Annotated in this window: 97 protein-coding genes and 1 pseudogene (2 of these 98 running past the window's edge); 53 read left to right on the top strand and 45 right to left on the bottom strand. The window is 68.9% G+C overall.

The features are described from left to right. From cobT to ABL312_RS17030, 3 genes and pseudogenes are all read left to right on the top strand, one after another. Window positions 1-1,879, top strand: partial view of a cobaltochelatase subunit CobT gene (gene cobT / locus ABL312_RS17040; protein WP_349358598.1) — the 3' portion only. 8 nt of this gene lie to the left of the window's left edge; only the last 1,879 of its 1,887 coding nucleotides appear in the window; its start codon lies beyond the left edge, outside the window; it ends in the stop codon at window positions 1,877-1,879. Window positions 1,880-1,882: 3 nt separating this feature from the next. Continuing rightward, window positions 1,883-2,977, top strand: a complete 1,095-nt coding sequence (locus ABL312_RS17035; RefSeq protein ID WP_349358597.1) for an esterase-like activity of phytase family protein — start codon at window positions 1,883-1,885, stop codon at window positions 2,975-2,977. 378 nt (window positions 2,978-3,355) lie between these two features. After that, a pseudogene (locus ABL312_RS17030) lies at window positions 3,356-4,391 on the top strand (aspartate-semialdehyde dehydrogenase). A gap of 115 nt (window positions 4,392-4,506) precedes the next feature. On the opposite strand, the gene ABL312_RS17025 reads toward ABL312_RS17030, so the two are convergent. From ABL312_RS17025 to ABL312_RS17015, 3 genes are all read right to left on the bottom strand, one after another. Next, window positions 4,507-5,631 (bottom strand): hypothetical protein, encoded by a 1,125-nt coding sequence (locus ABL312_RS17025; RefSeq protein ID WP_349358596.1) that lies wholly within the window; start codon window positions 5,629-5,631, stop codon window positions 4,507-4,509. Between the two features lie 152 nt (window positions 5,632-5,783). Further along, window positions 5,784-6,296 (bottom strand): cyclic nucleotide-binding domain-containing protein, encoded by a 513-nt coding sequence (locus tag ABL312_RS17020; RefSeq protein WP_349358595.1) that lies wholly within the window; start codon window positions 6,294-6,296, stop codon window positions 5,784-5,786. Window positions 6,297-6,441: 145 nt separating this feature from the next. Then, window positions 6,442-7,125 (bottom strand): response regulator transcription factor, encoded by a 684-nt coding sequence (locus tag ABL312_RS17015; RefSeq protein WP_349358594.1) that lies wholly within the window; start codon window positions 7,123-7,125, stop codon window positions 6,442-6,444. Window positions 7,126-7,286: 161 nt separating this feature from the next. Between ABL312_RS17015 and ABL312_RS17010 the strand changes: the two genes are divergently transcribed. The 6 genes from ABL312_RS17010 to ABL312_RS16985 all read left to right on the top strand — a co-directional run bounded on the left by ABL312_RS17010 (window position 7,287) and on the right by ABL312_RS16985 (window position 13,553). Beyond that, window positions 7,287-7,868 (top strand): L,D-transpeptidase family protein, encoded by a 582-nt coding sequence (locus ABL312_RS17010; protein WP_349358593.1) that lies wholly within the window; start codon window positions 7,287-7,289, stop codon window positions 7,866-7,868. Between the two features lie 201 nt (window positions 7,869-8,069). Continuing rightward, window positions 8,070-8,987, top strand: coding sequence for a pirin family protein (locus ABL312_RS17005; RefSeq protein WP_349358592.1), 918 nt, complete (start codon window positions 8,070-8,072; stop codon window positions 8,985-8,987). Between the two features lie 323 nt (window positions 8,988-9,310). Next, the gene (gene dapF, locus ABL312_RS17000; protein ID WP_349358591.1) at window positions 9,311-10,219 is read left to right on the top strand and encodes a diaminopimelate epimerase; all 909 of its coding nucleotides are present in this window, start codon (window positions 9,311-9,313) and stop codon (window positions 10,217-10,219) included. Beyond that, window positions 10,216-11,523 carry a tRNA (N(6)-L-threonylcarbamoyladenosine(37)-C(2))-methylthiotransferase MtaB gene (gene mtaB / locus ABL312_RS16995; protein ID WP_349358590.1) on the top strand — a complete coding sequence of 436 codons (1,308 nt, stop codon included), beginning with the start codon at window positions 10,216-10,218 and terminating at the stop codon, window positions 11,521-11,523. Before dapF ends, mtaB begins: the two co-directional genes overlap by 4 nt. Continuing rightward, window positions 11,520-12,908, top strand: a complete 1,389-nt coding sequence (ftsY, locus tag ABL312_RS16990; protein WP_349358589.1) for a signal recognition particle-docking protein FtsY — start codon at window positions 11,520-11,522, stop codon at window positions 12,906-12,908. The genes mtaB and ftsY overlap by 4 nt, the downstream gene beginning before the upstream one ends. Window positions 12,909-12,914: 6 nt before the next feature. Next, complete coding sequence (locus ABL312_RS16985) at window positions 12,915-13,553, top strand: septation protein A (RefSeq protein WP_349358588.1); 639 nt, start codon at window positions 12,915-12,917, stop codon at window positions 13,551-13,553. Between the two features lie 46 nt (window positions 13,554-13,599). On the opposite strand, the gene ABL312_RS16980 is transcribed toward ABL312_RS16985, so the two are convergent. Continuing rightward, complete coding sequence (locus ABL312_RS16980; protein WP_349358587.1) at window positions 13,600-13,806, bottom strand: DUF1737 domain-containing protein; 207 nt, start codon at window positions 13,804-13,806, stop codon at window positions 13,600-13,602. A 19-nt stretch (window positions 13,807-13,825) separates the two neighbouring features. Next, window positions 13,826-14,710: a CoA ester lyase gene (locus tag ABL312_RS16975; protein WP_349358586.1), complete on the bottom strand. Its 885-nt coding sequence runs from the start codon at window positions 14,708-14,710 to the stop codon at window positions 13,826-13,828. 295 nt (window positions 14,711-15,005) lie between these two features. Here ABL312_RS16975 and ABL312_RS16970 point away from each other — a divergent pair, with 295 nt between their 5' ends. After that, complete coding sequence (locus tag ABL312_RS16970; RefSeq protein WP_349358584.1) at window positions 15,006-15,467, top strand: GNAT family N-acetyltransferase; 462 nt, start codon at window positions 15,006-15,008, stop codon at window positions 15,465-15,467. A 24-nt stretch (window positions 15,468-15,491) separates the two neighbouring features. Here ABL312_RS16970 and ABL312_RS16965 read toward each other — a convergent pair whose 3' ends face one another. Beyond that, a complete protein-coding gene (locus ABL312_RS16965; RefSeq protein ID WP_349358583.1) occupies window positions 15,492-16,520 on the bottom strand; it encodes a DUF2125 domain-containing protein in 1,029 nt (342 codons plus the stop codon). Window positions 16,521-16,714: 194 nt separating this feature from the next. Between ABL312_RS16965 and ABL312_RS16960 the strand changes: the two genes are divergently transcribed. Continuing rightward, the gene (locus ABL312_RS16960) at window positions 16,715-17,302 is read left to right on the top strand and encodes a gamma-glutamylcyclotransferase (RefSeq protein WP_349358582.1); all 588 of its coding nucleotides are present in this window, start codon (window positions 16,715-16,717) and stop codon (window positions 17,300-17,302) included. Here ABL312_RS16960 and ABL312_RS16955 read toward each other — a convergent pair. The 4 genes from ABL312_RS16955 to ABL312_RS16940 form a co-directional block, all read right to left on the bottom strand. After that, on the bottom strand, window positions 17,294-17,806 hold the full coding sequence (locus tag ABL312_RS16955) for a hypothetical protein (RefSeq protein WP_349358581.1): 513 nt from the start codon (window positions 17,804-17,806) through the stop codon (window positions 17,294-17,296). The genes ABL312_RS16960 and ABL312_RS16955 overlap by 9 nt on opposite strands. An 89-nt stretch (window positions 17,807-17,895) precedes the next feature. Further along, window positions 17,896-18,708, bottom strand: a complete 813-nt coding sequence (locus ABL312_RS16950; protein ID WP_349358580.1) for a lysophospholipid acyltransferase family protein — start codon at window positions 18,706-18,708, stop codon at window positions 17,896-17,898. A gap of 80 nt (window positions 18,709-18,788) precedes the next feature. Then, on the bottom strand, window positions 18,789-19,493 hold the full coding sequence (locus ABL312_RS16945; protein ID WP_349358579.1) for a YdcF family protein: 705 nt from the start codon (window positions 19,491-19,493) through the stop codon (window positions 18,789-18,791). Window positions 19,494-19,656: 163 nt separating this feature from the next. Next, window positions 19,657-20,526 (bottom strand): phosphatase PAP2 family protein, encoded by an 870-nt coding sequence (locus ABL312_RS16940; protein ID WP_349358578.1) that lies wholly within the window; start codon window positions 20,524-20,526, stop codon window positions 19,657-19,659. A gap of 121 nt (window positions 20,527-20,647) precedes the next feature. On the opposite strand from ABL312_RS16940, the gene ABL312_RS16935 reads away from it, so the two are divergent. The 6 genes from ABL312_RS16935 to ABL312_RS16910 all read left to right on the top strand — a co-directional run bounded on the left by ABL312_RS16935 (window position 20,648) and on the right by ABL312_RS16910 (window position 27,038). Then, window positions 20,648-21,346, top strand: coding sequence for a 2-hydroxychromene-2-carboxylate isomerase (locus ABL312_RS16935; protein ID WP_349358577.1), 699 nt, complete (start codon window positions 20,648-20,650; stop codon window positions 21,344-21,346). Beyond that, window positions 21,343-21,987: a LysE family translocator gene (locus ABL312_RS16930; protein WP_349358576.1), complete on the top strand. Its 645-nt coding sequence runs from the start codon at window positions 21,343-21,345 to the stop codon at window positions 21,985-21,987. Before ABL312_RS16935 ends, ABL312_RS16930 begins: the two co-directional genes overlap by 4 nt. A gap of 100 nt (window positions 21,988-22,087) precedes the next feature. Continuing rightward, window positions 22,088-23,425, top strand: coding sequence for an aspartate aminotransferase family protein (locus ABL312_RS16925; RefSeq protein ID WP_349358575.1), 1,338 nt, complete (start codon window positions 22,088-22,090; stop codon window positions 23,423-23,425). Between the two features lie 90 nt (window positions 23,426-23,515). Further along, complete coding sequence (locus ABL312_RS16920; protein ID WP_349358574.1) at window positions 23,516-24,346, top strand: hypothetical protein; 831 nt, start codon at window positions 23,516-23,518, stop codon at window positions 24,344-24,346. Beyond that, window positions 24,343-25,821, top strand: a complete 1,479-nt coding sequence (locus ABL312_RS16915; RefSeq protein ID WP_349358573.1) for a M48 family metalloprotease — start codon at window positions 24,343-24,345, stop codon at window positions 25,819-25,821. The genes ABL312_RS16920 and ABL312_RS16915 overlap by 4 nt, the downstream gene beginning before the upstream one ends. A gap of 125 nt (window positions 25,822-25,946) precedes the next feature. Further along, a complete protein-coding gene (locus tag ABL312_RS16910) occupies window positions 25,947-27,038 on the top strand; it encodes a YeeE/YedE family protein (protein ID WP_349358572.1) in 1,092 nt (363 codons plus the stop codon). 67 nt (window positions 27,039-27,105) lie between these two features. On the opposite strand, the gene ABL312_RS16905 is transcribed toward ABL312_RS16910, so the two are convergent. From ABL312_RS16905 to ABL312_RS16895, 3 genes are all read right to left on the bottom strand, one after another. Further along, window positions 27,106-27,804, bottom strand: a complete 699-nt coding sequence (locus ABL312_RS16905) for an SDR family oxidoreductase (RefSeq protein WP_349358571.1) — start codon at window positions 27,802-27,804, stop codon at window positions 27,106-27,108. Window positions 27,805-27,932: 128 nt separating this feature from the next. Continuing rightward, window positions 27,933-30,098 (bottom strand): exonuclease domain-containing protein, encoded by a 2,166-nt coding sequence (locus tag ABL312_RS16900; protein ID WP_349358570.1) that lies wholly within the window; start codon window positions 30,096-30,098, stop codon window positions 27,933-27,935. Window positions 30,099-30,102: 4 nt separating this feature from the next. Beyond that, window positions 30,103-30,501, bottom strand: coding sequence for a response regulator (locus tag ABL312_RS16895; RefSeq protein WP_349358569.1), 399 nt, complete (start codon window positions 30,499-30,501; stop codon window positions 30,103-30,105). 175 nt (window positions 30,502-30,676) lie between these two features. Here ABL312_RS16895 and ABL312_RS16890 point away from each other — a divergent pair, with 175 nt between their 5' ends. Further along, window positions 30,677-31,093: a hypothetical protein gene (locus ABL312_RS16890; protein WP_349358568.1), complete on the top strand. Its 417-nt coding sequence runs from the start codon at window positions 30,677-30,679 to the stop codon at window positions 31,091-31,093. A gap of 22 nt (window positions 31,094-31,115) precedes the next feature. Here ABL312_RS16890 and ABL312_RS16885 read toward each other — a convergent pair whose 3' ends face one another. Further along, a complete protein-coding gene (locus ABL312_RS16885; RefSeq protein WP_349358567.1) occupies window positions 31,116-31,604 on the bottom strand; it encodes a hypothetical protein in 489 nt (162 codons plus the stop codon). A 204-nt stretch (window positions 31,605-31,808) separates the two neighbouring features. Between ABL312_RS16885 and ABL312_RS16880 the strand changes: the two genes are divergently transcribed. Both ABL312_RS16880 and ABL312_RS16875 read left to right on the top strand, forming a co-directional pair. Next, window positions 31,809-32,423 (top strand): GNAT family N-acetyltransferase, encoded by a 615-nt coding sequence (locus ABL312_RS16880; RefSeq protein ID WP_349358566.1) that lies wholly within the window; start codon window positions 31,809-31,811, stop codon window positions 32,421-32,423. Next, the gene (locus tag ABL312_RS16875; RefSeq protein ID WP_349358565.1) at window positions 32,423-33,613 is read left to right on the top strand and encodes an MFS transporter; all 1,191 of its coding nucleotides are present in this window, start codon (window positions 32,423-32,425) and stop codon (window positions 33,611-33,613) included. Before ABL312_RS16880 ends, ABL312_RS16875 begins: the two co-directional genes overlap by 1 nt. A gap of 10 nt (window positions 33,614-33,623) precedes the next feature. Here ABL312_RS16875 and ggt (ABL312_RS16870) read toward each other — a convergent pair whose 3' ends face one another. Further along, window positions 33,624-35,429 carry a gamma-glutamyltransferase gene (gene ggt / locus ABL312_RS16870; protein WP_349358564.1) on the bottom strand — a complete coding sequence of 602 codons (1,806 nt, stop codon included), beginning with the start codon at window positions 35,427-35,429 and terminating at the stop codon, window positions 33,624-33,626. Between the two features lie 147 nt (window positions 35,430-35,576). Here ggt (ABL312_RS16870) and ABL312_RS16865 point away from each other — a divergent pair, with 147 nt between their 5' ends. Then, window positions 35,577-35,945 (top strand): c-type cytochrome, encoded by a 369-nt coding sequence (locus ABL312_RS16865; protein WP_349358563.1) that lies wholly within the window; start codon window positions 35,577-35,579, stop codon window positions 35,943-35,945. Window positions 35,946-35,988: 43 nt separating this feature from the next. On the opposite strand, the gene ABL312_RS16860 is transcribed toward ABL312_RS16865, so the two are convergent. Beyond that, window positions 35,989-36,411 (bottom strand): organic hydroperoxide resistance protein, encoded by a 423-nt coding sequence (locus ABL312_RS16860; protein ID WP_349358562.1) that lies wholly within the window; start codon window positions 36,409-36,411, stop codon window positions 35,989-35,991. A gap of 172 nt (window positions 36,412-36,583) precedes the next feature. Here ABL312_RS16860 and ABL312_RS16855 point away from each other — a divergent pair, with 172 nt between their 5' ends. Then, entirely contained in the window at window positions 36,584-37,093 is a 510-nt protein-coding gene (locus ABL312_RS16855; RefSeq protein WP_349358561.1) for a MarR family transcriptional regulator, read from the top strand. A gap of 271 nt (window positions 37,094-37,364) precedes the next feature. Here the strand turns inward: ABL312_RS16855 and leuD are convergent, their stop codons facing one another. From leuD to ABL312_RS16840, 3 genes are all read right to left on the bottom strand, one after another. Continuing rightward, window positions 37,365-37,970 (bottom strand): 3-isopropylmalate dehydratase small subunit, encoded by a 606-nt coding sequence (leuD, locus tag ABL312_RS16850; RefSeq protein WP_349358560.1) that lies wholly within the window; start codon window positions 37,968-37,970, stop codon window positions 37,365-37,367. A gap of 44 nt (window positions 37,971-38,014) precedes the next feature. Continuing rightward, complete coding sequence (gene argC, locus ABL312_RS16845; protein WP_349358559.1) at window positions 38,015-38,965, bottom strand: N-acetyl-gamma-glutamyl-phosphate reductase; 951 nt, start codon at window positions 38,963-38,965, stop codon at window positions 38,015-38,017. A gap of 117 nt (window positions 38,966-39,082) precedes the next feature. Continuing rightward, window positions 39,083-39,700, bottom strand: coding sequence for a peroxidase-related enzyme (locus tag ABL312_RS16840; RefSeq protein WP_349358558.1), 618 nt, complete (start codon window positions 39,698-39,700; stop codon window positions 39,083-39,085). 263 nt (window positions 39,701-39,963) lie between these two features. Between ABL312_RS16840 and ABL312_RS16835 the strand changes: the two genes are divergently transcribed. Together ABL312_RS16835 and ABL312_RS16830 are read left to right on the top strand one after the other, a co-directional pair. Then, complete coding sequence (locus ABL312_RS16835) at window positions 39,964-44,754, top strand: NAD-glutamate dehydrogenase (RefSeq protein ID WP_349358557.1); 4,791 nt, start codon at window positions 39,964-39,966, stop codon at window positions 44,752-44,754. Then, window positions 44,751-46,154, top strand: coding sequence for an MFS transporter (locus ABL312_RS16830; protein ID WP_349358555.1), 1,404 nt, complete (start codon window positions 44,751-44,753; stop codon window positions 46,152-46,154). The genes ABL312_RS16835 and ABL312_RS16830 overlap by 4 nt, the downstream gene beginning before the upstream one ends. A gap of 21 nt (window positions 46,155-46,175) precedes the next feature. On the opposite strand, the gene typA is transcribed toward ABL312_RS16830, so the two are convergent. Beyond that, window positions 46,176-47,999 carry a translational GTPase TypA gene (gene typA, locus ABL312_RS16825; protein ID WP_349358554.1) on the bottom strand — a complete coding sequence of 608 codons (1,824 nt, stop codon included), beginning with the start codon at window positions 47,997-47,999 and terminating at the stop codon, window positions 46,176-46,178. Window positions 48,000-48,169: 170 nt separating this feature from the next. Here typA and ABL312_RS16820 point away from each other — a divergent pair, with 170 nt between their 5' ends. The 4 genes from ABL312_RS16820 to folK all read left to right on the top strand — a co-directional run bounded on the left by ABL312_RS16820 (window position 48,170) and on the right by folK (window position 51,442). Next, entirely contained in the window at window positions 48,170-48,637 is a 468-nt protein-coding gene (locus ABL312_RS16820) for a MarR family transcriptional regulator (RefSeq protein WP_349358553.1), read from the top strand. Further along, entirely contained in the window at window positions 48,634-49,893 is a 1,260-nt protein-coding gene (locus tag ABL312_RS16815; RefSeq protein ID WP_349358552.1) for a multidrug effflux MFS transporter, read from the top strand. Before ABL312_RS16820 ends, ABL312_RS16815 begins: the two co-directional genes overlap by 4 nt. 209 nt (window positions 49,894-50,102) lie before the next feature. Further along, window positions 50,103-50,942, top strand: a complete 840-nt coding sequence (folP, locus tag ABL312_RS16810) for a dihydropteroate synthase (protein ID WP_349358551.1) — start codon at window positions 50,103-50,105, stop codon at window positions 50,940-50,942. Continuing rightward, window positions 50,939-51,442 carry a 2-amino-4-hydroxy-6-hydroxymethyldihydropteridine diphosphokinase gene (gene folK, locus ABL312_RS16805; RefSeq protein WP_349358550.1) on the top strand — a complete coding sequence of 168 codons (504 nt, stop codon included), beginning with the start codon at window positions 50,939-50,941 and terminating at the stop codon, window positions 51,440-51,442. Before folP ends, folK begins: the two co-directional genes overlap by 4 nt. 40 nt (window positions 51,443-51,482) lie before the next feature. On the opposite strand, the gene ABL312_RS16800 is transcribed toward folK, so the two are convergent. Then, window positions 51,483-52,433 carry a prephenate/arogenate dehydrogenase family protein gene (locus tag ABL312_RS16800; RefSeq protein ID WP_349358549.1) on the bottom strand — a complete coding sequence of 317 codons (951 nt, stop codon included), beginning with the start codon at window positions 52,431-52,433 and terminating at the stop codon, window positions 51,483-51,485. A gap of 54 nt (window positions 52,434-52,487) precedes the next feature. Beyond that, window positions 52,488-53,579 carry a histidinol-phosphate transaminase gene (gene hisC / locus ABL312_RS16795; protein WP_374730142.1) on the bottom strand — a complete coding sequence of 364 codons (1,092 nt, stop codon included), beginning with the start codon at window positions 53,577-53,579 and terminating at the stop codon, window positions 52,488-52,490. 307 nt (window positions 53,580-53,886) lie between these two features. Here hisC and ABL312_RS16790 point away from each other — a divergent pair, with 307 nt between their 5' ends. Together ABL312_RS16790 and metW are read left to right on the top strand one after the other, a co-directional pair. After that, window positions 53,887-55,134, top strand: a complete 1,248-nt coding sequence (locus tag ABL312_RS16790; protein WP_349358547.1) for a homoserine O-acetyltransferase — start codon at window positions 53,887-53,889, stop codon at window positions 55,132-55,134. Between the two features lie 17 nt (window positions 55,135-55,151). Further along, complete coding sequence (gene metW, locus ABL312_RS16785) at window positions 55,152-55,766, top strand: methionine biosynthesis protein MetW (RefSeq protein ID WP_374730214.1); 615 nt, start codon at window positions 55,152-55,154, stop codon at window positions 55,764-55,766. Here the strand turns inward: metW and ABL312_RS16780 are convergent. Further along, window positions 55,702-56,592, bottom strand: coding sequence for a methyltransferase domain-containing protein (locus ABL312_RS16780; protein ID WP_349358545.1), 891 nt, complete (start codon window positions 56,590-56,592; stop codon window positions 55,702-55,704). The genes metW and ABL312_RS16780 overlap by 65 nt on opposite strands. A gap of 136 nt (window positions 56,593-56,728) precedes the next feature. On the opposite strand from ABL312_RS16780, the gene gloB reads away from it, so the two are divergent. The 4 genes from gloB to ABL312_RS16760 all read left to right on the top strand — a co-directional run bounded on the left by gloB (window position 56,729) and on the right by ABL312_RS16760 (window position 60,081). Continuing rightward, on the top strand, window positions 56,729-57,508 hold the full coding sequence (gene gloB / locus ABL312_RS16775; protein WP_349358544.1) for a hydroxyacylglutathione hydrolase: 780 nt from the start codon (window positions 56,729-56,731) through the stop codon (window positions 57,506-57,508). A 40-nt stretch (window positions 57,509-57,548) separates the two neighbouring features. Further along, window positions 57,549-57,992, top strand: coding sequence for a cupin domain-containing protein (locus tag ABL312_RS16770; RefSeq protein WP_349358543.1), 444 nt, complete (start codon window positions 57,549-57,551; stop codon window positions 57,990-57,992). Between the two features lie 165 nt (window positions 57,993-58,157). Further along, entirely contained in the window at window positions 58,158-59,378 is a 1,221-nt protein-coding gene (locus ABL312_RS16765) for an argininosuccinate synthase (RefSeq protein ID WP_349358542.1), read from the top strand. A gap of 13 nt (window positions 59,379-59,391) precedes the next feature. After that, a complete protein-coding gene (locus ABL312_RS16760; protein WP_349358541.1) occupies window positions 59,392-60,081 on the top strand; it encodes a hypothetical protein in 690 nt (229 codons plus the stop codon). A 27-nt stretch (window positions 60,082-60,108) separates the two neighbouring features. Here the strand turns inward: ABL312_RS16760 and ABL312_RS16755 are convergent, their stop codons facing one another. Further along, window positions 60,109-60,657 (bottom strand): acyloxyacyl hydrolase, encoded by a 549-nt coding sequence (locus ABL312_RS16755; RefSeq protein ID WP_349358540.1) that lies wholly within the window; start codon window positions 60,655-60,657, stop codon window positions 60,109-60,111. Between the two features lie 348 nt (window positions 60,658-61,005). Between ABL312_RS16755 and ABL312_RS16750 the strand changes: the two genes are divergently transcribed. Beyond that, on the top strand, window positions 61,006-61,404 hold the full coding sequence (locus ABL312_RS16750; RefSeq protein ID WP_349358539.1) for a VOC family protein: 399 nt from the start codon (window positions 61,006-61,008) through the stop codon (window positions 61,402-61,404). Here ABL312_RS16750 and ABL312_RS16745 read toward each other — a convergent pair. From ABL312_RS16745 to ABL312_RS16730, 4 genes are all read right to left on the bottom strand, one after another. Continuing rightward, the gene (locus ABL312_RS16745) at window positions 61,353-62,030 is read right to left on the bottom strand and encodes a helix-turn-helix domain-containing protein (protein ID WP_349358538.1); all 678 of its coding nucleotides are present in this window, start codon (window positions 62,028-62,030) and stop codon (window positions 61,353-61,355) included. The genes ABL312_RS16750 and ABL312_RS16745 overlap by 52 nt on opposite strands. 38 nt (window positions 62,031-62,068) lie before the next feature. Then, window positions 62,069-62,950, bottom strand: coding sequence for a polyprenyl synthetase family protein (locus tag ABL312_RS16740; RefSeq protein WP_349361438.1), 882 nt, complete (start codon window positions 62,948-62,950; stop codon window positions 62,069-62,071). Window positions 62,951-63,159: 209 nt separating this feature from the next. Continuing rightward, complete coding sequence (locus ABL312_RS16735) at window positions 63,160-63,687, bottom strand: carboxymuconolactone decarboxylase family protein (protein ID WP_349358537.1); 528 nt, start codon at window positions 63,685-63,687, stop codon at window positions 63,160-63,162. Window positions 63,688-63,868: 181 nt separating this feature from the next. Beyond that, window positions 63,869-64,420: a peroxiredoxin gene (locus ABL312_RS16730; RefSeq protein WP_349358536.1), complete on the bottom strand. Its 552-nt coding sequence runs from the start codon at window positions 64,418-64,420 to the stop codon at window positions 63,869-63,871. Between the two features lie 244 nt (window positions 64,421-64,664). Between ABL312_RS16730 and ABL312_RS16725 the strand changes: the two genes are divergently transcribed. The 3 genes from ABL312_RS16725 to rpmF all read left to right on the top strand — a co-directional run bounded on the left by ABL312_RS16725 (window position 64,665) and on the right by rpmF (window position 66,729). Further along, window positions 64,665-65,639, top strand: coding sequence for a hydrogen peroxide-inducible genes activator (locus ABL312_RS16725; protein ID WP_349358535.1), 975 nt, complete (start codon window positions 64,665-64,667; stop codon window positions 65,637-65,639). Next, complete coding sequence (mtgA, locus tag ABL312_RS16720; protein WP_349358534.1) at window positions 65,636-66,385, top strand: monofunctional biosynthetic peptidoglycan transglycosylase; 750 nt, start codon at window positions 65,636-65,638, stop codon at window positions 66,383-66,385. The genes ABL312_RS16725 and mtgA overlap by 4 nt, the downstream gene beginning before the upstream one ends. 158 nt (window positions 66,386-66,543) lie before the next feature. Beyond that, window positions 66,544-66,729 (top strand): 50S ribosomal protein L32, encoded by a 186-nt coding sequence (rpmF, locus tag ABL312_RS16715; RefSeq protein ID WP_349358533.1) that lies wholly within the window; start codon window positions 66,544-66,546, stop codon window positions 66,727-66,729. A 211-nt stretch (window positions 66,730-66,940) separates the two neighbouring features. Here the strand turns inward: rpmF and phbB are convergent, their stop codons facing one another. Continuing rightward, window positions 66,941-67,669, bottom strand: coding sequence for an acetoacetyl-CoA reductase (phbB, locus tag ABL312_RS16710; protein ID WP_349358532.1), 729 nt, complete (start codon window positions 67,667-67,669; stop codon window positions 66,941-66,943). 281 nt (window positions 67,670-67,950) lie between these two features. Beyond that, window positions 67,951-69,132 carry an acetyl-CoA C-acetyltransferase gene (locus tag ABL312_RS16705; protein ID WP_349358531.1) on the bottom strand — a complete coding sequence of 394 codons (1,182 nt, stop codon included), beginning with the start codon at window positions 69,130-69,132 and terminating at the stop codon, window positions 67,951-67,953. A gap of 422 nt (window positions 69,133-69,554) precedes the next feature. On the opposite strand from ABL312_RS16705, the gene phaR reads away from it, so the two are divergent. Beyond that, on the top strand, window positions 69,555-70,160 hold the full coding sequence (phaR, locus tag ABL312_RS16700; protein WP_349358530.1) for a polyhydroxyalkanoate synthesis repressor PhaR: 606 nt from the start codon (window positions 69,555-69,557) through the stop codon (window positions 70,158-70,160). Between the two features lie 75 nt (window positions 70,161-70,235). On the opposite strand, the gene ABL312_RS16695 is transcribed toward phaR, so the two are convergent. After that, window positions 70,236-70,670, bottom strand: coding sequence for a heme-binding protein (locus ABL312_RS16695; RefSeq protein WP_349358529.1), 435 nt, complete (start codon window positions 70,668-70,670; stop codon window positions 70,236-70,238). A 277-nt stretch (window positions 70,671-70,947) separates the two neighbouring features. On the opposite strand from ABL312_RS16695, the gene ggt (ABL312_RS16690) reads away from it, so the two are divergent. Then, complete coding sequence (gene ggt, locus ABL312_RS16690) at window positions 70,948-72,540, top strand: gamma-glutamyltransferase (protein WP_349358528.1); 1,593 nt, start codon at window positions 70,948-70,950, stop codon at window positions 72,538-72,540. 129 nt (window positions 72,541-72,669) lie between these two features. Here ggt (ABL312_RS16690) and ABL312_RS16685 read toward each other — a convergent pair whose 3' ends face one another. From ABL312_RS16685 to ABL312_RS16665, 5 genes are all read right to left on the bottom strand, one after another. Further along, entirely contained in the window at window positions 72,670-72,876 is a 207-nt protein-coding gene (locus tag ABL312_RS16685) for a hypothetical protein (protein WP_349358527.1), read from the bottom strand. Window positions 72,877-73,211: 335 nt separating this feature from the next. Further along, a complete protein-coding gene (locus ABL312_RS16680; protein ID WP_349358526.1) occupies window positions 73,212-73,640 on the bottom strand; it encodes a hypothetical protein in 429 nt (142 codons plus the stop codon). 301 nt (window positions 73,641-73,941) lie between these two features. After that, entirely contained in the window at window positions 73,942-75,267 is a 1,326-nt protein-coding gene (locus tag ABL312_RS16675; RefSeq protein ID WP_349358525.1) for an ammonium transporter, read from the bottom strand. A gap of 25 nt (window positions 75,268-75,292) precedes the next feature. Then, the gene (locus tag ABL312_RS16670) at window positions 75,293-75,631 is read right to left on the bottom strand and encodes a P-II family nitrogen regulator (RefSeq protein ID WP_349358524.1); all 339 of its coding nucleotides are present in this window, start codon (window positions 75,629-75,631) and stop codon (window positions 75,293-75,295) included. 356 nt (window positions 75,632-75,987) lie between these two features. Next, a complete protein-coding gene (locus tag ABL312_RS16665) occupies window positions 75,988-76,539 on the bottom strand; it encodes a DUF924 family protein (RefSeq protein ID WP_349358523.1) in 552 nt (183 codons plus the stop codon). A gap of 131 nt (window positions 76,540-76,670) precedes the next feature. Here ABL312_RS16665 and ABL312_RS16660 point away from each other — a divergent pair, with 131 nt between their 5' ends. Continuing rightward, window positions 76,671-76,910, top strand: a complete 240-nt coding sequence (locus ABL312_RS16660; protein ID WP_349358522.1) for a sulfurtransferase TusA family protein — start codon at window positions 76,671-76,673, stop codon at window positions 76,908-76,910. A gap of 35 nt (window positions 76,911-76,945) precedes the next feature. Here ABL312_RS16660 and ABL312_RS16655 read toward each other — a convergent pair whose 3' ends face one another. Further along, a complete protein-coding gene (locus tag ABL312_RS16655) occupies window positions 76,946-77,239 on the bottom strand; it encodes a 4a-hydroxytetrahydrobiopterin dehydratase (RefSeq protein WP_349358521.1) in 294 nt (97 codons plus the stop codon). A gap of 321 nt (window positions 77,240-77,560) precedes the next feature. Between ABL312_RS16655 and ABL312_RS16650 the strand changes: the two genes are divergently transcribed. The 3 genes from ABL312_RS16650 (at window position 77,561) to ABL312_RS16640 (ending at window position 80,082) form a co-directional block, all read left to right on the top strand. Beyond that, window positions 77,561-78,010: a low molecular weight protein-tyrosine-phosphatase gene (locus ABL312_RS16650; RefSeq protein ID WP_349358520.1), complete on the top strand. Its 450-nt coding sequence runs from the start codon at window positions 77,561-77,563 to the stop codon at window positions 78,008-78,010. Between the two features lie 120 nt (window positions 78,011-78,130). Then, window positions 78,131-78,583: a host attachment family protein gene (locus ABL312_RS16645; RefSeq protein WP_349358519.1), complete on the top strand. Its 453-nt coding sequence runs from the start codon at window positions 78,131-78,133 to the stop codon at window positions 78,581-78,583. 131 nt (window positions 78,584-78,714) lie between these two features. Then, window positions 78,715-80,082, top strand: a complete 1,368-nt coding sequence (locus ABL312_RS16640; RefSeq protein ID WP_349358518.1) for a TolC family outer membrane protein — start codon at window positions 78,715-78,717, stop codon at window positions 80,080-80,082. Between the two features lie 168 nt (window positions 80,083-80,250). Here the strand turns inward: ABL312_RS16640 and ABL312_RS16635 are convergent, their stop codons facing one another. Next, window positions 80,251-90,816, bottom strand: coding sequence for a cadherin domain-containing protein (locus ABL312_RS16635; RefSeq protein ID WP_349358517.1), 10,566 nt, complete (start codon window positions 90,814-90,816; stop codon window positions 80,251-80,253). A gap of 234 nt (window positions 90,817-91,050) precedes the next feature. On the opposite strand from ABL312_RS16635, the gene ABL312_RS16630 reads away from it, so the two are divergent. The 3 genes from ABL312_RS16630 to ABL312_RS16620 all read left to right on the top strand — a co-directional run bounded on the left by ABL312_RS16630 (window position 91,051) and on the right by ABL312_RS16620 (window position 96,473). Beyond that, window positions 91,051-92,835: an ABC transporter transmembrane domain-containing protein gene (locus ABL312_RS16630; RefSeq protein WP_349358516.1), complete on the top strand. Its 1,785-nt coding sequence runs from the start codon at window positions 91,051-91,053 to the stop codon at window positions 92,833-92,835. An 8-nt stretch (window positions 92,836-92,843) separates the two neighbouring features. Further along, a complete protein-coding gene (locus ABL312_RS16625) occupies window positions 92,844-95,036 on the top strand; it encodes a peptidase domain-containing ABC transporter (RefSeq protein WP_349358515.1) in 2,193 nt (730 codons plus the stop codon). A 150-nt stretch (window positions 95,037-95,186) separates the two neighbouring features. Next, window positions 95,187-96,473: an HlyD family type I secretion periplasmic adaptor subunit gene (locus ABL312_RS16620; RefSeq protein ID WP_349358514.1), complete on the top strand. Its 1,287-nt coding sequence runs from the start codon at window positions 95,187-95,189 to the stop codon at window positions 96,471-96,473. 25 nt (window positions 96,474-96,498) lie between these two features. Here the strand turns inward: ABL312_RS16620 and ABL312_RS16615 are convergent, their stop codons facing one another. Then, window positions 96,499-97,704 carry a DNA glycosylase AlkZ-like family protein gene (locus ABL312_RS16615; protein ID WP_349358513.1) on the bottom strand — a complete coding sequence of 402 codons (1,206 nt, stop codon included), beginning with the start codon at window positions 97,702-97,704 and terminating at the stop codon, window positions 96,499-96,501. A gap of 20 nt (window positions 97,705-97,724) precedes the next feature. After that, window positions 97,725-101,240 (bottom strand): pyruvate carboxylase, encoded by a 3,516-nt coding sequence (gene pyc / locus ABL312_RS16610; protein ID WP_349358512.1) that lies wholly within the window; start codon window positions 101,238-101,240, stop codon window positions 97,725-97,727. Window positions 101,241-102,037: 797 nt separating this feature from the next. On the opposite strand from pyc, the gene ABL312_RS16605 reads away from it, so the two are divergent. From ABL312_RS16605 to ABL312_RS16585, 5 genes are all read left to right on the top strand, one after another. Continuing rightward, on the top strand, window positions 102,038-105,376 hold the full coding sequence (locus ABL312_RS16605) for a helicase-related protein (RefSeq protein ID WP_349358511.1): 3,339 nt from the start codon (window positions 102,038-102,040) through the stop codon (window positions 105,374-105,376). Between the two features lie 25 nt (window positions 105,377-105,401). After that, entirely contained in the window at window positions 105,402-105,845 is a 444-nt protein-coding gene (locus tag ABL312_RS16600; protein ID WP_349358510.1) for an RNA-binding S4 domain-containing protein, read from the top strand. A 454-nt stretch (window positions 105,846-106,299) separates the two neighbouring features. Further along, a complete protein-coding gene (gene fdxA / locus ABL312_RS16595; RefSeq protein WP_349358509.1) occupies window positions 106,300-106,638 on the top strand; it encodes a ferredoxin FdxA in 339 nt (112 codons plus the stop codon). 379 nt (window positions 106,639-107,017) lie between these two features. Beyond that, on the top strand, window positions 107,018-107,596 hold the full coding sequence (locus ABL312_RS16590) for a CarD family transcriptional regulator (RefSeq protein WP_349358508.1): 579 nt from the start codon (window positions 107,018-107,020) through the stop codon (window positions 107,594-107,596). Between the two features lie 610 nt (window positions 107,597-108,206). Continuing rightward, entirely contained in the window at window positions 108,207-109,031 is an 825-nt protein-coding gene (locus ABL312_RS16585) for an RNA polymerase factor sigma-32 (RefSeq protein WP_349361437.1), read from the top strand. Between the two features lie 293 nt (window positions 109,032-109,324). On the opposite strand, the gene ABL312_RS16580 is transcribed toward ABL312_RS16585, so the two are convergent. The 5 genes from ABL312_RS16580 to ABL312_RS16560 form a co-directional block, all read right to left on the bottom strand. Further along, on the bottom strand, window positions 109,325-109,636 hold the full coding sequence (locus ABL312_RS16580; protein ID WP_349358507.1) for a hypothetical protein: 312 nt from the start codon (window positions 109,634-109,636) through the stop codon (window positions 109,325-109,327). 75 nt (window positions 109,637-109,711) lie between these two features. After that, window positions 109,712-110,143: a hypothetical protein gene (locus tag ABL312_RS16575; protein WP_349358506.1), complete on the bottom strand. Its 432-nt coding sequence runs from the start codon at window positions 110,141-110,143 to the stop codon at window positions 109,712-109,714. Window position 110,144: 1 nt separating this feature from the next. Then, window positions 110,145-110,561 (bottom strand): hypothetical protein, encoded by a 417-nt coding sequence (locus ABL312_RS16570; protein WP_349358505.1) that lies wholly within the window; start codon window positions 110,559-110,561, stop codon window positions 110,145-110,147. Beyond that, on the bottom strand, window positions 110,530-111,633 hold the full coding sequence (locus ABL312_RS16565) for an AI-2E family transporter (protein WP_349358504.1): 1,104 nt from the start codon (window positions 111,631-111,633) through the stop codon (window positions 110,530-110,532). The genes ABL312_RS16570 and ABL312_RS16565 overlap by 32 nt, the downstream gene beginning before the upstream one ends. Before the next feature lie 311 nt (window positions 111,634-111,944). Next, entirely contained in the window at window positions 111,945-112,922 is a 978-nt protein-coding gene (locus ABL312_RS16560) for an HWE histidine kinase domain-containing protein (protein WP_349358503.1), read from the bottom strand. 76 nt (window positions 112,923-112,998) lie between these two features. Between ABL312_RS16560 and ABL312_RS16555 the strand changes: the two genes are divergently transcribed. Then, window positions 112,999-113,071, top strand: partial view of a phospholipase D family protein gene (locus ABL312_RS16555; protein WP_349358502.1) — the beginning only. It continues 1,766 nt past the right edge of the window; the window shows 73 of its 1,839 coding nt (coding positions 1-73); it begins with the start codon at window positions 112,999-113,001; the stop codon falls past the right edge of the window.

Here is a 113,071-nt window from a genome sequence, read left to right as displayed (position 1 = left end):
TCCTCCCTCCGAGCGCAAACAGGCCTCCCGCGAACCGATGAAGCGGGCGATCGGCGACACGATGCGCGCCATCGCCGCCGATCCGGAGCTGGAGGTGCTGTTCTCCTCCGACCGGCCGTCGCTGACCGGGCACACGGCGCGGCTGCCTGAGCCCTCGCGCCGCCTCACCGAGGCGGAGCTGGCGGTGACCCGCGGCCTCGGCGACGCCATGGCGCTGAAGCTCGCCTGCCACGACCCGGCGGTGCACCGCAAGCTGGTGCCGCAGAGCGAGACGGCGCGGGCGATCTTCGACGCGGTGGAACAGGCGCGCTGCGAGGCGGTGGGCGCCAACCGGATGCCGGGGGTCGCCGACAATCTGTCCGCCATGCTCGAGGACAAGTGCCGCAAGGCGGCCTACGCCGATGTGGCGAGCCGGGAGGATGCGCCGCTGGAAGAGGCGGTCGCGTACATGGTGCGCGAGCGGCTGACCGGAAAGCCGGCGCCGGACAGCGCGGAGCCGATGATCGCGCAGTGGCGCGGCTGGATCGAGGACAAGGCGGGGTCCGCGCTCGATGCCCTGTCGGAGGGCATGGAAGACCAGCAGGAGTTCGCCAGGCGCGTGCGCACGCTGCTGTCGTCGCTCGACATGGACGAGGACTTCGGTCAGGAAGCGGAAGACGACAACGGCCAGGAAGAGGACTCCGAGGACCGCGACGAGCGCGGCGAGACCTCGTCCGAGGGCGAGGAGAACGTCGGCGAGGAAGAGGGCGCGCCGCAGGAGATGGAACTCTCCGGCGAGGAGAGCGAGAGCGGCGAGACCGAGGGTCTCGAGGGCGATCTGGAAGATCTCGACGAGGACGACGCCAGCGACCAGGCCGAGGAGCCGGGCGAGGCGCCGCGCCGCGAGCTGCCGTTTTCCAACCAGCCGCCGATCTCCGACTATGCGGTCTTCACCACGAAGTTCGACGAGACGGTGCCGGCGGAGGAGCTGTGCGACACGGCGGAGCTCGACCGCCTGCGCGGCCATCTCGACAAGCAGCTGGTCAATCTTCAGGGCGCGGTGGCGCGCCTTGCCAACCGGCTGCAGCGCAAGCTGCTCGCCCAGCAGAACCGGTCGTGGAACTTCGACCTGGAGGAGGGGCTGCTCGACACCGCGCGGCTGACGCGGCTTGTCATCGATCCCATGCAGCCGCTCGCCTTCAAGCAGGAAAGCGACACCAACTTCCGCGACACGGTGGTCACGCTGCTGCTCGACAACTCCGGCTCGATGCGCGGCCGGCCGATCACGGTGGCGGCGACCTGCGCCGACATTCTGGCGCGCACGCTGGAGCGCTGCGGCGTGAAGGTCGAGATCCTCGGCTTCACAACGCGCGCCTGGAAGGGCGGGCAATCGCGCGAGGCGTGGCTCGCCGCCGGCAAGCCGGCGCAGCCCGGGCGGCTGAACGACCTGCGCCACATCATCTACAAGTCCGCCGACGCCCCCTGGCGGCGGGCGCGGCGCAACCTCGGGCTGATGATGCGCGAGGGCCTGCTCAAGGAAAACATCGACGGCGAGGCGCTCGACTGGGCGCACAAGCGCCTGCTCGGCCGGCCCGAGCAGCGGCGCATCCTGATGATGATCTCCGACGGCGCCCCGGTCGACGACTGCACGCTGTCGGTCAATCCGGGCAACTATCTCGAGCGGCACCTGCGTCATGTGATCGAGGAAATCGAGACCCGATCGCCGGTGGAACTGATCGCCATCGGCATCGGTCATGACGTCACCCGCTATTATCGGCGCGCCGTGACCATCGTGGATGCCGAGGAACTGGCCGGTGCGATGACCGACCAGCTCGCCGACCTGTTCGACGACGAGGCGGCGCAGCCGCAGCCCCGGCGCCGACGCCGGATGGCGGGCTGACGCATGGCCGCCGTGCGGCGGGCGCGCCCGCGCCGGTGCGGCCGCTCCGGGTCGATTGCGCATGGCGCGGTCCTCGTCGGTCTCGCTCTCGGCCTTGCCCTTGCTCCGGTGCCGGGTCTCGCGCCCGCGCCGGCGGCGGCGGACACGCCGGGCGGCATCGGGCCCGACACGGTCCCGGTCGAGATCCGCGCCAGGCCCATCGAGACGTTCCGCATCGGCCGCGACGACCAGCGTTTCGGCAAGCTCACCTTTCTCGGCGGCCTCGAGCTGTTTTCCGGCAACCGGCACATGGGCGGGCTGTCGGGGCTCGTGGTGACGGGCGACGGCGGCGATCTGGTCGCCATCGCCGACAACGGCCTTTGGCTTCAGGCCCGTATCGAAAGCGCGGCCGACGGGCGTCCGCTGGCGGTGCGCGACGCGCGCGTGACGCCGATGCTGGGGCCGGACGGTGTGCCGCTGGTCAACGTCGGGCGCGGCGACACGGAGGCGGTGACGCTGCGCCGCGGCGCCGGAGGGAACGAACTCGTCGTCTCCACCGAGCGCGACCACCGGGTCTATGCGGTTCCCTTTCCTCTCGATCCGGGCGTGCGCTTGCGCGAACTCGCGATGCCGCCGGCGATCCGCGGGCTGCGCCACAACAAGGGAATGGAGGCCATCGCGGCGGCCAACGACGGGCCGCTCGCCGGCACGCTGGTGATCATCGCCGAGCGGGGACCGACCTTCACCGACGACATGCCGGGCTTCCTGATCGACGGCCCGCGTCCGGGCCGCTTCACGGTGGCGCGCAGCGATGCCTTCGACGCGACCGACGCGGCCTTTCTGCCGGATGGCGACCTGCTGCTGCTGGAACGCCGCTTCACCCTGCGGCATGGCATCGGCATGCGCCTGCGCCGGTTTGCGGCCGAGGAGCTGAGGCCGGGCGCGCGGATCGTCGGCGAGGTGCTGCTGGAGGCCGGTTTCACCGCGCAGATCGACAACATGGAAGGGCTTGCGGTGCATCGCGGCGCGGACGGGGCGACGATCCTGACGCTGCTCTCCGACGACAACCGCTCGATCCTGCAGCGCACGCTGCTCCTGCGCTTTCGTCTCGACGACTGACGCCGGCGTTTCACGGAGGGCGAAGAGGGACCGAGCGCCGTTGCTTCCGGAGCGTGCAGTTGACATTTGCCGGGCGGAGCGGCATGTAAACAGCGACTTTGCGTCATCACCGCAGCTTCAGGAACTCATGTCCGACGTCCGCGCGCCCCTTGCTTCGTCCTTCTTTTTCGTCGCGACCCGCCTCGCGACGACGACGGAGCGCGCGCCCGATGCGGCCGCGCCCGCGCACACGACGACGACATCCCGCAAAACGACCGTCTAACGGCCCTCTCGACCCGTGCTTCCCCGGGTTCGCTGGGGGATCCGGAAGGCCGGCCGGCCCCGCGCGCCGCGCGGTGCGGCAGGCGACGGGGAGCGGCAAGAAAAGGAACGGAAATCATGGCTTACAAGATCGCCGTCGTCGGGGCCACCGGCAATGTCGGCCGCGAAATGCTCGACATTCTGGACGAGCGCGGCTTCCCGGCGTCCGAGGTCGTCCCGGTCGCCTCGCGGCGCTCGCAGGGCGTCGAGGTCTCCTTCGGCGACAAGACGCTGACCTGTCAGGCGCTCGACCACTTCGACTTCTCCGACGTCGACATCTGCCTGATGTCGGCCGGCGGCTCCATCGCCAAGGAGTGGGCGCCGAAGATCGCGGCCAAGGGCTGCGTCGTCATCGACAATTCCTCGGCCTGGCGCTACGACGCCGACGTGCCGCTGATCGTGCCGGAAGTGAACGCCGACGCGATCGAGGGCTTTACCGCCAGGAACATCATCGCCAATCCGAACTGCTCGACCGCGCAGCTCGTCGTCGCGCTCAAGCCGCTGCACGAGGCGGCCGGCATCAAGCGCGTCGTGGTGTCGACCTATCAGTCGGTGTCCGGCAGCGGCAAGGACGGCATGGACGAGCTGTTCAACCAGACCCGCGCCGTCTTCGTGAACGATCCGATCACGCCGGAGAAGTTCACCAAGCGGATCGCCTTCAACGTCATTCCGCATATCGACGTCTTCATGGAGGATGGCTACACCAAGGAAGAATGGAAGGTGATGGCCGAGACCAAGAAGATGCTCGACCCGGCGATCAAGCTGACCTGCGACCGCCGTGCGCGTGCCGGTGTTCATCGGCCATGCCGAGGCGGTCAACATCGAGTTCGACAAGCCGATCACGCCCGATGAGGCGCGCGACATCCTGCGCGAGGCCCCGGGCCTGCTCGTCGTCGACAAGCAGGAAGACGGCGGCTACGTCACGCCCTACGAATGCGCGGGCGAGGACGCGACCTACGTCAGCCGCATCCGCGAGGATGCGACGGTGGAAAACGGCCTGGCGTTGTGGGTGGTCTCCGACAACCTGCGCAAGGGCGCGGCGCTCAACACCGTCCAGATCGCCGAACTGCTGGTCAACCGCAAGCTGATCGAACCGAAGAAGGCGGCCGCCTGAGCCGGGTTTCTGAAACGCTTTGCCGAGGCGCGTTGCCGGGCAGCCCGATATCCGAATCCAAAACCCCGGCGGCCGGACGGTCGCCGGGGTTTTTCTATCCGCTCTTCGCGGCGGGCTACTCGCCGGAGGCGGGTGTCGCGGGCGTGACCGTCTCCCGCGCCCGCGTCGCCGTTTCGAGCCCGACGCGCGCGGCGACCGACAGGTCGGCGCTGACGCTTGCGGTCGCGAAGACGACGTAACCGCCGCCGGGCCGCTCGACGATGGAGTAGAAGGAGCTCCAGGGCGGGTCGATCGCCGAACAGCTCACGACGAAATGGGTGCCGGGTGCCGAGGTCGCGGCCTGGGCGGAGGTGAAATTGCCGGCGCAGCTCGCCGCGTCGTCGGACACGATATCCCGGCGCAGCGAGGTCGCGGTGACCTCTTCGCCCTCGGGCGGGAACAGCATCACGCCGCCGATCACCGCCTCGCTGCGCCAGAAGGCGTCGTAGCGCTCGGCGAATTGCGGAATGGCGTCGGGCGCAAGCAGCCTCCAGTCGTCGAGCGGGAGCCGGGCGAGCAGATTGGCCGACAGGATCGCGGCCTCCAGATGGGTCGCCAGACGGTCGCCAGCGGTGCCCGTCGGGGCGGTGTCAGTGGCGGAATCAGTGGCGATGTCGGTGGCGGGGCCGGTCGTCGCCTCCGGCTCGGCGCGGGCGGTCCGCGCTGGCTCGCTGCGCGAGCCGCGACGCAGATGATCGGCGACGCAGTCTTCCGCCTGCTCCAGCGCATAGGCCGAGTTCTCCAGATCGAAGAGATAGGTCTCGCCGGAAATCCGCGCCGTGATGCGTCGTCCGCGCTTCAGCCGGCGGATGATCGGCGCGCCCTTGGCGATGAACAGGCTGATGTGATCGGTGTCGATCGCGAACGCCGTGCGCCCGACGACGCGGCCGTCGACGCTCACATCCACGGGCACCTCGCTGCCGGCTTCAAAAGACAGGGCCTCGCCGCTGAAGCCGAGCGTGTAGTCGTCGTCCCGATCGACGGAGATGAGCAGCAGCAGGCCGTTGCGGTAGCGGGCGTAGATCGCGCAGTGGGAGAAATCGCCCGTTTCGTCGTTGGTATAGGCGCTCATCGTCCAGTCGCGCACCTCGCGCGTCTCGAGCGTCGCCGCGCGCGCCGCATCGGGCAGCCCAAGCGTCTGGCCGACTGCCAGTGCCGCGACGAGACCGCCGACAAGTACGGTCCTGTTCAGTCTTTTCATAGCGTGTGCCCCCCTGACCTGTGCGCCGCACGGCCCGTTCGCGCATTTCAGCATGATCGCGGAGGGGGATGTAGCCGGAAAAACCCGCAAGGGGCGGATCGCCGGCCCTGAACCGCGGGGCGTGTCGTCCGTTCGTGCAGGGGTTTGCGAGGTCAGTCCGCGTCTGGCTCGCGGTCCGCCCGGCGTCGCTCGGCGCGCAGCGCCTGGTCGTCGCGCTCGATCCGCTCCAGAACGGTGCCGACGCGCGCAAGCGCGCCCGCGGTCTGGCGAAAGGCGGCGGCGCGCGCCTCGAACAGACGTTCGGCGATGTCGGGGAATTCCTGCAGCATGCGCTTGAACAGCGCCCGGCGGATGCGGATCACCTCCGTCGGGCCCTGCGCCACTGCGCGGGCCGGGCGCCGCGTCTCCACCAGAAGGGCGGTTTCGCCGAGCAGGCTGCCGGGGCCGAAGGTGTCGAGCACGGCATCGTCCGCGCCCTCCATCGCCACCTTGCCGGTCGCCACAACCAGGCCGCCGTCGGCGCGCTCGCCCTCGGAGAACAGCACCTCGCCGTCGCGGTAGCTGACGTTCTCGGCCGAAAAGGCGAGCAGGCGCAACTGCTCGTCCGGGAATTCGGCGAGCAGAGGTACCTGACGCAGGAGATCCATATCCCGGGCGAGACTCATGACATGAGCATTAAGCCGAAGCCGTCATGGCACACAAGGGCTTCTTTCGGCCGTGCGTCCCGCCTGGGGATCGTCGGTGCGCCGCCGGCCCCCGGATGTGCGCCTGCGCGCTGCCGGGGCGCTATCCGGCGGTCTCAGGGCGTTTTCAGGGCACCAGCTTGTAGCCGCCGGCTTCGGTCACGAGAAGCTCGGCGTTGGAGGGGTCGCGCTCGACCTTCTGGCGCAGCCGGTAGATGTGGGTTTCCAGCGTGTGCGTGGTCACGCCGGAATTGTAGCCCCAGACCTGGGTCAGCAGCACGTCGCGGGTCACCGGCTTCTCTCCGGCCCGGTACAGGAACTTGAGGATCGAGGTTTCCTTCTCGGTCAGCCGGATCTTGCCGCCCGCCTCGTCGGTCATCAGCTTCTGCGCCGGGCGGAAGGAGAACCGGCCGATGGTGAAGACCGCGTCCTCGCTCTGCTCGTGCTGGCGCAGATGGGCGCGGATGCGCGCGAGCAGCACCGCGAACTTGAACGGCTTGACGATATAGTCGTTGGCGCCGGCCTCCAGCCCGAGGATCGTGTCGGAATCCGTGTCGTGACCGGTCAGCATCAGGATCGGCGCCTTGAAGCCCTTCTTGCGCAGAAGCTTCACCGCCTCGCGGCCGTCGATGTCGGGCAGGCCGACATCCATCAGCAGCAGGTCGACATGGCCCCCTTCGGCGGCCGCGATACCGGACGCGGCCGTGTCCGCCTCGCTCGTCTCGAACTCGTCGTAGAGCGACAATTGCTCGACCAGGGCCTCGCGCAGATCGGTGTCATCGTCGACGATCAGGATCTTGCGTGCGCTCATCGTTGGTCCTTTCGTCTGCCCGCCGGTCCATCAAACTCTTTTGACTTAAGCGAATCAATGCGATTGCGCGAGCCGGCATTGACGGAAAACGTCCCGGGCGGCAACAAATCTCCGTCACGCGACTGTGAGCGTGCGGTGATGCCGGGGACAAGGGAGGCGTCGTGTCCATCGATCTCAAGGCAGCGCATCTGATCCGACCTGCGCAATCGGCGCCGGGACCTGATCTTCTCGTGCGGGCCCGCTCGGCCGCCGCGACGCGGGGCCGGCTCGCCTGCGGCGGGGTCGACGTGCCGCTCGACGTGCCCTGCGCGCTGGGGCGCGGCGGGATCACCCGGTTCAAGCGCGAGGGCGACGGCGCGACGCCGGCCGGCCGCTTCGCACTGCGCGGCGTTTACTACAGGCCCGACCGGGTGGCGCGGCCGCGCACGGGCCTGCCCGTCGTCCCGCTGTCGCCGGAGATGGGATGGTGCGACGCGCCGGATCATCCGCGCTACAACCGGCTCGTGACGCGCCCCTTCGACGCCTCGCACGAGGCGATGTGGCGCGACGATCCGCTCTACGACATCGTCGTGGTGCTCGACTGCAATCTCTGTCCGGCCGTGCCGGGACGGGGAAGCGCGATCTTCTTCCATCTGGCGCGGCCCGGTTACACGCCGACACAGGGCTGCGTCGCGGTGGCCCTGCGCGACATGAGGCTGCTGTTGGCGCGCTGCGGACCCGGCAGCCACATGCGGATCGTGTGACCGCCAACGACAGGTCGCCGGCGATTGGGTCTGAATTGGTGAACGGTGCGTCGTTTGGGCCATGGCTGGCGATGCGCTCCCCCGGCGTTACATATGGGAACAACACCGGCGGACGATCATTTCCCTGTCGGCGGCCCTTTGGCCGGATCGTCCCGCTTCGTTTCTCCGCAGCGCCTGCATCAGCAGCAAGGAGGTCCTGTCATGTCCGTGCGTCCCGTCGCTCACACATCCGCCGCCCGCCCGACGCTCGAGGGCGCGGGCGTCAAGCTCCATCGCGCCTTCGGGTTCGGCGATCCGAGCGCCTTCGATCCGTTCCTGATGTTCGACGATTTCCGCAACGACCGGCCGCAGGACTATGAGGCCGGCTTTCCCTGGCACCCGCATCGCGGCATCGAGACGATCACCTATGTGCTGTCCGGCACGGTCGACCACGGCGACAGCCTGGGCAACCGCGGCACGCTGGGCGCCGGCGACATCCAATGGATGACCGCCGGCAGCGGCATCATGCATCAGGAGATGCCCAAGGGCGATGCGCAGGGGCGGATGCACGGCTTCCAGCTCTGGGCCAACCTGCCGTCCTCGCTCAAGATGACCAGCCCGCGCTATCAGGACGTTCCCTCGGCCGAGATCCCGGAGATCGTCGATGACGACGGCACCGTGGTGCGGGTGATCTGCGGCGACTTCTGGGGCAAGCGGGGGCCGGTCGACGGCATCGCCGCCGATCCGAGCTACCTCGACATTTCCGTGCCGGCGGGGCGCACCAAGCGGTTTCCCGTCGACACCTATCGTCAGGCCTTCGCCTATATCTTCGAGGGCTCGGGCAACTTCCGCGACGCCTCGCAGCCATTCGGCGTTCTGGTGGAGAAGGAAGTCGACGGGCAGGAGGTGCACATCCGCGACGACAGCGGGGACCGCACGCTGGTGCGCTTCGGCACGGGCGACGAGGTGACCGTGACGGCCGGACCGATGGGGCTGCGCTTCCTGCTGGTGTCCGGCGCGCCGATCCGCGAGCCGGTCGCCTGGCACGGGCCCATCGTCATGAACACGCGTCAGGAACTGATGGAAGCGGTGCGGGATCTGCAGAACGGAACCTTCATCCGCGAGTCCGCCCGCCTTTAGGCGACAGGCGGTTTCACGGCGAAAACAATCGGGCGCGCGCGGGTCTTTAACCGCGCGCGCTTTTCCGCCATATAGGGGCGAGATCCCGGCGGGCGCACCCGGGCGCGCCGGCGGATCGGCCGCGCGCGGCAAACGCCCGTCACGACCCGGACGGCGGTTTCGGTCCGACCCGCCGCGCGATGTCGGCCAGGGATGCCTGCCAGGGATGTCGGCCAGGGACGAACATACGGTCGGGCATCCGGCCGGAGTGCGGGCCGATCAGGACCGGCCGGGACTGTCAGATCGCCAAGGGACCGCCAGAGGATTTCAGGGGCCTGCCACGGATGAGCGCGCGTACGCTTCCCTTTCTCAAGATGAACGGGCTCGGCAATGATTTTGTCGTGTGGGACGCGCGCGCGCAGGCGCTGCCGCTCGACGCCGACGCGATCCGCCGCATCGGCGACCGGGAGACCGGCATCGGCTTCGACCAGATGATCACGGTGGAGCCCTCTCCGGCCGGCGCCGACGCCTTCATGCGCATCCACAACCGCGACGGGGGCGAGGTCTCGGCCTGCGGCAACGCCACGCGCTGCGTCGGTCGGCTGCTGATGGAGGAAACGGGCCGCGACGCCGTCACCATCGAGACCCGCGCCGGATTGCTGATCGCCACCGCCGGCCCCGTTCCGCATGCGGTCACGGTCGACATGGGCCAGCCGCGCTTTCGCTGGGACGAGATCCCGCTCGCCGAGGAGTTTCACGACACGCGGGCGATCGAACTGCAGGTCGGGCCGATCGATGCGCCGCTTCTGCACACGCCGAGCGTCGTCAATGTCGGCAATCCGCACGCGGTCTTCTGGGTGCGCGATCCGGACGCCTACGATCTGGAGCGCTTCGGCCCGCTCTTGGAAAACCACCCGATGTTTCCCGAGCGCGCCAACATCTCGCTCGCGCATGTGCTGTCGGACGCGGAGATCGAGATCCGCGTGTGGGAGCGCGGCGTCGGTCTGACGCAGGCCTGCGGCACGGCGGCCTGCGCGGTCGCGGTGGCGGCCGCCCGCGACCGGCGCACGGACCGCCGGGTCACCGTGCATCTGCCGGGCGGGCCGCTCGTGATCGAGTGGCGCGAGAGCGACGACCACATCCTGATGACCGGGGCGACGGAGATCGAATACGAGGGCGCGCTCGACCTTGCGGATCTCACGTTCCGCCGGACCGGTCCGGGCGATACGCCGATCCTGGAGGTGGTGCGGTGAGCATCGACGTGATGACCTTCGGCTGCCGGCTCAACGCCTATGAATCGGAGGTGATGAAGCGCGAGGCCGAGGAGGCGGGGCTCGACAACGCCATCCTCATCAACACCTGCGCAGTCACCTCGGAAGCCGTGCGCCAGGCGCGCCAGTCGATCCGCAAGGCGCGGCGCGACAATCCGGGCGCGCGCATCATCGTCACCGGCTGCGCGGCGCAGACGGAGGCCGAGACCTTCGCCGGCATGGAGGAGGTCGATCTCGTGCTCGGCAACACCGAGAAGCTGGAGCGCGCGTCCTACGAACGGGTCGCGGCCTTCGGCATCGACGAGACGGAGAAGGTGCGCGTCAACGACATCATGAGCGTGCGCGAAACGGCCGCCCATCTGATCGACGGGCTGGAGGGACGCGCGCGCGCCTTCGTGCAGGTCCAGAACGGCTGCGACCATCGCTGCACCTTCTGCATCATTCCCTACGGGCGCGGCAATTCGCGCTCCGTGCCGATGGGCGCGGTGGTGGAACAGATCGCCCGGCTCGTCGACAACGGCTATCGCGAGATCGTGCTGACCGGCGTCGACATCACCAGCTACGGCGCCGATCTTCCGGGCACGCCGTCGCTCGGCGATCTGACGCTGAAGATCCTCAAGCATGTCCCCGCCCTCGACCGGCTGCGGCTGTCGTCCATCGATTCCATCGAGGCGGATCCGGCCCTGATGCGCGCGATCGCGGAGGAGGCGCGGCTGATGCCGCATCTGCATCTGTCGCTGCAATCGGGCGACGACATGATCCTCAAGCGCATGAAGCGCCGGCATCTGCGCGCCGACACGATCCGCTTCTGCGAGGAGGTGCGAGCCCTGCGCCCTGATGTCGTCTTCGGCGCGGATATCATCGCCGGCTTTCCCACGGAGACGGAGGCGATGTTCGCCAATTCGCTCGCCATCGTCGACGAGTGCGGCCTGACGCATCTGCATGTGTTCCCCTTCTCGCCGCGCCCCGGCACGCCGGCGGCGCGCATGCCGCAGCTCGACCGCGCTCTCGTCAAGGAGCGCGCCGCGCGGCTGCGCGACAAGGGACAGGCGGCGCTCGAGGCGCATCTTGCGGGTGAGGTCGGGCACGTGCGCGACGTGCTGATCGAACGCGAGGGGCTGGGCCGCACGGCGCAATTCACCCAGGTGGAATACCGGCCGGAGGCGTTTGCGGACGCCGGCGCCGGCGACCTCGTCGCGATGCGGATCGGCGGGCATACCGGGCGGCATCTGATGGCCGAGCCCCTTTCCCAACCAGCGGCACGAACAGGCGGCATGACGGCATGAGCGATTCCAAACGCGGCTTCCTCGGACGGCTTTTCGGCGGACGCCAGGCCGAGCGGGCCCCGGAGGCGGAAGCCGACCTTTTGAAGGAGGCGGAAGCCGACCTTTTGAAAGAGGCGGAAGCCGACCTTTTGAAAGAGGCGGAGCCGGACACCGCGCCCGAGGCGGAAGCCGACCTTTTGAAGGAGGCGGAGCCGGACACTCTGACCGAGGCGGAGCCGGACCCCTCACCTGAGGCGGCGGCTGAGGCCGTAGCGGACGCCCCGGCCGCTGCAACGGATGCGCCCGCGCGCCCCGAGGAAGTGCGCGCCGTCGAGGCGGCGGAGGAAATCGATTTCGCGGCCGAAGCGGATGCGGCGCGCGGCGTGCCGCTGACCGAGCCGGTGGAGACCGAATCGGTGGAAACCGGTCGGGACGAGACCGACGTCGATGCGGCGCCCGAGCCGGCCGTGGTCCCTGCGGCACCGAAAAAATCCTGGTTCGCGCGGCTGAAGGACGGGCTGTCGCGCTCGTCCGCCTCGCTCACCGGGGGCATCACGGCGCTTTTCACCAAGCGCAAGCTCGATGCCGAAACGCTGGAGGATCTGGAGGATCTTCTGATCCAGGCCGATCTCGGCGTCGACACCGCCATGGCGATCGCCGAGCGGATCGGCGAGGGCCGGTTCGACAAGGAGATCGCGCCCGACGAGGTGCGCCGGGTGCTCGCCGAGGAAGTCGCAAGGGTGCTGGAGCCGGTGGCGCGGCCGCTGACGCTCGATCCCGCCCGCAAGCCGCATGTGATCCTGGTCGTCGGCGTCAATGGCACCGGCAAGACCACCACCATCGGCAAGCTGGCGGCGAAGCTCAGGGCCGAGGGCAAGACGGTGATGCTGGCCGCCGGCGATACCTTCCGCGCGGCCGCCGTCGAACAGCTCAAGATCTGGGGGCAGCGCACCGGGTCCGAGGTGATCGCCCGCGACACCGGCGCCGATGCGGCCGGCCTCGTTTTCGACGCGATGGACCAGGCGCGCGCGGCCTCGGCCGATGTGCTCTTGATCGACACCGCCGGGCGGCTGCAGAACCGCGCCGAACTGATGGCGGAACTGGAAAAGGTCGTGCGCGTCATCAAGAAGCACGACCCGGACGCGCCGCACAGCGTGCTCCTGACCCTCGACGCGACGACCGGTCAGAACGCCATGAGCCAGGTCGAGATCTTCGGCAGGACCGCCGGGGTGACGGGACTGGTGATGACCAAGCTCGACGGCACGGCGCGCGGCGGCATTCTCGTGGCGATCGCCGCGAAGCACAAGCTGCCGGTGCATTTCATCGGCGTCGGCGAGGGGATCGACGATCTCGAAGCCTTCAAGGCGGAGGATTTCGCCGCCGCCATCGCCGGCCAGGAGGGGTAAGGCGCAATGGAATTCGAACACGATCCCAACGCGCCCGACCGCAAGGAGCTGCCGCCGCTTCTGAAGCTTGCGCTCGAACTCGGACCGCTGGTGCTGTTCTTCTTCGCCAATGCGCGCGGCGAAATGCTGGTCGAGCGCTTTCCCGCGCTCGGCGCCTTCGGCGGGCCGATCTTTCTGGCGACCGGCGTCTTCATGGTGGCGATCACGATCTCGCTCGGCGTGTCCTACGCGCTGACGCGCCGGCTGCCGGTGATGCCGGTGGTCTCCGGCGTGGTGGTGCTGGTCTTCGGCGCGCTGACCCTGTGGCTGCACGACGAGTTGTTCATCAAGCTCAAGCCGACCATCGTGAACACGCTGTTCGGCTGCGTGCTGCTCGGCGGGCTGGTCTTCGGAAAATCGCTGCTCGGCTATGTCTTCGACAGCGTCTTCCGCCTCGACGCCGAGGGCTGGCGCAAGCTGACCTTCCGCTGGGGGGTGTTCTTCTTCTTTCTGGCCCTGCTCAACGAGGTGGTCTGGCGGCTCTTCTCGACCGATTTCTGGGTCTCGTTCAAGGTCTTCGGCGTGATGCCGATCACCATCGCCTTCACGCTGGCGCAAATGCCGCTGATCCAGCGCCATTCGCTGGATCAGGAAAAATGGAAGTGAGCGGCGGCGCGGACGCGCGCCCGCGCCGGTCCTGTCGCCGCGTCCGTTACTGGTCGCCGAGTTTCATCGACGGATCGTAGTCGCGCCCCGCGACCTCCTTCACCACCGCCTGCCCGCAGACGACGCACCCGCGCGTCGCATCGAAGGTCATGGTCGGTGCGCCGTGCAACTCCCAGCCGGCGTTGAGTGCCGCCGTCACCTTGTGGCAGAAGGCGCTGTCGTCGGGGCCGGTGAGCAAGCGGTAGAGTTTCATCGGACGATCTCCCCGCGCCTCAGCGGCTGGCGATGGCATCGGCGATGGCGACGAGCTTGGCGCCCATCTCCGCATGCAGCCGCTCGACCATCTTGCCCTCGACCTGGATCGCGCCCTTCTGGGCGTTTTCCGGCTTCTCGAACTCGGCGATGATCTTGCGCGCCCAGGCGACCTCGGCCTCGCTCGGCGAGAAGGCGGCGTTGCAGGGCGCGACCTGCTTGGGGTGGATCAGCGTCTTGCCGTCCATGCCCATCTCCGCGCCCTCGCGGCATTCCGCCTCGAAGCCGTCGGCGTCGTCGAGACCGTTGAACACGCCGTCGACGATCGCCAGCCCATGAGCGCGGGCGGCGGCGACGCAGGTCATCAGCCAGGGGCGCATCGGGGCGCGACCCGGGACCAGACGGGCGCCGGTTTCCTTGGCCAGATCGTTGGTGCCCATGACGAAGCCGGCGAGCCGCGTCTCCGGATTCTTGGCGCTGGCGGCGATGTCGCGCGCGTTCAGCATGGCGAGCGGGGTTTCCATCATCGCCCAGAGCGCGACGCGGGCGGGCGCCCGCGCGCCGTTTACCTGATGCGCCACGCGCTCCAGATCGGCCGGCGTCGAGACCTTCGGCACGAGGATCGCGTCGGGCGCGGCGGCGACCGCCATGGCGAGATCGTCCGCGCCCCAGGGGGTGGCGAGCGAGTTGATGCGAATCACAAGTTCGCGATGGCCGTAGCCGCCGCCGGCGACCGCGTCGCGCACCTGCTGACGCGCCACGTCCTTGGCGTCGGGGGCGACCGCGTCCTCGAGATCGAGGATCAGGGCGTCGACGTCGAGCGTCCTGGCCTTCTCCAGGGCCCGGGCATTGGAGCCCGGCATGTAGAGCACGCTGCGGCGGGGGCGGCTTGCGGCGGTCGTCATGGGATCACGCATCCTTTTCATCGGGCGGGACAGGGTCGGCAAGACGGGACGGGCGATAACGCCGGGCGCGTCCGCTTCACGCGGTTGGATCGCCGCTTTTTACAGGCCTTTGGGGGGAGGGCGTCAACAGCCTGTTGCGGGCAGCCGCCGGCGTGGCGGGCGGTGGTTTGCCGGCGGGGCGCCCGTGCCCGCGCCGGTCTTCGCGGGGAGCGGGTGGGGACGCTTGATTACGCCTGCCGTTCGGGACAAGGTAACGGCGACATCCTGCCCGGGATCAAGCATTTGCGGAGATTTCATGAGCACTCTTTCCATCCGGACCCTCGGCCCCGATGACGCGCCCGCCCTCGCGCCGCTGATCGCGGATTACGCGCAGGCGCTGAAGCGCGGCGCGCCGCGTCGCCCGGACCAGTATTACGCCGAACGCATCCTCGGCGACCGTACGGCCGAGGTGATCGGCGCGGAGCGCGACGGGGCGCTGGTCGGCTTCGCGATCTTCTTCGACCTGCCGGAGATCATCACCGGCCTGCGGGCCGGCCAGCTCGACGAAATCTACGTGCATCCCTCGGCGCGCAACCAGGGCATCGCGCGGCGCATGATCGAGGCGCTGGTCGGCGAGGGACAGTCCCGGGGCTGGTCGCAGCTGCGCTGGATCGTCCCGAGCCGCAACGCACCGGCCATGGCGCTCTACGACCGCATCGCCGAGCCGGCCGACTGGAAGGGCTATACGCTCGCCATCGACCGGGTCATGGCCGAGTGATCCGGCGGACCCTGAGTCAGTCGATCAGTAGAGCGGCGCGAGGGCGGCGATCGGGATCAGCCCGACGCGCGCCGTGCCGGCCCTGAAGGTCAGCGGAACCGTCACGGCCGGCGCGCCGTCGAGCGTCGTTGGCGTGCCGAAGCCGGCGATGGCGCCTTGCAGCGCGGTCGGGACGTTCGATCCGGCCGGAAAGAACGGCGCCAGCAGCGCGGGCAGGGCATCGACACCGGTGACCGTCAGCGGCAGCTCGCCGCTGAGCCGCCCCTGGCCATCCAGCCAGAGCGTGCCTTCCGCCGACAGGGACACGGTCTCGCTGTCGACCCGCAACTGCGTGACGCGGATCGCGTCGGGGGCCGACAGCGTTGCGCGCATGTCTCCGCCGCCGCCGAAGAGCGCCGCGCCGTCGGCCACGGTCGCGGTCGCGAAAAGCCGCAAGGGCGCGGTCAGGCCGGGCACACGGGCCTCATCCAGCCGCAGCGCGAGATCGGCATTTTCGCGCGCTTCCGGCGTGCGGCGCAGATTGACGCTCATGTGTGCCGCCTCGACGCGGCCGGTCGCAAGGCTGGCCGAGGGGCCTTCGAGCGCGATGTCGGCCCGCGCCAGCGCGGTGTCGCCGACGCGGGCGCTTGCCCGGGCATTCGTCCAGTCGAGGGCGAGCGTGCCGCCGGGCAGCGCATCGGGCAGGGTCAGGCGGGCGGGGGCTTGCGCCTCCAGGATCAGATGGCGGGGGTTGTAGGCCATGGCGATGGCCCGCAGGGCCCCGAGCGCGAGCGCGCGCCCCTCGGCGTCGCGGGCCTCCAGCGGCGCGCAGTCGAGGCGGATCTGGAAGGGATAGCCGCCGAGCGCCTCGTCACCGCACACCAGCGCGCCGCCCTCCGCATTCGCCACCGCCACCGCATTGTGCAGCAGATCGCCGGCCATGCCGCGCGCGATCGCCCAATAGGCGGTCCAGCCCGCAACGATCAGCACGACGAGCGTGCCGAGCAGCCAGTAGCCCCGGCGCGACGGCGGACGCGGCGTGTCGGGCGATGTGTTGGCTTCGGGAGCGGTCATGGCTGTCTCTCTCGCGGGATCTTTGCGGTGCGTGTAAGCATGCGGCGGGCCCGCTTGCAAGGCGCATGTGCCCGGCGGTCGCGGCCCGCGACCAGGTGACGCCCTTTGCCCGCGCCCTGTCGGGCTTCACGTCGGGGGCATGCTTGTCAGTCGCGCGCACGGTTGCTAGGGGGACAGGGCACGAAGGGGAGCGCATGCAGGATATCTGGGTTTTCGGCTACGGCTCGCTGATGTGGCGACCGGGTTTCGACCATGAGGACGCGGTGCCGGCGGTGTTGCACGGCGCGCACCGCTCGCTTTGCATCTATTCCTGGGTCCATCGCGGCACCCGGAGCCGGCCCGGTCTGGTGCTCGGTCTCGACCGGGGCGGCGCCTGCCGGGGCGTCGCCTTTCGCGTCGCCGCGCGCAACAGGGCCGAGGTCATCGACTACCTGCGCGCCCGCGAACAGGCGACGCTGGTCTATCTGGAGAGCGAGCGCCGCGTGCGGCTCGCAGACGGCCGCGACACGCCGGTGCGCGCGCTGACCTATGTGGTCGACCGGTCTCACGAACAATATGCCGGGGTCCTGCCGCTCGAGCGGCAGGTGGAGATCGTGCGCGGCGCGGTCGGCCAGTCGGGCCCCAATCCGGATTACGTCCTCAATACGCTGGCGCATCTGCGCGAATTGAAGATCCGCGATGCGGCGCTCGAGGCATTGTGTGCCCGGCTTGCGGAGCCGCAGGGGGGCGCGGCATCGGCTGTGCCCGGTCTCGCCGCATCGGGGCCGGAGCGCTCAGCCTGAGCGCTTGCGCTCCGGGTCACCCGAGGAGACCGGTGTCCCGCTGCCGTCGAGCAGGCCGGGCAGGGTCGCCGGCGCGAGATCGCCCGGTGCCGGACCGGCCAGACCCCCCGGTAGTCCCCCCGGTGCCGCATCGTTCGCCAAGAGGTCGTCCATGACGGCGCGGCGGTCGGCGGCGCTGCGCGCCAGGAGATGGATCCAGGCGCGACGCCCGGCGAGCGCGCGGGCGCTCAGCGGCGCGCCCCGACGCATGCCATCCCGGTCCACCTCCCCCATCCAGGCCGCATGCCCCGCCGTGGCGTCGAGCAGCACCACCGCCGCGCGATAGGCGCCCAGCTCCTCCGCCGGAACGGCGGAAAACAGATACCGCCGGCCGGAGCGCCCCACCAGATAGCGATAGCGGTCGGACAGACCGAGATCCGTCGCCGCACGCGGCGCGCCCTCGCGCGGCGGGTCGCCGGTCGAGGCCTCGGCGGGCGGCTCTGTCGGAGGCGAGGACGGTTTCATGCCGTCAATCTAGAACGAAACGGGAACTTTTTGCCAGTCGAAACTGCAGGTGCCCCTGGTTGCGCGCCGGTCGGTCACGCGTCGGTCGGTCACACATCGGTCCTGTCGAAGACCGCGCTGTCGGGCCGGTGACCGCGGGCGCGCCAGCGCGCCGCCACGCGGGCGAGAACCGGTGAGGGGCGCGGGGCCCTCGCCGCTTCCTCGATGAGGCGGTCGGTCGCGGTTTCGATGCTGTCGGTGAGCGTGCGGTGGACAGTCTCGATCTCCAGGCCCGGCTGGATCGGTGGCAGGATCTCGACCAGCACGGTGCCGGGATAGATCCGCCAGCCGCGCCGCGGCCAGTACAGGCCCGAGTTGAGCGCGATGGGCAGCATCGGGCAGCCGAGCGAACGATAGAGATGGGAGGCGCCGAACTTGTAGCGCGGCTCCTCGCCGGCGCCGCGTCGGGTGCCTTCGGGAAAGATCAGGATCTGGCGCGCCTCGCGGATCGCGATCTCCGCGTTCTGGGTTAGCGCGGCGAGCGCGACGGAGCGCTTGCCGCGATCGACCGGGATCTGGCGAAACTTCGCGGTGTACCAGCCGAACAGCGGGATGTAGCGCAGCTCGCGCTTCAGGACGTAGGTGGGAAACTCGAAGAGCGGCAGCAGCGCGAAGGTCTCCCAGGCCGAATGGTGCTTGGCGGCGACGATGAAGCCGCCGTCGGGGATGTTCTCCAGTCCCCGGACCTCGACCCGCAGTCCGACCACCGCGCGCAGCAGGACCACGTTGACCCGCGCCCACAGGGGCACCACCGGCCAGCCCATGCGCGGCGGCAGCAGGAACACCGGCAAGGAGAGGATCATCAGGGCCGCGGTCGACAGATAGAACAGGACCTGGAACGTCAGGGAGCGGAGAAGGATCATCGGCGCGGCCGGAAGGCGAGAGTGGACGGGGCATGGCCCCTCGAAAAGGCGGCAAGGCCGGCACGGAGCCGGCCGACGGGTCAGGGCTCCGGCGGTCCCATCAGGGCGATCCGGACCCAGGCCAACATGTACTTCAAGTATTCGCGTGCGAGAAGCACGGAAACCCCGCGGTCGCGATACCAGCCGTCGAGCGCGAGGTCGGTGGACTGCACCGGCGCGGGCACGAGCTCCAGATCGGGCATCACGGCGCGCAACTCCAGCAGGGCGCGCGGCATGTGATAGGCGCTGGTGACGACGAGCAGGGTGCGGAACCCGTTGCGCCGCGCCCATTTGCCGGTCTCCGCCGCGTTCTCCAGCGTGTTGTTGGCCTCGCGGTCGAGGTCGATGCAGCAGGCGAAGAGCGCCAGATCGCTTTCGGTGCGCCGGACGATCTGCTCCGGCGTCGTGTCCGGATGAACGCCGGAGATCAGCAGGCGCTCGGCGCGCCGGTCGGCCAGGAGCTCCAGCGCCTTCTTCACCCGCTCGCTGCCGCCGGTGAGCACGACGATGGCGTCGGCGCCCACGTCCTGCGGGGTCTCGAGGTTCGTCACCGTGTCCGCGAAGCGCAAAAAGCCGCCGACGGCAAACCCGAGGCAGCCGACGAGCGCAAGCAGCAGAACGGCGGTCGGCCAGCCGCCGGCGCGCCGGCGCGGCGCCCGCTCCGGTGCCCCGTCCGGCGTCTGGTCCGGCGTCGGGCGCGGATCCGGGAGAGCGTCCTGCGGTGCTGGATCTTTCTCGGTCGTCATCGCACTCATCGGCAACACGGCCCCATCGAGGATGGAGTGTCCGGCGGCATGGGCAGGCGGGACGGTCGAATCGCCACGGCCGGTCCCCTTGCGTTTTCCACCGAAGGCGGCGCAAAGGCAACCTGCGGCAGACGAGGCCCCGCGCCGCCCCTGCCCGACGAGATCAGCGGAACATGGCGAAAAAGCCGTCGATGCGGGTGGCGAGCCCGCGGCCCGCGCGGGTCAGCAGCGCGCCGATGTAAGCGCCGAACGCCGCGAGGCCGGCGCGGGTGCGGGCCTCGATCCGCTCGCCGGCGGCCGTGCGATAGAGGCCCGCGTAGACGGCCAGGATCACCAGCAAGGTCAGCCCCCAGGCGAGCATCGTGTCCGACAGGAAATGCCCGCCGAAGGCGACCCGGTTGAGTGACAGCGCCAGGAACAGCGGCGCGACGGCAAGCAGGATGCCGCGCCGCCAGGCCGGCGGCGCCAGAAAGGCGAGCGCCACCAGCCAGAAGCTCGCCGATCCCTCGCCCGAGACGAAGGAGCAGTTGGTGGCGCAATGGTCCGTGATCCGCCACACGCCGATGAAGGGGGCGTCGCCGCCGAAGGCCTCGACCGAATTGGGGCGCGGGCGCCCCCAGTTGTTCTTCAGGATCGCATTGACCAGCAGGCCCGGCCCGAGCGCCAGCGTCGACAGCAGAAACAGCGGCGCGCGCAGCGAGAGGCCGGCGACCAGACGCGGCGCGACCGTGGCGGCGAGCAGGATCGCCAGACTGGCGCCGGCGATCACCTTGACGAGGAAGGGGCCCAGTTCGCGCAGCCGCATCAGCAGCGGGTCCGTGGTCGCCCAGAAGCCGGCGGTCGCATCGTGGAAGAGCCCGCTCATCCACAGGTCGAGGCCGGGGAACGCGAGAAAGACGGCCGAGACGAGCGCCACATAGGCCAGCGTCAGGACGATCAGCCGGCGAAAGGGCCCGCGCTCGGCCAGCGGGTCGCGGCCCGTGTCCGACCGTGTGTCGGGTGCGGGCGTCGTCGAGGAAAGGGAAGATGTCATGCGTATTCCGTCCTGGGCCCCGCTGCGGTTATAACCGGAGAGACGCGTGTGTCCATCACCCGTGCCCGGGCAAGGGACGATGTCGACGGACAGGCCCGAAAGACGGCTGCGGAGGAAGGCCATGGGCGAGGCCATAGGCAAGGACAGGGGCAGGGGCGAGGCCATAGGCAAGGACAGGGGCAGGATCGCACCGGTCATCGATTTCTGGTACGAGTTCGCCTCCACCTACAGCTATCTGACGGCTCTGCGGATCGAGCGGGCCGCGAGCGCGCGCGGTGTCGGGCTGCGCTGGCGGCCGTTCCTGCTCGGGCCGGTCTTCGCCAAGGCCGGCTGGCCGACCTCGCCCTTCAACCTCTACCCCGCCAAGGGGGCTTACATGTGGCGCGACATGGAACGCCTGACGGCGGCCGCTGGTCTGCCCTTCGTGCGGCCCGATCCGTTTCCGCAAAACGGCCTGCTCGCCGCGCGTGTCGCGCTGGCGCTGGACGATCCGGCGGCCGTTTCCAGGTTCAGCCGGGCGGTCTATCTTGCGGAATTCGGCGAGGGCCGGGACATCGGCGCGCGCGAGACGATCGCCGCGATCCTCGCCGGTCTCGATCTGCCCGCCGACGCGCTGCTGGCGCGCGCCGAAACGCCCGGAATCAAGGCCCGGCTGAAGGACGAGGTCACGGCGGCGGAATGCGCCGGCATCTTTGGCGCGCCCAGTTTCACCACCGCCGACGGCGACTTGTTCTGGGGCAACGACCGTCTGGAGCAGGCCCTCGATCACGCCGTGCGACACGCGGGCGCGGACGCCGCGCAGGAAGGAGACCCCTCATGATGTTCGTGCCCGACGCCGCAACGCTCGCGACCTTCACGCTCGCCTGCGTGGTGCTGGTGCTGACGCCCGGACCGGACATGACGCTGTTCGTCAGTCGGGCCCTGTCGCAGGGGCGCGCCGCCGGAATGGCCTCGATGCTGGGCGCGCTCGCCGGCAATGTGGTGCATACGCTGCTCGTCGCCTTCGGCCTGTCGGCGCTGCTGGCCGCCTCGGCGGAGGCGTTTTTCGTGCTCAAGGTGGCCGGGGCGCTCTATCTGCTGTGGCTTGCCGTGCAGAGCGTGCGCAAGGGCTCGGCCTTTTCCGTGCAGGCCGCGCCGCGCACGCGGAGCGTGCCGCTTCGCCGGGCGTTTCTCACCGGCGTGACGGTCAATCTGCTCAATCCGAAGATCATTCTCTTCTTTCTCACCTTTCTGCCGCAATTCGTCGCCACCAACGATCCCGACGCGGCCGGAAAGATGATCTTTCTCGGGCTCTATATGGTCGCGGTTTCGCTTCCCTTCTGCGTGGCGATGGTCATGATGGCGGACGGATTGTCGACGTCGCTGCGGCGCGCGCCGCGCGTGCTGCGGGCGGTCGACTGGCTGTTCGCCGGCGTGATCGGCGGCTTCGCCCTCAAGATCCTGATGACGGCACGGTCGTGACGCCGCCCGCCGTCTTCCCTCGCGACCGGGGGCTTTGACCCCCGAAACGGCGTGCCGGCCCGCGACGACCGGCGACACACCACCTCCGAAGATCCAGACCATGACCCATATCTTCCCCCGCCACACCGCCATGCGTCCGCCCCGCGCCGTGAAGGGCGACGGCTGCTACATCGTCGACGACACGGGCAAGCGCTATCTCGATGCCTCCGGCGGTGCGGCGGTCTCCTGCCTCGGCCATTCCGACCAGGCCGTCACCGAGGCGGTGAAGGCACAGCTCGACGCCATCGCCTTCGCGCACACCGGCTTCTTCACCAACGGACCGGCGGAGGATCTGGCCGATCTGCTGATCGCCCATGCGCCGGAGGGGCTGGATCGGGTCTATCTCGTCTCCGGCGGGTCGGAGGCGACGGAGGCCGCACTCAAGCTGGCGCGCCAGTATCACCTGGAGCGCGGCGAGCCGGGCCGCGCGCGCATCATCGCGCGCCGGCAGAGCTATCACGGCAACACGCTCGGCGCCCTGTCGGCGGGCGGCAACATGTGGCGGCGCGAGCCCTTCCAGCCGATGCTGGTGGAAATGTCGCATATTGCGCCCTGCTACGCCTATCGCGGACAGGCCGACGGCGAGAGCGCGGAAGACTACGGCCGGCGCGTCGCCGACGAGCTCGAGGCGGAGATCCTGCGGCTCGGTCCGGAGACGGTCGCCGCCTTCATCGCCGAACCGGTGGTCGGCGCCACGCTCGGCGCGGTGCCGGCGGTGCCGGGCTACTTCAGGCGCATCCGCGAGATCTGCGACCGCCACGGCGTGCTGCTCATTCTCGATGAGGTCATGTGCGGCATGGGCCGCACGGGCCATCTCTTCGCCTGCGAGGCGGACGGGGTCGCGCCCGACATCCTGTGCATCGCCAAGGGGCTGGGCGCGGGCTATCAGCCGATTGGCGCGATGCTGTGTTCGGCCGAGATCTACCGCGCCATCGAGGAGGGCACCGGCTTCTTCCAGCACGGTCACACCTATATCGGACACCCGGCGGCGGCGGCCGCCGGCCGGGCGGTGGTCACCGCGCTGGTCGAGCGCGGTCTCGTGGCGCGCGCCGGCGCCATGGGCGACACGCTCAAGGCCGCGCTCGTCGAGCGGTTCGGCCAGCATCCCCATGTCGGCGACATTCGCGGCCGGGGGATGTTCCTCGGGCTGGAACTCGTCGCGGACCGGGAGAGCAAGGCGCCCTTCGATCCCGCATGCCGGCTCAACGCCACCATCAAGAAGGCGGCCTTCGCCAACGGGCTGATCTGCTATCCCATGGGCGGCACCATCGACGGCCGGTCGGGCGACCACGTGCTGCTCGCGCCGCCCTTCATTCTGGAGGAGGCGCAGGTCGGCGAACTGGTCGACAAGCTCGCCGGCGCCATCGACAGCGCGCTGGCAACTGCCGTCGCGGCCTGATCGGAGACGCGCGGCGGGCCTTGAGCTTCGCCGCAGTCCCGCCAAACAATTGCGCGAAGACGGAGATCCTTCAGGTCCCGGGATCGTGTCATGCGCCATTTCGCCTCATCCTTGCGCACTTGGCTCGCGGTCGTGGGCCGTGGCGTGGTGATCGCGGGTGCGTTGACGGGCGCGGCTCCGCTCGCCGCCCAGGCGCTGCCGCCGGCCTGTCTGCCCGAGGTGAGCGGCGCGCGCGGCTCCGCCGAGGTGCTGGTGCTCACGCCGCGCACCGAGACGGGCGATCTCGCCGATCCTGCCGGCCGGCTCTATCGGCAGGGCGAGCTGCATGTGCCGGTCTCGGTTTCTGGAAAGCCCGGTGCCGGAGTGCAGGGCGCGGCGCGCGCGATGACCTTTCTCGCGCTCGACGAGGCGCCCGACCGCTGGGGGCGGCGGATCGGTCACCTTCGAAGCGAGCCGACCGGCATGTGGCTCGCCCACGAAGAGGTCGCGGCGGGCCGCGCGATCGTCGCGCCGCGCCGGGCGACGCCCGCCTGTCTCGCGCCGCTGTTTGCCGCCGAACGCGCCGCGCGCGCCGCGCGGGCCGGCCTGTGGGCGCGCGAGCGCGTGTGGTCGGCGCATCGCCCGCGCGCGCTTGCCGCGCGTGTCGGCCAGTACACGCTGGTCACCGGGCGGGTGCTGTCGGTGGGCGAAACGTCCCGCACGCTCTATCTGAACTTCGGACGGCGCTGGTCGCGCGACTTCACCGCGACCGTCGACAGCCGTCGCATCGCCGATTTCGCGGCCGCCGGGCTTGACGCGCGGTCCCTGGAAGGGGCAGCTATTCGGGTCAGAGGCGTGCTCCGGCAGGACCGGGGCCCGCTGATCGATCTCCGTCACCCTGCCCAGATCGAGCGGCTCGACAAGGATGGCCAAAGCCGGTGATCAGCTTTCCGTTCTCCGAATGTCTGGCAAGGCATGGACGCCGGCTCGCGACCGTCGCGCTGGCCGCGCTCGCCTTGTCGGGCTGCCAGATTTCCGGCAATTCGCCCATCGACATCGGCACGGCGACCCCTGGCACGCTGCGCCCCGGCGTCATGGCGGATATCGGCGCGCGCGAACATCCGCGCGTGGTCGCGACCTATGGCGGCGTCTATGAGAATCGCGGCGCGGAGCGTGCCGTGGCGCAGGTCGTCGGCCGGCTGGTCGAGGCCTCCGACGACCCGTCCCAGAAGTACCGGATCACCATTCTCAACTCGCCGGCGGTCAATGCCTTCGCGCTGCCCGGCGGCTATCTCTATGTGACGCGCGGCCTGCTGGCGCTCGCCACCGACACGTCGGAAGTCGCCGCCGTGCTGGCGCATGAAATGGCGCATGTCACCGCGAGCCACGCGATCAAGCGCCAGCAGCGCGCCGAGGCGACGGAACTCGCCGGCCGGGTGCTCGGCAATGTGGTCCGCGATCCCGAACAGGCGCGCGCGGCAATCGTCTCCTCGCAGCTGTCCTTCGCGCGGTTCTCGCAGATCCAGGAACTGGAGGCCGATGCGGTCGGCGTGCGCACGCTGGCGCGCGCGCGCTACGATCCCTTCGCCGCGGCGCGCTTCCTGACGGTGATGGGGCGCTTCGCCGCCTATCAGAGCGCGCAGGGCGACACCTCGAGCGCGCCGGATTTCCTCTCCTCGCATCCCACGACGCCGGAGCGGGTGCAGACGGCGGTGCGCGCGGCGCGTCAGGTCGGCGCGCCGGGGCTCGGCGAGCGCGACCGCGACGCCTATCTGACCAAGATCGACGGCATGCTCTATGGTGACGATCCGCTGGAAGGCTTCATTCGCGGGCGCTCCTTCCTGCACAAGGCGCTGGGGATCAGCTTCACGGTGCCCAACGGCTACCGGCTGGAGAACTCGCCTGAGGCGGTGCTCGCGAGTAACGACCGGGGCACGGCGCTGCGCTTCGACGGCGCCGACCTCAGCGATTTTCCCTCGCTCGTCGATTATATGACCAGCGGCTGGATCAACGGGCTGGTGCGCGACAGCGTGCGCGAGGAGACGGTCAACGGCCTGCCCGCCGTCACCGCCGCCGCCGTCACCGATGGCTGGACGTTCCGCATCGCCGTGGTGCGCATCGGGCGCACGGGCTATCGCTTCATCTTCGCCTCGCGCGCCGGCGGCGAGCGCTTCGCGCGCGACTATCAGGCGACCGTCGACAGCTTCCGCCAGCTCACGCCCACCGAACGGGCGCGGCTGCGGCCCTTGCGCATCAAGATCATCCGCGCGGATCAGGGCGACACGCCCGAACGTCTCGCGGTCGGGATGAGCGGCGTGGAGGCCGGACGCCGGCTGGAGCTTTTCTCCATCCTCAACCAGGTGCAGCCCGGCGAGGTGATCCCCGCCGGCACGCCGCTCAAGCTGGTGGTGGACTGACGCCGCCCGTCCTCCCGGACCCGCGCGCGCCCCCCGTCGCTTGAGCGAGATCAAGGCGGGCGTGCAGCGGTCGAGATATTCACAAGTCTGAATATCTTTCGTCGGGCTGGTCGGGGCGCGCTGTCATGGATCTCACGGGACTGTTCGACGCCTTCGGCGAGGCCGGCACCTCGGCGCTGGGCGGTCTGGCCATCGGCATCGCCTTCGGGATCTTCGCGCAGCGCAGCCGCTTTTGCCTGCGCGCCGCCGTGATCGAGTTCGCGCGCGGCGCCATCGGCGTCAAGGTCGCGGTCTGGCTGATCACCTTCACCATTGCGGTCTTTCTCACCCAGGCGCTGATCCAGCTCCGGATCGTCGATCTGTCGGAAGCGCGCCAGTTCGCCGCGCGCGGATCGATTTCCGGGGCGCTGATCGGCGGGGCCCTGTTCGGGATCGGCATGGTGCTGGCGCGTGGCTGCGCGAGCCGCCTGCTGGTTCTCTCGGCGACGGGAAACCTGCGGGCGCTGCTGTCGGGGCTGATCTTCGCGGTGACGGCGGAAGCCTCGATCCACGGCATTCTCTCGCCGCTGCGCGATGCGCTCGCCCGGGCCTGGACCGTCGGCGGAAGGGAAAATCTCGATCTCCTGCAGGCGCTCGGCCTCGGCGCGCAGGCCGGGCCGGTGATCGGCCTGCTGTTTCTCTCCGGCGCCGTGGTCTTCGCGGTGCGTGCCGGGTTGGGCCCCTGGGGATGGCTCGGCGCGGCGGGCGTCGGCGCGACGGTCGCGGCCGGCTGGTGGTTCACCTATCAGCTCTCGATCCAGGCGTTCGAGCCGATGACGGTCAAGAGCATGACCTTCACGGGGCCGTCGGCGGATACCTTGATGAGCGTTCTGTCGCTTCCCGGGAGCAAGCTCGACTTCGACATCGGGCTGGTGCCGGGCGTGTTCCTCGGCTCCGCGCTGGCCGCGCTGCTGGCGCGCGAGTGGACGCTGCAGGGCTTCGAGGGCGGGCGCTCGATGCGCCGCTACATCGCCGGCGCCGTGCTGATGGGCTTCGGCGGCATGCTGGCCGGGGGCTGTGCCGTCGGGGCGGGGATTACCGGCGGTTCGATCTTCGCCCTCACTGCCTGGCTGACGCTCACCGCCATGTGGGCGGCCGCCGCGCTCACCGATCTTCTGGTGGATCGCCTGCCCGAACAGCGCGCGGCCGGCGCGCTCGGCGCGCCGACCGCGCCTTGATCCTTCTGCGCGAGCCGATCGCGCCGTGATCTTTCCGCGCGAGCCGATCGCGGCGTGACCCCTGCACTCACCAGGGGTGGTCGCGGCCCTGCCAGGTGAGAAAGCGGCCGCTGTCGGCGAGCGTCAGCGCGTCGATCACCCGGATGATGCCGGCCGCGCTTTCCTCCACCGAGATCTCGCCCCGCGCCCCGCCCATGTCGGTGCGCACCCAGCCGGGATGCATGGCAACGACGGCGATGCCGTCGTCCTCCAGATCGAGCGCGAGGATCTGCATCGCCTTGTTCGCCGCCGCCTTGGAGGTGCGATAGGCGTAATGGCCGCGCGTCTGACGGGCGAGCGACCCCATCTGGCTGGTGATCGTCACGATGCGCGGGACGGCGGCGGTGCGCAGCGAAGCGCGCAGCGCGCGCGCCACGCGCACCGGCGCCAGCGTGTTCACCGCGAATTCCCGCAGCCATTCGTCGAAGTCGAGATCGTCGAGCGTCTCGTAGGGCCCCTTGATGCCGGCGTTGTTGACCAGAACGTCGACGGTTCGCCCGGCGAGCGTTTCGGCCAGGGCGGCCACCGAGGTGGCGTCGGTCACATCCAGGGCGACGATCTCCAGCCGGTCGCCGTGGTCCTCGCCGAGCCGGTGAAGCTCCGCCGCCGCCTCGGGCCGGCGGCAGGCGGCGACGAGGTGCATGTCGCCGCGTGCGAGAAGCTGGCGGCACAGGGCGAGGCCGATGCCCCGGTTCGCGCCGGTGACGACGACGGTGGAACGCGACATGTCGGTGAACCTTCTTTCCAGCGGCGGGAGGTGACGAGAACACAGCGTCTTCGCGCGCCGGTCAAGCCGTCACTGGTCGTCACTGGTCGTCATTGGTCGTCATTGGTCGGCGGCGGGCGGGTGACGGCTCAGTAGCCCTTCTGGCGCCGGCGCAGGGCGACCTGCCGGTTGGAGACCTCGATCGCCTGGCCGAGCGTGGTGACGCCGAGCGGTTCCAGCAGGCCGATCAGCTTGCGCAGCACCTCCGCCGTGGCCAGAGCATCGCCAAGCGCGGTGTGGCGGTCCTCCGGCGGAATGGCGATCTGGAAGCGTTCGGCGAGCGCATCCAGCGTCAGGCTTTCGGCGGTGCCGAAGATGTGGCCGGCGAGCAACACCGTGTCGAGCACCGGCTGGTCGAAGGCGACGCCCGTGCGGCTGCGGTCCTTGGCGAGAAACGTCATGTCGAAGGCCGCATTGTGGGCGACCAGAACGCTGTCGGCGACGAAGCGGTGAAACTCCGGCACGACCGTTTCGAGCGGCGGCGCCTCGGCCACCATGGCGTCGGTGATGCCATGCACCCGTGTCGAGGCGACCGGAATCCTGCGCCCCGGATGGACGAAGGCGTTGAAGACCTCGCCGCGCAGCACGCGCCCGTTGACGATCCGCACCCCGGCAATCGAAATCATCTCGTCGCCGCGCGAGGGCTCCAGCCCGGTGGTTTCGGTGTCGAACACCACGTAGGAGAGCGTCCTGAGCGGCGCATCCTCGATGGAGGCCGGCGTTTCGCGCGCGAAGAGGTCGAAATCGTAGAACTCGGGACGCTCGGGGATCGGCGTCGGCGACTTCTCCGGCCGGTCGACATGGTCGGCGGCCGATGTCAGCGGCAGGCGGATGCGGGCCTTGCCGTCGGGCGTGCGGTCGGACCAGATCTCGGTCTTGTGCCGGCTCAGCACATCGCGGCCCGACATGGCGCCGAGACTCTCGTCGAGCGGCTCGTCGAGCCAGCCTTCCAGCGTCTCGACCGGCACCAGGGCGCCGGTCCAGGCGAGATCCAGATAGCAGCGCCCGTCGTCGCGATGGACGCCGAGGTCGAAGGCGGACACCTCGGCGTGCACCGCGACGCGGTTCAGCAGCCGGTCCATCAGTTCCACGACGGAGGCGCTGTCGCAGGCGAGCCACACCTCCTCGCCCACCGGCGCGACGGCGAGCGCCCGTCCTTCCGAGCGCCGCGCGGCGGTGCAATCGACCAGCGTCGCGGAAAAGACATCCGTCATCGGCCAGGCGCCGGCCAGCAGGTCGCCGGTCACCTGATCGAGCCGGTCGAGCCGCTCGGCAAGCACCTGCGTTTCCTCGGCCACCGTGCCGGCGAGACGGGCGTTGTCCTCGGGTGGCAGCTTGGCGCGGCGCAGCAGCACCTGCGCGGCGAGGCTGAGGCTCGCCACCCGCTGGCGCATGTCCTGCGTCACGTCATGCAGCAGACGGTCGCGCCAGATCCCGGCGGCCAGTTCGTCGGTGATGCGGTCGAAGGTGACGACATAACCGATCGGTGCCGTTTCCTCCGCGTCGAGGATCAGCGACATGCGTCCGCGCAAGGAGTCGCGGCCCGAGGCGGTGGCGCTGACGAAGGGGGCGGACAGCCCCTCGCGATGCGTGCGATGGCGCCCCGAGGCGAAGCGTCGGGTCAGCCGGTCGAGCCCGTGGCGCAGCGGCTGGGCGACGATCAGCCCCGTGAGGTGCCGTTCGAGACCAAGGCGGCCGGCGGCGCCGTCCTGGTCGAGCAGGGTCTGCGCGAAGCGGTTGTAGAGCAGGACCTTGTGGGTGAGCGTGCAGATCACCACGCCTTGCTGGAGATCGCGCAGCACCGCCTCGAGCCGCGCGCGCTGGCGCTCCGCGTCGGCGGTGGCGCGGGCGACGATGGCGTCGGTGTCGCGCTGGGCCTCGGCGAGGGCCGCGCTCGCCTCGCGCATGGCCGGCGCCAGCAGGCCGAGATAGCGTCCGGTGGTTTCGGGCAGCTCATGGGTGGCGCCGGCATGGACGGAGGCGCGCAGGTTCGCGCCGAGGCTCGTCAGCGGCCGGGCGACGTGATCGTCGAACTTGATCCAGACCCACAGCGTCAGCCCGGTCGTGGCGCCGATCAGGCCGAGACCGGCGAGCACCAGCCGGTCGAGATCGGGGGCCGCGCCACCCCGGGAGAGATAGACGAGGGCGGCGGCGATGGCGAGCGCGCTGCCGGCGGCGATCAGCGCGAAGAACAGGAAGATGCGAAGCCGCAGGCTCCAGCGTTCGATGCCGGTGAAGGACCGGTTGAGTGACATGGGATCAGCCGGCCGCGCGCTCCGTGCCGCGCGCGCCCCGTTCGAGCAGGCGCGTCACGGTGGTCATCAGCTGGCTGGCGGAAAAGGGTTTGCCGAGATAGGCGTCGGCGCCGAGCGCCAGGCCCTTTTCCACGTCGACCGGGCGCGAGCAGGCGCTCATCATGATGACCGGCACGTGGCGCGTGGCGCGGTCGGCGCGAATGTCCTGGCACAGCGCATGCCCGTGTCCGTCCGGCAGCACCGCGTCCAGCAGGACGATGTCGGGCGTGCCGGCTGCAAGCGCGGCGCGGGCGCTGCGCGCATCGGCGGCGGTGGCCACGCGGTAGCCGTCCTCCTCGATCAGCTCCTTCAGGAACCCGGTGATCGCCGCTTCATCGTCGACGATGAGCACATTGGCCGTCATTGTTGTGTCCTCCCGGCTCGCATATTGGGCGCGGGCGGGCGCGGTTTCCAGAACGTCCTTCGTCTATACGGGACTCCGCGCATCGCCGGCGGCGCGCACCCATGACAAGCCGCGCCCCGATCTCTACAAGGGCGGCACAGCCAATTTCCGTCAGCCTTGGGATGTGAAGAGCGACATGACCGACACGATTGCCCCGTTTCTCGGCACCTGGATGCTGGATCTCGACGAGAGCGAGTTCGACCAAAGCGATCTGCCGCGCTCGGCCACCTGCACCATCGAGGAGGAGTTCGGCCTGATCCGCATCCGCATGATCACGATCACGGCCGACGGCGAACGGCTGGAGGCGGAAATCGCCGGCGTGCCGGGCGGCCCGGGCGAGCGGCTCGGCGAAAGCGGGCTCGCCGACCGGCTGCTGCTGTTCTTCGAGGACGAGACCACGCTCACCTCGCAGGCCAAGCGCGGCGACATGGTGCTGATGAGCGCGCGGCGGATGCTGTCGGAGGACGGGCGCACGCTGGAGATCGAACAAAGCGTCGAGGTGCCGGGCGAGGGCACGGTGGTCAACACGGGCATCTATCGCCGCGCGCAGTGACGCGGGCCGGTTCGGTTCCCCGCTACAGAAGCGCCGGCCAGCGCGCGAGCGCCAGCACGCCTGACCAGGCCAGCAGCGAGATCAGCCCGGCGGTGCGAAAGCGCGAGATCGTGCCGCGCGAATCCACCTGATCGAGCATGCGCCAGGCCGGAACGAGGCGCAGCGCCAGCGCGTTGATCATGAGCAGCGCGATCAGCGCGAGCTTGGCCTGGACCGCCGGCATGCCGAGAAGCGCGAAGGGCCGCAGCGCGGCGAGCGCCACGCCGCTCGCGACGGTCGTGACGAAGCCCAGCAGGATCAGCGGCGACAGGACGCGGTTGAGATCGGCCAGCGGCACGCCGCGCCACAGGCCGAGGAGGCGCAGGTTGAGCGGCAGCGCCGCGCCGACGACCACCATCGCGCCGAGCGCGTGAAGCGTGGCGGCGGTCTCGCGGGCGGGCGCGGAGGTCGCCATGACGCGGGCGAGTTCGCTGCGCGCGAGCCATTCCAGAAGCGGCGCGATGCTCTCCATGCGAGGCCTTCTTTCCATCCAGCGACAGTCGATACCTTCGCATACCCCGATTCTGCGACCCGAGGCGACCGGCGGGTGGTGCAGACGCAACACAAGAAGAAACCGCTCTCCGTGCGCGTGTGACGGTTTGCAACCCGGGCAAAGCAGGGTACCCCTTGCGCCGGCTCCCCCGTGCGGGGCGGGGGCGTGTTCGGGAGTTGAGCCATGATCATCCTGCCGCATGTGCGCGCCGGCGACGAGGCGGCGGCGACGCGCATCTACGTCGACGCGCTTTACCAGAAGCTGCGTCCCTTCTTCGCGAGCAAGGAGGCGGCGGTGGCGTTTCTTGCCCCGCATCTGCGCCACGACCGGGCGGCGACGGCGATCCTCGATGACCGTCTGGTCGGAGTGGCCGGCTTCAAGCATGCCGGGACCGGGCTTTTCGAGCCGGGCTTTCGGCATTTTCGCGACGCCTTCGGCCTGGTCGGCGCGCTCCTGCGCATGGCGGGACTGGCGCTCCTGGAGAAGGCCGAGGACGACGACGCCCTGCCGATGGACGGCATCGCGGTGGCGCCTGACGCGCGCGGGCTCGGCGTCGGAACGGCGCTGCTCGACGCCGTGGCGGGGATCGCCGCGCGCGAGGGTTATTCGGGCGTCCGGCTCGATGTGATCGACACAAACCCGCGTGCCCGCGCGCTCTACGAGCGCACCGGTTTCGTGGCCGGCGAGACCAGGCATTTCACCGTTCTCAAGCCGCTGTTCGGCTTTTCTTCGGCCACCACGCTGGTGCGTCCGGTCGCCCCGGACTCCGAGGCGCGGCAGACGCGGGAGACGGCCTGATGAGCGCCGCGCGCGGCGACACCGCCGGCCCCGATCTCGACCGGGTGGCGCTGGCGGTCGTTCTGCTGATGATCGCCGTCTTCGGAATGGCGCAGGGGCTGACCTATCCGCTGCTGTCCTTCATCCTGGAGCGGCAGGAGACGGCGGCCTGGCTGATCGGCGCCAATGCGGCGACCATGCCGATCGGGATCGTCGTCTCCGCGCCGTTCATTCCGGGTCTCGCCCTGCGCTTCGGCGCGGCGCGGCTGGCGCTGGCGAGCGCCGTGTCGCTCTTCGTCCTCTTCGCGATCCTCGGCCATTTCCAGAGCCTGTGGGTCTGGTTCCCGATCCGCTTCCTGCTCGGGATCGCGATCAACGTGCTCTACATCTGCAGCGAGACCTGGGTGAACCAGCTCGCGCCCGACCGCATCCGCGGGAGGGTCCTCGGCCTTTATGCCACGGCGCTGGCCGGCGGCTTCGCGCTCGGTCCGGCGGCGCTGACGGTGACCGGGACCGAGACGCTCGCCCCCTTCTATCTCTGCATGGCGGTGGCGGCGGTCTGCGCGGCGCTCACGCTCGTTGTTCGCCCGCGTCTGCCGCGCTTCGAGGCCGGCGACACGGGCTCGCTCGCCGCCATCGTGCCGCTCATTCCGTTTCTGATGGTCGTGACGGGCATCGCGGCGGCCTTCGATCAGGCGATCCTGACCTTCTTTCCGGTGTACGCGCTGGCGCATGGTCTCTCGGAGGCCGCCGCCGCCACGGCGCTCGCGGTGCTGATCGTCGGCAACATCGTGTTTCAGGTGCCCATCGGCACGCTGGCCGACCGCTGGGGGCCGCGCCGGATGATGGCGCTTCTGTGCGGCCTGACGATCCTCGGCGCGGCGCTGCTGCCGCTGGTGATCGAAACGCGCCTTGCGCTGTGGGCCATGGTCTTCGTCTGGGGCTCGGCCGCCTACGGCGTCTACACCATCGCGCTGATGGAGCTCGGCCGGCGATTCACCGGCGCCATGCTGATCGCCGGCAACGCCGGTTTCGCGATCATGTGGGGCGTGGGCGGCTTCGCCGGACCGACGCTGTCGGGCGTCGCGGTCGAGATGTTCGGCAATCGCGGCATGCCGCTGTTGCTCGGCGGCGCCTATGTCCTGCTGCTGGCGATCACGCTGTTGCGGCCGACGCCGCCGCCCGGGCGCCGGATGTCGGCGCCCGAGTGACCGTTGCGCCTCAGTGACCGGCGGCGAGCGCGCCCTGCCGGCGCGGGTCGGAGGCGCCGGCCAGTCCGCCCGGCACCACCATCACCGACTGGGTCGAGCCCATCACGCTTTTTTCCTCGACCGCGTGCCCCTTGTCGCGCAGCAGCGCGCGGGTGTCCGGTGAAATGCCGTCCTCGATGCGGATCTCGTCCGGCAGCCACTGGTGGTGCATGCGCGGGGCGGTGCTCGCCTCGGCGATGTTCATGCCGTGGTCGACGACGTTGACGATCACCTGCAGCACGGTTGTGATGATGCGGCTGCCGCCGGGCGAGCCGGTGGCGAGCACCAGATCGCCGTCGCGGAAGACCAGCGTCGGGCTCATGGAGGACAGCGGGCGCTTGCGCGGGGCGACCGCATTGGCCTCGCCGCCGATCAGCCCGTAGGCATTGGGCACGCCCGGCTTGGCGGAAAAGTCGTCGAGTTCGTTGTTGAGCAGGATGCCGGTGCCCGGCGCCATCATGCCGACGCCATAGGAGAAGTTCAGCGTGTAGGTGTTGGAGACCGCGTTGCCGTGCCGGTCGACAACAGAAAAATGCGTGGTCTCGTCGCTCTCGTAAGGGGCGGGCGCGCCGGCTGCGATCTCGGCCGAGGGCGTTGCACGGTCGGGATCGAAATCGGCCATGCGTTCGGCCGCATAGGCCTTGGAGGTGAGGCCGGCGACCGGAACGTCGACGAAATCGGGATCGCCGAGGAATTGCGCCCGGTCGGCATAGGCCCGCTTCATCGCTTCCGCCATGACGTGCATCGCGGCGGCCGAGCCGGCGCCCATTTCGGCGAGGTCGAAGGGCTCCAGCATGTTGAGGATTTCCACGATATGCACGCCGCCGGAGGAGGGCGGCGGCATGGAGGCGATCTCGTAGCCGCGATAGGTGCCGGTGACGGGCGCGCGCCACACCGTCTCATAGGCCGCCAGATCCTCCACCGTCATGGAACCGCCGGCGTCCTGCACGCGCGCCGCGATGGCCTGCGCGACCGGGCCGGAGTAGAAGCCCGAGGCACCGTCTTGCGCGATGCGCTCGAGCGAGCGGGCGAGGTCTTCCTGCACGAGGGTCTCGCCGACCGCATAGTAGCCGCCGTCCGGCTTGTAGAAGATCCTGGCCGCATCCGCATCGCTGGCGAGGCGCACGACGGAGCGCTGCAGCGACTGCGCGAGATCCGGGGAGACGGGAAAGCCCTCGCGGGCCAGACGGATCGCGGGCGCGATCAGTTCGGCGAGCGTGAAGTCGCCGCTTCCGAAACGCGCGTGCGCCGCCGTGAGTCCGGCGACCGTGCCCGGAACGCCGATGGCAAGGCCGGAGAAGCGCGACTTCTGCGCGTCCGCCTCGCCGTCCGCGTCGAGGAACATGTCGCGAAAGGCCCCCGCCGGCGCGGTCTCGCGGTAGTCCAGCGCATGCGTCTCGTCGCTCTCGGCCATGTGGATCATCATGAAGCCGCCGCCGCCGAGGTTGCCGGCGCGCGGCAGCGTCACGGCGAGCGCGAAGCCGACCGCGACCGCCGCGTCGACCGCATTGCCGCCGCGCTGCAGGATGTCGCGGCCCACCTGCGTCGCCAGCGCCTCCTGGCTGGCGACCATGCCGGAGCGGGCGAGCACCGGATGCACCCGGTCGTCGCCCGACAGGATCGGCGGGGGCGCCGGCGTGTCGGCGCGCGCGGGAAGGGCGGCGAGCGCGGGCACGAGGCCGGCGAGAAGCAGCAACAGCCCCGCGCGGCGGCGCAGCCGGGCCGGGCGTCGCGGCGCCGGCGTGGTCCGGTGGTTCTGGGTCCGGCAGATGGTCATCGCGGTCCTCCCCTCAACTCTCGCGTGAAATGGCGTGCGCGACATGCCGTGCGCAAGACAGATCGCGGACACCGACAGTCTGTCGTCAATCGCCGTTCGCCGCTACCCTTGATGGCAGACAGGATGCGGCAGACGAAAGGGGGCGGCATGAGAAACGGCAAGACGCAAGCGGACGGGCGGGGCGCGCGTTGGCAGAGGCGGGGTCCCGGCGGGGCGACGGTGGCGCTCGGTCTCGGTCTCGCCGTGACGGCGGGCGCGGCGCCGGCGGCGGCCGATCCGCAGGCGGGCCTGTCGCTGGCCCGCATCTGGTGCGCGGAGTGCCATGTGGTCGAGACCGGGCAGGCCGGACCGGTCGCCGAGGTGGCGACCTTCGCGGAAGTCGCCAACCGGCCGGACTTCAGCGCCGACCGGCTCGCCGCGTTTCTGGCCGCGCCGCATCCGAAGATGCCGGGCATGGGGCTGTCGAACCGCGAGATCGCCGATCTCGGCACCTATATCGAAAGCCTGCGGCGCTGAGCGGGCGGCGGGCCGTGCCCGCCGCGGTCCGCCCGGTCGATGCTCAGGCGAGTGTCAGCGTGACGGGAATGTTGTCGCGCGTGGCATGGGAATAGGGGCAGACCACATGCGCCTTGTCGACAAGCGCCTGCGCCTGCGCGCGCTCCAGGCCGGGCAGGGCAATCGTCAGGGTGACGGAGATGGAAAAGCCGCCGCCATCGGCGCGCGGGCCGATGCTGACATCCGCCGACACCGTGGTCTCGGCCGGCAGCGCGATCTTGTCCTGACCGGCGACATATTTCATCGCGCCCAGAAAACAGGCGGAATAGCCGGCGGCGAACATCTGTTCGGGGTTGGTGCCGGGACCGTCGTCGCCGCCGAGCGCGGCCGGGGTGGAAAGCGTCACGTCGAGGCGGCCGTCGTCGGAGCGGGCGGTGCCGGTGCGGCCGCCGGCGGCCGTGGCATGGGCGGTGTAAAGCGGGGTCATGGGATCTCCCTTCGTGGTCCTGAGACTATTTAAATAGCGCCCAATTTAATTTTGTGCAATATTTTGTCCGCATTGACGTGCCCGACGCCGCGCCGTAGCTGGAGGGCGGGCAGCTGGAGGACCCGCAGATGGAGGACCCGCAGTTGGAGGGAACGTGACCGGAGACAAGACGATGACCGGGGATGACCGCTCCCCTCACGCGCCCGTGCCTTTGCGCGAGGAGACCCGCCCGGGCGGCGGCGCGGCAAGCCAGACGCTCGACGCGCAACTGTGCTTCGCCCTGCAGTCCACGACCCAGGCGCTGGGCCGGGTCTATGCGCGCAAGCTCGCGCCCTTCGGTCTGACCTACACGCAATATCTGGTGTTGCTGGTGCTGTGGGAGCGCGGCGAGGCTTCCGTGAAGGATCTTGGCGCGGCGCTTTTTCTGGACTCGGGCACGCTGACCCCGGTGCTCAAGCGGCTCGAGGCGGCGGGGCATGTCACCCGCCGGCGCGACGCGGCGGACGAGCGCCGCGTTCTCGTGTCCTTAAGCGCCTCGGGGCAGGCCCTGCAAGATGCGCTTGCCTCCCTGCCGGGCGAAATCGCCGCGCTCGGCGCCGACACGGGCGTCGATCTTGCCCGCCTCAAGCGCGACCTGGAATCCTTGCGCGCCGCGCTCGTCGCATCCGCCGACGAGGCGTGACCGCGCGCCCGCGAAACGTCTGGCCAACTGCACTTTGCGCCGAAACGACAGGATCCGGGGCGTCATGCCGGGCACGCGTCAGCGCAACCCGGTATCGGGGAGCCGAAAGCTCTGCTTTTTCTAGAGAGTTTCCCCTTCGTGCTCCTTGCCTCTCCGATCCCGGATCTCCGCTTCGCTGCGTCCGGGAGGACGACCTTGCAAGGATTTCTCGGCAGTCTGACCCGGCCGCCGGGGCCGGGTCTTGCGGGGGGCGGTCAGGACCGGTGCCGGGTCACACCCAGGGGCGGCTTTCGGCGGTGGTCTTTTCGTAGACGTCGATGGAGGGCGCCTTTTCCATCGTCAGGCCGATGTCGTCGAGGCCGTTGATCAGGCAATGCTTGCGGAACGGGTCGATCTCGAAGGTGATCACGCCGCCGTCGGGGCCGCGGATCTCCTGGGCTTCCAGGTCGACGGTCAGCGTGGCGTTGGCGCCGCGCCGGGCGTCGTCCATCAGCTTTTCCAGTTCCTCGGGGCTGACGACGATCGGCAGGATGCCGTTCTTGAAGCAGTTGTTGTAGAAGATGTCGGCGAAGCTCGTGGAGATCACGCAGCGGATGCCGTAGTCCAGCAGCGCCCAGGGCGCATGCTCGCGGCTCGAGCCGCAGCCGAAGTTGTCGCCGGCGACGAGGATCTTCGCGCCGCGATAGGCCGGCTGGTTGAGCACGAAGTCCGGGTTCTCCGAGCCGTCCTCGTTGGTGCGCATCTCGTGGAACAGCGCGCTGCCCAGACCGGTGCGCTTGATCGTCTTCAGGAACTGCTTGGGGATGATCATGTCCGTGTCGATGTTGATGATCGGCAGCGGGGCAGCGACACCCGTCAGCGTTTCGAACTTGTCCATGTCGCGGATCTCCTCGGGAACGGATCGTCTTGAAGGGAATATGCTCAGGCGGCGAGGCCGGTGGCCGCGTCGACGCCGAGCATCAGGTTGAGGTTCTGCACGGCCGCGCCGCTCGCGCCCTTGCCGAGATTGTCGTAGACCGCCACGAGCACCGCCTGGGCGCGCGCGTCGTTGGCGAAGACATGCAGGCGCATGCGGTTGGTGCCGTTGAAGGTCTCGGGGTCGAGATCGGGCGTGCGGTTGGTCTCCACCAGCGGCGCCACGTCCACGAAGCTCTCGCCAAGGGCCGCGTAATGCGCCGTCAGCGCGTCGTGCAGCGCCGCGCCCGTGGGCACGCTGTCCAGCGTGTCGAGGCGCAGCGGCACGCAGGTCACCATGCCCTGCGCGTAGTTGCCGACCGCCGGCTGGAACAGCGGCGTCGCGGAAAGCGCGGCATAGCGCGTCATCTCCGGCAGGTGCTTGTGATCGAAGGTCAGGCCGTAGGGCAGGAAGGCGGCATTATGCGCGCCGTTCGCCTCGTAGCTTTCGATGAGCTGCCGCCCGCCGCCGGAATAGCCGGAAATGGCGTTGACCGTGACAGGATAGCTCGCCGGCAGCAGGCCGGCCTCGATCAGCGGCCGCACGCAGGCGATCACCCCTTGCGGATAGCAGCCGGGATTGGAGACGCGCGTCGACGCGGCGATGGCCGCCCCCTGCGTCGCCGTCATCTCGGCGAAGCCATAGTCCCAGCCCTCGGCGGTGCGATGCGCGCTCGAGGCGTCGATCACCCGCGTGGTGGCGTTCTCGATGAGCGCCACGCTTTCGCGCGCGGCGTCGTCGGGCAGGCAGAGAATGGCCACGTCGGCGGCGTTCAACAGCTCGGCGCGCGCCGCCGTGTCCTTGCGCCTGTCGGCGGCGATCGTGAGCAATTCGAGGTCGCGACGACGCGCGAGCCGCTCGCGGATCTGCAGACCCGTCGTGCCGGCTTCGCCGTCGATGAACACCTTCGCGACCATGATCGTTCTCCAGGAAAAAGGGTTGCGCCGGGGTCCGCGCCCCGGTCGGCCCCGCTTTCTACACCAGCGCCTGGCGGTTTGTCATGCGTTCGTGATGCGCTGTCCCGGGTCGGCGCGTCAGCGCGCCATGCCGTGATATTCGGGATTGGGCCGCATGTCGGTGGCCGCCGCGACCCGGTTCGACATGTTGAAGAAGGCGGCGACCGCCGCGATGTCCCAGATGTCGCGGTCGCTGAAGCCGGCGTCGCGCAGCGCCTGCCGGTCGCTCTCCAGGATTTCCGCCGGGCGCTCGGTCAGCTTGACGGCGAAGTCGAGCATGGCGCGGTGGCGCGGCGAGAGATCCGCGACGCGGTAGTTCATCACCATGAGTTCGCCGAGTTCCGGATCGCCGGACAATTGCCGCACGGCGGCGCCATGGGCCGTCAGGCAATAGAAGCAGCGGTTCACGGCGGAGACCGCGACCGCGATCATCTCGCGCTCCAGCTTGTCCAGTCCGCTGTCGGCGAGCATCAGGTCGTTGTACATGGCGGTGAAGGCGTCGAGCTTCGCCTGATTGAAGGCATAGGCGCTCAGCACGTTCGGCACGAGACCGAGCTTTTCCCGGCATTTGGCGAAATAGGCCTCGGTTTCCGGGCTGAGTTCCGTCTCCCGGGGCAGGTGAAGGGCCACCGGCGGTTGCGGGTCGGTCTGGCCGGTGTCGGTCTTGCCGGTGTCGGTCTTGGCAGTGTCGGTCATGGCGGTTTCCTCCCTCGTGTGTCGCGTGCGATGCGTCCGGTTTTCTTGTGCGGTGTCGCTTTTTTCTTCCCCAGCGTCGCTTTTCGCGCGCCCACAAAGATTAGGTGGATGGTCACCGGAAGTGATTCCATCGCGCGATAACTCGCTCTAGCATGCGGTTGCTCGGCCATGCCAGTGCCGGGCGACGGTCCCATTCGAGTCCGCGCCGCGCATCGACGCCGACGGACCGCCGACACACATCACCGAACCCGGAAGGTGGGGAAATGCCCGACGCACGTGAGCAGGCCAAAACCAAGCTGATCGATGCCGTGCTGGAGCGACTTGGCGAGGAGGTCCGCCCCTTCGCGCGCGACATGTACGCACGCGGGGCGGCCGAGGACCTCGTCACCTACAGTGCGGACGATCTCGCGGCGTTCGCGCGCGCGGCCTGGGACGGGCTCGCCCGCCATCCGCTCGACACCCATTCGGTGCGCGTCGACAATCCGGCCGCGCCGAGCGACGGCAGCCGCGCCGGCGACGTGACGATCGTCGAGATCGTCAATGACAACATGCCGTTTCTCGTCGATTCGGTGATGGGCGAATTGCAGTCCAGCGGTCTGGACGTGCGCCTCGTGCTGCACCCGATCCTGGCGGTCGAGCGCAACGAGGCCGGCGATCTCGTCGCCTATCACGGCAGCACGAACGCCCAGGGCAAGGGCCGGCGCGAAAGCCTCATTCACATTCACGTGCCGCGCATGGACACCGAGGTGGAGCGCGCCGCGCTGGCCGACCGGCTCGACCAGGTGATGCAGGACGTGCATGTCGCGGTGCGCGACTGGGGCGCGATGCGCGCCCGCCTCGCCGAGGCGATCGCCACCTACAAGGATATGCCGCCGCCGATCCCGGTCGACGAGCTCGCCGAGGCGATCCAGTTCCTGGAATGGCTGGCGGCCGACAATTTCACCCTGCTGGGCATGCGCGAATACTATTTCGAGGGCGGGGTCGCCCAGGGCGAGCTGTCGCACAAGAAGGGCACGGGCCTCGGCCTGCTCGCCGATCCGAGCGTGCGCGTGCTGCGGCGCGGGTCGGAATTCGTGCTGATCACGCCGGAAATCCGCGACTTCCTGATGAAGCCGGAGGCGCTGATCGTCTCCAAGGCCAACGTCAAGAGCCGCGTGCACCGGCGGGTCCACATGGACTACGTCGGCATCAAGCTGTTCGACGATGCCGGCGCGCTCGTCGGCGAATTGCGGGTGGTCGGCCTGCTCACGGCGACGGCCTACACGCTGTCGACCAAGAGCATCCCCTTCCTGCGCCGCAAGGTGGACAGCGTGCTGACCCGCGCCGGACACGACCCGGAAAGCCATTCGGGCCGCGCCCTGCTCAACGTTCTGGAGAGCTACCCGCGCGACGAGCTGTTCCAGATCGACCCGGACCTGCTCTATCACAACGCCATCGCCATCCTGCAGCTCGACGAGCGGCCGCGCATCCGCGTGCTCGCGCGCCGCGACCGGTTCGACCGCTTCGTGTCGATCCTGTGCTTCGTGCCGCGCGACCGCCACACGACCGAGACCCGCATCCGCATCGGCGCCTATCTGGCCGAGGCCTTCGACGGGCGCCTGTCGGCCTGGTACATGACCTATCCGGAAGGTCCGCTGGCCCGCGTGCATTTCATCATCGGGCGCGATCAGGGCGAGACGCCCGATCCGAGCCAGGAGGTGCTGGAGCAGGCGGTGGCCGACATCGTGCGCACCTGGGCGGACGACCTGAAGGGCGTGCTGCGCACCGCCTATGGCGGCACGCGCGCGCTGGAACAGGCGCAGCGCTATGCCGATGCCTTCCAGGCGGGCTATCGCGAAATCTATTCGGCCGAAACGGCGCTTGCCGACATCCGCATCGTGGAGCGGCTGAGCGACGCGGCGGACACCGCGCTGGAGTTCACCCGGCGGGCGGGCGACGCGGCCAACCGGGTCCTGCTCAAGGTCTATCACCACCTTCTGCCGATCCCGCTGTCGGCGCGGGTGCCGATCCTGGAGAACATGGGCTTTCGGGTGATCAACGAGCGCACCTACCGGATCACCCCGGCGGACCGGCCGCTCGCCTATCTGCACGAACTCACGCTGGAGCCGGCGGGCGGCGAGGCGATCGACCTCACCGACGACCTGCGCACCCGTCTGGAGGCGCTGTTCATGGCGGTGTGGCGCGGCCGTGCGGAGTCCGACGGCTACAATGCGCTGGTGCTTTCGGCCGGGCTCGCCTGGCGCGACATCGCCATGCTGCGCGCCCTGTCGCGCTACCTGCGGCAGGCGGGCATCCGCTATTCCGAGGACTACATGTGGCGGACGCTCAACCGCTACGCCGACATCACCACCAAGCTGGTGGAGATGTTCCATCTGCGCTTCGACCCCGACCCGAACGGCGAGGACCGCTCGCTCGGCGCCGCGCGGGTCGAGCGCGACCTGTTCGACCGTCTCGACACGGTCGACAGCCTCGACGACGACCGCATCCTGCGTCGCTTCGAGAATGTCATCAACGCGATGCTGCGCACCAATTTCTACCAGCTCGACGCACACGGGCAGGCCAAGCCGACCTTTGCCTTCAAGCTCGATCCGCGCCGCATCGAGGAGCTGCCGCTGCCGCGTCCTTTTCGCGAGATCTTCGTCTACAGCCCGCGCGTGGAAGGCGTGCATCTGCGCTTCGGCATGGTGGCGCGCGGCGGCCTGCGCTGGTCCGACCGGGCGCAGGACTTCCGCACCGAGGTGCTCGGTCTGGTCAAGGCGCAGCAGGTGAAGAACGCGGTGATCGTGCCGGTCGGCGCCAAGGGCGGCTTCGTGCCCAAGCAGCTTCCCGTCGGCGGCAGCCGCGAGGAGGTCTTCAAGGAGGGCACCAGCGCCTACAAGATCTTCATTTCCTCGCTGCTCGACGTCACCGACAATCTGAGCGGCGACGCGGTCTGGCCGCCGGAGCGGGTCGTGCGGCACGATGACGACGACCCCTATCTGGTGGTCGCCGCCGACAAGGGCACGGCCACCTTCTCCGACACGGCGAACGGCATTTCCGAAAGCCGCAACTTCTGGCTGGGCGACGCCTTCGCCTCCGGCGGCTCGGCCGGCTACGACCACAAGAAGATGGGCATCACCGCGCGCGGCGCCTGGGAAGCGGTCAAGCGCCATTTCCGCGAGATGAACCGCGACATCCAGAGCGAGCCCTTCACCGTCGCCGGCATCGGCGACATGTCCGGGGACGTGTTCGGGAACGGCATGCTGCTGTCGAAGGCGATCCGGCTGGTCGCCGCCTTCGATCACCGCGACATCTTCCTCGACCCCGATCCGGACCCCGCGACGACCTGGGAGGAGCGAAAGCGCGTCTTCGACCTGGGCCGTTCGTCCTGGGCCGATTACGACGCCTCGCTGATCTCGGAGGGCGGCGGTGTGTTCTCCCGCCAGTCCAAGTCGATCCCGCTGTCGGCGCAGGTGCAGGAGATGCTCGGCCTCGCCAAGCCCAAGGCGACGCCGCAGGAGGTGATGACCGCGATCCTCAAGATGAAGGTCGACCTTCTGTGGTTCGGCGGCATCGGCACCTATGTCCGTGCGGCCGGCGAAAGCGACGCCGATGTCGGCGACCGGGCGAACGATGCGATCCGCGTGACGGCGGCCGATCTCGGCGCGCGGGTGGTCGGCGAGGGCGCCAACCTCGGCATGACCCAGAAGGCGCGCATCGCCTTCAACCGCCGCGGCGGACGCTGCAACTCCGACGCCATCGACAATTCCGCCGGCGTGAACTCCTCCGACCTTGAGGTCAACATCAAGATCGGCCTGGGGGCGGCGGTGCGCGCCAACCGGCTGTCGCTGCCCGACCGCAACGCGCTGCTGGCGGAGATGACCGAGGAGGTCGCCGCGCTGGTTCTGCGCAACAACTACCTGCAGACGCTGGCGATCAGCCTGTCGGAAACGCGCGGCATGGAGGAGTTCGGCTACCAGCGGCGCATGATGCGCCAGCTCGAACAGGCCGGCCTGCTCGACCGGGCGGTGGAGGAACTGCCCGACGACGCGGCGCTCGACGAACTCGAGGCGGCGGAACTGGGGCTCACCCGCGCCGAAACGGGCGTGCTGCTGGCCTATGCCAAGCTCACGCTCTACGACCGGCTGCTCGACAGCGACGTGCCCGACGACGCCTATCTCGCCAAGGAGCTGTTCCGCTACTTCCCGCAGCAGATGCAGGAGGCCTATGCGGAGGAGATCGCCGGCCACCGGCTGCGGCGCGAGATCATCGCCACGATGCTCGCCAACTCCATGATCAACCGGGGCGGGCCGACCTATCTCACCCGCATCGCCGATCAGACGGGGGCCGAGCCCGCGCAGATCGCGCAGGCCTTCGCGATCGTGCGCGACGCCTATGGGCTCACCGCGTTGAACGGCGAGATCGATACGCTCGACACGCGCATCGACGGGGCGCTCCAGCTGGAGCTCTATCGCGCGGTGCAGGACCTCGTCCTGGAACAGACCGTGTGGATGCTGCGCAACGTCGCCGTGGGCGCGGGGCTCGAGGCGGAGGTGACGCGCTTCCGCGACGGGATCCAGGCGCTGGCGCCGGAACTCCTGTCGATCGTGCAGGACAGCGCGCGGGCGGGGATCGCCGCCGAAACGGCCCGGCTCGAGGCCGGCGGCGTGCCGAAGGAGCTGGCCGCCCGCATCGCCCGGCTGCCGGTGGAAACGGAGATCCCCGACATCATCCTGGTGGCGGAGCAAAGCGGGCGCGATCTCGCGGAGGTGGCGGACGTCTTCTTCAAGGTCGCCGCGCATTTCCGGCTCGGCGCCATGGAGGCCAAGGCGCGCGACCTCAAGATCCTCGACTATTACGACGGGCTGGCGCTCGACCGGGCGCGGGCGACGCTCGCCGGCGCCCATCGCGACGTCACCCGCGACGCGCTGGAGGCCGGCGGCTTCGAGACCTGGCTCGCGACCCATGAGACGCGGGTGACGCGCACCGCGCGCGCCGCCGGCGAGATCATCGAAGGCGATCTGTCGGTGTCGAAGTTCTCCGTCGCCGCCGGCCTGCTCGCCGAGCTCGCATGACGGCTCCAGCGCGGGACGACAGGGACCCCGATGCCGCCGACGGCGGCGTCGGGGTGCCGCGCGGGGCGGTGCCGGCCTGGTTGCTGTTCGACTGGGCCGCGCAGCCCTTCTTCACGCTGGTGACGACCTTCGTCTTCGCGCCCTATTTCGCCTCCGCCGTCGCCGCGACACCGGCTGAGGGGCAGGCCCTGTGGGGCTATGCCACGGCCGCCGCCGGGCTCGCCATTGCCGTGCTCGCGCCGGTGCTCGGGGCGATCGCCGACAGGACCGGCGCGCGCAAGCCCTGGATCGCGGCCTTCTCCGTGCCCTTCGTGCTTGGCTGTGCCGCACTCTGGCTGGCCGTGCCGGGCACGCCCGCAAGCGTCGCCATCGCGCTTGTCGCCTTCGCGGTCGCCACCCTCGGGGTGGAGTTCGCCACCGTCTTCACCAATGCGATGATGCCGGATCTCGTGCCGCGCCGACGGCTCGGTCGGCTGTCGGGAAGCGGCTGGGCGATGGGCTATTTCGGCGGGCTCGTCTCGCTGGTGGTGGCGCTCGGGCTGATGGCCGCCAATCCGGACACCGGCAAGACGCTGCTCGGCCTCGATCCGATCCTTGGGCTCGATCCGGCGACGCGCGCGGGCGACCGGGCGGCCGGTCCCTTATCGGCGCTGTGGTATCTCGTTTTCGTGCTGCCGCTGTTTTTTCTGGTGCCGGACGTGCCGCGCCGGGCCGTGCGGCTGTCGGAGGCGGTACGCCACGGGCTCTCCGACCTTGCCGACACGGCGCGCAAGGCGCGGGCCAACCGGCAGGTGCTCACTTTCCTGCTCGCCAACATGATCTACAAGGACGGGCTGGTCGCGCTCTTCGCCTTCGGCGGCATCTACGCCGCCGGCGTGCTCGGCTGGTCGACCATCGAGATCGGCACCTTCGGCATCCTGCTGACCGTGACCGGCACCTTCGGCGCGGTGATCGGCGGCCGGCTCGACGACCGGCTCGGGCCGAAGCCGGTGATCGCCGGTGCGCTCGTCGTGCTGATCGTCTGCGGGCTCGGGCTCGTGTCGGTGGATCGGGACACGGTGTTCTTCGTGATCGACACCGCCCCGCCGGCGGCGGAGAGCGGGCTCTTTTCGACCCTGCCGGAACAGGTCTTTCTGGTGCTGGGCGGCCTGCTCGGCGCGGTGGCGGGGCCCCTGCAGGCGGCCTCGCGGACGCTTCTGGTGCATCTCGCGCCGCGGCCGATGCTGACCCAGTATTTCGGGCTCTTCGCCCTGTCGGGCAAGGTGACGAGCTTCCTCGCGCCGCTGCTTGTCGGGCTGGTCACGGCGGCAACCGCCAGCCAGGCCGCCGGCATGGCGGTAATCCTGGTCTTCTTCGTCAGCGGGCTGGCCCTGCTCGCGCGGGTCCGCGACCCGCGCTGAGCTTATCGGCCGGCGCCCGTGTCAGGCGCTCGCCTTGGTCGCGGCGCGTTCGGCGCGCTTGCGGTCGTGCGGATCGAGCAGCGCCTTGCGCAGGCGGATGGTCTTGGGCGTCACCTCGACCAGTTCGTCGTCGGTGATGTAGGACAGCGCGGCTTCCAGCGACAGGCGGATCGGCGTCGTCAGCTTGACCGCCTCGTCCTTGCCGGACGCGCGCACGTTGGAGAGCTGCTTGCCTTTCAGCACGTTGACTTCCAGGTCGTTGCCGCGCGTGTGCTCGCCGATGATCATGCCGCGATAGACCTTGACGCCCGGATCGATCAGCATCGGCCCGCGGTCTTCCAGGTTGAACAGCGCATAGGCCACCGCCTCGCCGTCGCCATTGGAGATCAGCACGCCGGTGTGGCGGCTGGGGATCTCCCCCTTGTGCGGCGCATAGGCATGGAAAACGCGGTTGAAGATCGCCGTGCCGCGCGTGTCGGAGAGAAGCTCCGACTGGTAGCCGATCAGCCCGCGCGTCGGCGCATGGAAGACGAGCCGCGTGCGGCCGCTGCCCGAGGGGCGCATCTCCAGCAGATCCGCCTTGCGCTCCGACAGCTTCTGCACCACGGCGCCGGAGTGTTCCTCGTCGACGTCGATGATCACTTCCTCGATGGGCTCGAGACGCTCGCCGTTCTCGCCGGTCTGATAGACCACGCGCGGCCGGCCGACGCACAGCTCGAAGCCCTCGCGGCGCATGTTCTCGATCAGGATGGCGAGCTGCAATTCGCCGCGCCCCGAGACGATGAAGGCGTCGGCGTCGGCCGCGTCCTCGATCTTGAGCGCGACATTGCCCTCGGCCTCGTCCATCAGCCGCTTGCGGATGACGCGCGACTGCACCTTGTCGCCCTCGGTGCCGGCGAGCGGCCCGTCGTTGACGCGGAAGGTCATCGACAGCGTCGGCGGATCGATCGGCTGGGCCGGAATCGGCGCCTTGATCTCCGGCGCGCAGAGCGTGTCGGAGACGGTCGCTTCCGACAGACCGGCGATGGAGACGATGTCGCCCGCCTCGCCCTTGTCGATCGGCTGGCGCTCAAGCCCGCGGAAGGCGAGCACCTTGGAAATCCGGCCCGTCTCGACGGTCTTGCCGTCGCGCGACAGCGCCTTGATCGCCATGTTGGGCACCGCCTCGCCGGCGACGATCCGCCCGGTGAGGATGCGCCCCAGAAAGGGGTTCGATTCGATGGTGGTCGCCAGCATGCGGAAGGCGCCCTCCTCGAACTCGGGCGCCGGCACATGCGCGGTGACCAGATCGAACAGCGGCTCCATGGAGTCCCGCGGACCGTCCGGATTGGGCGCCATCCAGCCCTGCTTGGCCGATCCGTAGAGCACGGGAAAGTCGAGCTGGTCCTCGTCGGCGTCGAGCGCCGCGAAGAGATCGAACACCTCGTCCAGCACCTCGTCGGCGCGCTGGTCCGACTTGTCGATCTTGTTGATGGCGACGATCGGGCGAAGACCGAGCTTCAGCGCCTTGCCGAGCACGAACTTGGTCTGCGGCATCGGGCCTTCCGCCGCATCGACCAGCAGGACGACGCCGTCGACCATGTGCAGGATGCGCTCCACCTCGCCCCCGAAGTCGGCGTGGCCGGGCGTGTCGACGATGTTGATGCGGGTGTCGCCGTGGGTGAGCGAGGTCACCTTGGCAAGAATGGTGATGCCGCGCTCGCGCTCCAGATCGTTGGAGTCCATCATGCGCTCTTCCGTGCGCTGGTTGTCGCGGAAGGCGCCGGACTGTTTGAGGAGCACATCGATCAACGTCGTCTTGCCATGGTCGACGTGAGCGATGATGGCGATGTTGCGCAAGTCCATGAATCCCGGCTCCAAAAAGAGACCGCGGGCCCCTCGGACCCGCGGATTTTCGCGCTCTCTATACAGGGACGCAGGGTTTCTTGCAACGCAGCATGGGTTTGCGGGCGGGTTGACAGCGCCGGTTTGACGGCCAATTGATAAGGTAAGCATATAATAAGGTCCGCTGATCCATGTCCCAGACCGTTTCGTCGCCGCCGCTGCGGCCCATCGGGTTTCTCGTCGGCGATCTGGCCCGGCTGATGCGTCGCCGTTTCGAGCGCGCCCTGGCGCAAGCCGATACCGGCCTCACCGTCTCGGAGGCGCGCACGCTCGCCTTCGTCGAGCACTACTCCGGCCTGCGCCAGAGCGCGCTGGCCGAGCGTCTCGGCGTCGAGCCGATGACGGTGAGCGGCTGTCTCGACCGGCTGGAAGCCGCCGGTTACGTCGTGCGCATGCCGGACCCGGCCGACCGCCGGGCCAAGCTCGTCGTGCTCACCGAGGCCGCCGAACCGGCACTCGCACGCATTCACGAGGTCGCGCTCGGCATTCGCGCGCAGGCCGTCGAGGGCTTTTCGCCCGAGGAGATCGACACGGTGTTCGCCCTGCTGGACCGCATGCAGATCAATCTCGCGGTCTGCGGCCCCGGAGGCCGGCGATGAGAGACGTTCCCGACCCTTCCCTGTCCGGAGGCGCGTCGCCCGGCGACACCGCGCGCCCGCCGATGAGCGAGGCGCGCACGGCCGCGCTCGGCGCCGGGCTCGTCGCCATCGGGCCGATCACAATGGCGCTCTACACGCCGGCGATGCCGGTGCTGGCGCAGGTGTTCGATACCTCGGACTCCATGGTGAAACTGACGCTCACCGCCTATTTCACCGGCTTCGCGCTGACCCAGCTCGTCTGTGGACCGCTGACCGACGCCTTCGGGCGCAAGGCGGTGACGCTCGTCTTTCTCGCGCTCTATCTCGTGTCCACGGTGATGGCGACCTTCGCGCCGACCATCGAATGGATGCTGGTCGCGCGCACCATGCAGGGCGTCGGCGCCTCGGTGGGCGTGGCCGTGTCGCGGGCCATCGTGCGCGACCAGTTCACCGGGCAGACCTCGGCGCGGATCATGAACACCATCGCCATGATGCTGGCGCTCGGGCCCGCGCTGGCGCCCTCGATCGGCGGGCTGACGCTGGAGTTCTTCGGCTGGCGCGAGATCTTCTGGGCGATGATCGTCTACGGCGTGGGGCTGACCGGGGCCGTGCTCGTCGCCTTGCGCGAGACCAACGCCTATATCGACCGGACCCATCTGCGGCCCGGCGTCCTGTTGCGCAACTACCTGAGCCTGATGATCGATCCGCGCTATCTCCAGCCCAGCCTGCTGGTCGGCTTCGGCATCGGCACGATCTACACGCTGGCGACGCTGCTGCCCTTCGTGCTGATCGACGGCGTCGGCCTGACGCCGGTGGAGTTCGGCTTCGGGATGATGCTGCAATCGGGCTCCTTCATCGCCGGGACCATCGTCACCGGGAGGTTGCTCAAGCGGGTCGACGCGACCCGGCTGCTGCCCTTCAGTCTCAGTTGCATGGTCGTCGCGGGCTGTCTCATGATCGCGCTGCTCACGCTGCGCGCGCCGACGTTTCTGGGCGTGATGGGGCCGGTCGGCCTCTTCGCCTTCTCGCTCGCCATGTCTCTGCCCTCGACCTCGACGGCCGCCTTGCAGGGATTTCCCAGGATCGCGGGCGCCGCCTCGTCGATGATGGGCTTCCTGCAGTTCGGCGCCGGGCTGCTCGGGTCTCTGGTGGCCGCCGCCCTGGGCGATCCGCTGCTCGGCATGATCGTGGTGCCGCCGGCGATGCTGTTCCTGGCCGTCGGGTCCTATGTGGGGCTCGGGCGCTACAACCGGCGCGGGGAGGCCTCCGCGCCCTGAGGGCCGGCCGCGGTCGCCGAGACGGAAGCGGTGGCGGGCGTGCCGCGACGCCCTGCCCTTGACGCCCCGCCCTTGGCGCCCCGCCCTTGACGCCCCGCCCTTGACGTATGGGCGCGATGGGCGCATGACGGCTTCCGTTTCGACCGGGCGGTGCGCGCCGGTCGGGCGAATGCCGTCAAGACCTCTCGCGCGGAGCAGCCAGGCCGACCATGACACGTCTCCCCGATCCGGCGCGCCTCGCCTTTGCGGGCGGATCGCTCGACCTCACCGTGCCGCGCGTGATGGGGATCCTCAACGTCACGCCGGACTCCTTTTCCGATGGCGGGCGCTTTCTGGCGCGCGAGGACGCGCTGGCGAGCGCGCGCAAGATGGCCGCCCATGGCGCTGACGTGCTCGACATCGGCGGCGAAAGCACACGGCCCGGCGCCACGCCCGTTCCGCTGGACGAGGAATGGCGACGCCTTTCCCCGGTTCTCGACGACGTGGTGGCGCTCGGTCTGCCGGTGTCCATCGACACCTACAAGGCGGAGATCGCGCGCCGGGCCTGCGCGGCCGGGGCGGTGATCGTCAACGATGTCTGGGGCTTCCAGAAGGACCCGGCGATGGCGGACACGGTGGCCGAGGCCGGCGCCGCCGCGATCATGATGCACAATCGCGCGGCGGCCGATCCGCAGATCGACATCCTCGCCGACATCGACCGCTTCTTCGAGCGCTCCATGGAGCTTGCGGACCGCGCCGGCATTCCCCGCGCGCGGCTGATGCTCGATCCGGGCATCGGCTTCGGCAAGACGCTCGACCAGAACTATCTGATCCTCAACCGGCTGGAGAGCCTGCACAAGCATGGCCTGCCGCTGCTCGTCGGGGCCTCGCGCAAGCGGCTCATCGGCGCGGTGCTGCGGGTAGAGACCGACGACCGGCTCTACGGATCGCTCGCCGCGCATACGATCGCAATGATGAAGGGGGCCGCGATGGTGCGCGTTCACAATGTGCAGCCGCACGCCGATGCGGCGCGGATCGTCGGCGCCACCCGGCGCGAGGGCCTGTCATGAGCGCGGTCGCGAAGGACGCGCCGGTGCGCGCGGCCCTTGGGCTCGGCTCCAACATCGGCGACACGCGGGCGCATCTGGAGGCGGCGCTCGCCGCCCTTGGCGAAACCGATGGCATTCGCGTTGTCGCGCGCTCCGACGACTATCGCACGCCGCCCTGGGGGCCGGTGCCGCAGGACGACTACCGCAACGCCTGCGCGGTGATCGAGACGACGCTTGGCCCCCGCGCGCTGCTCGACCGCTGTCTGGAGGTGGAACGCGCGCTCGGCCGCGAGCGCGACGTGCGCTGGGGGCCGCGCATCATCGACATCGACGTGCTGATCTATGGCGAGGCGCGCGTCGAGGAGGAGGGCTTGAGCATCCCCCATCCGCGCATGGGGGAACGCGCCTTCGTGCTGGTGCCGCTCGCCGAGATCTGGCCCGGGGCGCCGCTCGGCGACGGGCGCACGGCAAGCGAGGCGCTCGCCACCTGTCCCGGCCAGGACGAGATCCGCAAGCTGTAGACGCCGGCGCTCCGCCCGACCGGCGGAGGCGGGCGCGCGTCTAGTCGGAGGTCTGCCCGCCGCCCGCCGAGGGTCGGGCCGCGTGGCGGCCGAAGTCCGGCGCGTCGGTGTCCTGCCCGGCCTCCACGATGGAGCGGCGAATGCCGCGCGTGCGCGTGAAGAGGTCGAACAGCGCCTCGCCGTCGCCCCAGCGGATGGCGCGCTGAAGCGCGGCCAGATCCTCCGAGAAGCGCGCCAGCATCTCCAGGATCGCGTCCTTGTTGTGCAGGCAGACGTCGCGCCACATGGTCGGATCGGAGGCGGCGAGGCGGGTGAAGTCGCGGAAGCCCGATGCGGAGTATTTGATCACCTCGGACTTGGTGACCGCTTCCAGATCATCCGCCGTGCCGACGATGTTGTAGGCGATGATATGCGGCAGATGCGAGACGATGGCGAGCACCAGATCGTGGTGGTCGGGGTCCATGGTCTCGACGGTCGAGCCGCAGGCCTCCCAGAAGGCGGTGAGGCGGGCGAGCGCTTCCGCATCGGTGTCCGGCACCGGGGTGAGGATGCACCAGCGGTCCTCGAACAGCTCGGCGAAGCCGGCGTCGGGTCCGGATTCTTCCGTGCCGGCGATTGGATGACCGGGGATGAAATGCACGCCGTCGGGCAGATGCGGCGCCATCTGCGCGACGACCGAGCCCTTGGTGGAGCCGACGTCGGTGACGATGGCGCCCGGCGCGAGCGCCGGGGCGATCCATTTGGCGACCTGCTCGCTGGCGCCGACCGGCACGCAGAGAATGACGAGATCCGCACCGGTGACAGCCTCGGCCGCGTCGAGGTGATAGCGGTCGCCGAGCCCGAGCTCCTGCGCGCGGGCGAGGGTGTGCTCCGAGCGGGTTGAAACGACGATTTCGCCGGCGAGCCGGCGGGCGCGCATGACATGCGCGAGCGACGAGCCGATCAGGCCGATGCCGATCAGCGCGACGCGGGTGAACTGCGGTTGGGACATGGGTCAGCTTGTCTTGGCGGGGCGGCACGCGCGCGCGCCCCCCGCGGGCAATGGTCAGGCGCCGAGGAACTCCTTCAGCGCCGCGACGACGTCGCGATTGGCCTCTTCCGTGCCGATCGACATGCGCAGCGCGTTCGGCAGGCCATAAGCGCCCACCGCGCGCAGCACGCATCCGCGCTCGGCCAGATAGGCATCGGCCTCCGCCGCCGTCCTGCCCGGCGCGTCCGGGAAATGGACCAGCACGAAGTTGCCGACGCTCGGCGTGACGCCGAGCCCGAGGGCTTCCAGCTCCTGCGTCACCCAGGGCAGCCAGGTCTCGTTGTGCCGCACGGCCTCTTCCAGGAAGGCACGGTCGCGCACCGCCGCCACGCCGGCGGCCTGGGCGGCGGCCGACACGTTGAAGGGGCCGCGAATGCGGTTCAGCGCGTCGAGGATATGCGCCGGCCCGTAGGCCCAGCCCAGACGCAGGGCCGCGAGCCCGTAGATCTTGGAAAAGGTCCGGGTCATCAGCACGTTGTCGGCGGTCGCCGCCAGTTCCATGCCCGCCTCGTAGTCGTTGCGGCGCACATATTCGGCATAGGCGGCGTCGAGCACCAGAAGCACATGCGGCGGCAGGCCGGCATGCAGGCGACGCACCTCCTCGAAGGGCAGATAGGTGCCGGTCGGATTGTTCGGATTGGCCAGGAAGACGGCCTTGGTGCGCTCGGTGACGGCGGCGAGAATGGCGTCGACATCGGCCGTCAGGTCGCGCTCGGGGACCGCGACCGGCGTGCCGCCGGCGGCCAGGATCGCGATCTTGTAGACGAGGAAGCCGTACTGGGAAAAAATGCCCTCGTCGCCCGGGCCGATATAGGCGCGGGTGATCAGCTCCAGGATCTCGTCCGAGCCGTTGCCGCAGATGATGCGGTCGGGATTGAGGCCGTAGACCTCGCCGATGGCGGCGCGCAGGCCGTGCGAGGCCCCGTCGGGATAGAGCTCCAGATGCGCGGCTTGCGCCCGATACGCCTCGATCGCCGCGGCACTGGCGCCGAGCGGCGTTTCGTTGGACGACAGCTTGTGCAGCTTCGCGCCGCCCGTCGACTTCGACCGGCCCGGAACATAGGGCGCGATGTCGAGGATACCGGGGCGGGGCGTCGGACGCGTCATGTCTGGGTGCATTGCCTTTGCCGTTTCACGCGTGTTCCATGGGGGCGGCCGGCGGATGGCGGCCGGAAGAAGCGCCGCGCGCGACGCGCCGACGCCGGTCGAAAACCGAGGAAAGCCGAAGCAAACCGGGCCGAGTCATAGGCCGACTGCCTTGCAATGGCAAAAGAAAACGTTGACCTCGCCCGGCGCCCCTCCTACCTCTCGGTCTCGCCGGCGCCCGGTGCGCTGTCGACGCGCATCCTTGCCGGTGCGCGCAGGGGCCCGGGCAGGATCGAAGGCAGGGTCGAAGAAGGATCACGCGGGCGCCATGGCGCAGGACGTTTCAGGCAACACCCCGGGCGGTGCCGGCACGCAGGACGCCGAGATCACGACGGGCGTGCGCGCCGCGCCGTCGAGCGAGGCGGATGCGCCGACGAGCCGGATCGTCCGGTTTTCCGGCGACGATGCGTTGCGGCTCGATTCCGGCGCGGTGCTCGACGACTGGCAGATCGCCTATGAAACCTACGGCACGCTCAACGCGGAGCGCAGCAACGCGGTGCTGATCTGCCATGCGCTGACGGGCGATCAATATGTCGCCTCGCCCAATCCGCTGACGGGCAAGCCCGGCTGGTGGTCCCTGCTGGTCGGCCCGGGCCGGCCGGTCGACACGGACCGCTATTTCGTCATCTGCGCCAATGTGCTCGGCGGCTGTCTCGGCACCACCGGTCCGGCCTCGACCAACCGGGCCACCGGCCGGCGCTGGGGCCTCGATCTGCCGCTGGTGACGATCCGCGACATGGTCCGCGCGCAGGCCGTGCTGCTCGATCATCTGGGCATCGCGACGCTGTTTTCCGTCATCGGCGGCTCGATGGGCGGCATGCAGGTGCTGCAATGGGCGGCGAGCTATCCCGAGCGGGTGTTTTCCGCCCTGCCGATCGCCACGGCCGCGCGCCATTCCTCGCAGAACATCGCCTTCCACGAGGTCGGGCGGCAGGCGGTGATGGCCGATCCGAACTGGTGCGGCGGGCGCTATTTCGAGCGCGGCGTACGCCCCTCCAAGGGGCTCGCGGTGGCGCGCATGGCGGCGCATATCACCTATCTCTCCGACCCGGCCCTGCACCGCAAGTTCGGCCGCAACCTGCAGGACCGCGAGGCGATCACCTTCGGCTTCGACGCGGATTTCCAGATCGAGAGCTATCTGCGCCACCAGGGCATGACCTTCGTCGACCGTTTCGACCCCAACTCTTACCTCTATCTGACGCGGGCGATGGACTACTTCGACCTGGCGATGGACTTTGAGGGCTCGCTGGCGCGCGCCTTCCTGCATTCGCCGACGCGGTTCTGCGTGATGTCCTTCACATCCGACTGGCTGTTTCCCACCGCCGAGAGCAAGGCGGTGGTGCGCGCGCTCAACGCGGCGGCGGCGAATGTGTCCTTCGTCGAGGTGGAGAGCGACCGCGGCCACGACGCCTTCCTGCTCGACGAGCCGGAGATGTTCCGCACGATCACCGGCTTTCTCATCGGCGCGGCCAATGCGCGCGGTCTGGCGCCGGCCGGCGCGGGAGGCGCGTCATGACGGCGGCGGAGCGGCAGATGAACCAGGCGGGCGGTACGCGCGCCGACCACCGGCTGGTGGCGGATCTCGTGAGCCCGCGCGCGCGGGTGCTCGACATCGGCTGCGGCGACGGCGCGCTGCTCGATCTCCTCGTGCGCGAGAAGCAGGTCGACGGACGCGGCATCGAACTGTCGCAGGCCGGGGTGAACGCCTGCGTGGCGCGCGGCCTGTCGGTGGTGCAGGGCGATGCCGACAGCGATCTGATCCATTATCCCGACGCGGCCTTCGATTTCGTCATCCTCAGCCAGACGCTGCAGGCGACGCACCGGCCCCGGGAGGTGCTGGAGCAATTGCTGCGCATCGGGGCGCATGTGATCGTGTCCTTCCCCAACTTCGGGGTCTGGCGCAACCGGCTGCAGCTGATGTTCCTCGGACGCATGCCGGTGACGGAGTATCTGCCCTATTCCTGGTACGACACGCCGAACATCCACTTCTGCACGATCCGCGACTTCGTCTCCATGTGCGAGGACGTGAACGCCCATATGGTCAAGGCGATGGCGCTGAACGCGCGCGGCGAGCCGGTCGGCTTCAGCGCGCCGTGGTGGGTGTGGAACCTGATCGGCGAACAGGCGCTGTTTCTCCTGAAACGCTGAGGCGCGTGATATGCCCGTTCACGCCGGTGGGCGTGGCCCCTTCCGGCACGAAGACCGGGCGGAAGGCCCGCAGCAGGCGCGATCCGTCGGCGAGCGCGCCGCGATAGACCTGCTTTTCCGCCTCGATCACAAGAAGACCCGCGAAGGCCGGCCAGAGCCGCCGGCCCACCCGCTCCCACGCCGGCGCGCTGCGCAGCAGGAAGCGCGAACGGGTCGGCGGCAGGCACAGCGCCTCGTCGCTGCCCGCGATCTGGAACTGGGCGGCGCGCAGCAGCGCCTCGATCTGGCCGCGCGAAAACGGCCGGCCGTAGCCGAAGGGCGAGATTTCCGAGCGCGCCCAGAGCCCGCGCCGGTTGGCGACCACCAGGATCATGCGCCCGCCGGGCGCCAGCACCCGCCAGATCTCGCGCAGCATGGCGTCGGGATCGCCGCTGTGGTCGATGCCGTGCACCACCAGTACATTGTCGAAGACGCTGTCGGAAAACGGCAGCTCCGCGTCTTCCACCAGCGCGGCGGAATTGCGTCCGCCGCGCGGCCAGGCGACCACGCCCTGCGCCGCCGGCATGCCCGCCACACAGCGGTCCGCCTCATCCAGATAGGGCCGCATGTAGGGCGCGGCATAGCCGAGCCCGAGCAGCCGGCGCCCCTCCAGCGAGGGCCAGAAGGCACGGATCCGCGTGCCCACGAGCACGCGCAGCATGCGCCCGAGCGGCAGATCGTAGAAGGTGCGCTGATGTGCGACGTCGAGATACATCACGTCCCGCTGGGCCGGCCCGGACTGGCTTGGGGGCCGATTGAAGCGCTCCCGGCCCGGCGATGCAACCATTCCCGACACGGCAAGGCGCATTGACGCACGGCGCGCGTGAGGCGCGCGCGAGGGGGTTGTCGCGGCCGGGCGGGCGGGCCACTGTGGGGCGAGGCGCGGCACGGTGGGGCGCGCGGCAGGCTGAAAGAGGGGTTTCATGACGACAGCGCGGGTCGAGGTGCGGCAGTTTTCCTGCCTGAGCGACAATTTCGGCGTCCTGATCCATGTGCCGGAGACCGGCGGCACGATCGCCGTCGACGTGCCCGACGCGGCCCCCTATCGGGCCGTCCTGGCGGAGACCGGATGGCGGCTCACCGACATTCTCGTCACCCACCATCACTGGGATCACGTCCAGGGTCTGGGCGAGCTGAAGAGCGAGACGGGCGCGCGCGCCGTCGGGCCCGAGATGTCGCGCGAGCGAATCGAGGGGCTCGACGAGACTGTCGGCGACGGCGACGAGATCACGGTCGCGGGGCTCGGTTTCCGCGCCATCGCCACGCCGGGGCACACGCTCGACCAGATCTCCTGGTGGGCGCCGCAGGCGGGGCTCGCCCATACCGGCGACACGCTCTTCGCGCTCGGCTGCGGGCGGATCTTCGAGGGCGATGCGGCGATGATGTGGGCCTCGCTCGACAAGCTCGCGACGCTCCTGCCGCCGGAGACCACCGTCTATTGCGGCCATGAGTACACGCTGGCCAACGCCCGCTTCGCCGTCACGGTCGATCCCGACAACGCGGAGCTCGCCGCGCGCGCCGAGGAGATCGAGCGCCTGCGCGGCGACGGGCAAGCCACATTGCCGACGACCATGGCGGCGGAGCTCGCCACCAATCCCTTCCTGCGCGCCCGCGATCCCGCGATCCGCCGGCATCTCGGCCTGGAAGGCGCCTCGGACGCGGAGGTCTTCGCGGAGATCCGCCGGCGCAAGGACAGCTTCTGACGCAGCATCACCCTGTCTCGACGCCTCAGGACCCCCCGCGATGATCGATCCGTCTCTCTCCGCCGCCGATGTCGTGCGCCTTCTCGACCTCGCCCCCCATCCGGAAGGCGGGCATTATCGCGAGACCTTTCGCGATCCCGCGACCGACGCGGCGGGGCGGGCGCGCTCGACGGCGATCTACTATCTTCTGGAGGCGGGCGAGGTGTCGGCCTGGCACCGGGTCGATGCGGTGGAGGTCTGGCACTGGCATGCGGGCGGGCCGCTGGCGCTCACGATCTCGGAGAACGGGCATGACGCGCGCGCCCTGCATCTGGGCGTCGATTTCGCCGCGCATCAGCGTCCGCAGGCCGTGGTGCCGGCCGGTGCCTGGCAGACGGCGGAAAGCCTCGGCCGCTGGACGCTGGTCGGCTGCACGGTCGCGCCCGGCTTCGAGTTTTCCGGCTTCGAACTCGCTCCGCCCGACTGGCGGCCGACGCCGCGCTGACGCCCCGCGCTGACGCAACTGCCGGTCACGGCGCGCCGGCGCGCGCTTTGGCCGGGTTTCGGGGCGGGGTTTTCCCGGCTTGCGTCGCCGGCGCGGGCCGTTACAGTGCGCGGCGGATTTTTGCCGGGTTTCCCCCCGGCCTGACCCCATTCGGAACTGGATCTCATGGCAAAGAACGACATCAAGAAGGTGGTGCTCGCCTATTCCGGCGGTCTCGACACCTCGATCATCCTGAAGTGGCTCCAGACGGAGTACGGCTGCGAGGTGGTGACCTTCACCGCCGATCTCGGCCAGGGCGAGGAGCTGGAGCCGGCGCGCCGCAAGGCCGAGATGCTCGGCATCAAGGAGATCTACATCGACGATCTGCGCGAGGAGTTCATCCGCGATTTCGTCTTTCCGATGTTCCGCGCCAATGCCGTCTACGAGGGCATCTATCTGCTCGGCACCTCGATCGCGCGGCCGCTGATTTCCAAGCGCCTGATCGAGATCGCGCATGAGACCGGCGCCGACGCCATCGCCCATGGCGCCACCGGCAAGGGCAACGACCAGGTGCGCTTCGAGCTCTCCGCCTATGCGCTGGACCCCGATATCAAGGTGATCGCCCCGTGGCGCGACTGGACCTTCAAGTCGCGCACCGACCTCATCGATTTCGCCCAGAAGCACCAGATTCCGGTGCCCAAGGACAAGCACGGCGAGGCACCGTTCTCGGTCGATGCCAACATGCTGCACTCGTCCTCGGAAGGCAAAGTGCTCGAGGATCCATGGGAAGAGGCGCCGGAATACGTGCACATGCGCACCGTCTCGCCGATGGATGCGCCCGATGCCGTCACCGAGATCACCATCGGCTTCGAGCGCGGCGACGCGGTGTCGCTCAATGGCGAAAATCTGTCGCCGGCGACCCTCTTCGCCCGGCTCAACGACCTGGGCCGCGACAATGGCATCGGCCGGATCGATCTGGTGGAAAACCGCTTCGTCGGCATGAAGTCGCGCGGCGTCTACGAGACGCCGGGCGGCACCATCCTGCTTGCCGCGCATCGCGCGATGGAGTCCATCACGCTGGATCGCGGCGCGGCGCATCTCAAGGACGAGCTGATGCCGCGCTACGCGGAGCTCATCTACAACGGCTTCTGGTTCTCGCCCGAGCGCGAGATGCTCCAGGCGGCGATCGACAAGAGCCAGGAGAAGGTCACCGGCGAGGTGCGGCTGAAGCTCTACAAGGGCAACATCATCACCGTCGGCCGCCAGTCGCCCTATTCGCTCTACTCCGAGGAACTCGTGACCTTCGAGGACGACCACGGCGCCTACGACCAGAAGGACGCGGCCGGCTTCATCCGGCTGAACGCCCTGCGCCTCAGGACGCTCGCCAAACGCGACCGCAGCCGGTAAGGCGCGCGCCCCCATGGACACGGCGCGGGCGACACGGCTTTCCAAGGCTCTCGTCCGCGCCGGATTTCTCGCCTTCGGCGGCTTTCATCCCGACCTCGGCGACGACGTGCCGCCGCTCGCCGATGGCCGGCCGGTTCGCACGCTGCTTTTGATCGGCAGCGCCGGGTCGGGGCTGTTCGCCGCCTTCGATGCGGCGCCGGAACGCGCGGACGGTTTGCCCGACCCCCTCGACCGCTACACGCGGCGCACCCTGTCGGCGATTGCCGCCGACGCCGGGCTGGAGGTCGTCTTTTCCTTCGAGGGGCCGCCGTGGCATCCCTTCCAGCGCTGGGCTATGCGGGTCGGCGGCTTTTCCCCTTCGCCCATGGGGCTGCTCGCCCATCGCACCCATGGGCCCTGGGCGGCGCTGCGCGCGGCCTTCCTGTCGGCGGAGCGCTTCGGCCGTTTCGACATGGCGGGAGCGCCGGGGCCTTGCCAGAGCTGTGCCGACACGCCCTGCGTTTCGGCGTGTCCGGCCGGCGCGTTGTCGTCGGACACGGGGTACGACGTGCCGCGCTGCCGGGCGTATCTGATCGGCGCGGGCGCGGAGGCGAAATGCCTCACCGGGTGTCTCGCGCGCCGGGCCTGCCCGGTCGGGCGCGACCATGCCCATGATGCCGTCCAAGGCGCGTTTCACATGGCCGGCTTTCTGCCGGGCCGGTGAACGCGGGTCGTCCGTACATTGCGTGCGTCAGAACAGATAGCCGAAACGCAGGCCGACGTTCGTGAGGCCGTTGTTGGCGCTGCAGCCGCCGGCATTGGAGGAATGCTCGATCATCGCCGACAGGTTGAGCTGTTCGCTGATCCGCACGCCGATGGCGGCGGCTTCGCGGAACATCAGGTTGCAGCCAAGCGACAGGGCGTTCGGGGTGCCGGCCCGCGTGCTCCCGTCGTGCACCATGCCGCCCAGGCTGCCTTCCACGAACAGCCGGGAGGTGAGATCGAGCGTCAGGCTGTAGCCGAAATAGGCCATGCTCGTGTTGCCGCCCGTGTTGATGTTGGCGCCGAGATGCGGGCGCAGCATCATCCGGGTTCCGAGCAGCGGGAGGGTTCCCTCCAGCGCGGCGAACCGGCTCAGAACCTCGACATTGATATCGAGGCCGCTCTCCCGGTTCATCGTGTCGTGATACAGAACCCCGCCGCGCACCTCGCTGAGAAACAGCGCATGCGCCGCCGAAACCCGGCTTTCGGCCGGATCGGCGGCCTGCGCCGGCCCGATGCCGGCTGTTGCAACGGCCATTCCGACGGCCGTCGCCACTGCGAGACCGGTTCTCCATCCTGTCATGATCGCCCCCGCCGCAGATGTTGCCTCTGCCCATGCGTTCAGCGGGACAGTGACCAGACCTCACCCGTCGCGCCACCGAAAAACGATCTACTGGCCGCCGCGTCATATAATTAATTATGAATTGTTGAAACTAAGTCACACTCCCGGAAGACCCTGCGTAACCGCGCGTCCGCGGGTGCCGGGGGCGGGTGCGTCAAACCGCCCTTGCGCCCCGACGTCGCCTGCGGCTGTCGCAAATCTTCAAGACCGCCGCCGGGCGACGCGCTATCCCGATGCCGGAACCGTCGATGAAGGGGTCTTTCCATGAAGTTTCGATACACGATCCTCTATGTGGAGGATGTCGCCCGCACGCTTGCCTTCTATGAGCGCGCCTTCGGTCTCGAGACCGGTTTTCTGCATGAGAGCGGGGACTACGGCGAACTGGTGACGGGCCGGACGAAGCTTGCCTTTTCCTCGCGCGCCCTGATGACGCAACTGGGCAAGGCGCCGGCGCGGGCCGACCCGCAAGCCCCGGTCTTCGAGATCGCGCTGGAGACCGACGATGTCGCCGGAACGCTTGCCCGGGCGCGCGCGGCCGGGGCCGGGCTGGTGCAGGACGTGCGCGCGGAAGCCTGGGGGCAGACGACGGCCTATGTGTCCGACCCCGACGGCTATCTGGTCGAGATCTGTTCCCCCGTCGCGGGAACCGCGAGCCCGGACTGAGCCAGCAGCAAGAGGCGGTAGGGATCGCATCGAAGCTGCGCCGGCGTTGCGGCGAACCACTGGCGGAAGGCGCGTGTCATATGGGCCTGATCCGCATAGCCGGCGTCGGCGGCGATCTCCGCAAGCGGGGCGTCGCCGCGCAGGCGCAGCGCCGCGCGCCGCGCCCGGGCAAGGCGCAGCCAGAAACCGGGCGCGGGCAGGCCGTTCGCCGCGAAGAGCCGCTGCAGGGTGCGCGGCGTGAGCGCGAGCCGGCGCGCAAGCTCCGTGGCGGTCGTCGCGGTCGCCGCCTCGATCGCGGCGAAGGCCTCGACGATGCCCGCGTCGCGCCGGCAATACGCCGCGATCAGTGGCAGCGGGGCGGCCGGGTCCCCGGCGGCGCGCGCGATCTCCGCCAGCAGACGGGCCGTATCGATCCGCGTGCCGGGCGCGAGACGGTGGCCGGTCAGCCGGGTGCCGGGCGCAAAGCCCGTGGCCTGCACCGGCGCGTCATGAAGGTCGCTGACGAAGGCGCGGGGGGCTGCCCCCGGCGTGTGGACCAGGATCAGGTCGCGGCACCCGTCGGGCAGGACCAGATCGCGGCCCGGTGCGACGACCGTGTGCTCCCAGATATCGAGACAGAGTGACATGGCGGGACGGGGCGCACCTCAGGGCGGGATCGCGCGTCTTATCTGTCGCGCGTGGCGACGAAACGGGCGAGCGCCAGCAGCGGCGCGGCTCTCTCGCCATAGGGGGCGAGCAGGGCGGTCGCATCGTCGACAAGCCGGGCGAGTTCGCTGCGCGTCCACGCCGCGCCCTTAAGCGCCACCAGCGTCGCCTTGCCGGCGGCGGCGTCCTTGCCCGCCGCCTTGCCGAGCGCGGCGGCATCGCCCTCCACGTCGAGCAGATCGTCGGCGAGCTGGAAGGCGAGCCCCAGGATCTCGCCGAAGCGCGTCAGGGCGGCGAGGTCCGCGTCGCCGGCATCGGCAAGCCGGGCGCCGGTGCGCGCCGCGTATCGGATCAGCGCGCCGGTCTTCATGGCCTGCAGGGTGCGGATGTCCGCCTCGGTTCGCGTCGCATGCTCCGAGGCGAGATCGAGCATCTGTCCGCCCGCCATGCCGCCGAGCCCGGCGGCGCGGGCGAGATCCCGGCTCGCGTCCAGCCGCACGGCCGCGTCGGGATGCACACGCGGGTCGGCGATCAGATCGAAGGCGAGCGTCAGCAGCGCGTCGCCGGCGAGGATCGCGGTCGCCTCGTCATAGGCCTTGTGCACGGTGGGGCGGCCCCGGCGCAGGTCGTCGTCGTCCATGGCCGGCAGATCGTCGTGCACCAGCGAGTAGCAGTGAATGCATTCGAGCGCGGCACCCGCCAGCAGCACGCCGTCGTCGTCACGGCCGAACAGGCGCGCCGCCTCGAGCATCAGCACCGGGCGCAGCCGCTTGCCGCCGGCGAGCGCGGCATGGCGCATGGCGTCCAGCAGGCGGGCGGGGCGCGCGGTCTCTCCGTCGAGCGGCGCCTCGGCGAGCGCCTCGGCGAGCACCGCCTCGAGACGGGCGGCGTCTTCGGCCATGCGCGCCTCCGGTGCCACGCGGGCCTCCGGTGCGGTGTGGCGGTCGGGATCGGCGGTCACGGGCGGCTCCGGGCGGATGGAGAAACGTAAGGGGCGAGGCGGATGCGAGAACGGGCGGCCCCGTCAGTGCGCGGCGCCGCCCGTTGTGAGTGTCGCGAAACGGCGGAAAGGTCAACCGCCGTCGCCAATGGTCCTTGTCATCGCCCTTGTCAGGCGTCGGCGGCGGCCTCCAGCGCGACGGCCACCGACTGGATGATCGCGGCATAGCGGATGGCGGCCTGGATCTGCTCGCTGGTGACGCCCGCCTTGCGCAGCACGTCCTCATGCGCGTCGATGCACATGCCGCAGCCGTTGATGGCGGAGACGGCCAGCGACCACAGCTCGAAGTCCGTCTTGTCGACGCCCGGCTTGCCGATGACGTTCATGCGCAGCTTCGCCGGCATGGTCTTGTACTGGTCGTTCGAGGCGAGATGAACGAAGCGGTAGTAGACGTTGTTCTGCGCCATGATGGTGGCCGCGGCCTTCGCCGCCGTCAGCGCCTCGGCGCTCAAGTGGGCGGCGGCCTCGCCGATCAGTTCGGCGCGCAAGGTGGCGTTGCGGCTGGCGATGGCGCAGGCCACCATCAGGCCGTACTTCTGCTGGTCGGTGAAGGTCTCGTCGCTGGCGAGCGAGGACAGGTTGAGCCGCGTGTCCTTGGCGAAATCCGGCAAGGCGGACTTGAGCGTGTCGATCGACATCCTGAAAACTCCTGGTGCGAACCGCAAGAGGCCGGAACGGGTCCGGCCTCTCGATCGGTCGATATGCGGACCCTAGAGCATCTCTCGTGAATGCTGAATCACTCGAAATGCTCTATGTCTCTGTTTTTACGCAATTTCGCGAGCGCAAAAGTCTCCAACTTTTGCTGAAATTGCTCTAGCCTCAGGCCGCGAGCGTGTCGCCGCCGACCTCGCGGTTGCACGGGCACAGCTCGTCGGTCTGCAGCGCGTCGAGCACCCGCAGCGTGTCCTTCGGGTTGCGGCCGACGTTCAGGTTGGTCGCATAGACGTGCTGGATGGTGTTCTCGTTGTCGACGATGAAGGTGTAGCGGTAGGCCACGCCCTCCGGCGCACGCACGCCGAGACCGTCGACCAGCGAGCCGTTGGTGTCGGCAAACGACCAGATCGGCAGCTTGTCGAGATCCGGATGATCGCGGCGCCAGGCCAGCTTGCAGAACTCGTTGTCGGTCGAGCCGCCGAGCACCACGCAGTCGCGGTCCTCGAAGTCCGGCGCGAGGCGGGCGAACTCGGCGATTTCGGTCGGGCACACGAAGGTGAAGTCCTTGGGGTAGAAGAAGATGACCTTCCACTTGCCCTCGAAGCTCTTTTCGGTGAGCGTCTCGAAGGCGCTCTCGCCGTTTTCCTCGTGCCGGTTGAAGCCCGGCTTCACGCCGACGATCTCGAATTCGGGGAGTTTGTCGCCAATACCGATCATGGGTCGCTCCTGGGATGAGGCTCCGCCCGGGAGGTGGCGGAGCGGAAATGAGATGCCGAACCACCGCGTGTTGTGCGGTGCAGCGCGACCGGTTATGCAGACCGCCGGCCTTCGGTCAAACCGATAAATCCGATTGGGACAATCGGTTCATCCGATGCCCGGAAGCTGCCCCTACGTGAGCGCGCGGCGAAAGCGATGTGCTTGCAGTGCCTTGCGATTTCAGGGCTTTTCGCGTGGAGTGAGGATGTTACCGACCGTTCGGCAGATGCAGTATTTCGTCGCACTGGCGCAGCATCGCTCCTTCGTGCGCGCGGCGCGTGCCTGCCATGTCACCCAGTCCAGCCTGTCGGCGGCGATCCGGCAGCTGGAAGCCGCGCTCGGCGCCGAACTGGTCGACCGCTCGGGGCGCGCGCTGGCGTTGACCGAGGCCGGGGAGCGCGTGCTTGCGCGCGCGGTCACCATCCTGCGCGAGGTGGAGGATCTGGCGGCTTGCGCCCGCAGCGCGCGCACGCCCCTGTCGGGGCGCCTTCGGCTCGGTGTCATTCCCTCCATCGCGCCGTTCCTGTTGCCGCAGGCCCTGCCCGACCTGCGCCGGGCCCATCCGGAGCTGCGGCTGGTGCTGCGCGAGGAACTGAGCCGGGTGCTTGTCCGCGACCTGCGCGAGGGGCGGCTCGACGTGCTGCTGATCGCGCTGCCCTATGATATCGGCGATCTCGCCTGCGAGGTGATCGGCCGTGACCGTTTGCTGGCCGCGCTGCCCGAGGGCCACGTCCTCGCGCGGCCGGGAGCGATCCCGCTCGCGCGGCTGGCCAGGGAACCCCTGCTGCTGCTGGAAGACGGGCATTGCCTGCGCGATCATGTCCTCAGCGCCTTCGCCGGCACGCCGCCGCCGCTGGAAAGCGACGAGATCCAGGCGTCCTCCATGACGACGCTGGTGCAGATGGCCGACAACGGGCTCGGCGTCACGCTGGTGCCGGAAATCGCCGTCGAGGCGGGGATCACGCGCGGCACGCGGCTGACCGTTTTCCCGATCGCGGACGGTGCGGCGGCGCGCGATCTCGGGGTCGTCTGGCGCCGGCGCTCCGCCCATGCCGCCGATGCACAAGCGCTTGCGGCCGCGCTCAAGGACCATCTCGCCCGCCGCGCCGCCCCCGACCGGACGGCGATGGCCACCGACCCGCACGGCAGCGGCGCGTCCGGCATCGGGGTGCCCGCGTGAGCCCGGCGCGCGGGCCGGACGGCGGCACGCCCGGAGAGGGAAAGCCGCGTCGCTTCGGCCTGCGCCGCTGGCTGCGGCGCTGGGTCTGGCGCCTTGCCCTCTTGCTGCTTCTGCTGCCTCCGGTGCTGACGCTGGTCTACGCGGTCGTGCCGCCGGTCAGCACCCTGATGCTGGGACGCATCGCACAGGGGCTCTGGGTCGATCGCGATTACGTGCCGATCGAGGCCATCTCGCCGCATCTCATCCGTTCGGTGGTGGCCTCCGAGGATGCACGCTTCTGCGCCCATGCGGGCATCGACTGGGCGGCGCTCGAAGGGCAGCTTGAGGCGCTGGGCGAGGGCGAGCGCGTGCGCGGGGCTTCCACGATCACCATGCAGGTGGCGAAGAACCTCTATCTGTGGGGTGAGCGCAGCTATGTGCGCAAGGCGCTGGAGCTGCCGCTGGCGCTGATGCTCGACGCCATGCTGACCAAGACGCGGCTCATCGAGATCTATCTCAACATCGCCGAATGGGGCGAAGGGGTTTTTGGCGCGGAGGCCGCCGCGCAGGCGTGGTTCGGCAAGCCGGCGGCGGAGCTCACCCGTACCGAGGCCGCACGGCTCGCGACCGCGCTGCCCAACCCGCTTGTGCGCAATCCGGCGCGGCCGAGCGCCGGACACGTGCGCCTTGCGCGCCTCAACCGGGCCCGCGCGGCGGAGATCGATCCGCATCTGGACTGCCTGCCGCAGACCTTGCTTGCCCGGTAGGGCGAAATTTCGGGGCGCGGGGCAAAAAATGCGGATTGCGGGCTGGCAAAGCGGCCAAAGGTTCTGTATAAGCGCGGCCATTCCTGTACACCGTGAGACCCCACGCCCCGGGCAGACCCGGTCCGGGTTCGCGGGCGTTGCACGACGGAGAGATACCAATGGCCGTTCCGAAGAGAAAAACCACGCGCATGAAGCGCGGCTTTCGCCGCTCCGCGGACGCCCTGAAACAGCCGACCTATGTCGAGGACAAGGATTCGGGCGAGCTGCGCCGCCCGCACCACATCGACCTGAAGACGGGCATGTATCGGGGCCGCCAGATTCTGGCGCCGCAGGACGACGCCTGACGCTTCACGCGCATGATCGTGCGTTCGATAGGCCGGTGCCGCAAGGCGCCGGCCTTTCGCGTTTGCGGGCAAGCGTTTGCGGGCATCGCATCCGCCACCGTAGTCCCGCGCCGTTCGCGCCGTATCCGGATGCAGGTTCGGCCTCACGAAAAACCCCCGGCCGTGGGCCGGGGGCGTGGGGTGTCGCTGTTTGTCTCGCTCGGCGCGGACCTCAGCCGTTGGCGAAATACTGGCCGCCGTTGATCGACATCACGGCGCCGGTCATGAAGCCGGCTTCCTTCGAGGCGAGATAGACGACCGCGGCCGCGATTTCCTCCGCCTGGCCGAGCCGGCCGACCGGAATGCCGCCGATGATACCTTCCAGCACCTTCTCCGGAACGGCGGCGACCATGTCGGTGTCGATGTAGCCCGGGCAGATCGCGTTCACGGTGATGCCCTTGCGCGCGGTCTCGGCGGCCAGCGACTTGGTGAAGCCGATCACGCCCGCCTTGGCGGCGGAGTAGTTGGTCTGGCCGAGCTGGCCCTTCTGGCCGTTGATCGAGGAGATGTTGATGATCCGGCCGTGGCCGCGCTCACGCATGCCGTCGATCACCGGACGGGTCATGGTGAACATGGAATCGAGGTTGGTGCGGATCACCGCCGACCACTGGTCGTAGTCCATCTTGTGGAACCAGCCGTCGCGGGTGATGCCGGCGTTGTTGACCAGCACCTCGACCGCGCCGAGGTCCGACACGACCTGGGCGATGCCATCGTGGCAGGCCTGGGCGTCGGCGACGTCCCACTTGTAGACGTGAATGCCCGTTTCCGCCTTGAAGGCCTCGGCCTTTTCGGTGTTGCCGGCGTAGGTGGCCGCCACCGTATAGCCGGCATCCTTCAGGCCCTTCGAAATGGCGGCGCCGATGCCCCGCGTTCCGCCCGTCACGATTGCCACATTGCTCATAAAAATCCTCCCCGATCGCGGTTTCAAAATATCCTGCCGGCGCTGAACTGCCGTGCCTTGCGTTGGCGGCGCGGTACGCCCGCGCCAGGACTGTATCGCGCGGCCGTTCCGCGCTCTGGCTGTCATGGCGACAACCGTGCGGAGGTGCTTTGATCCTGCTCAATCGGAGTGTGCCGGTCGGGCAGGCTCCTCGCGCGGTTGGCCCCAAAAAACATTTGAAATCAAAGGCCAGGGCGGGCGACCGACGCCCCCGCCCTAGCGGAAAGTCTAAGGCCGGCGGCTCACCTCTCGACGCAGAGCGCGACGCCCATGCCGCCGCCGATGCACAGGGTGGCGAGGCCCTTCCTGGCGTCGCGGCGGCCCATCTCATGCAGCAGCGTCACCAGCACGCGGGCGCCCGAGGCGCCGATCGGATGGCCGATGGCGATCGCACCGCCGTTGACGTTCACGATGTCCGGGTTCCAGCCCATGTCCTTGTTGACCGCGCAGGCCTGGGCGGCGAAGGCCTCGTTGGCTTCCACCAGATCGAGGTCCTCGACCTTCCAGCCGGCCTTGTCCAGCGCCTTGCGCGAGGCCGGAATCGGACCGGAGCCCATCACGGTCGGATCGACGCCGGCGGTCGCCCAGGAGGCGATGCGCGCCAGCGGGGTCAGGCCGCGGCGCTCGGCCTCGGCGGCGCTCATCAGCACGAGCGCGGCCGCGCCGTCGTTGATGCCCGAGGCGTTGCCCGCGGTGACCGAGCCGTCCTTGGCGAAGGCCGGGCGCAGCTTCTGCATGCCCTCGAGATTGGCGCCGTGGCGGATGTACTCGTCGTCCTCGACGACCTTCTCGCCCTTGCGCTCCTTGATCGTGACCGGCGTAATCTCGTCCTTGAAGCGACCGGCCTTCTGCGCGGCCTCGGCCTTGTTCTGGGAGGCGACGGCGAATTCATCCTGCTGCTCGCGGGAGATCTGCCACTTCTCGGCGACGTTCTCGGCCGTCTGGCCCATGTGGTAGCCGTTGAAGGCGTCCCACAGGCCGTCCTTGATCATCGTGTCGATCATCTTGTAGTCGCCCATCTTGTAGCCGGCGCGCATATGGGCGCAATGCGGCGAGAGCGACATGTTCTCCTGGCCGCCGGCGACGATGATCGAGGCGTCCCCCGCCTGGATCTGCTGCATGCCGATGGCGACCGTGCGCAGGCCCGAGCCGCAGACCTGATTGAGCACCCAGGCGGTGGCGCTGTCGGGAATGCCGGCGTTGATGGCGGCCTGGCGGGCCGGGTTCTGGCCCTGGCCGGCGGTCAGAACCTGACCGAACACCACCTCATCGACGTCCGCCGCATCGACGGAGGCGCGCGCCAGCGCGGATCTGATCGCGGTGGCGCCGAGGTCGTGGGCCGGGGTGTTGGCGAAGGATCCGTTGAAGGACCCGACGGGGGTGCGCGTTGCGCTGACAATGACGACGTCGGTGGATGCGCTCATGTACGGTCTCCGAAACTCCGGTCCTCCCAGGGTGCGCGCCGGCCCCTCTTTGGTGCTGTCGCGAGCGCGCGGGTCCCGCAAACTAGAGACGGTCACCCGGCCGTAGTCAACCGCAACACACCGTATTCGCAGCCCGAAAAGAGACGGCGGCGCATCGTTCTTTCGTCGCAGGATGCTGCGCTGCGGGCATCGCGAAGCACCGGCGGGCCGCCGCATGCCGGGATCGCGCGGGTGCAATGCGGCACGCAGCGTGCGGGTGCGGAAAAGGTCCGACAAAACGGTGGTGCCGTCGGGGTGGATTGGCGTATCGTGCGGAACACGAGCAAGGGTCCGCGCGGTCGGGGGAGGCGGCGCGCGATCGGGAGGAATGCGCGGCGACCGTCTCCCGACGGTGCCCGCCCAGCCGGAATCCGGAAGACGACATGGCCAAGACGACCGAGCCGACGATCATCAAGAAATACGCCAACCGCCGCCTCTACAACACGGGCACCAGCACCTATGTGACGCTCGAGGACCTCGCCACCATGGTGAAGGACGAGGAGGATTTCGTCGTCTTCGACGCGAAGTCGGGCGACGACATCACCCGCTCCGTGCTGACACAGATCATCTTCGAGCAGGAGAACAAGGGGCAGAACCTGCTGCCGATCACCTTCCTGCGCCAGCTGATCCGCTTCTACGGCGACAGCATGCAGTCGGTGGTGCCGAGCTACCTCGACTTCTCGATGAGTTCCTTCACCAAGGAGCAGGACCGGCTGCGCGAGCAGATGTCGAGCGCTCTCGGCGCGACGGCCTTCGACGCGATCGAGGATCAGGTCAAGCGCAACGCCGAGATCTTCGACCGCGCCATGCGCATGTTCCTGCCCTTCGGCCCCGGCAAGGAGGGCGGCGAGATGGGCGCGAACGGCCTGCCGACGCAGCCCGGAACGCCCGCCGGCGGCGCGGCCGGGGCGGACGAGCTCGACACGCTGAAGAAGCAGCTCGACGCCATGCAGAAGAAGCTCGATGCCATTGCCGGCGACAAGGAGTAGGGCCGGCGACAAGGAGTAGCGCCGGCGACAGGGAGCAGGGGCCGGTGCGCATCGAGACGCACCGGTGCCTTCTCGTCAGCCGACGTCGGGCGTGAGGCCCGCCGCCTCGATGCCGGCCACGGCGCAGGCCTCGTCATTGTCCGAGGTGTCGCCGGTGATGCCCACCGCGCCGAGGATCTCGCCGCCGGCGCCGTCGCGAATCAGCACGCCGCCGGGAACCGGAACGATGCCGCCGCCGGCTGCGCCGTTCAGCGCCTGAACGAAATGCGGGCGGGTCTGGGCGTTGGCGTCGAGCCAGCGCGATCCGGCCCCCACCGCAAGCGCCCCGAACGCCTTGCCGGCGGCGATCTGCGGCCGCAGGATCGAGGATCCGTCCTGACGCATCATCGCCACCGCATGCCCGCCGGCGTCGAGCACCGTCACCGTCAGCGGCTTCAGGTTGAGCTCCGCGCCCTTGGCGAAGGCGGCCTTCACGATTGTTTCGGAAACGGAGAGAGTGAGTTTGCTCATTGTCAGTAATCTCCATAATGGTGGGGATGTAAGGTGCCTTTGCGCTAGCAGGCTTTGCGGGCCGGGCCAATCGACGGGGCGCGACAAGGTGTTCTTCCCCGAGACCCTGGCCTGCTTGAAATGACAGGGGACCCCTGTCACCCATAGTCCTTGCGAGCTTCGCCAAACGGCACCGGGTGTTCAAGCCGGGTTTTGGGCCGGGTTTTCGGGCCGTCACGAGCCAGACAGGCAGTCAACACGACAGGCAGTCAAAAAGACCGATAAGGGGGATCATCCCATGCGCGACTTCCACTTTCCGGGACGCTCGGCGGCCCATGCCACCACCGCGATGGCGGCGACCTCGCATCCCCTGTCGACGGCGGCCGCGCTGGAAATCCTGCAGTCGGGCGGCAATGCGGTGGATGCCGCCGTGGCGGCGGCGGCCGTGCTGGCCGTGGTGGAGCCGCAGATGACCGGCATCGGCGGCGACTGTTTCGCCATCGTGGCGCAGCCGGACGGCACGCTCAGCGGGTTGAACGGCTCGGGTGCGGCGCCGGCGGCCGCCACGCCGCAGCGCCTCGCCGAGCTTGGCGTGACGACGCTCGATCCCAACGGAGCCCATGCCGTCACCGTGCCCGGCGCGGTGCGCGCCTGGGAGGTTCTGCTTGCCCGCCACGGCACCCGCCGGCTCGGCGAGGTTCTGCAGCGCGCCATCGGCTACGCGGAGGACGGCTATCCGGTCACGCCGCGTGTCGCCTACGACTGGTCGCGCAATCTCGACAAGCTCTCCGCCGATCCCGGCGCCGCCTCGGAATATCTGGTCGACGGCGCGATCCCGAAGGTGGGGCAGGTGATGCGCCACCGGGCGCTCGCGCGCACGCTGCGGACCATCGCCGAGGACGGCGCGCGGGCCTTCTACGAGGGCGAGGTGGCCGAGGACATCGTCGCGACGCTGGCCGCCCGGGGCGGGCTGATGACGCGCGAGGATCTCGCGGGCTTCGAGCCGCTCGACATGACCCCGGTGTCGCGTGGCTACCGGGGGCTCGACGTGGTCGAGCTGCCGCCCAACGGGCAGGGCTTCATCGCGCTGGTGATGCTGGGCCTGCTGGAGCGCTTCGATCTCGCAAGCCTCGATCCGAACGGGACGGAGCGTTTCCACCTGGAACTGGAAGCGGGCCGGCTTGCCTATTCGGTGCGCGATCTCTTCCTCGCCGACCCGGATCACATGGCCTTCGGCCCCGACGCCTTCCTGGCGCCGGCCTATCTCGACCGGCTCGCGGCGCGCATGTCGGCGAGCGCGCGGATCGCGGATATCCCGCCGAGCCTGCTCGGGCCCTCGTCGGACACGATCTATCTCTCCGTCGTGGATGGCGCCGGCATGGCCGTGTCGCTCATCAATTCCGTCTACAAGGATTTCGGCTCCGGCATCTGCGCGCCGAAGAGCGGCGTGCTGCTGCAAAACCGTGGCGCCTGTTTCCGTCTGGAGCCGGGCCATCCCAACTGCATCGACGGCGGCAAGCGGCCGCTGCACACGATCATCCCGGCCATGGTGATGAAGCAGGGGCTGCCGCATCTCTCCTTCGGCGTGATGGGCGGCGGCTATCAGCCCTGCGGCCATGCCCATGTGCTCACCAACATGGTGGATTTCGGTATGGACCCGCAGGAAGCCATCGACGCGCCGCGCATGTTCTTCGACGAGCAGACACATGTGCTGCAGGCGGAGCGCAGCGTGCCGTCGGCCACGGTCGAGGGTCTGCGCGCGCTCGGTCACGAGGTGGTCGAGGCGCCGGGGCCGATCGGCGGGGCGCAGGCGATCCTGATCGACCGCGAGGCCGGCACGCTGGTCGGCGGCTCCGACCCGCGCAAGGACGGGGCGGCCGTCGGTTACTGACCTGCTTCAAGACTTCGGGCGGGGACGCCGGACCGGCACCCGCCCGCCTGCTACGCGACCACTGAAAAAGCGACCACTGAAAAACCCCTGCGCTGACGTTCGCGGGCCGGCTTGGTCCGCCGGTGCGCGTCAGCGGCTGACGGCGAGAACGCGGCCGGCATCGAGATGCCGGGGCGCCCGCTCGGTCGTGCGATAGCGCTCGAGCGCGTGGTCGGCCGGCGCGCGGCGCAGCGCCCGCATCTGCGGCAGGTTTTCGTGGGTCGCGATCAGCTGCGCGAGAAACGGCGCGTTGGGCCGGTAGCGGCGGAAGAGGCGCGGCGCGTCGGTCGCGGCCACCGGCTCAACGGCGACGAGCGCGCTGGCCGAGGTCTCTGGCGGGGTTGGGCCGCGCGCGGCCGCCTCGGCGCGGGACGGTCCGCGCCCTTGCGATCCGGTTCGCGATCCGGCTTGCGATCTGGTCGGTCCCGATGCGGGACGCGGGCCGTTGACGATCCGCACATGCGCCTCCCAAGCGTGCCAATTCGAGACATTGGCGTTGGTGTCAGGGAGTTTAGCGCAAATGCCATGCCACGCGGTAACGACTTGTTAACTTTTTCCTCAGCGGCGCGCAGGGGGCGACGCACCGCGTTCTGCGCGGCGTGCGTTCGGCCAGCGCGGCGCGCGGGCAGGCGTCAGGGAAGATCGTCGCCGCGCGAGATGCCGAAGTCGCGGCGCGCGCCGCTGATGGTGATGCTGAAGCCGGCGATCACATCGACCAGCGAGATGCACATCAGGATGAAGAACACCGAGGTCGCGGCCTCGCGCACGGTCAGGAATTCCACCAGATAGGCGACGAAGACGAGGGTGGAGAGGATGTGGTCGGTCAGCGCGACCACGCCGGTGCGCGTCGCCTTGAGCAGTTCGACGAAGAGCAGGGTCAGCCCGGCCAGGATCATCAGGTCGCCGATCACCAGCGTGAAGCGGGCGCCGGAGACGAGTTCGACCGTCAGGATGGGGGCGAGCCAGGGGTCGCCGCCGACGTCGCCCAGAAACCAGAAGGCGAGAAGGTTGTAGACCAGCAGCGGCGCGAGCGTCAGCGGGATCGAAACGATCATGGGCATGCCGGTCATCCTCTTCGGCCAGCGGCGGGGTCCGATGTCGGGCGAGGGGCGGCCGCATGCGCGTCGCACGGCCGGGTGGCGGGCGAATCGCCGTCTCGCCTCGCCGGCGAGCATGGCGGGCGCCGGCCGTACGGGCAAGGGGGCGGGCAAGGGGCGGGCAAGGGGGCTGGCAATAGGCGGGTGCCGGGCCGGGGATGCACAGCGGGCCGGCGGCGGATAAAAAAAGCCCGGGGCGCGAACCCCGGGCTTCAAGGTGCGATCGGTGCAACGACCGGTCGCTACGGGAGATCGTGGGCCGGGCTCACACGCGCTGGCTGCCCTGACCGAACTCGGGATAGGCCTCGACGCCGACTTCCGTCTTGTCGAGACCGAGCGCCTCTTCTTCCTCGGAGACGCGGATGCCCATGGCCGCCTTGAGGGCGAACCAGACGATGCCGCTGACCACGAAGGTGAAGACGCCATAGGCGACGATGCCGGTGATCTGCACGCCGTAGGAGGCGTCGCCGTTCGACAGCGGCACGATCAGCGTGCCCCAGATGCCGGCGAGCAGGTGGACGGGAATCGCGCCGACCACGTCGTCGATCTTCAGCTTGTCCAGCAGCGGGACGGTGAAGACGACGATGGCACCGCCGACCGCGCCGATGAACACCGTCTGCCAGACACTGGGCGCCAGCGGCTCGGCGGTGATCGACACCAGACCGGCGAGCGCGCCGTTGAGCACCATGGTCACGTCGACCTTCTTGTAGAGGATCTGCGTGAGCACGACCGCGGCGACCACGCCGGCGGCGGCGGCCAGATTGGTGTTGGCGAAGATGCGCGAGATGTCGGAGGCGTCGCCGATGGTGCCCATGGCGAGCTGCGAGGCACCGTTGAAGCCGAACCAGCCGAGCCACAGGATGAAGGTGCCGAGCGTGGCGAGCGGCATGGAGGAGCCGGGCAGCGCATGCACGGTGCCGTCGGCGCCGTATTTGCCTTTACGCGCACCGAGGATCAGCGCACCGGCAAGTGCGGCCCAGCCACCGACCGAGTGCACCAGCGTCGAGCCGGCGAAGTCGGAGAAGCCCATCTCGGACAGCCAGCCCGCACCCCACTGCCAGGAGCCGGCGATCGGGTAGATGAAGCCGGTCAGCACCACGACGAAGAGCAGGAACGGCCACAGCTTGATGCGCTCCGCCAGCGTGCCGGAGACGATCGAGGCCGCGGTGGCGACGAACACCATCTGGAAGAACCAGTCGGAGGCCGTCGAATAGCCCGTGTCGAGCGCGTCGCCGCCGACGGGATCGAAGCTGTAGGGGCCGAAGGAGCCGATGAAGCCGCCGTCGACGCCCGTGTACATCAGGTTGTAGCCGGTGATCCAGTACATCAGGCCGGCGATCGAGTAGAGCGTGATGTTCTTCAGGCACTGCATCGACACGTTCTTGGACCGGACGAGGCCGGCCTCGAGCATGGCGAAGCCGGCGGCCATCCACATCACGAGGAAGCCGCCGAGAAGGAACAGAAGCGTGTTGAAGATATAGGCGGTATGCGAGGCCAGCGCGTATTCCGGCGTGTCCTGCGCGAGCGCGGGCAGGCTGCCCGCCACCAGCGCGAGCGATGCCACTCCCAGGATTTGAAGACGGTTTTTCATCGGATGTTCCTCTGCTCGGGATCGATCAAAGCGCGGCGGCATCGGACTCGCCGGTGCGGATGCGCTGAACCTGGTCGAGCGCGTAGACGAAGATCTTGCCGTCGCCGATCTGGCCGGTCTTGGCGGCACCGGCGATCGCCTCGACGACCTTCTCGGCAAGGTCGGAGGGCACGGCGACCTCGACCTTCAGCTTGGGCAGGAAGCTCACCGCGTATTCCGTCCCGCGGTAGATTTCCGTGTGCCCCTTCTGGCGGCCGTAGCCCTTGACCTCGGTGACTGTCAGTCCCTGAACGCCGATGCTCGTGAGGGCGTCGCGCACCTCGTCGAGCTTGAACGGCTTGATGATGGCCATCACGATTTTCATGCTCGCTTCCCGTTCCTTTCCCTGCTTGCCTCCACCAGCCGGCGCGACGGACCCGTCCCGCGGCGGTTGACGGCGGCACCCGGTCCGAACGACGCAAGGCGTGCAAGAGATCGGGGCCGCGTATCGCCGATCACAGACATTTCAAGGAGCGTGCCAACTCGTGTTGCGGCGCAAAAAACACCGCCGCAAACCAGCGGGAAGGTCATGAAAATACTGATGGTTTTGACAGGAAGCGGGTAGGCCGACCGGGCCCCGGCACCGGTCAGGCGCGGACGGAGGTCTTCCGATCACTTGAATAAAAAATAAGCACATGCGCCGCGCGCATGTGCTTAAAAAATGTTCAATCTCACTTTGCGTCAGGCGCTGAAGCCGCCGTCCTCCAGGTAGGCGCGTTCCTCCGCCGTGGTCTCGCGACCGAGGGCCGCGTTGCGATGCGGGAAGCGGCCGAAGCGGCGGATCACGTCCAGATGGACCAGGGCGTAGAAATAGGTTTCCTGGTTGCCGAGCCGGCGAAACAGGTCGACGCTCGTCTGCTGGGCGTCCATGTCCTCCGCATGTTCGAAGGGCAGATAGAAGAAGGTGCGCGCCTCGCGCGGGAAGGCGCGGTCGAAGCCGGCGTCCAGGCTCGCCTGTGCCAGACGCAGCGCCCGGCCGTCGCCGGCAAATGCCCGGGCCGTGCCCCTGAAAAGATTGCGCGGGAACTGGTCGAGCAGCAGCAGCAGCGCCAGCGCCCCATGCGGGCTCGTCTCCCACTCGGCGAAATCGCCATCGAGCGCGCGCGCCACCAGCGTGCCGAAGCGTGTCTCGATCTCCGCGTCGAACCCCGCGTCCGAGGCGAACCATTTCGCCGGACCGGCCCGCCACCAGAAATCGAGGATATCGAGTGCGGTGCTCTTGTCTGTCGTCATGCGTCCCATATCCTTTGCGTCAGCCGATGCGGGCGCATCCCGCGATCCGTCTCCGGCGCATAGCATATCGTTCGCGGCGCCGACAGGACGCCGGCGGGCCTCACCGACCACACCGAAACGGGAGCTTGCGGGTGGACGCAACCGATCTCGATCTCGACCTCAAGGGTCTGAAATGCCCCCTGCCCGTGCTCAAGGCGCGCAAGGCGATGGCGCGCCTGGCCGCCGGTACCCGCGTGCGGATCGAGGCGACCGATCCCATGTCGGTGATCGACATTCCGCATTTCTGCCAGGAGGCCGGTCATGCGCTGGTCTCGCGGGACCAGGACGGCGAGGTGCATGTCTTCGTTATTGAACGCGGGCCGACGACCTGAACGCGCCGGCTGCCGTCGCCCGTCGACGCATGCGCTCAACCGGCCGCGAGGCCGTCCATCGCCTTTGCCAGCTTGAGGTCGAGCTCGCTCAGCCCGCCCACGTCGTGGGTCGTGAGCGTCACCTTGACCGTCTTGTAGACGTTGAACCACTCCGGGTGATGATTCATCTTCTCCGCGACCAGCGCGGCGCGCGTCATGAAGCCGAAGGCGGCGACGAAATCGGCGAACTGATAGGTTTTCTCGATGGCGTCCCGACCGTCGCTCGCCGTCCAGCCGTCCAGTTCGGCGAGCGCGGTTGCGCGGGCGGCGTCGTCGAGTTTGGTGGCCATGGGTGTCCTCCGGTTTGCCTTGGGGGATCGGGCGGACGGATGGGCGACGTCGCCCGTGTCCGTGGACCCCGTTCCATCGGAGCCCGTGTTTGTTGGGGTCCGTGTTCATTAGAGCCCGTGTTCATTGGAGCCCGTGTCCAAGGGAGATAGGGCGGCGCGGGGCGCGCGAAAACCGTGTGACCCGAAACCATATGGTCCCGGACCCATGCGCCTCAAAGCCCGGTGTCCTGGCCGGCGGACGTTCGGTCGCGGCGCCCAAAGGGAAACGCGACGCGACAAATGGCGCGAGACGGGGCGCCGAACCGAGAGGAGGACCCGCCGATGACGTCGATCCTGTTCGTCTGCCTTGGCAATATCTGCCGCTCGCCACTGGCGGAAGGGATCTGCCGGGCCCGGCTCGAGGCGGCGGGGCTCGCCGGGCGGGTGCGTGTCGATTCGGCCGGAACCGGCGACTGGCATGTGGGCAAACCGCCCGATCCGCGGTCGGTGGCGGTGGCCCGTGCGCATGGTATCGACCTGACGCCCTTGCGCGCGCGGCAGGTTTCGCGCCGGGATTTCACGCGCTTCGAGCACATTCTGGCGATGGACGCGTCGAACTTATCCGATCTGCGCGCGTTGTCGCCCGATAAGGGCGGAGCACGCCTTGTCCGGTTTCTCGATCGCGACGTGCCCGACCCCTATTTCGGCGGCCCGGACGGCTTCGAACAGGTGTTCGCCATGCTGTCGGACGGGGTCGACGTCTTGTTGGCGGATTTGATCGAACGCATATGAGGGCGTGTCGGCATCGGCTTATGTGACGGAGACCGGCGGCGCGGACCCCCTTGGGCGCATCCGCCGTGGCCGCGATTCGAAACACCGGCGATCCGAACCACACGAATCAGGAGGTCGACCATGAGTGGTCTGCGTATCGAGAAAGACACCTGGATCCTCGTTGGAGACGGCGAGAAGGCGCTCGTCTTCCGCAACGACGGCGATGCGGATTATCCCAACTTCCAGGTGATCGAGCTTCTCGAGACCGAGAACCCGTTGACGTCCGAGCAGGGCACGGATGCCCCCGGCCGCCGCCCCGACGGGCTCGGTCCCAACCGCAGCGCGATGGAGCCGACGGACTGGCACACCATCGAAAAGCATCGCTTCGCCAAGGATATGGCCGAGCTGCTCTACAAGTCGGCGCACAAGGGCGACTTCTCCAAGCTCGTCGTGGTGGCGCCGCCGATGACGCTCGGCGACCTGCGCAAGGCGTTCCACAAGGAGGTGGCGAGCCGTGTCGTCGCCGAGGTCGACAAGACGCTGACGGGCCATCCGCCGCACAAGATCGAGACGATTCTCACCACCAAGGACTGACGCGGGGCGCTGCGCCCGCGCGCGCGTTCCGGGCGGCGGCGGCCGTCCGGGACGATGCCGCGCCGCAGCGGATTAAAGCGGCTTTAACCATGTTGCGCGTTGAGTACTCTGGAGAACGAGGACTCAACGCAATGTCCCACCGGGCCATCAGATCCTGTGCCGCCATCGCCGCACTCTGCCTCGCCCTGGGCATCGGCCCTGCGCAGGCCGAAAGTCTGCGCGATGCCATGCGCTCCGCCTATCAGGCCTCGCCCGCGCTCAAGGCCGAGCGCGCCCGCCAGCGCGCCACCGATCAGGGGATCTGGAAGGCGCGCAGCGCCTTCCTGCCGAAGGTGTCGGCCAGCTATGGCGTGGAGAACCGGGACTACCGTGATCATCTGAACGCCGAGGACAACGACCGGATCGAGCACAATCTGGAAGTGCGTGCCGAGCAGACGCTTTTTCAGGGATTTTCCGGGATCAACCGCCTCAATCAGGCGCATGAGGAAAGCGCGGCCGGGCGCGAGCAGCTGATCGGCGCGGAGCAGGATCTGCTGTTCGGCACGGGGCAGGCCTATCTGTCGGTCCTCCGCGACCGGCGCAACCTCTCCCATCGCAAGAGCTACGCGCATCTGGTGGCGCAGGAACTCACGGCGGCGCGCCGGCGCGCGGAACTGGGCGATGCGACGCGCACGGATGTCGATCAGGCCAGCGCCCGCTACAACGAGGCGCAGGCCGATCTGGAACTCGCCAAGGGCCAGCTCGCGGCGAGCGAGGCGAGTTTCGAGCGGCTCGTCGGCAAGCCGCCCGACAAGCTCGCCTGGCCCGCCCTGCCGCAGGATCTCCTGCCCGCCTCGCTGGGGGCGGCCATCGACGTGGCGCTGCGCGGCAATCCGACGGTGCGCTCGAAGATTTCCGAGGCCCGGGCCTCGCGCTTCGCGGCGCGCGCCAGCGTCGGCGACATGCTGCCCAGGGTGACGGCGAGCGCCTCCTATCTCAACGAATACCGCAACCGCCTGTCCGACCGCGCGACCGAGGATTTTCGCGTCGGCGTGCGGGTCAATGTGCCGCTGTTCACCGGCGGCGACAATATCGCCAGCGTCCGGCAGGCCCGCGAAACGGCGGCGCAGCGGGAGTTCGAGGTCGACGACGTGCGGCTTCAGGTGCGCGAAAGCGTCATCGCCGCCTTCAAGCAGCTGGAGGCCTCGCGCCGCCGGGCCGAGGCGGCGAAGCGGGCGATCTCGGCCAACGAACGCGCCGTGCGGGGGCTGAAGATGGAGTATCGCGGCGGCGAACGCACGCTGCTCGATGTGCTCAACGGCCAGCAGGAGCTGGTGAACAGCCGCACCGCCTTCGAGGGCGCGCGCTACGACCGCACGGTCTCGGAACTGTTCCTGCTCGCAACCCTCGGCCGGCTAGCGCCCGAGCGCTTCGGCGTGGCGGCCGAGCCCATCGCGGTCGAGACCCGGCTGGTGCCGACCATGGAGACCTGGGCGCTGCGGCTTGCCCCGCGCGAGTGAAGCTCGCGCAAAACGTCGAGGTGCGAGTGAAGCTCGCGCAAAACGTCGAGGTGCGAGGGACGCTCGCGCACGGCATCGAGGCGCGAGTGACGCTCGCGCAAGGCATTGAGGCGCGCGTGAGCCGCGCATGAAGGAGGGCGAACGCGCCGCCCGTCCCCGCCTTGCGCGCTACCACTGGACCTGTTCGATCTCCGAAAAGTCGATCCGGCTGCCGTCCTGCAGATCGACGTAGCCGCTGGCGTCGTCGGACAGGGTCAGCGTGCCGTTGGCGCTGTCGTCGGTGACGATCGAGCCTTCGGTGATGGTCACGGTCCAGTCGGTGCCATAGTCGCCGAGCGCGGACGGGTCGCCGCCACCGAGATCGAGAACATCGACCCAGCCGCCGCCGGCGCCGCCTGCCACCGTGTCGCTGCCGTCGCCGGCGGCATAGATGAACAGATCCGCGCCGTCGCCGCCGTAGAGCGCGTCGTTGCCCTCTCCGCCCACCAGAACGTCGTTGCCGGCCCGCCCGGACAGGAAGTCGTCGCCGGCGTTGCCATAAAGCGTGTTGCCGCCGGCATCGCCCTTGAGCACGTCGTTGAAGGTCGAGCCGCGCAGATCCTCGACGTTCGAGAGCGAGCCCTTCGTTCCGTAATTGAAGTCGTAGCCGCCATTGGCGTCGTAGCTGCCGATATCGGTGACGGCGCCCGAGGCGAGGTCCACGCCGATGCCGTAACCGTTGGTCCAGCCGCCCGGGGCGGAGGTGGAGAAATCGACCAGATCCGTGCCGTCGCCGCCGTCGACCGTGTCGCCGCCGTCGGCATAGACCACCTGGTAGTGGATGACGTCGTTGCCGGCGCCGGCGTCGATGGTGTCGGTTCCGCCCTCGCCACTGATCACATCGTCGCCGTCACCGCCGTAGAGCGCGTCGTTGCCCGCACCGCCCCACAGCCTGTCGTCGCCGGTGCCGCCGTAGAGCATGTCGGCACCTTCGCCGCCGAAGAGCAGGTCGTTGCCCGCGCCGGCGGTCAGCGTGTCGTTGCCGTCGCCGCCGTCGAGCCGGTCGTTGAACGCGCCGGTGACGATATTGTCGCTGCCGCCAAACCCCTTGACCTCATAGGACTGGCCCGAAACGGAGATCGTGTTTCCGTCCGCGTTGCCGGCGGAATAGGCGCCGTAGTTGCCCTGAACGTAGACGCGGAAGGAGGTCATCGCACTTGAACCATCCGTGGAATGCGCCATGACGCCGAGATCGATATAGGCTTCCGTCTCGTGATCGAAGAGGGCGTGGTCGGCGACGCGCACCGTTCCGTCCGCGTCGACCGTGAACCGATCGTCGTCGACGGAGTAGCTGACGACGTCGCTGGCGTCCGGATCGGTTGCCAGAGCCGTGATGCCGACCGCCGTTCCGGCCACGGCCGTTTCGTGGATCCGGTTGTCGGTCGCATCGGCATCGGTTGGCGCCGTGACCAGATTCTCGTGCGCCGGATCGACGATCATGGGGATCGCGACCTGCGTACTGGTGGTGTCGCCGTTCAGCGCTTCCGTTGCCGTCGCCGTGATGACGATCGACTGCATGCCGTTGAAACTCTCCGGCGGCGTGGCCTGCAGCGCCGTCAGGTTCCAGTCGCTGACATCGACGGTCGCACCGTCGGACGCGACCGTGACACTGTGCGTCCCATCGCTCAGGATCGTCCCGGCGACGAGGCCGGACACGGCAACGGCGATGCTCTCCGAACCGTCCGTGTCGCCCAGTCCGGTCGTGATGTCCGGCAGGTCGATGGCCGATCCGGCCGTTCCGCGGGCCGAGCCGGCGGTGAACTCCGTCATCTCGATGTTGTCGAGGAAAAGCCCGCGGCCGCCGGCCTGATCCACGCCCACCTCGCGGAACTCCAGGCGGGTGGGGTCGCCGTTGCCGGGCAACTCGATCGTGTAGCTTTGCCAGACGGGCACGCTGTCGTTGCTGCCGTCGGCGGAGACGGTCGCCACAACCTGACCGTCCCACAGGATCTCCACCCGGCACACGGTGTCGTCGAAACCGGGGCGGGCGGCGTAATCGAAGGTCAGTTCGTAGGTGCCCTCCGCATTCGTGTCGACCGTGCGGTAGATGTTGGGCGCGTCCTGCCAGTCGCCGGACGATCCCGGGTCGGTGTTGAGCTCGATGTGGTTTTGCGAGTCCGGGCCGGAGGATGCCTCGATGCCGGAGCGCACCTCGATGAAGTTGTCGCTCTGCCAGCCGTCGATGGTGGTCACGAACCCGCTGGTGCTCTCGAAGGTCGACGAGAAGACCAGCACCTGATTGTCCGCCACGGCGACCGTGGGCGTGTCCGCCACCGGCGTGACATCGACCAGCGCCCATGAATTCGAGCTGTACTGGCCATCCGTCACGGTGAAACTGACCGGCACGTCGTTCGCCGCATAGTCGTTCGCCGGCGTGAAGGTCCAGGTGCCGTCGCCGTTGTCTGCAAGCGTGCCATAGGCCGGGTCCACCGCGACGTTGGACACGGTGAGCGCGTCGCCGTCGACGTCGGAACTGTTGGCGAGCAGTTGCGCGGCGGTAAAGGTCAGGCTGCCGTCCTCCGCCACCGCCCCGAGGTCGACCAGACCCGCGTTCGGGCCCTCGTTGACGTCGGTCACCTGCACCGTGACCACCTGATCCGTCGTCAGGCCGCCGCTGTCGGTCGCGGTGACGGTGACGTCGACCGTGGGCGTGCTCTCGTGGTCGAGGCTGACCCCGTCCTTGAGCTTCAATTGTCCGTTCACCACCTCGAAGCGGGTGTCCGACACTGTGTAGGAGTGGCTGTCCCCTGCGTCGGGATCGGTCGTCGACAGAGCGCCGACGATCGCGCCGGCGTCGTTTTCCGCGACCTGACTGGCGGACAGGGTAACGTCGGTGGGCGCCTCGTTGACGTCCCGGATCGCGAGGGTCAGAGCTTCCGAATGGCTGTTGCCGGCCGCATCCGTCACCTGAACGGTGACGGTATGCTGCGCCGCCGTTTCATGATCGAGCGCGGCGCCCGCTCGCACGCGGATTTCGTTGCCGACAATCTCGAAGAAGCCCGAGGGGTCGTTGGTCAGCGCATAGCTATGGCTGTCGCCGGCATCGGCGTCGACGGCCGAAAGCGTGGCGACCACCGTGCCCGCGACGCTGTTCTCGTCAACGGCGCCGCCGTCCATGACGATGTCTGTTGGCGTCTCGTCGATGACATTCGCGACATTGATCGCAAACGTCTCGGAACTCGTGGAGCCATCGGTCGATGTCGCGGTGACCGTCAGCGCGATGCTGCCTTCGGTCTCCGCGTCGAAGCTGGCGCCATCGGCGACGCGGATCGTGCCGTCGGGATCGACGGTGAAGCGGGCGTCGTCGACGGAATAGCTCACCGTGTCTGTGACATCGGCGTCGGTGGCGGAGGCCACGATCCCCACAGTGCTGCCGGCGGAAGCATCCTCGGCCAGCGTGTTGGCCGAGCCGTCGGTATCCGTCACGGGCCCGACGTCGACCTCGTCCACATCGCTTACCTGAACGGTGAAGGTCTCGCTCGCCGTACTGCCATCGGTCGAGGTGGCGGTGACGGTAAGGCTGATGGAGCCCTCGGTCTCCGCGTCGAAGCTGGCGCCATCGGCGACACGGATCGTTCCGTCGGGGTCGGCGGTGAAGCGGGCATCGTCGACGGCGTAGCTGACGGTGTCCGTGACGTCCGCGTCGGTGGCGCTGGCCACCAGGCCGATGGCCGTCCCGGCGCTGGCGTCCTCGGCCAGCGTGTTGGCCGATCCGTCGATGTCGGTGACGGGTCCGACATCGGCCTCGTCCACGTCGCTCACCTGAACGGTGAAGGTCTCGCTGGAGGTGCTGCCATCGGTTGAGGTGGCGGTGACGGTGAGGCTGATGGAGCCCTCGGTCTCCGCGTCGAAACTTGCGCCAGGCGCCACACGCACGGTGCCGTCCGGATCGACGGTGAAGCGGGCGTCGTCGACGGAATAGCTGACGGTGTCGGTGACATCGGCGTCGGTGGCGGAGGCGACGATCCCGACGGTGCTGCCGGCGGAAGCATCCTCGGCCAGCGTGTTGGCCGAGCCGTCGGTATCCGTCACGGGCCCGACATCGGCCTCGTCCACGTCGGTGACGGCGACGGTGAAGGTCTCTGAACTCGTGCTGCCATCGGTCGATGTCGCGGTCACCGTCAGCGCGATGGAGCCCTCCGTCTCCGCATCGAAGCTGGCGCCATCGGCGACGCGGACGGTGCCATCGGGATCGACGGTGAAGCGGGCGTCGTCGACGGAATAGCTGACGGTGTCGGTGACATCGGCATCGGTGGCGGAGGCCACGATCCCGACGGTGCTGCCGGCGCTGGCGTCCTCTGCGAGGGTGTTCGCGGCGGCATCGGTGTCGGTAACGGGCCCGACATCAGCCTCATCGACATCGGTCACCTGAACGGTGAAGGTCTCCTGGCTCGTGCTGCCATCGGTCGAGGTCGCGGTGACGGTGAGGCTGATGGAGCCCTCGGTCTCCGCGTCGAAACTTGCGCCATCGGCGACGCGGATCGTGCCGTCGGGATCGACGGTGAAGCGGGGGTCGTCGACGGAGTAGCTGACGGTGTCGGTGACGTCTGCGTCGGTGGCGGAGGCCACGATCCCCACAGTGCTGCCGGCGGAAGCATCCTCGGCCAGCGTGTTGGCCGAGCCGTCGGTATCGGTGACAGGCCCGACATCGGCCTCGTCCACATCGCTCACCTGAACGGTGAAGGTCTCGCTCGACGTGCTGCCATCGGTCGAGGTGGCGGTGACGGTGAGGCTGATGGAGCCTTCGGTCTCTGCGTCGAAGCTTGCGCCATCGACGATGCGGATTGTGCCATCCGGGTCAACGGTGAAGCGGGCGTCGTCGACGGAATAGCTGACCGAATCGGTGATATCGGCATCGGTGGCGGAGGCCACGATCCCCACAGTGCTGCCGGCGGAAGCATCCTCGGCCAGCGTGTTGGCCGATCCATCCGTGTCGGTTACGGGCCCGACGTCGGCCTCATCCACGTCGGTGACGGCGACGGTGAAGGTCTCGGAACTCGTGCTGCCATCGGTCGAGGTCGCGGTGACGGTGAGGTTGATGCTGCCCTCCGTCTCCGCATCGAAGCTGGCGCCATCGGCGACGCGCACGGTGCCATCGGGGTCAACGGTGAAGCGGGCGTCGTCGACGGAATAGCTGACCGTATCGGTGATATCGGCATCGGTGGCGCTGGCCACCAGGCCAAAGGCCGTCCCGGCATTGGCGTCCTCGGCGAGGGTGTTGGCCGACCCGTCGATGTCGGTTACGGGCCCGACGTCGGCTTCGTCCACGTCGGTGACATTGATCGTGAAGGTCTCGCTCGAGGTGCTGCCATCGGTCGAGGTGGCGGTGACGGTAAGGCTGATGGAGCCCTCGGTCTCCGCGTCGAAGCTGGCGCCATCGGTGACGCGGATTGTGCCATCGGGATCGACGGTGAAGCGGGGATCGTCGACGGAGTAGCTGACGGTGTCGGTGACGTCCGCGTCGGTGGCGGAGGCCACGATCCCCACAGTGCTGCCGGCGGAAGCATCCTCGGCCAGCGTGTTGGCCGAGCCGTCGGTATCCGTCACGGGCCCGACGTCGACCTCATCGACATCTGTCACCTGAACGGTGAAGGTCTCGCTCGCCGTACTGCCATCGGTCGAGGTGGCGGTGACGGTAAGGCTGATGGAGCCCTCGGTCTCCGCGTCGAAACTTGCGCCATCGGCGACGCGGACGGTGCCGTCGGGATCGACGGTGAAGCGGGCATCGTCGACGGAATAGCTGACGGTGTCGGTGATATCGGCGTCGGTGGCGGAGGCCACCAGGCCGATGGCCGTTCCGGCGCTGGCATCCTCGGCCAGTGTGTTCGCGGCGGCATCGGTGTCCGTCACTGGCCCGACATCAGCCTCATCCACGTCGGTGACGTTGACCGCAAAGGTCTCCTGGCTCGTGCTGCCATCCGTCGATGTCGCCGTCACGGTGAGGCTGATGGAGCCCTCCGTCTCCGCATCGAAGCCGGCGCCATCGGCGACGCGCACGGTGCCATCGGGATCGACGGTGAAGCGGGCATCGTCGACGGAATAGCTGACGGTGTCTGTGACGTCCGCGTCGGTGGCGGAGGCCACGAGGCCAATGGTTGTGCCGGCGCTGGCGTCCTCGGCGAGGGTGTTGGCCGACCCGTCGATGTCGGTAACGGGCCCAACGTCGGCTTCGTCCACGTCGGTGACATTGATCGTGAAGGTCTCGCTCGACGTGCTGCCATCGGTCGAGGTGGCGGTGACGGTGAGGCTGATGGAGCCCTCCGTCTCCGCGTCGAAGCTGGCGCCATCGGCGACACGGATCGTGCCATCGGGATCGACGGTGAAGCGGGCGTCGTCGACGGAATAGCTGACCGTGTCGGTCACATCGGCGTCGGTGGCGGAGGCCACGATCCCGACGGTGCTGCCGGCGGATGCGTCTTCGGCCAGTGTGTTCGCGGCGGCATCGGTGTCCGTCACGGGTCCGACATCGGCCTCGTCCACGTCGGTGATGGCGACGGTGAAGGTCTCGGAACTCGTGGAGCCATCTGTCGATGTCGCGGTGACCGTCAGCGCGATGGAGCCCTCCGTCTCTGCGTCGAAGCTTGCGCCATCGGCGACCCGGATCGTGCCATCTGGATCGACGGTGAAGCGGGGGTCGTCGACGGAATAGCTGACGGTGTCGGTGATATCGGCGTCGGTGGCGGAGGCCACGATCCCGACGGTGCTGCCGGCAGATGCGTCTTCGGCCAGTGTGTTCGCGGCGGCATCGGTGTCCGTCACGGGCCCGACATCGGCCTCATCCACATCGCTCACCTGAACGGTGAAGGTCTCGCTCGACGTGCTGCCATCGGTCGAGGTGGCGGTGACGGTGAGGTTGATGGCCCCTTCCGTCTCCGCGTCGAAGCTGGCGCCATCGGCGACTCGGATCGTGCCATCGGGATCGACGGTGAAGCGGGCATCGTCGACGGAATAGCTGACGGTGTCTGTGACGTCCGCGTCGGTGGCGGAGGCCATCAGGCCGATGGTCGTTCCGGCACTGGCATCTTCGGCCAGCGTGTTGGCCGAGCCGTCGGTGTCGGTGACAGGCCCGACGTCGGCCTCATCCACGTCGGTGACGTTGACCGTGAAGGTCTCGCTGGAGGTGCTGCCGTCGGTCGAGGTGGCGGTGACGGTGAGGCTGATGGAGTCTTCGGTCTCCGCGTCGAAGCTGGCGCCATCGGCGACGCGGATCGTGCCATCGGGATCGACGGTGAAGCGGGCATCGTCGACGGAATAGCTCACCGTGTCGGTGACGTCCGCGTCGGTGGCGGAGGCCACGAGGCCAATGGTTGTGCCGGCGGAGGCGTCCTCCGCGAGCGTGTTCGCGGCGGCATCGGTATCGGTCACCGGCCCGACGTCGGCCTCGTCCACGTCGGTGACGTTGACCGTGAAGGTCTCGCTGGAGGTGCTGCCGTCGGTCGAGGTGGCGGTCACCGTCAGCGCAATGGAGCCCTCCGTCTCCGCATCGAAGCTGGCGCCAGGCGCCACACGCACGGTGCCGTCGGGATCGACGATGAAGCGGGGGTCATCGACGGAGTAGCTGACGGTGTCGGTGACGTCTGCGTCGGTGGCGGAGGCCACGATCCCCACAGTGCTGCCGGCGGAAGCATCCTCGGCCAGCGTGTTGGCCGAGCCGTCGGTATCCGTCACGGGCCCGACGTCGACCTCGTCCACATCGCTTACCTGAACGGTGAAGGTCTCGCTCGCCGTACTGCCATCGGTCGAGGTGGCGGTGACGGTAAGGCTGATGGAGCCCTCGGTCTCCGCGTCGAAGCTTGCGCCATCGGCAACCCGGATTGTGCCGTCCGGATCGACGGTGAAGCGGGGGTCGTCGACGGAGTAGCTGACCGTGTCGGTGACATCGGCGTCGGTGGCGGAGGCCACCAGGCCGATGGCCGTTCCGGCATTGGCGTCCTCGGCCAGTGTGTTCGCGGCGGCATCGGTGTCCGTCACTGGCCCGACATCAGCCTCATCCACGTCGGTGACGTTGACCGCAAAGATCTCCTGGCTCGTGCTGCCATCCGTCGATGTCGCCGTCACGGTGAGGCTGATGGACCCCTCCGTCTCCGCATCGAAGCTGGCGCCAGGCGCCACACGCACGGTGCCGTCGGGATCGATTGTGAAGCGGGGGTCGTCGACGGAATAGCTGACGGTGTCGGTGATATCGGCGTCGGTGGCGGAGGCCATGATCCCGACAGTGCTGCCGGCGGAGGCGTCTTCGGCCAGTGTGTTCGCGGCGGCATCGGTGTCGGTGACGGGCCCGACGTCGGCCTCATCCACGTCGGTGATGGCGACGGTGAAGGTCTCGGAACTCGTGGAGCCATCGGTCGAGGTGGCGGTGACCGTCAGCGCGATGGAGCCCTCGGTCTCCGCGTCGAAGCTGGCGCCGTCGGCAATCCGGATCGTGCCGTCCGGATCGACGGTGAAGCGGGCATCGTCGACGGAATAGCTCACCGTGTCGGTGACATCGGCATCGGTGGCGTTGGCCACGATCCCGACGGTGCTGCCGGCGCTGGCGTCTTCCGCCAGCGTGTTGGCCGACCCGTCGATGTCGGTGACGGGCCCAACGTCGGCCTCATCCACGTCGGTGATGGCGACGGTGAAGGTCTCGGAACTCGTGGAGCCATCTGTCGATGTCGCGGTGACCGTCAGCGCGATGGAGCCCTCGGTCTCCGCGTCGAAACTTGCGCCATCGGCGACGCGCACGGTGCCATCCGGGTCAACGGTGAAGCGGGCGTTGTCGACGGAATAGCTGACCGTATCGGTGATATCGGCATCGGTGGCGGAGGCCACGATCCCGACAGTGCTGCCGGCGCTGGCATCCTCGGCCAGCGTGTTGGCCGAGCCGTCGGTGTCGGTGACGGGCCCGACGTCGGCCTCATCCACGTCGGCGACGGCGACGGTGAAGGTCTCGGAACTCGTGGAGCCATCGGTCGAGGTCGCGGTCACCGTCAGCGCGATGGAGCCTTCGGTCTCTGCGTCGAAGTTTGCGCCATCGGCAACGCGGATTGTGCCATCGGGATCGACGGTGAAGCGGGGATCGTCGACGGAGTAGCTGACGGTGTCGGTGACGTCCGCGTCGGTGGCGGAGGCCACGATCCCCACAGTGCTGCCGGCGGAAGCATCCTCGGCCAGCGTGTTGGCCGAGCCGTCGGTATCCGTCACGGGCCCGACGTCGACCTCATCGACATCTGTCACCTGAACGGTGAAGGTCTCGCTCGCCGTACTGCCATCGGTCGAGGTGGCGGTGACGGTAAGGCTGATGGAGCCCTCGGTCTCCGCGTCGAAACTTGCGCCATCGGCGACGCGGACGGTGCCGTCGGGATCGACGGTGAAGCGGGCATCGTCGACGGAATAGCTGACGGTGTCGGTGATATCGGCGTCGGTGGCGGAGGCCACCAGGCCGATGGCCGTTCCGGCGCTGGCATCCTCGGCCAGTGTGTTCGCGGCGGCATCGGTGTCCGTCACTGGCCCGACATCAGCCTCATCCACGTCGGTGACGTTGACCGCAAAGGTCTCCTGGCTCGTGCTGCCATCCGTCGATGTCGCCGTCACGGTGAGGCTGATGGAGCCCTCCGTCTCCGCATCGAAGCCGGCGCCATCGGCGACGCGCACGGTGCCATCGGGATCGACGGTGAAGCGGGGGTCGTCGACGGAATAGCTGACGGTGTCTGTGACGTCCGCGTCGGTGGCGGAGGCCACGAGGCCAATGGTTGTGCCGGCGCTGGCGTCCTCGGCGAGGGTGTTGGCCGACCCGTCGATGTCGGTAACGGGCCCAACGTCGGCTTCGTCCACGTCGGTGACATTGATCGTGAAGGTCTCGCTCGACGTGCTGCCATCGGTCGAGGTCGCGGTGACGGTAAGGCTGATGGAGCCCTCGGTCTCCGCGTCGAAGCTGGCGCCATCGGCGACGCGGATTGTGCCATCCGGGTCAACGGTGAAGCGGGGGTCGTCGACGGAATAGCTCACCGTGTCGGTGACATCGGCATCGGTGGCGGAGGCCACGATCCCGACGGTGCTGCCGGCGCTGGCGTCTTCCGCCAGCGTGTTGGCCGATCCATCCGTGTCCGTCACCGGCGTCACATCGTGAAGGTCCAGAAAGCGGCTTCCGTTCGTCGCGGGCGCCGGCGCGGGGGCGGTCCCGCCGCTGTCGCTTACCGTTCGTTCGACGTCGGCGGCGTCGGGCGTGCCGAACGAGCTTGCCGCGGCATTGGAGGAAACCCTGGGGCTGTCCAGCGGCGACATGCCGCTCCCGGCAGCCGAGCCGGCGGAGGAGGACGAGCCGAGCGCCTGCGCTTGCGTCGGCAAGCCGCCATCTTGCGCGGGGTCGGGCTGCCGGGTGCCGCGTCCTTCGGGAAGCGGAGCGGTCGCGCCGGAGCCGTCGCTGCGCGGTGCGGAGCCGGTGTCCGCCGGCCGCGCCTCGGCGGCGCCGTCGTCGTCGAGCCCGGCCATCAGAGCCGCGCCGGCGATCGCCCCGAGATGCAGGTTCGACAAGGTGTTCTCGTTCGACACCGGATCGTGCGGATCGTGGTCGTATTCGTGGGCTTCCCGCAGTGCCTTGCGATCCGCGTCGACACGAGTCTTCGCGGCCGCGGCCTCGTTCGCGCTCGAGGTCACGGCGGAGCGCGGACCGGTCGCGGGCGGGGTGGGCGTGTTGGTCGTCGTGTCGTCGGACATGGGGAACGCCGTGGTTCGAGGAGTTTGCCCGAAGTACAGCGCGCGCCTGCCTGCCGAATCGTTAAACCGACCGCACACAGGGAGCGCGCGACGTCACACGGGCGCGCTTCACGTCGAACGTGGTAAAGAAAATTAAAAGGAAATGCGGCCACTCTTCCCGGCATGATCGATCATGTGCCCCTGCTCGGGCGCCTGGTCCGCCGTGGCGGACGACGCGAGCCCCTGATCCCGGTCGTGGATGTTCCGCGCGCCGACGGAACGCGCGTGTCGACCCCGCCGCTCACCGCGCCGGTTGTCTCCGCGTCGATCCTCATCAACATCCTGTCACTCGCCCTGCCGCTCACCGTCTTGCAGGTCTACGACCGAATTCTGCCCAATGCCGCGACGCACACGCTGACGCTGATGGTCGTCGGCCTGGTGGTGGTGATGATCCTGGACACGGGCCTCAAGATCGCGCGGGCGCGGCTGATGGGCTGGATGGCGGCCTCCTTCGGCCATCGCGTCGGGCTGGAGGCCTTTCGCCGTCTGGTCGGCGCGCCGCCGCACCTGCTGGAAAAGACCGCGCTTTCGCTCAACATGCAGCGGCTGAGCTCGCTGTCGGCCCTTTCGGATTTCTACGGCGGACAGACCCGGCTGCTGGCGATCGACCTGCCGGCCACGGCCGTGTTTCTCGTGCTGATGGCGGTCATCGGCGGCTGGGTCGCGGCCGTTCCGCTCGTCCTCATCGCGATCTTCGCCTTTCTGAATGTCCGGCGGAACCAGGCGGTGACGGAGTCCATCGAGGCGCGCAGCCAGAGCGATTCGCGCAAATACGATTTCGTCATCGAGGTGCTGTCGCATATCCACACGGTCAAGGCGCTGGCGCTCGAGCCGCAGATGCTGCGGCGCTACGAGCGTCTTCAGCGTCAGGTCGGCGAATGCAGCTACGATGCGATCCATCTGGCTAACGGATCGCAGAACGCAATCAGCCTGTATTCGTCGATCGCCACGGTCTCGGTGGTGTTCGCCGGCGCGTGGCTCGCGATCGGCGGCAGCCTGAGCGTCGGCGCGGTCGCCGCCTGCACGCTGCTCACCGGTCAGATCGTCCAGCCGGTCCTGCGCGGCATTTCGGCGCTGAGCGAAATCCAGCGCACCCGCCACGAGGCCGCCGAAGGCATGGCGATCTTCGACCTGCCCGCGCCGGTCGCCGGCAGCGAGGCGGTCGAAAGCTTCGGCGGCGGCATTCATGTCTCGGGCCTGTCGTTCAACTCCGCCCGCAAGACCGGCGCGCGCTTCACGAATGCCTCCTTCTCCATCGAGGGCGGGAGCATCACCGGCTTTCGCGGGGCGGACGGCAGCGGGCGGTCGACCCTGATGCGGATTCTCGCCGGCCACTTCCGCCCGGAAGACGGCATGGTGCGGCTCGGCGGACACGATCTCTACGGCGAGGCGCATGCGGCCTTGCGCGCGCAGGTGTCCTATGTCGGGCCGGCGGCACCGCTGTTTCGCGGCACGATCCTGGAAAACCTGACGATGTTCGGCTGCGGCGCGACGCCCGCCCAGGCACGTGCGGCCGCCGCGCTGATCGGTCTCGAGCCGGATATCCATCTGCTGCCGAACGGCTACGACACGGATCTCGGCCAGGGCGTGATCGAGGCCTTGCCGACGGCGATCAAGCAGCGCATCGGCATCGCCCGGGCGCTGGCGCGCCAGCCGAGGATCCTGATCCTCGACGAGGCCAATTCCGCGCTCGACCAGCGCAGCGAGGGACAACTCATCGACGCGCTGAACAAGCTCAAGGGCGGGATGACGATCCTGATCGTCAGCTATCGTCCGTCGCTGCTCAGGATTTCCGATCAGCTGTTCGAGGTGGCGAACGAAACGGTGACCCCGGTGGATGTCGAGCCGCCGGCCGAAGCTGCGCCTGCGCGGGACGCGCCCGCGACGGCGTCTGCGGCAGAAGCCGTGCGGTCCCCGCAGGCCGGTGCGCCGGCCCTGCCCGACCGTCCGTTTTCCATCAGCGGCAAGCTGACAGCGTGAGGCGCCGCATGACATCCGACCGCGCCCCTTCCGACCCCGAAACGCCGGAGCGCGACGCGACCAATCCGGTGCATCGCCTGCGCGACCGGCTCGCCCGGGGGATTGCGCGCGCACCGGACACGGACGCGCCGGCGGCCTCCCTTCAGCGCTGCCTGGAGGTCCTGCTGCGCGCGCGCGACTGGCAGGGCGGCGAGCGGCTCCTGTTCGAGGCGATGCCGCATTTCGACACGATCGCCACGCTGCACGATCTGCGGGCCGTGCTCGCCCGGCTCGATTTCCGCACCAAAAAGCTGCGCGGCGGGGCCCGGGCCGTGCGCGATGCGCATTTTCCCTGCCTCTACGCCTCGCGCGGCGAGGTCTTTGCGCTGCTCGGCTGCGCGCCCGACGGAGGTCTGCTTGCCGTCGATGGTCGCACGGGCGCGGAGCTCACCCTCGATCCCCGCTCCTGTCCGGGCGCGGTCTTCGTCTTCGACGACGCCGATCTGAAGGAAGAAGCAGCGGACGCACGCAAGCGCGGCTGGCTCGGCTTCGCCGTCGGGCGGTTCCAGCGCCTCATCCTGTCGATCTTCGGCCTCGGCTTCCTGCTCAACACGCTGGCGCTCGCCGTGCCGCTTTTCGTCATGACGGTCTACGACAAGGCCATCGGGTCGAAATCCGTGAGCGTTCTGGTGACGCTTTCGGTCGGCATCGTCTTCGTGCTCGTCGCGGATTATGCCTTCAAGCGGGTGCGCGCCCGCTTGCAGGCCTATCTGGGGGCGCGGCTCGACACCACGGTGGGCAACGAGGCCTTCGTGCAGATCCTGCATCTGCCGCTGTCGCTGACCGGATCGGCGCCCATCGGCGCGCAGCTTGCGCGGCTGCGCCAGTTCGAGGGGATCCGCGAGATCTTCACCGGGCCGCTGGCCAATGCGGCGGTCGATCTGCCGTTCTCGCTGCTGTTCATCGGCGCCATCGCGGTGTTCGGCGGCCCGCTCGTGTGGCTGCCGGTGGTTCTGATCGCGCTTTACGCCGTGATGGCGGTCTTCGCGATCCCGCGCATGCGGCGGGCGATCGCGGCCTCGGGTCAGGCGAAGTCCAAGCTGCAGAACCTCTCCATCGAGACCCTGACCCACCAGGGTACGATCCGGGATCTCTCGGCGGAGGACGTGTGGATCGAGCGCTACCGCCGACTGTCGGCCGATTACGCGGAGAAGAACCTGCGCACCCGCATGATCCAGCAGACCGTTCAGGTGCTGTCGCAAATGCTGATGTCGATCTGCGGCATCGGCATTCTGGGTCTGGGGGCGGTGCAGGTGCTCGACGGCGCCATGAGCCAGGGCGCGCTGATTGCCGTGATGGCGCTGGCCTGGCGGGTCCTCAATCCGCTCAATCAGGCCTTCCTGTCGCTCAGCCGCATCGGACAGGCGCAGCAGACCTTCGATCAGGTCAACGCCCTGATGCGCCTGCCCAAGGAGCGCACGCCGGGCGAAACCCCGTCCATCGGCCGCGAGTTCCGCGGCGACATTTCGCTCAATCAGCTCGTCTTCCGCTATCCGAACAAGACGGAGCCGGTCTTGCGCGGCGTCGACCTGCACGTGAAACAGGGGGAATTCATCGCCATCGCCGGCCCCAGCGGGTCGGGCAAGTCGACCGTGCTCAAGATGGTGCTCGGGCTCTATGCGCCGCAGGGCGGGGCGGTGCTGGTCGACGGCCTCGACATTCGCCAGCTCGATGTCGGCGAGTGGCGCCAGTCGATCGGCTATGCACCGCAGACGGCGGAATTCTTCTACGGAACGCTTGCCCAGAACATCCGCCTCGCCAACCCACAGGCGAGCGACGCGGATCTGCGGCGCGCGGCCGAGGCGGTCGATCTGCTGTCGGACACCGGGTTGCTGCCCGACGGTTTCGAGACCCGGCTGACCAGCCAGGTGCTGCGCCAGTTGCCGGATTCGCTCAAGCGGCGGATCGTGCTCGCCCGCGCCTTCGTCAAGCGCGACATCATCTACCTGCTGGACGATCCCGGCGCCAATCTCGATTTCGAGAGCGACAAGCTCCTGATGCAGCACCTGTCCGAGCTCAAGGGCCGGGCGACCATCCTTCTGGTCACCCATCGACCCAGCCACATGCGGCTCGCCGACCGGGTGATCTATCTGCGCGAGGGGCGGATCGCGGCCCAGGGCACGCCGGAGCAGATCGTGCCGCGCATTCTCAGCGCCGCGTGACGGCGACCGGCGTGCGCGGCGCAGGCGCGCACATACCGTTCCTTAACGCCGCGTGGCGTAGCCTTTCTCGTGGATGAGTATCGAGTTCCCGCCGGGATGGTGAAGGTGAAGACGTCTGCCCCTCCTCGCAGTGTGTCCGGACGGTTGTCGTTGCCCCTCGAACTGGAGGACGGCGAGCCGCCGCGCGTGATCGCCCGCACGCTCTACATTCTCTGCGCGCTGGTGATCGGCCTGCTTCTGTGGGCCAGTATCGGCCAGATCCGCGAGGTGGCGCCGACGCGCGGCGAGATCGTGCCGGCCGGCGAGGTGCGCAGCGTGCAGCATCTGGAAGGCGGCATCGTCGAGGCGATCCTGGTGCGCGAGGGTGACCGGGTGGAGGCCGGTGCGCCGCTGGTGCGTCTCACGGCGAGCGACGCCAGCAGCGAGCTGGCCCGCATCCGCGTGCGGCTCGACTGGTTGGCGCTGGAAGATGCCCGGCTCGATGCCGAGGCGCGGGGCGAGGCGCGGCTGCCGGAGGCGCTGCGCGGGTCCGTCGATCAGATCGACCTCAGCGACCGCCAGCGCGAATCCTTCATTGCCAACCTGCGCGCCCGCAAGAAGGAGCAGGAGGCGCTGGCCGCCCGCGTCGCACAGCGCCGGGCCGAGGTGGCGAGCCTCGCCGAGCGCGAGGGCGTGCTGCTGCAGCAGGTCGAGACCGAACGCGAGAAGTTCCAGATCCAGACCGAATTGCTCAAGGAAGGTTACACCTCCCGCCGCCGCTATCTGGACGCCAAGACGCAGATGCATTCGGCGGAAAACGATCTGGCGGGCGTGAAGGGCCAGCTCGCCCAGGCCCGGGCCGGTCTCTCGGAGGCCGAGGCCGCGCTCGCCAAGGCGCGCGCCGACGTGCTGCAGCAGGTCGCCGAACAGAAGAGCAAGATCGCCGAGGAACGCGCGGAGCTGCGCGAGCAGATCGTCGCCTTCGAGGATCGCGCCGACCGTCTGGTGGTGCGCGCACCGACCGGCGGTTTCGTCAAGCATCTGGAGCAGACCGGGGCCGGCGCCGTGGTGCGGCCGGGCGATCTCGTCGCCGAGATCGTGCCGCAGGAGGAAGACCTGGTGGCCGAGGTGAAGGTCGAGCCCAAGGACATCGGCCACATTCGCGCCGGCGATGCCGCCGACGTGGTGCTGACCAGCTACGATCAAAGCCGCTACGGCACCGTCGCGGGGACGGTGCGCACGATTTCGGCCTCCAGCTTCAAGGACGAGAACGGCGAGGCCTATTTCAAGGCGATCATCGCGCTCGCCGCGCGCGAGGTCGGCGAGGGCGCCAATCGCCGCCCCGTGCTGCCGGGCATGGTGGTGCAGGCGAATGTCGTGACCGGCTCGAAATCGCTGATGCGCTACATTCTCAAGCCGATCTTCCGCTCGCTCGACACTGCCTTCGGCGAACGCTGAGCCGGCTATTTTTCCTTTCGGCGCTTCAGCTTGCCGGCGGTCGCAGCCAGCCGTCGGCGAAGACGACGTGCTCCATTCCGGTAAAGCGCGCCATGCGGGCGAGCTCCGCCTCCAGCCGATCGCGCCGCCCGGCGCCGAAGCGCACGCCGCGTTCCGGCCAGAACGCCGACACCTCGAGAACGCCGTCCGCGCGCCGGCAGATCATGTCGATGCGCCCGATCAGCCTCTCGCCCTCCAGCAGCGGAAAGACATAGTAGCCGTAGACCCGCCTGGGCGCGGGCACGAAGACCTCGATGCGGTAGGAAAAGCCGAACAGGCGTTCGGCGCGCTTGCGGTCGCGCAACACGGGATCGAAGGGGCTGAGAACGCGCACGCGCGGCGGCAGGTCGCCGGCGGTCTCGATCAGATCCTGGATATCGGGCCGCGCCAGGGCGGGGCGCCGGGCACCGTCGGCCAGCACGATCTGCACCGGGACATGGGTGGCGTCGTCCTGAGCCGCGCACCAGGCCTTCGCCTCCTCGGGCGTGACGAGGTCGTAGAAGGCGGCGATTTCGCCCGATGTGGCGACACCGAGGCGCTCAAGCGCCGAGCGGCAGGCCCAGTCGACGAAGGCGTCGTGCGTCACCCGGCGCTCGTAGTGCTCGGGCGGGATCACCCGGCTTGAAAGATCGTAGATCTTGGCGAAATTCTCGCGCCGCGTGACGGCGATCTCGCCGGTGCGCCAGAGATACTCGAGCGCCGCCTTGCCCGGGTTCCAGTTCCACCAGCCCGGTTCCTTGCGCGCGTCATGACGGTCGAAGTCGCGGGCGCCGGCCGGCCCGCGGTCGCGGATGCGGGCCAGAACGGTGTCCAGTTCGTCGTGAAAATCGCGGCCGTGCCAATTGGCCCAGCGGTGCCTGAGCCGCTCGCGCTCGCGCGCGAAACGGTGCCGCCAATAGGGCCAGGCGGCGACCGGAATCAGGGAGGCGTCATGCGTCCAGTTCTCGAAGAGCGCGCGGTCGCGCTCCAGCAGGCGCACGAGCATCTTCGGCCGATAGGTCTGGTTGCGCGCGAACAGGATCTGATGATGGGCGCGCGCCACCGTGTTGATGCTGTCGACCTGCACGAAGCCGAGCCCGCCGATCAGCTGCTCCAGCCCCGCCCGGTCGAGCTTCGCGCCGGGCGGATCGCCGAGGCCCTGCAGATGCAGGAAGACGCGGGCGACATCGCGATGGGCGAGGGCGAGGGCCATGGACCGCGTTCCGCGCCGGGTCAGGCCGCGTCCGTATCGGCGTCGGCGTCGGCCTTGGCGTCGGCGGCGCCATCCACGTCCGCCAGCACGAGCAGCAGGTCCTTGGCATCGACCTGCTGTCCGGGCGTGGCGATGACCTCGGCGACCGTGCCGGCGCGCTCGCTGTGCAGCGCGGTTTCCATCTTCATCGCCTCGATGGAGACCAGCACGTCGCCGGCCGCGACCGTCTGGCCGGGCTTGACGGCCACGGTGGAGATCACGCCCGGCATCGGCGCGCCGACATGGGCCGGATTGCCCTCCTCGACCTTGCGTCGGGCCGCGGCACCGGCCGCGCCATGGGCCCGGTCCGGCACCTTGATGATGCGCGGCTGGCCGTTGAGTTCGAAGAACACCTTGCGCTCGCCGTTTTCGTCCGTCTCGCCGATCGCCTGACAGCGCACCACCAGCGTCTTGCCGGGCTCGAGATCGATCATGATCTCGTCGCCGGCCGCAAGGCCGTAGAAATAGACCGGCGTCGGCAGCACGCTGACCGGGCCGTAGGTGTCGCGCGCGGCGGCGAAATCGGTAAAGACCTTGGGGTACATCAGGTAGGAGGCGAGCTCCGCCTCGTCGATGTCGCCGCCGGTCTTTTCCGCGATCTCCGCGCGCCGGGCCTCCAGATCGTCGTCCTCGAGCAGCGCGCCGGGGCGCACGGCAATCGGTGCCTCGCCCTTCAGAACCTTGTCGCGGATGGCGTCGGGAAAGCCGCCCGGCGGCTTGCCCAACTCGCCCCGCATCATCTGGATGACGCTTTCGGGGAAGGCGACGTCCTTGTCCGGTGCCAGCACGTCGTCGGCGGTGAGCCCTTGCGAGACCATCATCAGCGCCATGTCGCCGACGACCTTGGAGGACGGCGTCACCTTGACGATGTCGCCGAACATCATGTTCACGTCGTGATAGGCCTGCGCGACCTCGTGCCAGCGGCTTTCCAGCCCCAGCGCGCGGGCCTGTTCCTTCAGGTTGGTGAACTGGCCGCCGGGCATTTCGTGCAGATAGACCTCGGAGGCCGGGGCGCGCAGATCGCTCTCGAAGGCGCGATACCGGGTGCGCACCGCCTCCCAGTAGAAGGAGATCTCGCGGATCGTCGCCGGGTCGAGCCCGGTGTCGCGCGGATGATCCTTCAGCGCCGCGACCAGCGAGCCGAGCGCGGGCTGGGAGGTGAGGCCGGAAAAGGCATCCATCGCCGCGTCGAAGGCATCGACCCCGGCATCCACCGCCGCCAGCACGCTCGCCCCCGATATCCCGGAGGTGTCATGCGTGTGGAAGTGGATCGGCAGGTCGATCTCGTCTTTCAGCGCGGTGAAGAGCTGCGTCGCGGCGGCCGGTTTCATCAGCCCGGCCATGTCCTTGACGCCGAGGATGTGGCAGCCGGCGCGCTCCAGTTCGCGCGCCAGGCCGACGTAGTACTTGAGGTCGTACTTCGGCCGGGCGCTGTCCAGCATGTCGCCGGTGTAGCAGATCACGCCCTCGCACAGCTTCTCGGCCTCGATCACCGCGTCGAGCGAGACGCGCATGTTCTCCACCCAGTTGAGGCAGTCGAAGACGCGGAAGAGATCGACGCCCTCGCGGGCCGCCTGCTGCACGAAATGGCGCACGACGTTGTCGGGGTAATTGGTGTAGCCGACCCCGTTCGCCCCGCGCAGCAGCATCTGCAGCAGGACGTTGGGCACGCGTTCGCGGATCTGGCGCAGCCGCTCCCAGGGATCTTCGGTGAGGAAGCGCATGGCGACGTCGAAGGTCGCCCCGCCCCAGCATTCCAGCGACAGGAGCTGCGGCAGGCCGCGGGCGTAGGCATCGGCCACGCCGACGATGTCGTGGGTGCGCATGCGGGTCGCCAGCAGCGACTGGTGGCCGTCGCGCATGGTGGTGTCGGTCACCAGCGCGCGGCGTTCCGCCTTCATCCAGTCCGCGAAACCCTCCGGCCCCAGTTCCTCGAGCAGCTGCTTCGTGCCGTTTCGCACCGGCGCGTCGTAGACCGGGGCCACGGGCGCGGCCGCATCGGCGGGCGGGCGGGCCCGGGTCTTCGTCTCCGGATGGCCGTTGACGGTCACATCGGCGATATAGGTCAGAAGCTTGGTGGCACGGTCGCGGCGGGCGACCTGGGTGAAGAGCGCCGGCGTCTCGTCGATGAAACGCGTGGTGTAGGTGCAGGCCCGGAAGTCCGGGTGGGCGATGATGTTTTCCAGAAAGGTCAGATTGGTGGCGACGCCGCGAATGCGGAATTCGCGCAGGGCGCGGTCCATGCGCTGCGCCGCCTCCTCGGCGGTCGGCGCCCAGGCGGTCACCTTTTCCAGCAGCGGGTCGTAGAAGCGGGTGATCACCGCGCCGGAATAGGCCGTGCCGCCGTCGAGGCGGATGCCGAAGCCGGTGGCGCCGCGATAGGCCGTGATGCGGCCGTAGTCGGGGATGAAGTTCTGCTCCGGATCTTCCGTGGTGATCCGGCATTGCAGGGCGTGGCCGTTCAGCTTGACGCCGTCCTGATCCGGCACGCCGGAACCCGGATCGCCGATCATCGCGCCGGAGGCGATGCGGATCTGCGCCTTGACGATGTCGATGCCGGTCACTTCCTCGGTGACCGTGTGCTCGACCTGGATACGCGGATTGACCTCGATGAAATAAAAGGCGCCGGTGTCGGCATCCATCAGGAACTCGACCGTTCCGGCCCCGCGATATCCGGCGGTGCGGCCGATCCTGAGCCCGTAGTCGCAGACTTCCGCGCGCTTGTCCGCGTCGAGATAGGGGGCGGGGGCGCGTTCCACGACCTTCTGGTGACGGCGCTGGATGGAGCAGTCGCGCTCGAAGAGATGCACCAGGTTGCCATGCGCGTCGCCGAGGATCTGCACCTCGACGTGGCGCGCGCGCTCGACGAGCTTTTCCAGATAGATCTCGTCCTTGCCGAAGGCGGCGCGCGCCTCGCGCTTGGCCGCGTCGACCTCGCGCACGAGCGTGTCCTCGTCGGCGATGACGCGCATGCCGCGCCCGCCGCCGCCCCAGGACGCCTTGAGCATGACCGGATAGCCGATCTCGCCGGCGAGTTGCTTCACCGTGTCCATGTCGTCGGGCAAGGGATCGGTCGCCGGCATCACCGGCACGCCGGCCTCGATGGCCAGATTGCGCGCCGCGACCTTGTTGCCCAGCCGGCGCATGGTCTCGGGTTCGGGGCCGATGAAGACGATGCCGGCTGCGGCGCAGGCCTCGGCGAACTCCGGGCTTTCCGACAGCAGGCCGTAGCCGGGATGGATCGCGTCGACCTCCGCCGCCCTGGCGACGCGCAGGATCTCGTCGATGGACAGATAGGCCTCGATCGGCCCCATCGGTTCGGCGAGATGCGGCCCCCGCCCGATCTGATAGGCCTCGTCCGCCTTGAAACGATGCAGCGCGAGCTTGTCCTGCTCCGCGTAGACGGCGACGGTGCGCATGCCCAGTTCGTTCGCCGCGCGGAACACGCGGATCGCGATCTCGGATCGGTTCGCCACCAGAATCTTGCGAATGGCCAAAGCCGCTCCTCCCCTTGAAGTATGGCCCCCGGCTCCCCCGCCGGCGGCTGCAGTCCCTGTCGCCTTCTAACGGTCGCCGTCGCGCAAGGGAAGGGCGACCGCGCCCCTACGTTGCAGCGCGGGGCGGGTTGCGCGTCGGTGTCTGTGCCGTTTCGGCACGAAGGTGTTAACGCCGTATGAGCGAGGCCTGTCCGGCATCGGTTCGGTCGGCCACAACTGGGGCCGCCAGCGCGCGCGACCACGAGATGTGGCATGAACAAAAGCGAAACACGCCCGAGTCAGCGATTCGGACAGGCTCCGTTCGCGCTTCGGCCGTTCGGTAAATGCCTTTCCGGCAATTTTATCGAGTGCATTTACCGGATCGAAAGGTGTTGCCGGCCGGGGCCCGTCGCGCCCGCTCGGCCGTCGGCGGCGCGCAAGATCCTGTCCGGACTCAGGATTTTGGGAGGCGGTCCGGCGTCATCGCAAGATGTCGTGGGGAACAAATACGGAATCGGGCCGAGTCATCGATTCGGTCCGGCTTTGTTCGGGAAAGGTTCCGATTCGGCCGTTTTCGGGCGCTGTCGCGCGCCCTCGGGGGCATGCGTTGCCGGCGCGGCCGAGGGATGCGGGGCGCCAATGCGAGGAGAGAGTGTGAAATGAAGACGCGAAAAGAAGACGCGACAGTGCGCCCGCGTCTGTGCTACCTGTCGGGCGCGTGCCGGAGTGCATCCGAAACCGCATGAGCGGACAGCGTTGCTGTCGTTGCCCCTGATCGCCCTCGCCGAGAGGCCACGCACGTCGCGTCGTCGTTCATCATGGCTCCTTCCGCAGATTTCCAGTCGGCCTCGACGCAGCTCCCGCCTTCCGTGCGGGCGCGCACCGTCACGGCCGTGCTCGGCCCCACCAACACCGGCAAGACCCATCTGGCGATCGAGCGCATGATCGCGCGCGAGACGGGCGTGATCGGCCTACCGCTGCGCCTGCTGGCGCGCGAGGTCTATGGCCGCATCGTCGAGCGGGTCGGCGCAAGCCAGGTGGCGCTGGTCACCGGCGAGGAAAAGATCGTGCCCTCCGAGGCCCGTTACTGGGTCTCGACGGTGGAGGCGATGCCGCTCGATCTCCGGCCGGATTTCGTCGCCATCGACGAAGTGCAGCTCGCCGGCGACCTGGAGCGCGGCCACGTCTTCACCGACCGCATTCTCAACATGCGCGGGACGCTGGAGACCTTGCTGCTCGGCTCCGCGACCGCGCGCCCGCTGCTCGAACGGCTGCTGCCGGGCCTCAATGTCGTGACGCGCCCGCGCATGTCGGTGCTCTCCTACGCCGGGCAGAAGAAGATCACCCGGCTGCCGCCGCGCTCCGCCGTCGTCGCCTTTTCCTCCTCCGAAGTCTATGCCATCGCCGAGCTGATCCGCCGTCAGCACGGCGGTGCCGCGGTGGTGCTCGGCTCGCTCAGCCCGCGCACCCGCAATGCGCAGGTGGAGCTCTTTCAGAACGGCGACGTGCAGCATCTGATCGCCACCGACGCCATCGGCATGGGGCTCAATCTCGATGTCGACCACATCGCCTTCGCCGGCATCCGCAAGTTCGACGGCTACCAGTACCGCATGCTGACGCCGGCCGAGATCGGCCAGATCGGCGGGCGCGCCGGTCGCCACACGCGCGACGGCACCTTCGGCGTCACGGGCCGCGTCGACCCGTTCGACGAGGAATTGGTCGAGGCGCTGGAAAGCCACCGGTTCGATGCGCTCAAGGTGTTCCAGTGGCGCAATCGTGCGCTGGACTTCTCCTCCATCGAGACGCTGCGGCGCACGCTGGACGAGGCGCCGCGCGAACAGGGGCTCACCCGCGCGCCGCCCTCGGCGGACGAGACCGCCTTCGATCACGCCGTGCGCGACGAGGCGGTGCGCCGGGTCGCGTCGACGGGGGAGCGCGTGCGTCTGCTGTGGGACGTGTGCCAGGTGCCCGACTACCGCAAGATTGCGCCGGCCAACCACGCCGATCTGGTGGCCGGCATCTACGGTCATCTGACCCGCGACGGGGTCATTCCGGAGGACTGGTTCGCCCGCCAGGTGGCCTTTGCCGACAAGGTCGGCGGGGACATCGACACGCTGGCGAACCGGATGGCGCATATCCGCACCTGGACCTTCGTGGCCAATCGGGCCGACTGGCTCGCCGATCCCGCCCATTGGCAAGGCGTGACGCGCGGCGTAGAAGACCGGTTGTCGGACGCCCTGCACGAACGGCTCACACAGCGTTTCGTGGATCGGCGGACCAGCGTATTGATGCGACGGCTAAGAGAGAACGCCATGCTTGAAGCGGAAATCACTCCCGTGGGCGATGTGCTCGTCGAGGGACAACACATCGGACAGCTGCAGGGCTTTCGCTTCGCACCCGATGCCGCCGCCGACGGACCGGACGGCAAGGCGCTGCGCGCGGCGGCGCAAAAGGCGCTGGGCAGCGAGCTGACCAGCCGCGCCGACAAGCTCGCGCGCGCCGGCAACGAGGAGTTCGCGCTGGCCGACGACGGCAGCCTGCGCTGGCAGGGCGAGGTGGTCGCCAAGCTGATCGCCGGCGAGAGCGTTCTGGCGCCCGGCCTTCTGGTCCTGTGCGACGACACGCTCGAGCCGGCCGACCGCGAGAAGGTCGAGGCGCGGCTGTCGCTCTGGCTAAAGGCGCATGTCGACACGCTGCTGAAGCCCTTGCGGGATCTTGAGACCGGCGAGGGGCTCGAGGGTCTGGCGCGCGGCGTGGCTTTCCGTCTCGTGGAGGCGCTGGGCATCGTCGAGCGGGCCGACATCTCGGAAGACGTGCGCCAGCTCGATCAGACCATGCGCGCCGGCCTGCGTCGTCTCGGCGTGCGCTTCGGCGCCTATCACATCTTCGTACCGGCCTTGCTGAAGCCGGCGCCGAGCCGGCTGCTGGCGCAGCTCTGGGCCCTCAAGCACGGGTCGCCGGACATGCCGGGGCTGACCGAACTGCCGCAATTGTCGGCGTCGGGACGCACGTCGGTGGCCGTCGATCCCGAATTCGACAAGGCGCTCTACAAGGTCGTGGGCTTTCGCGTGTGCGGTCCGCGCGCGGTGCGCGTCGACATTCTGGAGCGGCTGGCCGATCTCATCCGGCCGCTGCTGGCGTGGAAGCCGCTCGACCCCTCCGTCGAGCCGCCCGAAGGCGCGATCGCCGAAGGCGGCGGCTTCACCGTGACGGTGGCCATGACGTCGCTGCTCGGCTGCGCCGGCGAGGATTTTTCCGCCGTGCTCAAGTCGCTCGGCTACCGCGTGGAAACGCGGGAGATCCAGCGTCCCGTGGTGACGCCCCGCTCCGAGGTCGCGACATCGGAGATCGCGGCGGTGAACGGTGTCGGGGTCGATGCCCAGTCTGCCGCAGATACGCAGTCTCCGGCCGAGGCCAAGCCCTCCGATGCGGCCGAGCCGGCCGCCGAGGCAAGCGAAACCGCTCAGGCGTCGATGCCCGCGACCGAAGCGCCGGCGGGCGACGAGATCGGGCCCGATGCCGCGACCGCGGAGACGGGCGTGTCCGCTCCGTCGGCGGAGGTTTCCTCCCCGGAGGGTCCCTCGACGGAAACCGGCGTTGCGGCGGGCGAGAGTGACATCCGGGGCGAGAGCGGGGAACGTCAGGCCGATGAAGCGGCCATGGGAACGGCGCTTGCGACCGGCCCGGTGATCTCCGGGGCCGCGCCGGCCGATGCCGGGGATCTGGCGACGGGGCAGGCTCATGTCGAGCCCGAACCGGTGTTGCCGACCAGCGGCGAACCGGCACTGGAGACGGTGACCATCGAGATCTGGCGGCCCGGCCGCCGCGACCGCCGCCCGCGCGGCGAGAAGGCGCCGGGACGGCGCGGGCGCGGCGATCAGCAGCAGGCGCGCTCGGGCGAGGCCGGCGCGCGCGGCGGCAAGCCGCAGGGCAAGGGGCGCAAGGGCGCGCCCGGCCATGGGGGCGGCCACGGGGCCGGTCCGGGTGGCGGTCACGGTGCGCCGGGGCGTGGCGGGGCGGACGGCGGCAAGCGCGGCGGGCCGCGCCCGGGGCGTGGCGGCGCGTTCGGCGGCAAGGGCAAGGCCATCGACCCCGATTCGCCCTTCGCGAAGCTCGCCGCCCTGAAGGCGGATCTGGAGAAGAAGCCGCGCGGCTGACGCGCGCGCGGCCAGGGCGGGCGCGGTGAGCGATACGGGCGAAACGGCAGGCACCCAACGCATCGACAAGTGGCTGTGGTATGCCCGCGTCGTGAAATCGCGCAGCCTGGCGCAGAAGCTCGTCGGCGGCGGCCATGTCCGGGTCAATCGCGACAAGGTGACGGCGCCGGCCAAGCCGGTGCGCCCCGGCGACGTGCTCACCATCGCGCTCGGGCGCGGCGTGCGGGTGCTCAAGGTGATCGCGCCGGGCACGCGGCGCGGTCCGGCGCCCGAAGCGCAGACGCTCTACGAGGACCTGTCGCAGCCGAGCGCGCCGGCCGACGGGAAGGTCTCCGCCGCCGGCCCGGCTTCCGAGCCGGAGGCGGCTGGAGACCGCGCGGCCCCGCCGCCGCGCCGCGCGCCCGGCGCCGGCCGGCCGACGAAACGCGAGCGCCGCGATCTCGACCGGTTCCGCAAGTCCGGCGACTGACCCGCACGGGCGGTATCGCGGCATCGGCAGCGGCCCCTTGCCGCACCCTTTGTCCTGCCCCGGGGGCTCCCTTTGCCCAGCCTCGGGCCACACCCTTGCCGGAACGGTGAAAATCTTTTCTCACGCACTATGAATATCAACATATTCCGAACTTGAAGCGCGTCGCCAAAGGCGATAGGCAAAATGAAATTCGGACCGCGGGTCGGCATGCCGGGCCGATCCCCGGGATACCGCCGTTGTCTCGTCCGCGGGCTGCCGCGACCGGGATATGGCGCCTGCACGGGCAAGCGGGCAGGTGTGGGATATGACGTTGGCCAAGACGTCGGGAAACACCGCCGGGGTATCCCTCGGCGGTGGCTGTCCGGGCCGGCGTCCTGGGGCTGACGGGACGTGCCCGCCGTGACGTTCCCGCTGTCAATTGTTCCGCCCTCAGGGGCGATTTGAGAGGATCAGGATGACCTACATCGTCACGGACAATTGCATCAAGTGCAAGTACACCGACTGCGTCGAGGTCTGCCCGGTCGACTGTTTCTACGAAGGCGAGAACATGCTCGTCATTCATCCGGACGAATGCATCGATTGCGGTGTGTGCGAGCCTGAGTGTCCGGCCGATGCGATCAAGCCCGATACCGAGCCGGGCCTCGAGAAATGGCTCGAGGTGAACACCGAATACGCCTCCAAATGGCCGAATATCACGACGAAGAAAGATCCGCTGCCCGAGGCGGATGCGTATGACGGGCAGGACGGCAAGTTCGAGAAGTTCTTTTCCGCGGAGCCCGGCGAGGGGGATTGACCGGCGCGCGACAGGGTAAACGGGGCGGAACCGGCAACGCGCGGCAGCGTTGATCCGGGCGCATGGCCCGTGTGTTTTGAAATCCACAGTTTTTGTGATATCTTCCTTGGACCAGTCGTCGGACTGGCGATCTCCCCCTCCCGCCGGAGGTTTTTTTGTGGCTGCGCTCCGGGACCAGTCCGAAGCGCCGTGCCGCAATTGATCATGCGTCGAGATCCGCCGCTCCGGGTGATTGCGCGAATGAAAGCGGACACCGACACTCCCGACGGGCCTTCCTGACCGGGAAGGCGGGTGTGCGTTTCTCCGGACAATGGCCGCACCCGCCCGGGTGCTTCCACGGCCTCCTCAGGCCGCAACTGCGCAGGAGTAGCATAAGCGTATGGCAACAACGGTGAAGAAGACCGCGCAGAGACAGGGTTTCAAGACAGGCGAGTACATTGTGTATCCGGCGCATGGCGTCGGCCAGATCACGGCGATCGAGGAACAGACGGTTGCCGGCATGTCGCTCGAGCTGCTGGTGATCAATTTCGAACACGACAAGATGACCTTGCGGGTTCCGGTCGCGAAGATCGCGACGGTGGGCATGCGCAAGCTGGCGGATGCGGCGTCGGTCAAGAAGGCGCTCGAAACCGTCCGCGGCCGGCCGCGCGTCAAGCGGACCATGTGGAGCCGCCGGGCGCAGGAGTATGAGGCGAAGATCAACTCCGGCGATCTGATGGCGATCGCCGAGGTGGTCCGCGACCTCTACCGCTCCGAAAGCCAGCCCGAGCAGTCCTACTCCGAACGCCAGCTCTACGAGGCGGCGATCGACCGGATGTCGCGGGAAATCGCGGCCGTCAACAAGTGCTCGGACACCGAGGCCATCCGCCAGATCGAGCAGAGCCTGGCCAAGTCCACAAGCCGCAAGCCCGCGGCGACGGACGAGGACGGCGACGGCGCCCAGACCGAGGCGGCCTGAGGCCGTTCCGCGCCGTCCGTGATCGTCACGGGGCGGTGTGACGGATCGCCGCCGCACCGCTGCAGTGACCGCGCTTCGAGCGGGATCGCAGGCCGGAACCTGAGATCGCAAGCCCAACCTGAAAAGCCCGGCCCCCTTGGTCGGGCTTTTTTCTTCGGCGAGAGAGTTGCCGGGACCGTCGCCGCCGGCCGGGGGCGCCTCGCCGGGCGGAGTAACCGCAATCCGGCATGTGTGATCCCGCATGGCAGCCGGGGCTGTGCGACCCGGGAGGCGGCCGTGAGGGGATCCGGGCCGGGCGGCGGGACCGGCACCGCCCTCGTCCGACGTCGTCTGGCGACGCGATCAGGAAAATTTATCGCATGACATCAAAACTCCAATTTGTCCTGATTGACTGGCGACGTCATGCTGAACGGCAAAGCCGTTTTGCGACAGCTGTCTTGCTGGAGATGTCGGACGGCACGCCTCGCCGGCGCGGGGCACCCATCCGGGCCGGTGGCGCTGAACCGAACGCGTGGTTCCGGCGTATGAGGCAGGAAAGCGAACCGAACGCGCGGAGGCTAGCATCGTGACCTACACGTCCGGAAATCGTCGCGAACTCGTCCGGGCCGCCATGAATGCGCCCTATCTGAGCCGCGAGGAGGAGCACGAGCTGGCGGTGGCCTGGCGGGATCGTCAGGACCAGGCCGCGCTCGACCGTCTGAGCCTCGCGCACATGCGTCTGGTGATCGCGGTTGCGGCCAAATACCGCAACTTCGGCCTGTCGATGAGCGATCTGATCCAGGAGGGGCATATCGGCCTGCTGGAAGCCGCGTCGCGCTTCGAGCCGGAACGCGAGGTCCGCTTCTCCACCTACGCGACCTGGTGGATCCGCGCGTCCATTCAGGACTACATCCTGCGCAACTGGTCCATCGTGCGCGGCGGAACCTCGTCGACGCAGAAGGCGCTGTTCTTCAACCTGCGCCGTCTGCGCGCCAAGCTGAGCAGCGGCACCACGCAGGTCACCGAAAGCGAACTGGTCGGCAAAATCGCGGAGACCATGGGCGTGAAGGTGTCCGACGTGGCCACCATGAGCGCCCGTCTGTCCGGTCCCGACACGTCGCTCAACGCCCCCGTGCTGGAGGCCGACGGCTCCGGCGCCGACCGGCAGGACTTCCTCGTGTGCGAGAACCCCTTGCCCGAGGAGACGGTCGGCGGCGTGATCGACACGGAGCGCCGGTCGCGGTGGCTCCAGGATGCGCTGGGCGTGCTCAGCGAGCGCGAGCTGCGGATCGTGCGCGAGCGGCGCCTGTCGGAAGAGGGCGCCACGCTGGAGGCGCTCGGGCAGAAGCTCGGCATCTCCAAGGAGCGGGTCCGTCAGATCGAAAGCCGGGCGCTGGAAAAGCTGCGCGACGCGCTTCTCAAGGTCCAGCCGGACAAGATTTCCTACTGCGGCTGAGCGTGGGGCCGATCGCCGGCCAGCATCTCCGGTTTGAGGATGCTCGGGGCTGTGGCGATGCCGTCAAGGCGCCGCTTCTCGCGGCCGGTTGCGGGGCGGGGGACTTGCCGGAACGACTTGCTGGAAAATTCGGGCATTCCGCCCGATCAGGTTGGGGGCGGCGACGCCCATCGTCGCCCGCCTATGGCGTCCGCCTATACCGTCCGCCTATGCCGTTGTGGGCGCCACCGGACGCGCCGATCCCGTGCGGGCCGGCGGGTATCGCCCAACAGCGGAATAAACGCCGGCGCGGGTCACCGTCGGGTGTCACCATGCTGCCGTCCGTGCTGCGGTGCCGTGCCGGACCGCTCCCGTTCGTCTGAAGCCGTCTTTTCGTTGATGGGAAAGACCTGCGGGTACTTGTCGCTGGACACCCGCAGACGCGGTGCCAGCCTCCAGGCCAGGGGCACGGTCAGAAGAATGCCCGCAATGACGACCACGGGAATGAAGTAGGGCCACCAGGGTTTCAGCGCGGGGATGGAGAGGACGACGATCGCGCCTGCGCCGAAAATGACGGCGTTCAACGGCAGGGCGATCATGCCGGCGATCAGGGTTCGGGTGCGCATGAGGAAGACCTCCCTTTGCTCGTTCGTTCCCAACGCGCCACCCTCCGAATGCGTTCCGCCCCAAGATCGCGGCGGTCACGCCTCGTGGTCGTCGTCGTCCTCGTCGAGGGCCATGCGGGCCGCCAGCGTCAGGCCGGCGATCCCGGCGACGACCGGGAGCAGCGTTCCCCTCGAGCGCCGCAGCGCGACGAGAGCGGTCGCAAGGGCCGCGCCGCGCACCGCCGATGCACGCGCGCTGCGCCGCCGGGCGCGCCGCTGAAGGATTGTGTTGAGTATCAAGGCAAGCGCTGCCACGGCCAGAAACAGGCAGGCCGTGACCGCGAGCGCGATGATCGGGTCGTAGGTCGCCGCGAGCCAGACGGCGAGCGCGCTCGCCGCGAATCCGACGGCGAACAGCAGGCCGGCCCCGGCCACGGCGTAGAGCACCGCGGCCGAGGTCCAGCGGCGTTTGCGCGCCTGAAGATCCGCCGCCGTCAACTGCACGAAGGCATTGATCGGGGTCAGCATGTCAGCGGCGCATCAGGAGGGCCACAAGGAAGCCCGCGCCGGCGGCAATCGCCATGCTCTTGACCGGATTCCGGCGCACATTGACGCCGGCCTTGCGCTCCAGAACGGCGACCTGATGCGTCAGATCCTCGATCAGTTCATCGGTCTTGTCGCGCAGGGAGCGGGCGGTCGCATCGCGGTGCGACCGGGCGGACTTGGCACCTGCGCCCGCGATCTTGCCCAATCGGTCCGTGATCGCATTGATGTCGTCGCGCAGCGCCTCGACTTCGGTTGCAAGCTCGGTGTCGCTGCCCGACGCGCTGCCGTTGCGCTCGCGGGTCTTGTTTGTCGTGGATTGTGCTGTTGCTGCCATTTTGATCTCCTTCCGCCGGTCCAACGCGCCGGGGTCAGATTGGTTCCCTGGCGGGGCGACCGCCATGGCGCGATCGCGGTGTCAGCATGCGGTTGACGGTCGCGAGGCTGTCGATCCGTGCCGACGTTGCCTTGAGCACGACGAGCAGGGGCACCGAGAGGAAAAGCCCGGCAAAGCCCCAGATCCAGCCCCAGAACATCAGCGCCAGAATGATGGCGAGCGGAGCGATATTGGTGCGTCGGCCGACCAGATTGGGGGTGACGAAATTCGCCTCGACGAGATTGATGGCCATATAGGCCGCCGCGGGAACCAGCATTTGCCAGATCGTGTCGAACTGCACGATCGACACGGCGAGAAGCAGCAGCACGCCGATGGTGGGTCCGACGAACGGCATGTAGTTGAGGAAGGCGACAACCGCGCCCCAGAAGATCGGCATCGGCACGCCGAGCTGCCACAGGACCAGGCCGACGACGACCCCAAGGGCGATGTTGATCAGCGTCGTCACCAGAAGATAATGGCTGACTTGCGCTTCCACCGCCTTCCAGACGCGCGCGGCACGCAACTTGCCGGCCATGTCTCCATGCGGAATCGTCGTGATGATCAGGAATGGCCGGCGCATCGCGAGAATAAAGCCGGATATGGTCAAGGTGATCGCGACGGTTGTCACGCCCGAGGCAAATCCGGACGCGGCGCTCACAAGCAGATTGGAGTCCCGGACGACGACCTTCTCCGCCACATCGTCCTCGAGGGCCTGACCGACCTGCTCGCTGACCGCGGAAAGCTCCTGGCCGACTTCCTGCGCCTGCCGCAGGGAAGATTGCAAGACCAGCAACTTGTAGCGCAGCTGCCGGATCATGTCCGGGTAGTTTTCGGCAAGCGACTGGATCGGGCCTGACAGGAAGAAGGCCAGCATCGCCACCGCGAGCGCCACGATCAGGCTCAAGGCCAGCGCGGCGAAGATGCGCGGAACGCCCGCGCGCTCCATCGCGTTCAGCGGCAGGTGCAGCAGGATCGCCAGGAACAAGGCGATGAAGACGGGAATGAAGATCGATTGCGCCAGACTGAGCGCGGAGACCAGCGCGATGAGCAATGCCAGTGTCGCGAGGGATCGAAACAGCCAGCCGTCGAATGCGAGCATGCGTGGTCACGCCCCTGAGGCGGCCCCCTACAAGACAGAGTGTGGAATGACCTCCTGGAAACGCCGGCAGGCCGGGAAGGTTCCCCGATGCAACCGGGCGACGTGACCCGGCGGCGGAAATCGGCCCGGGCGCGATGCCATGAACCGCGGAGGGTGCGGTCCGCGTCGAGCCCGCGCGGCGTGGGAAAACGACCGCCGTCCCGCGCGGGACGGCCCCGCGATGCCATCTCGCGAGGCCGGTCCGCGAGGCCGGTCCGCGAGGCCGAGGCGGGCCTTGACGACCGAGGTCGATGGCAGGCGCCGGTGCCGTTCTACCCGGTGAGCTGGAACCGCAGGTTCGCCCGGTACATGCCGCAATCGAGCGTGCGCTCGATCTCGCCGTTCTCGGCGCGGATCAGGCGGTCGACCAATTGGGTCCCGAAGCCCGAACTGCCCGAAGGCGGCCGAGTCTGACGGCCGGCGTGACACTCCGACCATTCCAGTTCGAGCAGGCGGCGATCGTCGGACAGGCCGGCCGTGACATCGATCGTGCCGTCGTCGAAGGACAGCGCGCCATGCTTGATCGCGTTTGTCGCGAACTCGTAGACGGTCAACGCGATGGCCTGGCCGAGCGACGGGGGGACCGGAAGATCGCAGACGTCGATCCTGATCCGGTGGCCCCAGCTGGCGGTCCCGACGAAAGGCGCCAGGGCGCCATGCACGGCTTCGCCGAGGCTGACCAGATTGACGTCGTCCGTGTTGCCGATGGCCCGTTGCGCGGCCGCCAGCGCGTCGATCCGGCCGCGCAGTTTGTCGGCATATTCGGCGACATCCTCGGTTTCCCGGGCGGTCGCGGCAACCAGAGAGTTGACCATGGCCAGAGAGTTGCGGATGCGGTGGCGCATTTCGCCGACAATGGCGAGCATGCGCTCCTCGCCCGCGACCTGATCGGTGATGTCCATGTTCAAGCCGACGATCACGGAGGCGGTGCCATCGGCGTCGCTTTCATGAACTTCGCAGATCCCGCGTAGCCAGCGCACGGTGCCCTCGCGATCGACAATGCGAAACCGTTCGTCGCAGGGGGCGCCGGTGGCGATCGTCCGGGCCATGGCGGCATCCATGCGCGGCCGGTCGGCGGCATGCATGCGCGCGCGAATGTCGGCGCTCGTGATCGTCTGGCGATGGTCGGGCATGTCGAACAGCCGTGCCAGATCCGGGTCGGCGTCGACGGTGTCGGAGCGGATGTCCCATGCCCAGCTGAAAAACCCGGTGTAGCGCAGGGCCAGCGTCTTGCGCAGGTGGGCCGACATCTCGCGGAATGTCCGGGAGGGTTCGCGGCCCGAGACGGGCGTCGGGCCGGCGCGCATGAGGTGCGGCAGCGGCACCTTGGCATCCGTTTCTTCGTCGTCACAAGACGGCACTGCACTTACCCCGACAACGCTCTACGCCAAAGCGAGAC

Origin of the sequence: Stappia sp. (assembly GCF_040110915.1) — a bacterium.
Taxonomy (GTDB): Bacteria; Pseudomonadota; Alphaproteobacteria; order Rhizobiales; family Stappiaceae; genus Stappia.
Note: the sequence above shows the minus strand (reverse complement) of the source record. Positions and strands in the feature narration are given on the sequence as shown.

What these genes read in the sequence shown, in the direction of transcription:
- ABL312_RS16925 (WP_349358575.1), top strand. Translation starts at nt 22,088, where the DNA reads ATGACCCATATCTTCCCCCGCCACACCGCCATGCGTCCGCCCCGCGCC.
- typA (WP_349358554.1), bottom strand. Translation starts at nt 47,999, where the DNA reads ATGGACTTGCGCAACATCGCCATCATCGCTCACGTCGACCATGGCAAG.
- ABL312_RS16650 (WP_349358520.1), top strand. Translation starts at nt 77,561, where the DNA reads ATGACGTCGATCCTGTTCGTCTGCCTTGGCAATATCTGCCGCTCGCCA.
- ABL312_RS16585 (WP_349361437.1), top strand. Translation starts at nt 108,207, where the DNA reads ATGAATGCGCCCTATCTGAGCCGCGAGGAGGAGCACGAGCTGGCGGTG.
- ABL312_RS16865 (WP_349358563.1), top strand. Translation starts at nt 35,577, where the DNA reads ATGAGAAACGGCAAGACGCAAGCGGACGGGCGGGGCGCGCGTTGGCAG.
- ABL312_RS16665 (WP_349358523.1), bottom strand. Translation starts at nt 76,539, where the DNA reads ATGACGACAGACAAGAGCACCGCACTCGATATCCTCGATTTCTGGTGG.
- ABL312_RS16735 (WP_349358537.1), bottom strand. Translation starts at nt 63,687, where the DNA reads ATGTCGATCGACACGCTCAAGTCCGCCTTGCCGGATTTCGCCAAGGAC.
- ABL312_RS16575 (WP_349358506.1), bottom strand. Translation starts at nt 110,143, where the DNA reads ATGCTGACCCCGATCAATGCCTTCGTGCAGTTGACGGCGGCGGATCTT.
- ABL312_RS16900 (WP_349358570.1), bottom strand. Translation starts at nt 30,098, where the DNA reads ATGTCACTCAACCGGTCCTTCACCGGCATCGAACGCTGGAGCCTGCGG.
- ggt (WP_349358528.1), top strand. Translation starts at nt 70,948, where the DNA reads ATGCGCGACTTCCACTTTCCGGGACGCTCGGCGGCCCATGCCACCACC.
- ABL312_RS16815 (WP_349358552.1), top strand. Translation starts at nt 48,634, where the DNA reads ATGAGAGACGTTCCCGACCCTTCCCTGTCCGGAGGCGCGTCGCCCGGC.
- ABL312_RS16705 (WP_349358531.1), bottom strand. Translation starts at nt 69,132, where the DNA reads ATGAGCGCATCCACCGACGTCGTCATTGTCAGCGCAACGCGCACCCCC.
- ABL312_RS17025 (WP_349358596.1), bottom strand. Translation starts at nt 5,631, where the DNA reads ATGAAAAGACTGAACAGGACCGTACTTGTCGGCGGTCTCGTCGCGGCA.
- gloB (WP_349358544.1), top strand. Translation starts at nt 56,729, where the DNA reads ATGACGACAGCGCGGGTCGAGGTGCGGCAGTTTTCCTGCCTGAGCGAC.
- ggt (WP_349358564.1), bottom strand. Translation starts at nt 35,429, where the DNA reads ATGACCATCTGCCGGACCCAGAACCACCGGACCACGCCGGCGCCGCGA.
- ABL312_RS16930 (WP_349358576.1), top strand. Translation starts at nt 21,343, where the DNA reads ATGATGTTCGTGCCCGACGCCGCAACGCTCGCGACCTTCACGCTCGCC.
- ABL312_RS16645 (WP_349358519.1), top strand. Translation starts at nt 78,131, where the DNA reads ATGAGTGGTCTGCGTATCGAGAAAGACACCTGGATCCTCGTTGGAGAC.
- ABL312_RS16905 (WP_349358571.1), bottom strand. Translation starts at nt 27,804, where the DNA reads ATGTCGCGTTCCACCGTCGTCGTCACCGGCGCGAACCGGGGCATCGGC.
- ABL312_RS16970 (WP_349358584.1), top strand. Translation starts at nt 15,006, where the DNA reads ATGAGCACTCTTTCCATCCGGACCCTCGGCCCCGATGACGCGCCCGCC.
- ABL312_RS16835 (WP_349358557.1), top strand. Translation starts at nt 39,964, where the DNA reads ATGCCCGACGCACGTGAGCAGGCCAAAACCAAGCTGATCGATGCCGTG.
- ABL312_RS16755 (WP_349358540.1), bottom strand. Translation starts at nt 60,657, where the DNA reads ATGGCCGTTGCAACAGCCGGCATCGGGCCGGCGCAGGCCGCCGATCCG.
- ABL312_RS16745 (WP_349358538.1), bottom strand. Translation starts at nt 62,030, where the DNA reads ATGTCACTCTGTCTCGATATCTGGGAGCACACGGTCGTCGCACCGGGC.
- ABL312_RS16855 (WP_349358561.1), top strand. Translation starts at nt 36,584, where the DNA reads ATGACCGGGGATGACCGCTCCCCTCACGCGCCCGTGCCTTTGCGCGAG.
- ABL312_RS16960 (WP_349358582.1), top strand. Translation starts at nt 16,715, where the DNA reads ATGCAGGATATCTGGGTTTTCGGCTACGGCTCGCTGATGTGGCGACCG.
- ABL312_RS16830 (WP_349358555.1), top strand. Translation starts at nt 44,751, where the DNA reads ATGACGGCTCCAGCGCGGGACGACAGGGACCCCGATGCCGCCGACGGC.
- hisC (WP_374730142.1), bottom strand. Translation starts at nt 53,579, where the DNA reads ATGACGCGTCCGACGCCCCGCCCCGGTATCCTCGACATCGCGCCCTAT.
- ABL312_RS16680 (WP_349358526.1), bottom strand. Translation starts at nt 73,640, where the DNA reads ATGCCCATGATCGTTTCGATCCCGCTGACGCTCGCGCCGCTGCTGGTC.
- ABL312_RS16985 (WP_349358588.1), top strand. Translation starts at nt 12,915, where the DNA reads ATGGAATTCGAACACGATCCCAACGCGCCCGACCGCAAGGAGCTGCCG.
- ABL312_RS16580 (WP_349358507.1), bottom strand. Translation starts at nt 109,636, where the DNA reads ATGCGCACCCGAACCCTGATCGCCGGCATGATCGCCCTGCCGTTGAAC.
- metW (WP_374730214.1), top strand. Translation starts at nt 55,152, where the DNA reads ATGAACCAGGCGGGCGGTACGCGCGCCGACCACCGGCTGGTGGCGGAT.
- ABL312_RS16655 (WP_349358521.1), bottom strand. Translation starts at nt 77,239, where the DNA reads ATGGCCACCAAACTCGACGACGCCGCCCGCGCAACCGCGCTCGCCGAA.
- ABL312_RS17005 (WP_349358592.1), top strand. Translation starts at nt 8,070, where the DNA reads ATGTCCGTGCGTCCCGTCGCTCACACATCCGCCGCCCGCCCGACGCTC.
- folP (WP_349358551.1), top strand. Translation starts at nt 50,103, where the DNA reads ATGACACGTCTCCCCGATCCGGCGCGCCTCGCCTTTGCGGGCGGATCG.
- ABL312_RS16980 (WP_349358587.1), bottom strand. Translation starts at nt 13,806, where the DNA reads ATGAAACTCTACCGCTTGCTCACCGGCCCCGACGACAGCGCCTTCTGC.
- folK (WP_349358550.1), top strand. Translation starts at nt 50,939, where the DNA reads ATGAGCGCGGTCGCGAAGGACGCGCCGGTGCGCGCGGCCCTTGGGCTC.
- ABL312_RS16965 (WP_349358583.1), bottom strand. Translation starts at nt 16,520, where the DNA reads ATGACCGCTCCCGAAGCCAACACATCGCCCGACACGCCGCGTCCGCCG.
- ABL312_RS16770 (WP_349358543.1), top strand. Translation starts at nt 57,549, where the DNA reads ATGATCGATCCGTCTCTCTCCGCCGCCGATGTCGTGCGCCTTCTCGAC.
- ABL312_RS16760 (WP_349358541.1), top strand. Translation starts at nt 59,392, where the DNA reads ATGGACACGGCGCGGGCGACACGGCTTTCCAAGGCTCTCGTCCGCGCC.
- ABL312_RS16640 (WP_349358518.1), top strand. Translation starts at nt 78,715, where the DNA reads ATGTCCCACCGGGCCATCAGATCCTGTGCCGCCATCGCCGCACTCTGC.
- phaR (WP_349358530.1), top strand. Translation starts at nt 69,555, where the DNA reads ATGGCCAAGACGACCGAGCCGACGATCATCAAGAAATACGCCAACCGC.
- ABL312_RS16635 (WP_349358517.1), bottom strand. Translation starts at nt 90,816, where the DNA reads ATGTCCGACGACACGACGACCAACACGCCCACCCCGCCCGCGACCGGT.
- rpmF (WP_349358533.1), top strand. Translation starts at nt 66,544, where the DNA reads ATGGCCGTTCCGAAGAGAAAAACCACGCGCATGAAGCGCGGCTTTCGC.
- ABL312_RS16840 (WP_349358558.1), bottom strand. Translation starts at nt 39,700, where the DNA reads ATGACCGACACTGCCAAGACCGACACCGGCAAGACCGACACCGGCCAG.
- ABL312_RS16910 (WP_349358572.1), top strand. Translation starts at nt 25,947, where the DNA reads ATGGATCTCACGGGACTGTTCGACGCCTTCGGCGAGGCCGGCACCTCG.
- ABL312_RS16750 (WP_349358539.1), top strand. Translation starts at nt 61,006, where the DNA reads ATGAAGTTTCGATACACGATCCTCTATGTGGAGGATGTCGCCCGCACG.
- ABL312_RS16890 (WP_349358568.1), top strand. Translation starts at nt 30,677, where the DNA reads ATGACCGACACGATTGCCCCGTTTCTCGGCACCTGGATGCTGGATCTC.
- ABL312_RS16885 (WP_349358567.1), bottom strand. Translation starts at nt 31,604, where the DNA reads ATGGAGAGCATCGCGCCGCTTCTGGAATGGCTCGCGCGCAGCGAACTC.
- argC (WP_349358559.1), bottom strand. Translation starts at nt 38,965, where the DNA reads ATGGTCGCGAAGGTGTTCATCGACGGCGAAGCCGGCACGACGGGTCTG.
- fdxA (WP_349358509.1), top strand. Translation starts at nt 106,300, where the DNA reads ATGACCTACATCGTCACGGACAATTGCATCAAGTGCAAGTACACCGAC.
- ABL312_RS17020 (WP_349358595.1), bottom strand. Translation starts at nt 6,296, where the DNA reads ATGAGTCTCGCCCGGGATATGGATCTCCTGCGTCAGGTACCTCTGCTC.
- ABL312_RS16565 (WP_349358504.1), bottom strand. Translation starts at nt 111,633, where the DNA reads ATGCTCGCATTCGACGGCTGGCTGTTTCGATCCCTCGCGACACTGGCA.
- ABL312_RS17015 (WP_349358594.1), bottom strand. Translation starts at nt 7,125, where the DNA reads ATGAGCGCACGCAAGATCCTGATCGTCGACGATGACACCGATCTGCGC.
- ABL312_RS16880 (WP_349358566.1), top strand. Translation starts at nt 31,809, where the DNA reads ATGATCATCCTGCCGCATGTGCGCGCCGGCGACGAGGCGGCGGCGACG.
- ABL312_RS16875 (WP_349358565.1), top strand. Translation starts at nt 32,423, where the DNA reads ATGAGCGCCGCGCGCGGCGACACCGCCGGCCCCGATCTCGACCGGGTG.
- ABL312_RS16860 (WP_349358562.1), bottom strand. Translation starts at nt 36,411, where the DNA reads ATGACCCCGCTTTACACCGCCCATGCCACGGCCGCCGGCGGCCGCACC.
- leuD (WP_349358560.1), bottom strand. Translation starts at nt 37,970, where the DNA reads ATGGACAAGTTCGAAACGCTGACGGGTGTCGCTGCCCCGCTGCCGATC.
- ABL312_RS16670 (WP_349358524.1), bottom strand. Translation starts at nt 75,631, where the DNA reads ATGAAAATCGTGATGGCCATCATCAAGCCGTTCAAGCTCGACGAGGTG.
- ABL312_RS16780 (WP_349358545.1), bottom strand. Translation starts at nt 56,592, where the DNA reads ATGGTTGCATCGCCGGGCCGGGAGCGCTTCAATCGGCCCCCAAGCCAG.
- ABL312_RS16615 (WP_349358513.1), bottom strand. Translation starts at nt 97,704, where the DNA reads ATGGCCCTCGCCCTCGCCCATCGCGATGTCGCCCGCGTCTTCCTGCAT.
- ABL312_RS16945 (WP_349358579.1), bottom strand. Translation starts at nt 19,493, where the DNA reads ATGACGACCGAGAAAGATCCAGCACCGCAGGACGCTCTCCCGGATCCG.
- ABL312_RS16740 (WP_349361438.1), bottom strand. Translation starts at nt 62,950, where the DNA reads ATGGCCGAAGACGCCGCCCGTCTCGAGGCGGTGCTCGCCGAGGCGCTC.
- ABL312_RS16955 (WP_349358581.1), bottom strand. Translation starts at nt 17,806, where the DNA reads ATGAAACCGTCCTCGCCTCCGACAGAGCCGCCCGCCGAGGCCTCGACC.
- ABL312_RS16675 (WP_349358525.1), bottom strand. Translation starts at nt 75,267, where the DNA reads ATGAAAAACCGTCTTCAAATCCTGGGAGTGGCATCGCTCGCGCTGGTG.
- ABL312_RS16800 (WP_349358549.1), bottom strand. Translation starts at nt 52,433, where the DNA reads ATGTCCCAACCGCAGTTCACCCGCGTCGCGCTGATCGGCATCGGCCTG.
- ABL312_RS16730 (WP_349358536.1), bottom strand. Translation starts at nt 64,420, where the DNA reads ATGATCGGTATTGGCGACAAACTCCCCGAATTCGAGATCGTCGGCGTG.
- ABL312_RS16935 (WP_349358577.1), top strand. Translation starts at nt 20,648, where the DNA reads ATGGGCGAGGCCATAGGCAAGGACAGGGGCAGGGGCGAGGCCATAGGC.
- ABL312_RS16765 (WP_349358542.1), top strand. Translation starts at nt 58,158, where the DNA reads ATGGCAAAGAACGACATCAAGAAGGTGGTGCTCGCCTATTCCGGCGGT.
- ABL312_RS16725 (WP_349358535.1), top strand. Translation starts at nt 64,665, where the DNA reads ATGTTACCGACCGTTCGGCAGATGCAGTATTTCGTCGCACTGGCGCAG.
- ABL312_RS16790 (WP_349358547.1), top strand. Translation starts at nt 53,887, where the DNA reads ATGGCGCAGGACGTTTCAGGCAACACCCCGGGCGGTGCCGGCACGCAG.
- ABL312_RS16570 (WP_349358505.1), bottom strand. Translation starts at nt 110,561, where the DNA reads ATGGCGGTCGCCCCGCCAGGGAACCAATCTGACCCCGGCGCGTTGGAC.
- dapF (WP_349358591.1), top strand. Translation starts at nt 9,311, where the DNA reads ATGAGCGCGCGTACGCTTCCCTTTCTCAAGATGAACGGGCTCGGCAAT.
- ABL312_RS16920 (WP_349358574.1), top strand. Translation starts at nt 23,516, where the DNA reads ATGCGCCATTTCGCCTCATCCTTGCGCACTTGGCTCGCGGTCGTGGGC.
- ABL312_RS16975 (WP_349358586.1), bottom strand. Translation starts at nt 14,710, where the DNA reads ATGACGACCGCCGCAAGCCGCCCCCGCCGCAGCGTGCTCTACATGCCG.
- ABL312_RS16590 (WP_349358508.1), top strand. Translation starts at nt 107,018, where the DNA reads ATGGCAACAACGGTGAAGAAGACCGCGCAGAGACAGGGTTTCAAGACA.
- ABL312_RS16940 (WP_349358578.1), bottom strand. Translation starts at nt 20,526, where the DNA reads ATGACATCTTCCCTTTCCTCGACGACGCCCGCACCCGACACACGGTCG.
- phbB (WP_349358532.1), bottom strand. Translation starts at nt 67,669, where the DNA reads ATGAGCAATGTGGCAATCGTGACGGGCGGAACGCGGGGCATCGGCGCC.
- ABL312_RS16605 (WP_349358511.1), top strand. Translation starts at nt 102,038, where the DNA reads ATGGCTCCTTCCGCAGATTTCCAGTCGGCCTCGACGCAGCTCCCGCCT.
- ABL312_RS17035 (WP_349358597.1), top strand. Translation starts at nt 1,883, where the DNA reads ATGGCCGCCGTGCGGCGGGCGCGCCCGCGCCGGTGCGGCCGCTCCGGG.
- ABL312_RS16625 (WP_349358515.1), top strand. Translation starts at nt 92,844, where the DNA reads ATGACATCCGACCGCGCCCCTTCCGACCCCGAAACGCCGGAGCGCGAC.
- ftsY (WP_349358589.1), top strand. Translation starts at nt 11,520, where the DNA reads ATGAGCGATTCCAAACGCGGCTTCCTCGGACGGCTTTTCGGCGGACGC.
- ABL312_RS16560 (WP_349358503.1), bottom strand. Translation starts at nt 112,922, where the DNA reads ATGTCGGCCCACCTGCGCAAGACGCTGGCCCTGCGCTACACCGGGTTT.
- ABL312_RS16895 (WP_349358569.1), bottom strand. Translation starts at nt 30,501, where the DNA reads ATGACGGCCAATGTGCTCATCGTCGACGATGAAGCGGCGATCACCGGG.
- ABL312_RS16695 (WP_349358529.1), bottom strand. Translation starts at nt 70,670, where the DNA reads ATGAGCAAACTCACTCTCTCCGTTTCCGAAACAATCGTGAAGGCCGCC.
- ABL312_RS16950 (WP_349358580.1), bottom strand. Translation starts at nt 18,708, where the DNA reads ATGATCCTTCTCCGCTCCCTGACGTTCCAGGTCCTGTTCTATCTGTCG.
- ABL312_RS16820 (WP_349358553.1), top strand. Translation starts at nt 48,170, where the DNA reads ATGTCCCAGACCGTTTCGTCGCCGCCGCTGCGGCCCATCGGGTTTCTC.